This is a genomic window from Agrobacterium sp. OT33, assembly GCF_017313365.1.
Taxonomy (GTDB): domain Bacteria; phylum Pseudomonadota; class Alphaproteobacteria; order Rhizobiales; family Rhizobiaceae; genus Agrobacterium; species Agrobacterium rhizogenes_A.
This window is the reverse complement of record NZ_JAFLMZ010000001.1, coordinates 676625-790461: the sequence shown is the minus strand read 5'-3', so window position 1 is coordinate 790461 and position 113837 is coordinate 676625. Positions and strand designations below refer to the sequence as shown.

General features: G+C 59.8%; 106 protein-coding genes, 1 tRNA gene and 1 other RNA gene (2 of these 108 running past the window's edge). 47 read left to right on the top strand and 61 right to left on the bottom strand.

Going from position 1 to position 113837, the window contains the following annotated elements; genetic code table 11:
* The 8 genes from pnp to rimP form a co-directional block, all read right to left on the bottom strand.
* Positions 1-145: the 5' end (the start) of a polyribonucleotide nucleotidyltransferase gene (gene pnp, locus JZX88_RS03890; RefSeq protein ID WP_206912589.1), read on the bottom strand. 2003 nt of this gene lie to the left of the window's left edge; the window shows 145 of its 2148 coding nt (coding positions 1-145); it begins with the start codon at positions 143-145; its stop codon lies off the left edge, out of view.
* Between the two features lie 278 nt (positions 146-423).
* Complete coding sequence (gene rpsO, locus JZX88_RS03885) at positions 424-693, bottom strand: 30S ribosomal protein S15 (protein WP_003492949.1); 270 nt, start codon at positions 691-693, stop codon at positions 424-426.
* Between the two features lie 163 nt (positions 694-856).
* Positions 857-1804, bottom strand: coding sequence for a tRNA pseudouridine(55) synthase TruB (gene truB, locus JZX88_RS03880; protein ID WP_065114492.1), 948 nt, complete (start codon positions 1802-1804; stop codon positions 857-859).
* Positions 1805-1807: 3 nt separating this feature from the next.
* A complete protein-coding gene (gene rbfA / locus JZX88_RS03875) occupies positions 1808-2224 on the bottom strand; it encodes a 30S ribosome-binding factor RbfA (protein WP_065114493.1) in 417 nt (138 codons plus the stop codon).
* A gap of 75 nt (positions 2225-2299) precedes the next feature.
* Positions 2300-5032, bottom strand: coding sequence for a translation initiation factor IF-2 (infB, locus tag JZX88_RS03870; protein WP_206912588.1), 2733 nt, complete (start codon positions 5030-5032; stop codon positions 2300-2302).
* Positions 5033-5134: 102 nt separating this feature from the next.
* Positions 5135-5836 carry an RNA-binding protein gene (locus JZX88_RS03865; RefSeq protein ID WP_065114495.1) on the bottom strand — a complete coding sequence of 234 codons (702 nt, stop codon included), beginning with the start codon at positions 5834-5836 and terminating at the stop codon, positions 5135-5137.
* Entirely contained in the window at positions 5833-7449 is a 1617-nt protein-coding gene (nusA, locus tag JZX88_RS03860; RefSeq protein WP_110755876.1) for a transcription termination factor NusA, read from the bottom strand. Before nusA ends, JZX88_RS03865 begins: the two co-directional genes overlap by 4 nt.
* A 64-nt stretch (positions 7450-7513) precedes the next feature.
* The gene (rimP, locus tag JZX88_RS03855) at positions 7514-8110 is read right to left on the bottom strand and encodes a ribosome maturation factor RimP (RefSeq protein ID WP_174030235.1); all 597 of its coding nucleotides are present in this window, start codon (positions 8108-8110) and stop codon (positions 7514-7516) included.
* Positions 8111-8396: 286 nt separating this feature from the next.
* On the opposite strand from rimP, the gene JZX88_RS03850 reads away from it, so the two are divergent.
* Positions 8397-10025, top strand: coding sequence for an MFS transporter (locus JZX88_RS03850; RefSeq protein WP_065114497.1), 1629 nt, complete (start codon positions 8397-8399; stop codon positions 10023-10025).
* A gap of 168 nt (positions 10026-10193) precedes the next feature.
* Here the strand turns inward: JZX88_RS03850 and JZX88_RS03845 are convergent, their stop codons facing one another.
* Positions 10194-11459 (bottom strand): lytic murein transglycosylase, encoded by a 1266-nt coding sequence (locus JZX88_RS03845; protein ID WP_206912587.1) that lies wholly within the window; start codon positions 11457-11459, stop codon positions 10194-10196.
* A gap of 38 nt (positions 11460-11497) precedes the next feature.
* Positions 11498-12103, bottom strand: coding sequence for a recombination mediator RecR (gene recR, locus JZX88_RS03840; protein WP_065114499.1), 606 nt, complete (start codon positions 12101-12103; stop codon positions 11498-11500).
* A 37-nt stretch (positions 12104-12140) separates the two neighbouring features.
* On the opposite strand from recR, the gene JZX88_RS03835 reads away from it, so the two are divergent.
* Entirely contained in the window at positions 12141-12776 is a 636-nt protein-coding gene (locus JZX88_RS03835; protein WP_206912586.1) for an MOSC domain-containing protein, read from the top strand.
* A 64-nt stretch (positions 12777-12840) separates the two neighbouring features.
* On the opposite strand, the gene JZX88_RS03830 is transcribed toward JZX88_RS03835, so the two are convergent.
* The 3 genes from JZX88_RS03830 to ffs form a co-directional block, all read right to left on the bottom strand.
* The gene (locus JZX88_RS03830) at positions 12841-13164 is read right to left on the bottom strand and encodes a YbaB/EbfC family nucleoid-associated protein (protein ID WP_065114501.1); all 324 of its coding nucleotides are present in this window, start codon (positions 13162-13164) and stop codon (positions 12841-12843) included.
* 25 nt (positions 13165-13189) lie between these two features.
* Positions 13190-15064 carry a DNA polymerase III subunit gamma/tau gene (locus JZX88_RS03825; protein ID WP_206912585.1) on the bottom strand — a complete coding sequence of 625 codons (1875 nt, stop codon included), beginning with the start codon at positions 15062-15064 and terminating at the stop codon, positions 13190-13192.
* 79 nt (positions 15065-15143) lie between these two features.
* Positions 15144-15240, bottom strand: an RNA gene (ffs, locus tag JZX88_RS03820) — signal recognition particle sRNA small type.
* Positions 15241-15305: 65 nt separating this feature from the next.
* On the opposite strand from ffs, the gene JZX88_RS03815 reads away from it, so the two are divergent.
* Together JZX88_RS03815 and nudC are read left to right on the top strand one after the other, a co-directional pair.
* Positions 15306-15734, top strand: a complete 429-nt coding sequence (locus tag JZX88_RS03815; RefSeq protein WP_174030242.1) for an HIT domain-containing protein — start codon at positions 15306-15308, stop codon at positions 15732-15734.
* On the top strand, positions 15734-16696 hold the full coding sequence (gene nudC / locus JZX88_RS03810; protein WP_142855129.1) for an NAD(+) diphosphatase: 963 nt from the start codon (positions 15734-15736) through the stop codon (positions 16694-16696). The genes JZX88_RS03815 and nudC overlap by 1 nt, the downstream gene beginning before the upstream one ends.
* A gap of 15 nt (positions 16697-16711) precedes the next feature.
* On the opposite strand, the gene JZX88_RS03805 is transcribed toward nudC, so the two are convergent.
* Both JZX88_RS03805 and JZX88_RS03800 read right to left on the bottom strand, forming a co-directional pair.
* Positions 16712-17575, bottom strand: a complete 864-nt coding sequence (locus tag JZX88_RS03805) for a prephenate dehydratase (RefSeq protein WP_206912584.1) — start codon at positions 17573-17575, stop codon at positions 16712-16714.
* Positions 17576-17586: 11 nt separating this feature from the next.
* A complete protein-coding gene (locus JZX88_RS03800; RefSeq protein ID WP_065114505.1) occupies positions 17587-18342 on the bottom strand; it encodes a 3-deoxy-manno-octulosonate cytidylyltransferase in 756 nt (251 codons plus the stop codon).
* A 150-nt stretch (positions 18343-18492) separates the two neighbouring features.
* Here JZX88_RS03800 and JZX88_RS03795 point away from each other — a divergent pair, with 150 nt between their 5' ends.
* Positions 18493-19068, top strand: coding sequence for a cytochrome c family protein (locus JZX88_RS03795; protein ID WP_065114506.1), 576 nt, complete (start codon positions 18493-18495; stop codon positions 19066-19068).
* Positions 19069-19145: 77 nt separating this feature from the next.
* Here the strand turns inward: JZX88_RS03795 and JZX88_RS03790 are convergent, their stop codons facing one another.
* The 3 genes from JZX88_RS03790 to JZX88_RS03780 form a co-directional block, all read right to left on the bottom strand.
* On the bottom strand, positions 19146-19874 hold the full coding sequence (locus JZX88_RS03790; RefSeq protein WP_142855131.1) for a sugar transferase: 729 nt from the start codon (positions 19872-19874) through the stop codon (positions 19146-19148).
* Between the two features lie 276 nt (positions 19875-20150).
* A complete protein-coding gene (locus JZX88_RS03785) occupies positions 20151-22448 on the bottom strand; it encodes a transglycosylase domain-containing protein (protein ID WP_206912581.1) in 2298 nt (765 codons plus the stop codon).
* A gap of 145 nt (positions 22449-22593) precedes the next feature.
* Complete coding sequence (locus JZX88_RS03780; RefSeq protein WP_065114509.1) at positions 22594-23052, bottom strand: YbaK/EbsC family protein; 459 nt, start codon at positions 23050-23052, stop codon at positions 22594-22596.
* A 477-nt stretch (positions 23053-23529) separates the two neighbouring features.
* Between JZX88_RS03780 and JZX88_RS26415 the strand changes: the two genes are divergently transcribed.
* On the top strand, positions 23530-23739 hold the full coding sequence (locus JZX88_RS26415) for a cold-shock protein (protein WP_003492998.1): 210 nt from the start codon (positions 23530-23532) through the stop codon (positions 23737-23739).
* Between the two features lie 413 nt (positions 23740-24152).
* On the opposite strand, the gene JZX88_RS03770 is transcribed toward JZX88_RS26415, so the two are convergent.
* Both JZX88_RS03770 and JZX88_RS03765 read right to left on the bottom strand, forming a co-directional pair.
* Positions 24153-25544 (bottom strand): dipeptidase, encoded by a 1392-nt coding sequence (locus tag JZX88_RS03770; RefSeq protein WP_206912579.1) that lies wholly within the window; start codon positions 25542-25544, stop codon positions 24153-24155.
* A gap of 155 nt (positions 25545-25699) precedes the next feature.
* Positions 25700-26134, bottom strand: a complete 435-nt coding sequence (locus JZX88_RS03765) for a MarR family winged helix-turn-helix transcriptional regulator (RefSeq protein ID WP_206912577.1) — start codon at positions 26132-26134, stop codon at positions 25700-25702.
* Between the two features lie 415 nt (positions 26135-26549).
* Between JZX88_RS03765 and polA the strand changes: the two genes are divergently transcribed.
* The 10 genes from polA (at position 26550) to JZX88_RS03715 (ending at position 38239) form a co-directional block, all read left to right on the top strand.
* On the top strand, positions 26550-29549 hold the full coding sequence (gene polA, locus JZX88_RS03760; RefSeq protein WP_206912573.1) for a DNA polymerase I: 3000 nt from the start codon (positions 26550-26552) through the stop codon (positions 29547-29549).
* A gap of 77 nt (positions 29550-29626) precedes the next feature.
* Positions 29627-30346, top strand: coding sequence for a DUF1868 domain-containing protein (locus tag JZX88_RS03755; RefSeq protein WP_206912570.1), 720 nt, complete (start codon positions 29627-29629; stop codon positions 30344-30346).
* A gap of 192 nt (positions 30347-30538) precedes the next feature.
* On the top strand, positions 30539-30724 hold the full coding sequence (gene rpmF, locus JZX88_RS03750) for a 50S ribosomal protein L32 (RefSeq protein WP_003507205.1): 186 nt from the start codon (positions 30539-30541) through the stop codon (positions 30722-30724).
* 185 nt (positions 30725-30909) lie between these two features.
* Positions 30910-32712 carry a sensor histidine kinase gene (locus tag JZX88_RS03745; RefSeq protein WP_206912569.1) on the top strand — a complete coding sequence of 601 codons (1803 nt, stop codon included), beginning with the start codon at positions 30910-30912 and terminating at the stop codon, positions 32710-32712.
* A complete protein-coding gene (locus JZX88_RS03740; protein ID WP_065114515.1) occupies positions 32709-34055 on the top strand; it encodes a sigma-54 dependent transcriptional regulator in 1347 nt (448 codons plus the stop codon). The genes JZX88_RS03745 and JZX88_RS03740 overlap by 4 nt, the downstream gene beginning before the upstream one ends.
* 198 nt (positions 34056-34253) lie before the next feature.
* The gene (locus tag JZX88_RS03735; RefSeq protein WP_065116088.1) at positions 34254-35237 is read left to right on the top strand and encodes a tripartite tricarboxylate transporter substrate-binding protein; all 984 of its coding nucleotides are present in this window, start codon (positions 34254-34256) and stop codon (positions 35235-35237) included.
* A gap of 99 nt (positions 35238-35336) precedes the next feature.
* Positions 35337-35798, top strand: a complete 462-nt coding sequence (locus tag JZX88_RS03730) for a tripartite tricarboxylate transporter TctB family protein (protein WP_065114516.1) — start codon at positions 35337-35339, stop codon at positions 35796-35798.
* A gap of 9 nt (positions 35799-35807) precedes the next feature.
* Positions 35808-37313 (top strand): tripartite tricarboxylate transporter permease, encoded by a 1506-nt coding sequence (locus JZX88_RS03725; RefSeq protein ID WP_065114517.1) that lies wholly within the window; start codon positions 35808-35810, stop codon positions 37311-37313.
* A 148-nt stretch (positions 37314-37461) separates the two neighbouring features.
* Positions 37462-37674, top strand: coding sequence for a SlyX family protein (locus tag JZX88_RS03720; protein ID WP_065114518.1), 213 nt, complete (start codon positions 37462-37464; stop codon positions 37672-37674).
* A gap of 13 nt (positions 37675-37687) precedes the next feature.
* Complete coding sequence (locus JZX88_RS03715; protein ID WP_206912568.1) at positions 37688-38239, top strand: DUF924 family protein; 552 nt, start codon at positions 37688-37690, stop codon at positions 38237-38239.
* A gap of 67 nt (positions 38240-38306) precedes the next feature.
* On the opposite strand, the gene dnaJ is transcribed toward JZX88_RS03715, so the two are convergent.
* The 5 genes from dnaJ to JZX88_RS03690 all read right to left on the bottom strand — a co-directional run bounded on the left by dnaJ (position 38307) and on the right by JZX88_RS03690 (position 43736).
* Positions 38307-39443 (bottom strand): molecular chaperone DnaJ, encoded by a 1137-nt coding sequence (dnaJ, locus tag JZX88_RS03710; RefSeq protein WP_065114520.1) that lies wholly within the window; start codon positions 39441-39443, stop codon positions 38307-38309.
* An 89-nt stretch (positions 39444-39532) separates the two neighbouring features.
* A complete protein-coding gene (gene dnaK, locus JZX88_RS03705; protein WP_206912567.1) occupies positions 39533-41437 on the bottom strand; it encodes a molecular chaperone DnaK in 1905 nt (634 codons plus the stop codon).
* Between the two features lie 320 nt (positions 41438-41757).
* Positions 41758-42675 carry an alpha/beta fold hydrolase gene (locus JZX88_RS03700; protein WP_206912566.1) on the bottom strand — a complete coding sequence of 306 codons (918 nt, stop codon included), beginning with the start codon at positions 42673-42675 and terminating at the stop codon, positions 41758-41760.
* Between the two features lie 87 nt (positions 42676-42762).
* Positions 42763-43461, bottom strand: coding sequence for a DUF2239 family protein (locus JZX88_RS03695; protein WP_371741069.1), 699 nt, complete (start codon positions 43459-43461; stop codon positions 42763-42765).
* Between the two features lie 185 nt (positions 43462-43646).
* Positions 43647-43736 (bottom strand) — tRNA-Ser (locus tag JZX88_RS03690).
* A 220-nt stretch (positions 43737-43956) separates the two neighbouring features.
* On the opposite strand from JZX88_RS03690, the gene JZX88_RS03685 reads away from it, so the two are divergent.
* The 10 genes from JZX88_RS03685 (at position 43957) to deoA (ending at position 53200) form a co-directional block, all read left to right on the top strand.
* Positions 43957-44274: a hypothetical protein gene (locus JZX88_RS03685; RefSeq protein ID WP_065114524.1), complete on the top strand. Its 318-nt coding sequence runs from the start codon at positions 43957-43959 to the stop codon at positions 44272-44274.
* Between the two features lie 77 nt (positions 44275-44351).
* The gene (msrA, locus tag JZX88_RS03680) at positions 44352-45002 is read left to right on the top strand and encodes a peptide-methionine (S)-S-oxide reductase MsrA (protein ID WP_110755986.1); all 651 of its coding nucleotides are present in this window, start codon (positions 44352-44354) and stop codon (positions 45000-45002) included.
* A gap of 214 nt (positions 45003-45216) precedes the next feature.
* Complete coding sequence (locus JZX88_RS03675; protein ID WP_065114526.1) at positions 45217-46209, top strand: BMP family protein; 993 nt, start codon at positions 45217-45219, stop codon at positions 46207-46209.
* A gap of 83 nt (positions 46210-46292) precedes the next feature.
* Positions 46293-47798: an ABC transporter ATP-binding protein gene (locus JZX88_RS03670; RefSeq protein WP_206912621.1), complete on the top strand. Its 1506-nt coding sequence runs from the start codon at positions 46293-46295 to the stop codon at positions 47796-47798.
* A gap of 7 nt (positions 47799-47805) precedes the next feature.
* The gene (locus JZX88_RS03665; RefSeq protein ID WP_065114528.1) at positions 47806-48909 is read left to right on the top strand and encodes an ABC transporter permease; all 1104 of its coding nucleotides are present in this window, start codon (positions 47806-47808) and stop codon (positions 48907-48909) included.
* A gap of 6 nt (positions 48910-48915) precedes the next feature.
* Entirely contained in the window at positions 48916-49887 is a 972-nt protein-coding gene (locus JZX88_RS03660) for an ABC transporter permease (RefSeq protein WP_206912565.1), read from the top strand.
* 4 nt (positions 49888-49891) lie between these two features.
* A complete protein-coding gene (locus JZX88_RS03655; protein ID WP_110755838.1) occupies positions 49892-50311 on the top strand; it encodes a cytidine deaminase in 420 nt (139 codons plus the stop codon).
* Positions 50311-51111 carry a purine-nucleoside phosphorylase gene (locus tag JZX88_RS03650; protein ID WP_065114531.1) on the top strand — a complete coding sequence of 267 codons (801 nt, stop codon included), beginning with the start codon at positions 50311-50313 and terminating at the stop codon, positions 51109-51111. The genes JZX88_RS03655 and JZX88_RS03650 overlap by 1 nt, the downstream gene beginning before the upstream one ends.
* A 2-nt stretch (positions 51112-51113) precedes the next feature.
* Positions 51114-51887 (top strand): deoxyribose-phosphate aldolase, encoded by a 774-nt coding sequence (deoC, locus tag JZX88_RS03645; protein WP_206912564.1) that lies wholly within the window; start codon positions 51114-51116, stop codon positions 51885-51887.
* Positions 51884-53200 (top strand): thymidine phosphorylase, encoded by a 1317-nt coding sequence (gene deoA / locus JZX88_RS03640; protein WP_206912562.1) that lies wholly within the window; start codon positions 51884-51886, stop codon positions 53198-53200. Before deoC ends, deoA begins: the two co-directional genes overlap by 4 nt.
* Here the strand turns inward: deoA and JZX88_RS03635 are convergent.
* The 9 genes from JZX88_RS03635 to cyoA all read right to left on the bottom strand — a co-directional run bounded on the left by JZX88_RS03635 (position 53193) and on the right by cyoA (position 61985).
* On the bottom strand, positions 53193-53714 hold the full coding sequence (locus tag JZX88_RS03635; RefSeq protein ID WP_206912560.1) for a TIGR02281 family clan AA aspartic protease: 522 nt from the start codon (positions 53712-53714) through the stop codon (positions 53193-53195). The genes deoA and JZX88_RS03635 overlap by 8 nt on opposite strands.
* Positions 53715-53848: 134 nt before the next feature.
* Positions 53849-54478, bottom strand: a complete 630-nt coding sequence (gene upp, locus JZX88_RS03630; protein ID WP_065114535.1) for a uracil phosphoribosyltransferase — start codon at positions 54476-54478, stop codon at positions 53849-53851.
* Between the two features lie 96 nt (positions 54479-54574).
* Positions 54575-55552 (bottom strand): adenosine deaminase, encoded by a 978-nt coding sequence (locus JZX88_RS03625; RefSeq protein ID WP_110755831.1) that lies wholly within the window; start codon positions 55550-55552, stop codon positions 54575-54577.
* Positions 55549-56769 carry a phosphopentomutase gene (locus tag JZX88_RS03620; protein ID WP_206912557.1) on the bottom strand — a complete coding sequence of 407 codons (1221 nt, stop codon included), beginning with the start codon at positions 56767-56769 and terminating at the stop codon, positions 55549-55551. Before JZX88_RS03620 ends, JZX88_RS03625 begins: the two co-directional genes overlap by 4 nt.
* A 114-nt stretch (positions 56770-56883) precedes the next feature.
* Entirely contained in the window at positions 56884-57654 is a 771-nt protein-coding gene (locus JZX88_RS03615) for an SURF1 family protein (RefSeq protein ID WP_206912555.1), read from the bottom strand.
* 153 nt (positions 57655-57807) lie between these two features.
* Entirely contained in the window at positions 57808-58203 is a 396-nt protein-coding gene (gene cyoD, locus JZX88_RS03610; protein WP_065114538.1) for a cytochrome o ubiquinol oxidase subunit IV, read from the bottom strand.
* Entirely contained in the window at positions 58203-58829 is a 627-nt protein-coding gene (cyoC, locus tag JZX88_RS03605; protein WP_065114539.1) for a cytochrome o ubiquinol oxidase subunit III, read from the bottom strand. The genes cyoD and cyoC overlap by 1 nt, the downstream gene beginning before the upstream one ends.
* 5 nt (positions 58830-58834) lie before the next feature.
* Entirely contained in the window at positions 58835-60838 is a 2004-nt protein-coding gene (gene cyoB / locus JZX88_RS03600) for a cytochrome o ubiquinol oxidase subunit I (RefSeq protein ID WP_110755828.1), read from the bottom strand.
* Between the two features lie 73 nt (positions 60839-60911).
* The gene (gene cyoA, locus JZX88_RS03595; protein ID WP_110755826.1) at positions 60912-61985 is read right to left on the bottom strand and encodes a ubiquinol oxidase subunit II; all 1074 of its coding nucleotides are present in this window, start codon (positions 61983-61985) and stop codon (positions 60912-60914) included.
* A 306-nt stretch (positions 61986-62291) separates the two neighbouring features.
* Between cyoA and JZX88_RS03590 the strand changes: the two genes are divergently transcribed.
* From JZX88_RS03590 to JZX88_RS03580, 3 genes are all read left to right on the top strand, one after another.
* Positions 62292-63620, top strand: coding sequence for an MFS transporter (locus JZX88_RS03590; RefSeq protein WP_065114542.1), 1329 nt, complete (start codon positions 62292-62294; stop codon positions 63618-63620).
* Positions 63621-64028: 408 nt separating this feature from the next.
* Positions 64029-69533, top strand: coding sequence for a glutamate synthase-related protein (locus JZX88_RS03585; protein WP_206912553.1), 5505 nt, complete (start codon positions 64029-64031; stop codon positions 69531-69533).
* Positions 69530-71299 carry a sulfite reductase subunit alpha gene (locus JZX88_RS03580; protein ID WP_206912551.1) on the top strand — a complete coding sequence of 590 codons (1770 nt, stop codon included), beginning with the start codon at positions 69530-69532 and terminating at the stop codon, positions 71297-71299. The genes JZX88_RS03585 and JZX88_RS03580 overlap by 4 nt, the downstream gene beginning before the upstream one ends.
* Before the next feature lie 42 nt (positions 71300-71341).
* On the opposite strand, the gene JZX88_RS03575 is transcribed toward JZX88_RS03580, so the two are convergent.
* The 5 genes from JZX88_RS03575 to fabA form a co-directional block, all read right to left on the bottom strand.
* The gene (locus JZX88_RS03575; RefSeq protein ID WP_065114544.1) at positions 71342-71935 is read right to left on the bottom strand and encodes a TadE/TadG family type IV pilus assembly protein; all 594 of its coding nucleotides are present in this window, start codon (positions 71933-71935) and stop codon (positions 71342-71344) included.
* Positions 71932-72528 carry a TadE/TadG family type IV pilus assembly protein gene (locus JZX88_RS03570; RefSeq protein WP_142855148.1) on the bottom strand — a complete coding sequence of 199 codons (597 nt, stop codon included), beginning with the start codon at positions 72526-72528 and terminating at the stop codon, positions 71932-71934. Before JZX88_RS03570 ends, JZX88_RS03575 begins: the two co-directional genes overlap by 4 nt.
* A gap of 185 nt (positions 72529-72713) precedes the next feature.
* Entirely contained in the window at positions 72714-73520 is an 807-nt protein-coding gene (gene fabI / locus JZX88_RS03565; RefSeq protein WP_065114546.1) for an enoyl-ACP reductase FabI, read from the bottom strand.
* A gap of 6 nt (positions 73521-73526) precedes the next feature.
* Positions 73527-74750: a beta-ketoacyl-ACP synthase I gene (fabB, locus tag JZX88_RS03560; protein WP_065114547.1), complete on the bottom strand. Its 1224-nt coding sequence runs from the start codon at positions 74748-74750 to the stop codon at positions 73527-73529.
* Positions 74751-74826: 76 nt separating this feature from the next.
* Positions 74827-75342: a 3-hydroxyacyl-[acyl-carrier-protein] dehydratase FabA gene (fabA, locus tag JZX88_RS03555; protein WP_065114548.1), complete on the bottom strand. Its 516-nt coding sequence runs from the start codon at positions 75340-75342 to the stop codon at positions 74827-74829.
* 316 nt (positions 75343-75658) lie between these two features.
* On the opposite strand from fabA, the gene irrA reads away from it, so the two are divergent.
* Positions 75659-76078: an iron response transcriptional regulator IrrA gene (irrA, locus tag JZX88_RS03550; protein WP_006309975.1), complete on the top strand. Its 420-nt coding sequence runs from the start codon at positions 75659-75661 to the stop codon at positions 76076-76078.
* A gap of 74 nt (positions 76079-76152) precedes the next feature.
* Here the strand turns inward: irrA and JZX88_RS03545 are convergent, their stop codons facing one another.
* Positions 76153-76791, bottom strand: coding sequence for a trimeric intracellular cation channel family protein (locus tag JZX88_RS03545; protein ID WP_065114549.1), 639 nt, complete (start codon positions 76789-76791; stop codon positions 76153-76155).
* A gap of 77 nt (positions 76792-76868) precedes the next feature.
* On the opposite strand from JZX88_RS03545, the gene JZX88_RS03540 reads away from it, so the two are divergent.
* Positions 76869-77387, top strand: a complete 519-nt coding sequence (locus JZX88_RS03540) for a hypothetical protein (RefSeq protein ID WP_065114550.1) — start codon at positions 76869-76871, stop codon at positions 77385-77387.
* Between the two features lie 11 nt (positions 77388-77398).
* On the opposite strand, the gene JZX88_RS03535 is transcribed toward JZX88_RS03540, so the two are convergent.
* Positions 77399-78109 (bottom strand): YoaK family protein, encoded by a 711-nt coding sequence (locus tag JZX88_RS03535; RefSeq protein ID WP_065116091.1) that lies wholly within the window; start codon positions 78107-78109, stop codon positions 77399-77401.
* 202 nt (positions 78110-78311) lie between these two features.
* Between JZX88_RS03535 and JZX88_RS03530 the strand changes: the two genes are divergently transcribed.
* From JZX88_RS03530 to JZX88_RS03495, 8 genes are all read left to right on the top strand, one after another.
* Complete coding sequence (locus tag JZX88_RS03530; RefSeq protein ID WP_065114551.1) at positions 78312-79253, top strand: ABC transporter substrate-binding protein; 942 nt, start codon at positions 78312-78314, stop codon at positions 79251-79253.
* A gap of 142 nt (positions 79254-79395) precedes the next feature.
* Complete coding sequence (locus tag JZX88_RS03525) at positions 79396-80169, top strand: ABC transporter permease (RefSeq protein WP_065116092.1); 774 nt, start codon at positions 79396-79398, stop codon at positions 80167-80169.
* Complete coding sequence (locus JZX88_RS03520; protein ID WP_065114552.1) at positions 80169-80954, top strand: ABC transporter ATP-binding protein; 786 nt, start codon at positions 80169-80171, stop codon at positions 80952-80954. The genes JZX88_RS03525 and JZX88_RS03520 overlap by 1 nt, the downstream gene beginning before the upstream one ends.
* A 35-nt stretch (positions 80955-80989) precedes the next feature.
* The gene (gene hutC / locus JZX88_RS03515) at positions 80990-81727 is read left to right on the top strand and encodes a histidine utilization repressor (protein WP_206912549.1); all 738 of its coding nucleotides are present in this window, start codon (positions 80990-80992) and stop codon (positions 81725-81727) included.
* Between the two features lie 193 nt (positions 81728-81920).
* Positions 81921-83117, top strand: coding sequence for a tonB-system energizer ExbB (gene exbB, locus JZX88_RS03510; RefSeq protein WP_206912547.1), 1197 nt, complete (start codon positions 81921-81923; stop codon positions 83115-83117).
* 6 nt (positions 83118-83123) lie between these two features.
* A complete protein-coding gene (exbD, locus tag JZX88_RS03505) occupies positions 83124-83606 on the top strand; it encodes a TonB system transport protein ExbD (protein WP_174028705.1) in 483 nt (160 codons plus the stop codon).
* Positions 83603-84529 carry a TonB family protein gene (locus JZX88_RS03500; protein ID WP_110755811.1) on the top strand — a complete coding sequence of 309 codons (927 nt, stop codon included), beginning with the start codon at positions 83603-83605 and terminating at the stop codon, positions 84527-84529. Before exbD ends, JZX88_RS03500 begins: the two co-directional genes overlap by 4 nt.
* Before the next feature lie 127 nt (positions 84530-84656).
* Positions 84657-85646 carry an Ldh family oxidoreductase gene (locus tag JZX88_RS03495; RefSeq protein WP_206912545.1) on the top strand — a complete coding sequence of 330 codons (990 nt, stop codon included), beginning with the start codon at positions 84657-84659 and terminating at the stop codon, positions 85644-85646.
* A gap of 218 nt (positions 85647-85864) precedes the next feature.
* Here JZX88_RS03495 and JZX88_RS03490 read toward each other — a convergent pair whose 3' ends face one another.
* The 16 genes from JZX88_RS03490 to phnG form a co-directional block, all read right to left on the bottom strand.
* Positions 85865-86110 carry a LuxR C-terminal-related transcriptional regulator gene (locus tag JZX88_RS03490; RefSeq protein ID WP_142855154.1) on the bottom strand — a complete coding sequence of 82 codons (246 nt, stop codon included), beginning with the start codon at positions 86108-86110 and terminating at the stop codon, positions 85865-85867.
* Positions 86111-86580: 470 nt separating this feature from the next.
* A complete protein-coding gene (locus JZX88_RS03485) occupies positions 86581-87621 on the bottom strand; it encodes an AraC family transcriptional regulator (RefSeq protein ID WP_206912544.1) in 1041 nt (346 codons plus the stop codon).
* 86 nt (positions 87622-87707) lie between these two features.
* Positions 87708-88307, bottom strand: a complete 600-nt coding sequence (phnN, locus tag JZX88_RS03480) for a phosphonate metabolism protein/1,5-bisphosphokinase (PRPP-forming) PhnN (RefSeq protein WP_174028709.1) — start codon at positions 88305-88307, stop codon at positions 87708-87710.
* Positions 88304-89440 (bottom strand): alpha-D-ribose 1-methylphosphonate 5-triphosphate diphosphatase, encoded by a 1137-nt coding sequence (locus JZX88_RS03475; protein ID WP_142855155.1) that lies wholly within the window; start codon positions 89438-89440, stop codon positions 88304-88306. Before JZX88_RS03475 ends, phnN begins: the two co-directional genes overlap by 4 nt.
* Positions 89437-90135, bottom strand: a complete 699-nt coding sequence (locus tag JZX88_RS03470; RefSeq protein WP_206912543.1) for a DUF1045 domain-containing protein — start codon at positions 90133-90135, stop codon at positions 89437-89439. The genes JZX88_RS03475 and JZX88_RS03470 overlap by 4 nt, the downstream gene beginning before the upstream one ends.
* Positions 90136-90410: 275 nt before the next feature.
* On the bottom strand, positions 90411-91760 hold the full coding sequence (gene phnE, locus JZX88_RS03465; protein WP_110755803.1) for a phosphonate ABC transporter, permease protein PhnE: 1350 nt from the start codon (positions 91758-91760) through the stop codon (positions 90411-90413).
* Positions 91760-92746, bottom strand: a complete 987-nt coding sequence (gene phnE, locus JZX88_RS03460) for a phosphonate ABC transporter, permease protein PhnE (RefSeq protein WP_065114563.1) — start codon at positions 92744-92746, stop codon at positions 91760-91762. The genes phnE (JZX88_RS03465) and phnE (JZX88_RS03460) overlap by 1 nt, the downstream gene beginning before the upstream one ends.
* A 71-nt stretch (positions 92747-92817) precedes the next feature.
* The gene (phnD, locus tag JZX88_RS03455; protein WP_065114564.1) at positions 92818-93723 is read right to left on the bottom strand and encodes a phosphonate ABC transporter substrate-binding protein; all 906 of its coding nucleotides are present in this window, start codon (positions 93721-93723) and stop codon (positions 92818-92820) included.
* 85 nt (positions 93724-93808) lie between these two features.
* Positions 93809-94669: a phosphonate ABC transporter ATP-binding protein gene (gene phnC / locus JZX88_RS03450; protein WP_110755799.1), complete on the bottom strand. Its 861-nt coding sequence runs from the start codon at positions 94667-94669 to the stop codon at positions 93809-93811.
* A gap of 236 nt (positions 94670-94905) precedes the next feature.
* Positions 94906-95523 (bottom strand): DapH/DapD/GlmU-related protein, encoded by a 618-nt coding sequence (locus JZX88_RS03445; protein WP_206912542.1) that lies wholly within the window; start codon positions 95521-95523, stop codon positions 94906-94908.
* Entirely contained in the window at positions 95520-96227 is a 708-nt protein-coding gene (phnL, locus tag JZX88_RS03440) for a phosphonate C-P lyase system protein PhnL (protein ID WP_065114567.1), read from the bottom strand. The genes JZX88_RS03445 and phnL overlap by 4 nt, the downstream gene beginning before the upstream one ends.
* Positions 96228-96231: 4 nt before the next feature.
* Positions 96232-97008 carry a phosphonate C-P lyase system protein PhnK gene (gene phnK, locus JZX88_RS03435; protein WP_003524419.1) on the bottom strand — a complete coding sequence of 259 codons (777 nt, stop codon included), beginning with the start codon at positions 97006-97008 and terminating at the stop codon, positions 96232-96234.
* A complete protein-coding gene (locus JZX88_RS03430; RefSeq protein WP_065114568.1) occupies positions 97005-97907 on the bottom strand; it encodes an alpha-D-ribose 1-methylphosphonate 5-phosphate C-P-lyase PhnJ in 903 nt (300 codons plus the stop codon). Before JZX88_RS03430 ends, phnK begins: the two co-directional genes overlap by 4 nt.
* A gap of 133 nt (positions 97908-98040) precedes the next feature.
* Positions 98041-99150: a carbon-phosphorus lyase complex subunit PhnI gene (locus JZX88_RS03425; protein WP_206912541.1), complete on the bottom strand. Its 1110-nt coding sequence runs from the start codon at positions 99148-99150 to the stop codon at positions 98041-98043.
* Position 99151: 1 nt separating this feature from the next.
* Positions 99152-99760: a phosphonate C-P lyase system protein PhnH gene (gene phnH / locus JZX88_RS03420; RefSeq protein WP_065114570.1), complete on the bottom strand. Its 609-nt coding sequence runs from the start codon at positions 99758-99760 to the stop codon at positions 99152-99154.
* Positions 99760-100221 carry a phosphonate C-P lyase system protein PhnG gene (gene phnG, locus JZX88_RS03415; protein ID WP_065114571.1) on the bottom strand — a complete coding sequence of 154 codons (462 nt, stop codon included), beginning with the start codon at positions 100219-100221 and terminating at the stop codon, positions 99760-99762. Before phnG ends, phnH begins: the two co-directional genes overlap by 1 nt.
* Positions 100222-100303: 82 nt before the next feature.
* Between phnG and phnF the strand changes: the two genes are divergently transcribed.
* Entirely contained in the window at positions 100304-101041 is a 738-nt protein-coding gene (phnF, locus tag JZX88_RS03410; protein ID WP_065114572.1) for a phosphonate metabolism transcriptional regulator PhnF, read from the top strand.
* Between the two features lie 9 nt (positions 101042-101050).
* On the opposite strand, the gene dapB is transcribed toward phnF, so the two are convergent.
* From dapB to mepA, 4 genes are all read right to left on the bottom strand, one after another.
* Complete coding sequence (gene dapB / locus JZX88_RS03405) at positions 101051-101878, bottom strand: 4-hydroxy-tetrahydrodipicolinate reductase (protein ID WP_206912619.1); 828 nt, start codon at positions 101876-101878, stop codon at positions 101051-101053.
* A gap of 140 nt (positions 101879-102018) precedes the next feature.
* Positions 102019-103041: a glucokinase gene (locus JZX88_RS03400; protein ID WP_206912540.1), complete on the bottom strand. Its 1023-nt coding sequence runs from the start codon at positions 103039-103041 to the stop codon at positions 102019-102021.
* A 23-nt stretch (positions 103042-103064) separates the two neighbouring features.
* On the bottom strand, positions 103065-103448 hold the full coding sequence (locus tag JZX88_RS03395) for a methylglyoxal synthase (RefSeq protein WP_065114575.1): 384 nt from the start codon (positions 103446-103448) through the stop codon (positions 103065-103067).
* A gap of 101 nt (positions 103449-103549) precedes the next feature.
* A complete protein-coding gene (gene mepA / locus JZX88_RS03390) occupies positions 103550-104599 on the bottom strand; it encodes a penicillin-insensitive murein endopeptidase (protein WP_065114576.1) in 1050 nt (349 codons plus the stop codon).
* Between the two features lie 203 nt (positions 104600-104802).
* On the opposite strand from mepA, the gene JZX88_RS03385 reads away from it, so the two are divergent.
* From JZX88_RS03385 to JZX88_RS03355, 7 genes are all read left to right on the top strand, one after another.
* Positions 104803-106647, top strand: coding sequence for an extracellular solute-binding protein (locus JZX88_RS03385; protein WP_142855162.1), 1845 nt, complete (start codon positions 104803-104805; stop codon positions 106645-106647).
* A 141-nt stretch (positions 106648-106788) separates the two neighbouring features.
* Positions 106789-107883, top strand: a complete 1095-nt coding sequence (locus tag JZX88_RS03380) for a microcin C ABC transporter permease YejB (RefSeq protein WP_206912539.1) — start codon at positions 106789-106791, stop codon at positions 107881-107883.
* Positions 107883-109028 (top strand): ABC transporter permease, encoded by a 1146-nt coding sequence (locus tag JZX88_RS03375; RefSeq protein WP_206912538.1) that lies wholly within the window; start codon positions 107883-107885, stop codon positions 109026-109028. Before JZX88_RS03380 ends, JZX88_RS03375 begins: the two co-directional genes overlap by 1 nt.
* 5 nt (positions 109029-109033) lie before the next feature.
* Positions 109034-110674, top strand: coding sequence for an ABC transporter ATP-binding protein (locus JZX88_RS03370; protein WP_206912537.1), 1641 nt, complete (start codon positions 109034-109036; stop codon positions 110672-110674).
* A gap of 100 nt (positions 110675-110774) precedes the next feature.
* The gene (locus tag JZX88_RS03365; protein ID WP_206912536.1) at positions 110775-112022 is read left to right on the top strand and encodes an FAD-binding oxidoreductase; all 1248 of its coding nucleotides are present in this window, start codon (positions 110775-110777) and stop codon (positions 112020-112022) included.
* 172 nt (positions 112023-112194) lie between these two features.
* Positions 112195-113556, top strand: a complete 1362-nt coding sequence (locus JZX88_RS03360; protein WP_161991557.1) for a glutamine synthetase family protein — start codon at positions 112195-112197, stop codon at positions 113554-113556.
* A gap of 3 nt (positions 113557-113559) precedes the next feature.
* Positions 113560-113837: the 5' portion of an FAD-binding oxidoreductase gene (locus JZX88_RS03355; RefSeq protein WP_206912535.1), read on the top strand. The gene runs 1024 nt beyond the window's last position; only the first 278 of its 1302 coding nucleotides appear in the window; the start codon lies at positions 113560-113562; its stop codon lies beyond the right edge, outside the window.

The window sequence follows — 113837 nt, the reverse complement described above, 5'->3', positions numbered from 1 at the left end:
ACTTTGCGGAAACCACGGTCGCGAGAACCATCGTCTCGCCGTAGGTTGCGATGACGGCGCCATCAGCCTGACGGGCAACCTTGCCGGTCTCGAGCTTCAGCGGGCGGCCTGCCCATTCGATTTCCACGGAGTGTTGATTGAACATATCTTGTCCTTGGTTGTGGCTGCCGCTCCGGCATCGTGCCGGCGGTGGCAGCGCTGTGACTCAATCACGGGCAAGACAGCGGGAGGCTTTCGACAGGCAAGCATCCGGCAATCCTGCCCCATGACAGGTCTGCGGTTGAAAAGGAGGCACCGGCCCATCCGGTTCACCCTTATCGTCCGGGGGCCACATCAGCGGCGAACGCCCGGAAATTCACGTGGCCTGAAAAGGCCGGATATAAAAACCGGCGGGCATCGTTGTGAAACCCGCCGGAGACGTTATTAGCGGCGAATGCCGAGAGCACCGATCAGCTTGGAGTAACGGGCTTCGTCCTTCTTCTTCAGATAGTCGAGAAGCGAACGACGGCTCGAAACCAGCGTCAGAAGGCCACGACGGGAGTGGTTGTCCTTCTTGTGGTCCTTGAAGTGACCGGTCAGGTTGTTGATCCGCTCGGTCAGGATAGCGACCTGAACTTCCGGAGAACCGGTGTCGCCTTCCTTCGTGGCATATTCCTTGATGAGGGCGGCTTTGCGCTCTGCAGTAATCGACATCGGACGATCCTTTCTGTTTTAAGGAAAAATGGGACGCCTAAAGCCGGGATGTCGTCCAGCTCTGGCCATTCAGCAGCATAGGCAAAGCCCAAGCTGGCGCTGCCTATAAACTATTCCGGGTGCAATTGAAAGAGGCGATTGACAGCGCCTCCCGAGCCTTGATTTAGCCGAAAACGCGCTTCGGCCGGAATTCGCCTTCGCCGATCTCGCCGATGGCGACGAGCTTGCCATGCGCGGTGGCATAGGCCTCGGGATGATTGGCCGGTGCGTCGCGCCCGCGCAGCAGGATGGGGTTGCCCATCTTCAGCCTGTGCGCCTGATCGTCGTTGATGATGAGGCGGGGAAGAGCGGAAAGCGCCTCGGCCGTATCGATCAGGAAGGCGTCCAGCGCCTCCAGCCGTTCGTCGCGGTCCTCCACAGCCTCCAGTGCCGTCAGGGTTTCGAGCGGCACCATCATGTCTTCGCCGAAGGGCGCGACCATGGTGCGGCGCAGTTCCGAAATATGGCCGAAACAGCCGAGATCGCGGCCCATATCGCGTGCCAGCGCCCGCACATAGGTGCCCTTGCCGCATTCCACTTCGAAATGCGCGGTATCGGCGTCGGGGCAGGCCAGCAGCGTCAGGCGATGGATTTCCACTTCGCGGGCGGGAATTTCCACCGTCTCGCCGTCACGCGCCAGATCATAGGCGCGCTCGCCGGCGATCTTGATGGCGGAGAATTGCGGCGGCGTCTGCAGGATCACACCGGTATAATTGGGCAGAATCTCGCGGATCGCCTGTTCGTCCGGGCGCTGATCGGAAGACTCGACCACCTCACCCTCAAGATCGTCTGTCGTGCGCTGTTCGCCCCAGGTGACAGTGAATTCATAGATCTTGCGACCGTCCATGACATAGGGCACGGTCTTGGTGGCATCGCCGAGCGCGATCGGCAGCATGCCGGAAGCGAGCGGATCTAGCGTGCCGGCATGGCCCGCCTTCTGGGCGTTGAACAGCCACTTGATCTTGGAAACGGCCTCGGTCGAGCCGAAATCCAGCGGCTTGTCGAGAATGAGCCAGCCGGAAATCGGGCGGCCTTTGGGTTTGCGGTTCTGCTGTTTGCGTGGTTTGGACATGCTTCAGTTCTGTTCGTCGTCTTTTTCGTTCGAAGGTCCAAGATCGCGCTGCACTTCGGGTGAGCGCAGAAGCGCGTCGATCTTCTGGTAATTGTCGAAACTCGTATCGTCGCGGAAGCGCAGTTCCGGCATGTATTTCATCTGCCGAAGCTGGGGTCCGAGACGACCGCGCATGAATTTGGCATGGCGGTTGAGCGCGGTGATGATGTCGGTGTGGTCGGCAACGCCAAGCGGCGTCACGTAAGCGGTGGCGATCTTGAGATCGGGCGACATGCGCACTTCCGAAATGGAAATGACGGTGCTTTCGATCAGATCGTCGCGGATTTCGCCGCGCTGGAGAATCTGGGTCAGTGCGGCGCGCACCTGTTCGCCGACGCGCAGCATGCGTTGCGAAGGGGCCGATGATGTTGCTTTTGCCATGGGTTATGCCTCAAACGGAGCGAGCGCCGGTAAGCCGGCGCCCGACAGAAAAATCCTGTTTTGCGGCGAGAACGCTTAGAGCGTTCTCGTGATGTGTTCGACGCGGAAGCACTCGATGGTGTCGCCGGCGCGGATGTCTTCGTAGTTTTCGAATGCCATACCGCACTCCTGACCAACCGGCACTTCGTTGACTTCGTCCTTGAAGCGCTTGAGGGTCTTGAGCTTGCCTTCGTGGATGACGACGTTGTCGCGCACCAGACGGACACCTGCACCACGTTCCACCTTGCCCTCGACGACGCGGCAACCCGCGACCTTGCCGACCTTGGTGATGTTGAACACCTCGAGAATTTCGGCATTGCCGAGGAAGGTCTCGCGACGTTCCGGCGAAAGCAGACCCGACATCGCCGCCTTAACGTCATCCACCAGATCGTAGATGATGTTGTAGTAGCGGATTTCGATACCGGCGCGTTCGGAAGCCGTACGTGCCTGTGCGTTGGCGCGAACGTTGAAGCCGATGATCGCGGCGTTGGATGCCTCGGCAAGCGAGATATCCGATTCCGTGATGGCACCAGCACCCGAGTGAACGATACGAGCGCGGACTTCGTCGGTGCCGAGCTTGTCGAGCGAAGCGATAATGGCTTCGACCGAACCCTGCACGTCTGCCTTGATGACCAGCGGGAATTCCTTCATTCCCGAAGTCTGCAACTGGCTCATCATCTGTTCCAGCGAACCGCGCTGGCCCGTCTGACGTGCGACAGCCTTGTCGCGTGCCAGACGCTGGCGGTACTCGGAAATCTCGCGAGCACGGCTTTCGTTTTCGACAACCGCGAAACGGTCACCGGCAGACGGCGTGCCGGAAAGACCGAGAATCTCGACCGGCATGGCCGGACCGGCTTCCTTGACGTGTTCGCCCTTGTCGTTGACGAGTGCGCGAACGCGGCCCCACTGATCGCCGGCAACGATGATCTGGCCAGGCTTCAGCGTGCCCTTCTGCACCAGAACGGTAGCGACGGCGCCGCGGCCTCGGTCGAGCTCGGCTTCGATGACCGTACCTTCCGCCGTGCGGTTCGGATTGGCCTTGAGATCGAGGATTTCCGCCTGAAGCAGGATGGCTTCGAGCAGCTTGTCGAGGTTCAGCTTGTTCTTGGCCGAAACTTCGACGTCGAGAACTTCACCGCCCATCGATTCCACGAAGACTTCGTGCTGAAGCAGCTGCTGGCGAACCTTTTCCGGGTTTGCCTCGTGCTTGTCGATCTTGTTGATCGCAACGACGATCGGAACACCGGCCGCCTTGGCATGGTTGATGGACTCGATCGTCTGCGGCATCACGCTGTCGTCTGCGGCAACCACCAGAACGGCAATATCCGTCGCCTGCGCGCCACGGGCACGCATGGCCGTGAAGGCGGCGTGGCCGGGGGTGTCGATGAAGGTGATCTTCTGACCATTCTTTTCGACCTGATAGGCGCCGATATGCTGGGTGATGCCACCGGCTTCGCCGGCAACGACGTTGGCCTGACGGATCGCGTCGAGAAGCGAGGTCTTGCCGTGGTCGACGTGGCCCATGATCGTGACAACAGGCGGACGCGGCAGCATTTCGCCTTCGTCATCCGTCTGGTTGAAGATGCCTTCTTCCACGTCGGATTCGGAAACGCGCTTGACGGTGTGACCGAATTCGACCGCGATCAGTTCAGCCAGATCGGCGTCGATCACGTCGCCCGGCTTCATCATCTGGCCTTCCTTCATCAGGAACTTGATGACGTCGACGGCGCGTTCGGACATGCGCTGCGACAGTTCCTGAATGGTGATGGTTTCCGGCAGGATCACTTCGCGCATGACCTTTTCACGGGTTTCCTGCATCTGGCTGCGGCGGAACTTCTCCTGCCGGCGACGCATGGATGCCATGGAGCGGCCGCGCGGCGTACCGTCTTCATCCAGATTGGATGAGGTGACGGTCAGCTTGCCGCGACGGCGTTCTTCTTCCGTCTTCAGGCGGGCAGCCGGCTTTGCCGGTGCAGGTGCGGCGACCTTGCCACGGACCGGAAGATTGCCACGGCGTGCACCGCGATCATCCTCGTCCTCACCATCGGCACGACGTCCGCGCGGAGCGGCGGTTTCGGGCGTTGCGCGGGCAGGGGCGGCGGCTGCCTGAGGGCGAGCCTCGGCGCGCTGCGCCGGCTGAGCGACGGTAGCCGGCTTTTCAGCGGTCGGTTCGGATTTCGCTTCCGCGGCCGGCTGGCTTGCCGCTACCTTGGCGGCTGCAGCTTCTTCGGCGGCACGGCGTGCAGCCTCTTCCTTTTCGGCGGCGATGCGGCGTTCTTCCTCGACCTTGCGGCGTGCTTCATCTTCGGCACGCTGCTTGGCTTCGATCACGTCGCGGGCCTGTGCTTCCATGAGTGCGCGGCGACGGGCTTCCATCTCGCCGGCGGACAGATCGTGCAGGACGTTGCCACGCGGGCGCTCGGGCTGGCGCTGCTGCGGTGCGGACGAGCCGGGACGCTGCTGCGGCTGGGAGGAACCCGGACGCTGCTGCTGGCCGCTGGGCTGGTGGATGCGTTGCTGCGGAGCCTGCGGACGCGGTGCAGCGGGGGCAGGGGCGGCCGGCTTCGGAGCCGGTGCTGCAACCGAATGAACCTGCTTCTCGTCTTCAGGACGCATGGGGCGGCGCTTGCGTGTTTCCACGACAACCGCATTTGTGCGACCTCGACCCATATCCTGCCGCACGGTGCCCTGATTCATCCCGCCCGGTTTGAGGGTGAGAGTCTTCTTGGCCGGCGCGTTGAGTGTCTTGTCGTCGTTGTTGTCGGTCATTCCGTTCCCGTTCCTTCGGACGAGAACCGGATGACGTCCATCAGGTCTCGTCGTTCAATTGCTGCATCGGAACGCGGCGACCGTTCATGTCGGTTAACCGCGTCATTGTTCTGTCCGGGCAGCGTCGCGTTCCGCCTGAGATCGACCGCCAGGGCGGTACTGCTCAAGCATCGTTGCGCGCTTCACTACACCCTCACCCGCCTGCCCCGCAAGCGCGCAAGCATGGATAAAAGCATTCTGGCCCATCAACTCGTCCATTTCGGCTCCGCTGAAGAGCCGGAAGGACGGAATTTCATTGCCGGCATCGCTGCCGAGCGCCCAGGCCTTGCGGGCCTGGTCCAGTTTTCTCACGCCGTCGGCTGCAGCATCGGTCGCGTGGAACACGGCAATCGCGTTCCCGGATCGTACCGCAGCATCGACTTTCATCGCGCCGCTGATGAACTGGCCCGCCTTGCGCGCCATGTTCATCATTCCGGCAAGCTGCTGCGCCATCAGCCGATCGAGAAGAGTAAGAAGCTCCGGCCCGGCCTTGACGTCGCGTTTGAGAGCCCGTGCGAAGAGCTTCTTCGCGATGGCCTTCTCGATCAGGGCGCGCTCGGGTGTCACCCAGCAGCCGCGCCCCGGCAATTGGCGTTTCAGATCCGGAACGACGCTGCCGTCCGGGCCTGCGACGAAACGGATCAACTCGTCGGGTGATCCGCTCTGCCGTGTCACAATGCACATACGCCCATTGGCGTCGCCTTTGAGCCGCCCGTCATCATCCGTTTCGGGCAACTCGTCCGGCTCATGCGCCTGCGATGTCATTCCTGTTCGGCGGTATCCGCCTCCTCGGTAGCCTCAAGATCGGCTTCCTCTGCGGAAGCAAGCTCTTCGGCGGTGATCCAGCCTGCCAGAAGACGGGCCTGCACCACCATGTTCTCGGCCTCGACGCGCGAAACGTCGAGCTTGGAGAAAATGCCTTCGAACTTCTTGGTCTCACCGTCCTTGCGCTCGCTCCAGCCGACCAGGTCGTCCGCCGCGCAACCGGCAAAGTCCTCGATGGTCTTGATGCCGTCTTCACCGAGCGCAACCATCATCTGCGAGGTCAGGCCGTCGATCTGGCGCAGCTCGTCGGTAACGCCGAGTTCCTTGCGCTTGGCGTCCATTTCGGCTTCCAGGCGTTCCAGATATTCGCGGGCGCGAGTCTGGATTTCGTCGGCAGTGTCTTCGTCGAAGCCGTCGATCGAGGAAATTTCGCCGAGATCGACATAGGCCAGTTCTTCGACCTGCGCGAAGCCTTCGGAGGCCAGAACCTGGCCAACCATTTCGTCGACGTCGAGGGCATCCATGAAGAGTGCCGTGCGCTCGTTGAATTCCTTCTGGCGACGCTCGGATTCTTCCTGCTCGGTCATGATGTCGATATCCCAGCCGGTGAGCTGCGACGCCAGACGCACGTTCTGGCCACGACGGCCGATGGCGAGCGAGAGCTGCTCGTCGGGAACGACCACTTCGATGCGCTCGGACTCTTCATCCAGAACGACCTTGGCGACTTCCGCCGGCTGCAGGGCGTTGACGATGAAGGACGCCGGTTCCTGGCTCCACGGAATGATGTCGATCTTCTCGCCCTGGAGTTCGCCGACAACGGCCTGGACGCGCGAACCGCGCATACCGACGCAGGCGCCGACCGGATCGATCGAGCTATCGTTCGAGATAACGGCGATCTTGGCGCGCGAACCCGGATCACGGGCAACCGACTTGATCTGGATGATGCCGTCGTAAATCTCAGGAACTTCCATGGTGAAGAGCTTCACCATGAACTGCGGATGGGTGCGCGACAGGAAAATCTGCGGGCCGCGCTGTTCGCGGCGAACGTCGTAGACGTAGGCGCGCACGCGGTCGCCGTAGCGCATGTTTTCCCGCGGGATCATCTCGTCGCGACGAATGATGCCTTCGCCACGGCCGAGATCGACGATGACATTGCCGTATTCGACGCGCTTGACGGTGCCGTTGACGATTTCGCCGATACGGTCCTTGAATTCGTCATACTGACGGTCACGCTCGGCTTCGCGCACCTTCTGCACGATGACCTGCTTGGCCGACTGGGCGGCGATACGGCCGAAATCCATCGGCGGTAGCGGATCGGCGATGAAATCGCCGAGCTTGGCGTCCGGGTTGCGGTCGCGGGCCAGCTCAAGCGGGATCTGCGTCGAATAGTCCTCAGCGGCCTCGACAACTTCCAGAAGACGCTGCAGGCGGATTTCGCCGGTCTTGGAGTTGATGTCGGCGCGGATGTTGGTTTCCGAACCATAGCGCGAGCGGGCGGCTTTCTGGATAGCGTCGGCCATTGCGGCAAGCACGATTTCGCGGTCTATGACCTTTTCGCGCGCCACAGCATCGGCGATCTGCAGAAGCTCAAGCCGGTTAGCACTCACTGCCATTTTTCTATCTCCGTAAGTCGCATGATTGCGGGGTTCGCCCTTGTTTCCGGGCTTTACGTTGGAATTAGTCTTCGTCTGCTTCGTTTTCGTCGTTCTGGTTTGCGGCGGCGGCCTTTGCCGCCTTGTCTGCCCGCAGCGCATCACGAATAAGATCGTCCGTCAGAATGAGCTTCGCATCCGAAAGCGCGCTGAACGGAATGATGACTGTCGGTTCCTCGCCATAGGCGATCTGATCGCGTTCCAGCTTGAAGCCGTCCGCATCGACCTCGACGATCTTGCCGCGAAACCGCTTGCGGTTCTCGACCAGAATGGAGGTTTCGACCTTCACCAGATGGCCCTGCCAGCGGGTGAAATCCGATTTGCGAACCATCGGCCGGTCGATGCCGGGCGAGGAAACTTCGAGATGATACGCTTTATCGACCGGATCTTCCACATCAAGAACCGGTGAAATCGCCATGGAGACGGCTTCGCAGTCCTCGACGGTCATGGTGCCGTCTTCGCGCTCGGCCATCACCTGAAGCGTCATGCCGTTCTGGTTGGAGAGCCGCACGCGCACCAGAAGATATCCCATGCCCGTCAGAACGGGCTCGATGATCTCGGCAATGCGCTGGTCGATGCCCGTTTCGGTTATCAGTCGCGGTTCGTGTGCGGTGTCTGCCATCTGGCCTTCCGGTCTTTGATGTTCATCGGGCTTTTTGCCCGTGGTTTCATGTTCGCCTAACGAAAAAGAGCGGAGCCTCGCGGCCCCACTCTTCATCAAGCGATCAAGAATTTCAGGGGTCATATAGACCCATCGGGGCAGGATTGCAAGGTTTTCGCGGGTAGCCACGCTTCAGTGGCAGCCCCGGCCATATTTTCACCCACACCGTGTCGGAAAGGCTGGCATGATTTCCGGCACTGTCTATAGTTGCCGTTTGACAAATCGCAGTTGCATAAGTGGACAGAGCGTGCCTGACCGTAAATCGCCACTCGCGCCTTTAAGGCATTTGACTTACAGACGAATCTGGTTTGCGAGCCTTGCCTCGAATTTCGGTGGACTGATCCAGGCGGTGGGCGCTGCCTGGATGATGACTTCGCTTTCCAGTTCGGAAAACATGATCGCGCTGGTGCAGGCTTCCACCTCGCTGCCAATCATGCTGTTCTCGCTGATTTCAGGCGCGCTGGCCGATAGTTTCGACCGCCGGCGCATCATGATTTCGGCGCAGCTGCTGATGCTGACGGCCTCCGTGCTGCTGACCGTCTTTGCTTGGTCCGGCTGGCTCACGCCCTGGCTTCTGCTGTTCTTCACCTTCATGATCGGTTGCGGCACGGCGCTCAACAATCCGTCTTGGCAGGCCTCTGTCGGCGAGATGGTGCCGCGTGAGGATCTGCCCGCCGCCGTGACGCTGAACAGCGTCGGCTTCAACATCACCCGCAGCGTTGGCCCGGCCATCGGCGGCATCATCGTCGCTGCCGCCGGTGCCGCCGCCGCGTTTTTCGTCAATGCGCTTAGCTATTTCACCCTCATCTACGCCCTGTTTCGCTGGCAGCCGCCCAAATATGCCTCGACCCTGCCGCGTGAGCAGCTTCTGGCCGCCATCTCGGCCGGCATGCGTTATGTGGCGATGTCGCCTAATATCGGCAAGGTGCTGGTGCGCGGCTTTCTCTTCGGCCTTTCCGCCAGCGCCATCCTTGCCTTGATGCCCATTGTCGCCCGCGATCTGGTCGAAGGCGGCCCGCTCACCTATGGCGTCATGCTGGGCGCTTTCGGCGTCGGCGCCATTGGCGGCGCGCTGGTCAGTGCGAGACTGCGTGAGGTCCTGTCCAGTGAATGGATCGTTCGCGTCGCCTTTTTAGGCTTTGCCTTCAGTTCCGGCGTGACGGCATTGAGTACGAGCGCGATCATCACCTCACTCGTCCTGACCGTTGCCGGCGCCTGCTGGGTTCTCGCGCTTTCCCTGTTCAACACCATCGTCCAGCTTTCCACACCGCGCTGGGTGGTCGGCCGGGCGCTGTCGCTCTACCAGACGCTGACCTTTGGCGGCATTGCCGTCGGCAGCTGGCTGTGGGGCGAGCTGGCGGAAGATTACGGCATTTCCTATTCGCTGCTCTGTTCATGCGCGCTGATGCTGCTCGGCGTTGTCGTCGGCCTCAAGCTCGCCATGCCGGCTTTCGCCTCGCTCAATCTCGATCCGCTCAACCGCTTTGTGGAGCCGCCGCTGAGGCTGGATATCAAGCCGCGCAGCGGTCCGATCGCCATTCTCATCGATTACGAAATCCATGACGAGGACCTCGGCGAATTCCTGCCGCTGATGGCCGAGCGCCGCCGCATCAGACTGAGAGATGGCGCGCGCAACTGGAACCTGATGCGCGATCTCGAAAATCCTGACATCTGGACGGAAAGCTACCATGTGCCGACATGGGTGGAATATGTCCGCCACAACCACCGCCGCACCCAGGCGGATGCGGAAGCCTGGGACCGGCTGCTCGAACTCCACCGCGGCAGGACGCGGCCGCGGGTGCACCGAATGATCGAGCGGCAGACCATCCCGCCGACCGATGATATCTTCCACAAGCCCCATACCGACCAGCATTGAGGGGCTGGGGGTCAGGAGAGTGGTGACACATTTGTCAGGCACTGCCAGTCATTCTCGGGCGGGCCTGTCCCGAGTATCCAATCACGTATCGTAAAATCAATCGGCTGCAGGTGCTCGGGACAGGCCCGAGCATGACGGAAGAGAACTTAGCGCTTCGCCGCCAACCTGCTACTTCAGCTTCGCTTTCAGCGTAGCGTCTGGAAAACACGTCGGTGCAAGGCCGTTTTTCGCCTGCCAGTCGCCGAGCGACCGGCGCGTCTTGAAGCCTGCCAGCCCATCCGCCTTGCCGACATCGTATCCCTTGGCAACCAGCGCTTTCTGCATGGCCAGAACATCGGATCGCAGCATTGATCCGACATTGCCCCATTCGGCCTTGAATGGTCCTGCCCCATGGGCGATGCGGTCGGCGAGATTGCCGATGAAGAGCGCATAGAGATCGGAATTATTATATTCCTTGATGACGTAGAAATTCGGCGTCACCACGAATTCCGGCCCGTGCCGCCCGGCCGGCACCAGCATCATGCCGTCGGCGGTGAGGTCATTGGTCGGAAAGGCTTTGTCCGTAATGCGGGTAATGCCCATCTTCGCCCAGTCGGCCACCGGCCGGGCAAGATCAGGGCCTTCCTGCGCGCAGGAGACATTGGCGGGGATAGAGACTTCGAAACCCCAGTCGCGGTTTCGCTGCCAGCCGCGCTGGGAAAGATAGTTCGCTATGGATGCCAGCGCATCCGGTACGGAATTCCAGATATCGCGGTGGCCGTCGCCATCGAAATCGACCGCATATTTCAGATAGCTTGACGGCATGAATTGTGGCTGCCCGAGCGCGCCGGCCCAGGAGCCCATCATGCGTGAGGCTGCGATATCACCGCTTTCAACGATCTTCAGCGCGTCGATCAACTCGGCGCGGAACATTTGCCTGCGGGTCGACATATAGGCCTTGGTCGCCAGCACATCGACTACGGAATACGGCAGTTTCGCCCGGCCGAAACCGGATTCTCGGCCCCATATTGCAACGACGATATTGCCGGGCACACCGTATTTCGCCTCGATCCTGCGAAGCGTTGCCGCATGTGTCGCCGCAAGCGACCGGCCGGTGCCGGCAAGCCCCTGCAATCGCTTCTCGGAGAAATAGGCACCCGGCGAGGAGAATTCCGCCTGGCTCTGGCTCTGTTCCTTCGGCGGCTTTTGGCCGGGAATGACGAGATCTGGCAGCTTCCAGTTGATCGAAAGACCGCTGAGTGCGGCTTCGAGCGTCTTTTGCGAAATACCGGCCTTGCGGGCCTCGGGCCAGATTTCCTTTTTCAGCCAGGCATTAAAATCGGCGTCGTATCGGGTTGCCGCCGCTCCGGTCGGCGCCGACTGCGCAAAAGCCGTCGTTGCTGGAAGAACGGAAAGAAGGGCAGCCAGTGCCTTGGAGGCAAATCGGTTTCGCATTCGGTCTCCTCTTTGAATGACAGGGAGGGCGGGAGGCTTCAGATCGTCGTGCGCGCCCGAAGTGCGGCCGTCAATGTGCCCTCATCGAGATAATCAAGCTCGCCGCCCACCGGCACGCCGTGCGCCAGCCGCGTGATCTTGATGCCGAGGTCGGAGAGGCGGTCGGTGATATAGTGAGCGGTCGCCTGTCCCTCCACCGTCGCATTGACGGCGATGATAAGCTCACGGATGCCACCGGCGCTGACGCGGTCGATCAGCCCCTTGATGTTCAGATCCTCTGGCCCGACGCCGTCGAGTGGCGACAGTGTGCCGCCCAGCACATGATAGGCGGTGTTCATCGCGCCCGTCCGCTCCAGCGCCCAGAGATCCGAAACATCTTCCACCACGATGATGACCGACTGGTCGCGCCTGTCATCGGCGCAGACGGTGCAGGGGTCGATGGTATCGACATTGCCGCAGCAGGAGCAGATCTTCACCTTGTCATAGGCCTCGCCCATGGCATGGCCCAGCGGCCCGAGAAGCTGTTCCTTCTTCTTGATGAGATGCAATGCCGCTCGCCGCGCCGAGCGGGGCCCGAGCCCTGGCACTTTTGCCAGAAGCTGGATCAGTTTTTCAATTTCGGGACCGGTGACTCGTTTTGCCATGGGGGCTTTCTACTGCATAAATCGGGAAACGGGAATCATGAAGCGCGAAGGGCAGTTCATGAAAATACAGGCGGTATGCCTGGGCGAGGCAAAAAAACTGCCGGGAAAGACGGTGAAGACGGGTATCTTCAAACACGCCGTGCGAGGGCCGGTCATGGTGGATGCAGAAGGCATTGTCAGCGATGCCGTGTGCAACCGCAAACATCACGGCGGGCCGGATCAGGCGATTTACGTCATGGGCTCCGCCGATCTCGACTTCTGGTCCCGCACCCTTGGTTTTGCGGTCGAACCCGGATTTTTCGGTGAAAACCTTGTTCTGGAGGGTGTCGACAGCGCAAAACTCCATGTGGGTGACAGGTTCTCGGCCAGCGAAGTCATATTGGAGGTAAGCGCCGCCCGCATTCCCTGCGCCACTCTGTCGGTCCGCATCGGCGATCCCGATTTTGCACTGCGCTTCCGGCAGGCGGGCCAGCCGGGTTTTTATTGTCGGGTGTTGAAGGGCGGAATGCTCACCGCCGGGGAGGAGATCGCCTTTAAGCCCTATCGGGGAACGAAACTGCCAATACCGGTCATTCTGCAGCGCTTCAGGCCCATGCAACTTAACGCGGCGGAGCGCTTGGCCTATCTCGAAACGCCGCTTGCAAGCCGGTTTCGTGCCATGCTGGAAGCCTGAGAGCCAGCTTCAAGCGGGGGATGGCGAAAGCCAGGGCATCTCGCCATCGGTTTCAGGCAGCCGATCAGAACGGCAGCTTCATGCCGGGTGGCAGCGGCAGGCCGGCGGTCAGGCCCGCCATCTTTTCCTGCGCCTGCGCTTCGCCCTTTTCCTTGGCGTCCTTGTGGGCAGCTACGATCAGGTCCTCGAGGATTTCCACTTCGTCTTCCTTGAACAGCGAAGGATCGATTTTCAGGCCGCGCATTTCGCCCTTGCCGTTGAGGATGACGGTCACCAGACCGCCGCCGGCCCTGCCTTCGACTTCAAGGGCGGCGATTTCTTCCTGCACCTTCTCCATCTTGGACTGCATTTCCTTGACCTTGCCCATCATGCCCATGATGTCGCGCATGTGCCAATCTCCTGTTTTTTTTTGTTTAAAATTCGATGTCGTCGCCGGGAAGGATGTCGCCTTCGCTCGATTCGGCAACCGATGGCGGCGTGATGTCTTCGGCCTCATCCTGCACGGCGGCGCGGATGCGCACGTCGGTAATTTTCGCGCCGGGAAACTGCGCCAGAATGGCGGCAACGTCAGGGTCCTGACGCGCATCGACAAGGCGGGCATCCCGTGCGTTGCTTTCGGCTTCCACAAGGGTCGGCTCGCCCTGTTCCTTGCTGAGGCTGATGATCCAGTGGATACCGGTCCATTCCTTCAACTTCACGCCAAGTTCGCCGGGCAGAGAGCCGGGGGCGCCTTCGCCGAGGCGCATATCAAGCCGGCCGGGTTCCAGCCGCACCAGCCGCACGAAGTTGCGGACCTTCGCCCGCATGACGGGGTCACGGTTTTTCTGGCAGAGATCGGCAATGTCCTGCAGGGAATTGACGGGAACCTTCGGCTCCGGCCGCTCTTCGGTTTTCGGTTGGGCGACCTGCATCTCCTGCGGGCGGCTGTCTGGAACGGCGCGCAGCACGGCGGAGGTTTGCGGTGCTGTCTGGCGCTGCGCGGGAAGATCGACAGGTCTTCCCGCGGCCATGGTCTGTCCTGACGAATAGGCGCGCGCACCGCCGCCATTGCCGCCGCCTGAAGGCCCGCCATTGGCGTAACCGCCGTCACCGTTCGAAAGCTCCAGCAGGCGCCGCGCGGCATCTTCAGGTGCGGGCAGATTGGCGGCGTGCGAAAGCCGGATCAGCACCATTTCAGCGGCACCGGCGGGCCGCGAAGCATTTTCCGTTTCCGGAATGCCCTTCAGCAGCATCTGCCAGATGCGCGACAGCGCGGTTACCGCAATCGTCTCGGCAAATTCCGCGCCACGCACGCGCTCGATCTCGGAAAGCGAGGGGTCTTCCGCCGCGTCAGGCACATATTTCATGCGGGTGACGAGATGGGTGAAATCGGCGAGGTCGTTCAGCACCACAACAGGGTTTGCGCCAGCCTCATATTGCCCATTGAATTCCGAAAGGGCGGCCGCGACATCACCTTTGACGACATGCTGGAAGAGATCGACGATGCGCGCCCGGTCGGCAAGGCCGAGCATGCCACGCACCGCTTCGGCCTCCACCCGGCCGCCGCCATGGGCAATCGCCTGATCGAGAAGGGAAAGACCGTCACGGGCAGAGCCTTCGGCCGCACGCGCAATCATCGACAGTGCCTGCGGATCGGCGTCAAACCCCTCCTTGCCGGCAATGGCCGTGAACAGGCCGACAAGATCGGCGGCGCTAATGCGGCGCAGGTCGAAACGCTGGCACCGCGACAGAACGGTGATCGGAACCTTGCGGATTTCGGTGGTCGCGAAGATGAATTTCACATGTTCCGGCGGCTCTTCAAGGGTTTTCAGAAGACCGTTGAAGGCCTGCGTCGACAGCATGTGCACTTCGTCGATGATATAGACCTTGTAGCGTGCCGAAACCGGACGATAGCGTACCTGCTCGATGATCTCGCGAATATCGTCGATGCCGGTATGCGAGGCGGCGTCCATCTCGATCACGTCGACATGCCGGCCTTCCATGATCGCCTGGCAATGTTCGCCGGGAATGCGCAGGTCGATGGTCGGCTTGTCGATGGTGTCGGTCTTGTAGTTCAGCGCGCGGGCAAGAATACGGGCCGTGGTCGTCTTGCCCACGCCGCGAACGCCGGTCAGCATATAGGCCTGTGCGATGCGCCCGGTCTCGAAAGCGTTGGTCAGCGTGCGGACCATCGGCTCCTGGCCGACCATCAGGTCGGAAAAATCCTTGGGGCGATACTTGCGCGCCAGTACCCGGTAGCCGGTCCCGACCTGGGATTCGCTTGATGTGGTGGGTACGGTATCGCTCATTGCCTCGCCAGTTTGTTTTGCCAGTCTGTCTTGGGGCGCTGAACTGGCCCGGCGAAAGCTGAGCACGTCTTTTAAAAAGGTGGGAGGCTGGCACGGCGACCCGTGCCGGGCTCGTTAGGGCTGCTTCCTTCCGGACCTGACCCGGTTGGCGAGTGGCTCGTCCACCACCAACCTCCCGGGGCCACATATCGGCAATATCGACAGCAAATGCAAGCCAAGCCTTCAAAAAACTGCTATCACGATGAAAACAAACATGGAGGACACCTTGGAGACATTCCGGCTGGACGACAGGCTGGCGCGCGACAGCGTGCTGGTGACGCGTTTGGGACTATGTGAATTGCGTTTGCAAAATGACAGCCGGTGGCCCTGGCTGGTGCTGGTGCCGCAGCGAGACGATGTGAGCGAATTGTTCGATCTTACCCCGCTCGATCAGGCAATGCTGACATTCGAGACCAATCTCGTTGCCGCCGCGCTGAAGGAAATCACGGGGGCTACCAAGATCAATGTCGGCGCGCTGGGCAATATCGTCCGGCAGCTTCACGTCCACATTATCGCCCGCAACGAAGGCGACACCTGCTGGCCTGGCCCTATCTGGGGTCACGGTACGGCAGTGCCTTATGAGGCCGGCGAAAGGGAAAATTTGATGAAAAAAATCTCCGGCGCGCTCTGATGATTTCCATGACAATTTTTGAAACCACCGCCCCCCATCCCGAAGCAAGCCTGCTGACAGCCTTTTCCAAGAACGCCCTCGACCGTTTTGCCGAAAAGCGGACAGAAGAGTGTGTTGCCGATGCGCTGAAAGTAGACGGCACCCATATTTTTGCTTTCTCGGGTAACCGACTTGTCCTGAAGCACGACGATCAGGTCATCGATCCCCTGTTTTCGGCCTATGAGCTGGCTGAACTGCAGCCAGATTTCGACAATGCCGTCCTGCTCGGATATCGCGAAACCGGCGAGCCGAGAATTGCGGTGCCGGTTGCCGTGGCCGAGGATCAGCTGGCGAGCCATTACAAGCTGGCCGATGCCCGCACGCTTTATCGCGACCATCTTCTCGACGAGGAATTGTTGAGCGAGGTAGCGCAGGCCGTCAGCCTCACCCACTGGAATGCCGACAATCGCTTTTGTGGAAAGTGCGGCGGCACCATGGAACTGCGCATCGGCGGCTACAAGCGTATCTGTGCCGCCTGCAACCACACCATTTTTCCCCGCACTGATCCCGTCGTCATCATGATGACGATCGATATCGAGCGTGATCTTTGCCTGCTTGGCCGCGGTGCCCATTTCGCGCCGGGCATGTATTCGTGCCTTGCCGGCTTCGTCGAGCCGGGTGAAACGATCGAGCAGGCTGTCCGCCGCGAAACGCATGAGGAATCCGGCGTTGAAATCGGCCGCGTGCGTTATCATGCGTCGCAGCCCTGGCCGATGCCGCATACGCTGATGATCGGCTGTTATGCCGAGGCACTGTCTTTCGATATTGCCCGCGATGAGATCGAACTGGAGGATTGCCGCTGGTTCACACGGGCGGAAGTCGCCAAAATGCTGGAGACGGCGACGGGCGAAGGCTTTTCCGCGCCTCCAGGTGGGGCCATCGCGCATCGGCTGATGCGCGATTGGGTGGAATGGACGAAATAGTCGTGCTCGGCAGGCTCAGCTCTGGTTGAGCTTGCCACGCATCGCATGGCCTTTGTAGACGCCGAGAATGCGGACTTTTTCCGAGAAGAAGCGCAACTCATCCAGCGCATGCCGTACCGGCTCGTCATCCGGGTGGCCTTCGATATCGGCATAAAATTGCGTTGCCACGAATTTTCCGCCGAGCTGGTAGCTTTCCAGTTTCGTCATGTTGATGCCGTTGGTCGCAAAACCGCCCATGGCCTTGTAGAGCGCGGCCGGAATATTGCGAACGTTGAAGACGAAGGTGGTGACGACGATTTCGTCGCTCGACTGACGCTTGGCCCAGTTTTCCTCGCGGGAAAGCACCACGAATCGCGTGACGTTGTTTTCCGAATCCTCGACATTTTCAGCGAGAATATCGAGATCGTAGAGGTTGGCGGCAAGGCGCGGCGCAAGGGCCGCCATGCTGCGATCACCCTTCTCGGAAACCAGCCTCGCCGACCCTGCCGTATCACCGGCGATCACAGGCTTCCAGCCGTTCGAGCGGATGATCTTGCGGCACTGGCCCAGCGCATGGATATGGCTGTGGACGGTGCGGATTTCGTCTTTTTTCACACCTGGCATCACCATCAACTGGAAACGGATCGGCATGAAATATTCGCCGATGATGTGCAGGCGCGATTCCGGCAGCAGGTGATGAATATCGGCGACGCGGCCGGCGAGCGTATTCTCGATCGGGATCATGCCGAGATCGGCTTCGCCATTTTCAATGGCGTTGAAGGCATCCTCGAAAGTGGGGCATGGCAGAGGCTCCATATCCGGGAACATGTCGCGGCAGGCCATGTCGGAATTCGCGCCGAATTCGCCCTGAAAGGCAATGCGATTTGTGCTCAAGGTCATGGGTGTGTCCGTCAGAAGGTTCTGCTTGCAAGAATTTTGCGGGCTTTTTCCAGATCGTGCGGCGTGTCGACGCCGAGCGGCACGGAGCGGACGATTTCTGCATCGATGCGCATGCCTGCTTCCAGCGCGCGCAACTGTTCCAGTCGCTCGCGCATTTCCAGCGGCGAGGGGGGCAGGCTCACGAATGTCTCAAGCGCCGCGCGGCGATAGGTGTAAAGACCGATGTGATGATAGAGCGGCCCATCGCCATAAGGAGCCGTGGTGCGAGTGAAATAAAGCGCCCGTAACCGTGTTTCGGAAAGAGGGCTGCCGACGATTTTCACCACGTTCGGATTGGTTTTTTCTTCCTCGTCGATAATTTCCACCGTCAGCGTGGCAATATCGACGGCGGAATTTTCCAGCGGGCGCAACGATGCACGGATCGTCTCTGCCTCAATGGTTGGAAGATCGCCCTGCACGTTGATGATATATTCGGCCTTGCCATAGGGGTCGGCTTTTTGCAGCGCCTCGAAAATGCGGTCCGAGCCAGACTGGTGGTCGTTCCGCGTCATCATAACTTCGAAACCGGCATTTTGAACGGCAGAAAAAACCTGTTCGTCATCGACCGCTACGACGATCCGCTCCGCCCCGGCCTCACGTGCCCGTAGTGCCACCTGCACGATCATCGGCTTGCCGCCAATATCCGCAAGCGGTTTGCCCGGCAGGCGCGTGGACGCCATCCGGGCCGGTATGAGGACCACAGCTTTCTCGAAATCCCGATTCTTCATCCGACACCCTTCAAATCCCGCCCGAAAAGTGTCAAAACGTCACGGAGTGGGGACCATTATTCAAGTTGCGCAGGCTGTGCAAAAGCCATAGCTTTCGAGTAATTTCAAGATGCCCGGTTATATGGAGCGGATGCGAGGGAGCGCATATAGATGAATTCTTATGTAAATATGGGCGTTGGGGCGTTGCTGGGTACGGTTTTTGTCCTGATGTCGGTGTCAATTGCGTCTGAGGGCATTTTCCATGCGCCCGCGCCTGAAAAGGAAGGTTACGCCATTGCTGCTGCAGAAAGCGGCGGCGAAGCAGCCGGCGGAGAGGCCGCTGCCGCGGCGACGCCGATCGCGCAATTGCTTGCGAGTGCCGATGCCGCCAAGGGCGAGACGGTCTTCAAGAAGTGTACGAGCTGTCATACCGGAGAGAGTGGTGGTGCAAACAAGGTCGGCCCCAATCTCTTCGATATCGTCAACCGGCCGATCGCCAGCCACGAAGGTTTCAGCTATTCCGCAGGCATGAAGGATTTCTCCAAGGGCGGTTCCGTTCATTGGGATTACGATCATCTCAGCTACTTCCTCGAAGCTCCCAAGAAACACGTTCCCGGAACGGCCATGGGCTTTGCGGGTGTGAAGAAGGAAACGGAAAGAGCGGACCTGATCGCTTATCTGCGCACGCTGTCGGCAAACCCGGCACCGCTGCCGGATCCCGCCGCTGCTCCCGCGCCGACGAACTGACGCAAATGATGATTTCATAAAAAAGCCCGGCAGCGATGCCGGGCTTTTTATTCTGATGACGGATTTATTTTGAAAATTCAGAAGCCCTTGCCACCGCGCAATTCGGAAATCACCGTTCCGACCATGATCTTGATATCCAGCCAGACTGAAAAATTGTCGACATAATAAAGATCGGACACGATACGCGCCCGCGCCTTGTCGCTGCGATCCGTCGGGCCGCGAAGGCCCCGCATTTGCGCAAGGCCAGTGATACCCGGCCGCATCCGGTGTCGCATGTGATAATGGGGAACCAGTTCTTCATAGAGGCGGCCGGCCGCCAGCATGCCGATGGCGTGGCAGCGCGGACCCACCAGCGACATATCGCCCTTCAATACATTGATGAGCTGCGGCAATTCATCGATGTTCGTGCGGCGGAGAACGGCGCCGATGCGGGTTATCCGCGGATCGTTCTTCACCGTTTGCGCCACCCCGGTGGCGTCGCCCAGTTCCGCCCGCATCGAGCGAAATTTATAGACGCGGATTTTTCTCCCGTTCATGCCCCAGCGGACCTGCGAGAACAGGACCGGACCCCTGCTGTCAAGCTTGACCAGCAGTGCGACGGTCATCAACACGGGAGCGAGTGCGACAAGGGCGATGGACGCCCCTGCAATATCCATCGTTCTCTTGAGCGCGAACTGGCCGCGTAAAAACGCCGATGGGTTTTTTTCCGAAATGGAGGTCTGTATTTCCGCCGTTTCAAATGTGGCGGCGGCAGGATAGGGAGCGCCGTAAAAAACGGCATGCGATGAGCCTTTAGTACCCAGCATAATATGGAACCCTGAAAAGTTATTTTGAAACAAGAAAATTAATTTATATGAACAATTAATAATTCATTTACCCTAAAAAGTCACCCGAAATGTAGCCGCCTCCGTGCAAATGGCAATCTAGGGTTAATGGGCGCGCACGCATATGTTGCGTGCTTTGCACTGTCTCCGCTCATGGCTGCGGATGCGAAGAAGAAAGCCTTCGGAAAAGCGGGATTTTGCGGGTCGCTGCCATCTTGCCATTCGTGATGAAATCCGCCGGCCTTTACCCGATGCCGGTCAATTCCCCATCAGAATGTCAAGCAGCGTCGTCTGTTTGGGCCCTGACGGTCCGGGCTCCTGGCCGCCTATATCGGCCGGTGGCACGGGGCCATTACCGGCCTGATAGCCGGGTTCGATATCGCGGGAGGGAATATTCGCCGGCGGCATGGCCATGCCCGGCTGGTTCGGTGAAACAGGAGCGTCGGGATAGGCGCGGGTGTCCGCCGTTCCGCCACCCAGCGCATTGGAGATGATGTCGCCTATGGATGAGGGAGCGGGTTCCGGTGCCGGCTGCTGCATTTCGCCGAGCGGCGGTACGCCGCCTGCGCCGAGACCGAAGAGCGGCGAAGGCGAAAGCCCGGAATGGGCGGCGGTCATGAAATCCTTCCAGGCCCTTGCCGGAAGCCCACCGCCGGTAACCTTTTTCATCGAGGTGCCGTCGTCATTGCCGAACCAGACGCCCGTGGTCAGATTGCTTGTGTAGCCGACAAAGAGCGCGTCGCGGAAGGACTGGGTCGTGCCGGATTTTCCGGCCGCCTGCCAGCCTTGCAGGCGCGCGGCCTTGCCTGTGCCTTCGGTGATGACGCGCGACAACATGCCATTCATGGTCGCGGCAATCTCTTCACTCAGCACACGCGGCGGATTGTCGTATTTGTTTTCGTAAAGCACCTTGCCGTCGGCATCGGTGATGCGCTTGACGATATGCGGCGTTGCCTTGTAGCCACCATTCATGAAGGGAGCATAGGAAGCGGTCAGTTCCATCAGCGACACTTCCGAGGTGCCGAGCGCGATGGAGGCGTTGTTCTGCAGCTCCGATTCTATGCCCATGCGATGCGCCACCTGCGTCACCCGCTCGGGTCCGACTTCCATCACCAGCTGCGCGGCAATCGTGTTCAGCGAATTGGCGAGCGCGGTGGCGAGCGTCACCTCGCCGCGGAATTTCTTCTCGTAATTTTCCGGGGTCCAGTTGCCGATGCGCACCGGCGCATCGTTGCGGATGGTGTAGGGGGTCATCCCTGATTCGAGCGCGGCCACATAAACGAAGGGTTTGAATGCCGAACCGGGCTGACGTTTCGCCTTGGCTGCGCGGTTGAACTGGCTTTCGGCATAGTCCGCGCCGCCCACCACGACCCGGATCGCGCCGGTGCCGTCGATGGATACCAGCGCCGCCTGCGATGCGCCCTGCTTCTTGCCGTCACCCTGCAGCACATGGGTAAGCGCCTTTTCGGCATCGCGCTCGAGATTGGGGTCGATGGTCGTGTCGACAACGATGTCCTGCTTGACGTCGCCGACCAGACTGCGGACTTCCTCCAGCACCATATCGGCGGCGTAATGCTCGGCGCCGGACCAGAAACGTTTCGCCTTGGTCGGCGGTTGCGACATGGCGGTCTTGATCTCGTCATCGGTGATGAAGCCGACATCGCGCATGGATTGCAGCACCACCTGCGCCCGCTCTTCCGCCGCCTGCGGATCGCGCGCGGGTGAAAGGCGCGACGGCGCCTTGAGAAGCCCGGCAAGCATCGCCGCTTCGCCCAGATTGACGTCGCGTGCGGATTTGTTGAAGTAGCGTCGGGAAGCGGCCTCGACGCCATAGGCGTTGGACCCGAAATAGACGCGATTGAGATACATCGCGAGAATCTGGTCCTTGGTGAATTCATGCTCCAGCCAGAAGGACAAAAGCACTTCCTGCACCTTGCGTTCCAGCGTCCTGTCGGGTGAGAGGAACAGGTTTTTCGCCAGCTGCTGCGTCAGCGTCGAGCCGCCCTGCACGGTTCGCCCCGTCAGCACATTCGTTACAATGGCGCGGCCGAGACCGAGCGGATCGACGCCGAAATGTGAATAAAACCGGCGGTCCTCGATCGCCATGACGGCTTGCGGAATATAAGGCGACATGTCTTCCAGCGCGAGCGCTTCGCCGCCGGTGGTACCGCGATTGGCAAGCACGCTGCCATTGACCGAAACGATCTTCACATTCGGCGGACGTTCGGGAATGGACCAGCTGCTGGCGCTCGGCATGCGCGCGCCGTAATAGAGGACAAGGCCGGCAACGCCGATGCCGCCCCAGATGCCGAGGACGATGCACCAGTAGACAAGGGAACGGATGAAGCCCGTCGCGCCGCGGCCGGAGGAATTGCGGGTCCGCTTTTCCTTTTTCTGCGGTTTGGCGCGGCCGGTGGCAGCCTTCGGCTTCCTGACGGGCTGCTTTGTCGTCCCGCTGATGCGCTCGCTGGCATCCAGGCGCAGGTCATCACCGGATTCGTGGAAATCCCCGAAGGAAGGTTCTACCCGTTCGCGTGATTTGCCCTTGCCTGCCATTCAGCTGAAGTCGCTCCTATTCGCGAAACCGCACATGCCCGCGTGAGTTTCAGGCTTCTATGCCTGCGCGATCCTTAATCCAGGATGAAGAGTTTAAATGCGGCAATTTAAGGCGGGGTTAAGCCCTTGCCGGATCAAATCGGCGTCATTGGCAGACGTCGACCCATTGCGCACCCGTCAATTCAGCCATCACATCGGGGGCGATCCGTACCGCCGCATTGGTGGCGCCGGCCGCCGGAACCACCTCCTGATAATTCTTCAGAGATATGTCGCAAAACACCGGCAGGGGCGAGGGCAGGCCGAAAGGGCACACGCCACCAACGGGGTGGCTGGTCACGGAAACCACCTCTTCCGGTCCGAGCATGCGTGGCTTGGCGCCGAAATGATCGCGGAATTTCCGGTTGTCGAGCCGCTTGGTGCCGGCGGCGACAACGAGAAGAATGGTGTCGCCTGCCTTCAGGCAGATCGTTTTGGCGATCTGGTCGGGCTCGACGCCGTGCGCTTCGGCGGCCAGTGCCACCGTTGCGGAACTGGCTTCCGTTTCGATGACGGATACTTCCGGTGACTTCTCGGAGAAAAAGGCTCTGACGGATTCAATGGACATGCGTATTTATTAGGCGGTAAGCGACGCCTCTTCAAGACGTCACGAAACAGCTATGCATTATTTGCAATGCTGCGCTGCGATAGAATGTCTGTTTTTTAAGCGGCCATCCTGTATGTTCAAACCATCGAAGCGACGCACTCCTCCTCCCAGCGTCGCCCGATTGGACTGACAATACTCCTCCTCCCAATTGTCAGTCAGTTTCAAGAACCCGGCGCACCTCCTCCCGCGCCGGGTTTTTGCTGTTTAAGGCCCTGTTTCCAAGGGCTTTGGGGCGGCGGCGGCTCACAAAAATTGCCGCGTTTTTCAAAGAAACTTGACTTTTCGCCCTTGCCAACCTAGGTGTTCGCCCATCGATATTTGTTTGACGACCAGAGCTTCGGTACCTTTTCGGGTGCACACGACGATCTTTCCTTCAAATTCGACAAGAGACCGCACTGCTCGCAGTGCAAATACAATTGCCAACGGAAGGAAATCGTTATGGCGACTGGTACAGTAAAGTGGTTCAACGCAACCAAGGGCTACGGCTTCATTCAGCCTGACGACGGTTCGCAGGACGTATTCGTTCACATCTCCGCTGTTGAGCGCGCCGGTCTGACCGCCCTCAACGACGGCCAGAAGCTCTCCTACGAGCTGATGCAGGATCGTCGCTCGGGCAAGATGTCCGCAGGCAACCTCGTTGCTGCCTGATAAGCGCTTTGGCCTGTAAGGGTCATTCGCATGAATGGAAAGGCCGGATTTATCCGGCCTTTTTCTTTTGAAAGGTGCCCTGAGCGGGCAGGCCTTGAAAAGGCGGGATCGCATACCGATATAGGGTTCAACAGTGTTTCGGATGAAAACTGTCAGGCGGGCATTTTGAAGGTGCCGCTGTTATTGCGTTAACCAAAGATTAACCGAAGCAGCCGATCCTGATCGTGAAAGCAGTATCCACATGATGGATGCGCTCTGGAACATCAGACCGTTGAACGCTTTGACCACGGATGTACTGGCACTGACGAAAAACGGATGGAAAGGTCGGGCTTGCCCGGCCTTTTTGTTTTTGGTGGCCGAAAAACGAAAAAGGGAGGAGGAATCGGGTCACCGACGCCTCCTCTCCTTCTTCGTTATTTTGCCGCGAGGGCATCCAGAATCCGGACCCAGGAGCGAATGCCCTTATGGAAGGACTGGAGATCGTATTTTTCATTCGGCGAATGAATACGGTCGTCGGTCAGGCCGAAGCCGACAAGCAGCGAATCCATGCCCAGCATCTTCTGGAAATCGCCGACAATCGGGATCGAGCCACCCATGCCGATGACGACGGCAGGTTTCGGCCATTCTTCCGAGAGCGCATTTTTGGCCTTGGTCAGCACGGGCGAGTCGTAGGATAGCTGGATGGCCGGTGAACCGCCGTGTTCGTGGAACTCAACGGAGCAATCGGCCGGAATCTTCGAGCGCACATAGGCCCGGAAGCTCTCGCGGATGGCCGCAGGGTCCTGCTCGCCGACGAGACGGAAGGATACCTTGGCGGAGGCCTTTGCGGCGATCACGGTCTTGAAACCGTCGCCGGTATAGCCGCCGATAATGCCGTTGACTTCCGCCGTAGGACGCGCCCAGGTCTGCTCCAGCACGGAACGGCCCTTTTCGCCCGACGGAACCGAAAGGCCGACTTCACCGAGAAAGGCCTCGGCCGTGCGTCCCAGTGTCTCCCAGGAGGCCTTGATGTTAGCCGGGGTTTCTTCCACGCCGTCATAGAAGCCGGCAAGCGTGACCCGTCCAGTCTCGTCATGCAGTCCGGCGAGAATATCGGTCAGGATATGGATGGGGTTTGCCGCTGCCCCACCGAACAGACCGGAGTGCAGGTCGCGGTCGGCTGCGGTGATGACGATTTCTTCGCCGACCAGGCCGCGAAGGGCTGCGGCAATGGCGGGTGTATCCCGGTCCCACATGCCGGTATCGCACACCAGCGCATAATCGGCCTTCAGCTCATCCGCATTGGCTTCGAGGAAAGGCTTCAGCGAGGGCGAGCCGGATTCCTCTTCGCCTTCAAAGAGAATGGTGACACGCACCGGCAGGCCGCCATTGACAGCCTTGTAGGCCCGGCAGGCCTCGACGAAGGTCATGAGCTGGCCTTTGTCGTCCGCCGTTCCGCGTCCGGTGATTACCTGACGGCCGGCACCGATATCCTTGACGGCGGGCTCGAACGGATCGTTTTCCCAGAGATCGAGGGGATCGACCGGCTGCACGTCATAATGACCGTAAAAAAGCACATGCGGCGCATCTTCGCTGGCCGCATCGTGATGCGCCACCACCATCGGGTGGCCGGCCGTATCGCGAACGGAAGCCGTAAAACCGAGTGCGGAAAGCGTTCTGACCAGCCATTCCGCCGCCTTGCGGCATTCCGCCTTGTAGGCGGGGTCCGTGGAAATCGACGGAATGCGCACGAGTTCGAACAGCCGCTCGAGGCTGGAGGTGAGATTGCCGTCGGCCGTGGAAAGAATAGGGGAAACGTCTGTCATCGCTGATCCTGTCATGTCTGTCGTGACCCGGCGATAAGACGAAACATCCGGGCATCGCGCATCGCGGGAAACAAGGGGCCGGCGTGCCGTGAATCGGCAAACGCGCAGCCGCCGGAACGATAGAGCAGTTCAGGGAAAGTGCGAAGCCATAAACGCTATTTCGCTTTTTTTGCGCTTTCGATCGCCCGGCGCATATATTCCAGTAGAAGCTGCCGTTCGAAGCGCCGGAAATCCTTGAGTAGCAAGTCCTCGGTGGCCTCGGTGGCGGCAATGGCATTCGCCTCCAGGTCCCTGCCGCGCTGGGTCAGTTCGATGATCTGGGCGCGGCGGTCGCTCGGGTGGGATTTGCGGATGATCAGCCCGTCGCGTTCCATGCGGGAAAGCGTATTGGCGAGCGTTGCCTGTTCGACGTCGATCCTGTCAAGCAATTGCCGCTGCGTCAGGCCTTCCTCGTGCCAGAGCTCGATGAGGATGGGGAATTGTCCCGGCGAGAAGCCGAGTGCTGCGGCTCTCTTTTGCAGCGTCATGGTGAATTCCCTCGCCATTTTGGTGGCAAGATAGATCGCCGATTCGTCTCGGGAAAAGCCCATTCTTCCGTCCATGAAGTATTGTGGCCAGCGCCGGCCGGCATCTTGATAGTGCGATATATATCGCATGGTATGTTTGGGCCAGCCCGAAACCCTGCGCAAAACAAAACCGCCATGGCCGGGAGGGGTCGGCCATGGCGGTCATATTGGAGGACAAAGGCCCGGAGAGGGGGAAAGGCCTTTGTCCGGTCTGACGCGGCGGGGGACGAGCCAGCTATCAGACTACGGCGTGATCAGGCGCCGTCCTCTAAGAAATGTGTCTGCAAATGCGGCTTTTCAAGGGAAGCACGGATTACAAATCGGTAACGTTCAGGTGAATTTGACGCGCTCCCGCGGCGGCCCTGTTTCCTGCGCTTTGCGGTGTGTTGTGCGAAGTTTCTGTGGACGTCAAAACGGCCCCGCGCTATCCATGCTACCCATGAAAAAAGGCGATCATCTTTTCCTCGTTGACGGTTCCGGTTTCATTTTCCGGGCCTTCCATGCCATCCCGCCGCTGAACCGCAAGTCGGACGGGCTGCCGGTCAACGCCGTTTCCGGCTTCTGCAACATGTTGTGGAAGCTCCTGAAGGATGCGCGCAATACCGATGTCGGCGTGACGCCCACCCATTTTGCGGTGATTTTTGACTATTCGTCGAAAACCTTCCGCAACGAGCTTTACGATCTCTACAAGGCCAACCGCACCGCGCCGCCGGAAGATCTGGTGCCGCAATTCGGTCTGATCCGCGAGGCGACGCGCGCCTTCAATCTCCCGTGCATCGAGACGGAAGGCTTTGAGGCGGATGACATCATTGCCACCTATGCCCGGCAGGCCGAGGCGATCGGCGCTGACGTCACCATCATCTCTTCCGACAAGGATCTGATGCAGCTCGTCACGGCCAATGTGCATATGTACGACGCCATGAAGGACAAGCAGATCGGCATCCCCGACGTCATCGAAAAATGGGGCGTCGGCCCGGAAAAGATGATCGACCTTCAGGCAATGACCGGCGATTCCACCGACAATGTCCCGGGCATTCCCGGTATCGGCCCGAAGACGGCGGCGCAGTTGCTGGAGGAATATGGCGATCTCGATACGCTGCTGGCGCGGGCAGCTGAAATCAAGCAGCAGAAGCGCCGGGAAAATATCATCGCCAATGCCGATCTTGCCCGTCTTTCCAGGCAGCTCGTGGCGCTCAGGACCGATGTGCCGCTGGAGCAGTCTCTTGAGGCACTGGTGCTTGAACCGCAGAACGGCCCGAAACTCATCGCTTTCCTGAAAGCGATGGAGTTCACGACGCTGACCCGCCGCGTTGCGGAGGCGACCGAAACCGACGCGTCCGCCATCGACCCGGCCAATGTGCCGGTGCAATGGGGTGCCGATGCCCATGGTCCCGACCTCGATGCGCCGGCCGCTGCCGGCAAGGCTGGTGAGGTTGCCGCCGACGCAACGGGTGTTTCGGCTTCGGTTGCCGCTCCGGCACGCAAGCTGTCCGGGGAAGGCAGCACACCTGCCGATCTCGCCGCAGCACGTCAGGCGCTTTTTTCAGCCGCCAGGATTGATACGAGCGCCTACACGACCATCAGGGACCTCGCGACACTGGACCGCTGGATTGCGGCAGCCCGTGAAACAGGTGTCGTTGCATTCGATACGGAAACGACTTCGCTTGATCCGATGCAGGCGGAACTTGTCGGTTTTTCGCTGGCGATTGCCGATAATGGCAAGGATGCTTCGGGCACCGATATCCGCGCGGCCTACATTCCTTTGACGCACAAGACCGGTTCGGGTGGTGATCTTTTCAGCGATGGCATCAGGCTCGCCGAAGGGCAGGTGCCGTTTACCGAGGCGCTGGAGCGTCTGAAGAACCTTCTTGAGGACCCGGCGGTTTTGAAAATCGCCCAGAACCTCAAATATGACTATCTGCTGATGAAACGCCACGGCGTCGTTATGCAGAGTTTCGACGACACGATGCTGATTTCCTACGTGCTTGAAGCCGGTAAGGCCACGCATGGCATGGATTCGCTGTCCGAACGCTGGCTCGGCCACACGCCGATCGCTTACAAGGACGTGGCGGGGTCGGGCAAGTCGAGCGTCACCTTCGATTTCGTCGATATCGACAAAGCGACGGCTTATGCGGCGGAAGACGCGGATGTCACCTTAAGGCTGTGGATGGCCCTGAAACCCAGGCTCGCCGCCGAGCGTCTGACCAGCGTGTATGAGCGGCTGGAGCGTCCGCTTGTGCCGGTTCTGGCGCATATGGAAGAACGCGGCATCACCGTCGACCGGCAAATCCTCTCGCGCCTTTCCGGCGAACTCGCCCAGAAGGCCGCGTCCTTCGAAGAGGAAATCTACGAGCTGGCGGGCGAGCGTTTTAACGTGGGGTCGCCAAAGCAGCTCGGCGATATCCTGTTCGGCAAGATGGGCTTGCCCGGTGGCTCAAAAACCAAGACCGGCCAATGGTCGACATCGGCGCAGGTTCTGGAGGATCTGGCGGCGGAAGGTGCCGAACTGCCGCGCAAGATCGTTGACTGGCGGCAGCTGACCAAGCTGAAGTCGACCTATACGGATGCGCTGCCCGGTTATATTCATCCCGAGACGAAGCGGGTGCATACATCCTACGCGCTTGCCTCCACGACCACGGGGCGGCTGTCGTCCTCGGAACCGAACCTTCAGAATATTCCGGTTCGCACGGCGGAAGGCCGCAAGATCCGCACGGCTTTCATTTCCACGCCCGGTCACAAGCTTCTGTCTGCCGACTATAGCCAGATCGAACTGCGCGTACTGGCCCATGTCGCCGATATTCCGCAGCTGCGCAACGCTTTCGAAAACGGCATCGACATTCATGCGATGACGGCATCCGAAATGTTCGGCGTGCCGGTGGAAGGCATGCCATCGGAGGTGCGCCGCCGCGCCAAGGCCATCAACTTCGGCATCATCTACGGCATTTCCGCCTTTGGCCTTGCCAACCAGCTGAGCATCGCCCGCTCGGAGGCGAGTGATTATATCAAGAAATATTTCGAGCGTTTTCCCGGCATTCGCGATTACATGGAAGCGACCAAGGCTTTCGCCCGCGAGAATGGCTATGTCGAGACGATCTTTGGTCGCCGCGCCCATTATCCGGAAATTCGTTCTTCCAACCCTTCCGTGAAAGCCTTCAACGAGCGCGCGGCCATCAATGCGCCGATCCAGGGTTCGGCCGCCGATATCATCCGCCGTGCCATGGTTCGCATCGAGCCGGCGCTGGAAGCGGAGAAGCTTTCCGCCCGCATGCTTTTGCAGGTACATGACGAACTCATCTTCGAAGTTGAGGAAGCGGAAATCGAAAAGACTTTGCCGGTGGTGGTTTCTGTCATGGAAAATGCCGCCATGCCGGCGATTTCCATGAAGGTGCCGTTGCAGGTGGATGCGCGTGCGGCCGATAATTGGGACGAGGCGCATTGACCGGTCGTTAGACCAGCGGATGTCATTGCATTGTTGCGTGCGGAAGCTAGGGGAAACCTCTCACAAGGAGTTCCCCGATGCACGCCCCGCTCGTCTCGAAAGATCTCGACTATATTTCCGCCACTAATCACGATCAGCCGCCGCGCCATCTCGGCAGCCGCTTCAACGCGGATGGCGAGTTTCTGTCCGACTCGGGCAACACGGTCGTCTGCCATCTTGTCGAGGGATCGCAGACTGAAAAGGCGATTATTGCGACCCGCCAGCGTTTTCTAGATATGGCCGAGGCGCCGCAGCTCGCCTTCACTCCTATTTCCAGCCTGCACATGACGGTATTCCAAGGTGTCAACGATTTGCGGCGCACGCTTCCCTATTGGTCGAGTGAAATGCCGCTCGATGCGTCGGTCGATGCGATGACGGACTACTATCGCGACCGTCTTTCCGCCTTTCCAGCTTTGCCGGCCTTCAACATGCAGGTTACGGGCCTGCGCCCGGTGGGGCTGGTGATGAAGGGTGCAACCGCCGAGGACGATCGGATCGTGGCTCTCTGGCGGGATACATTCGCCGATTTCTTCGGTTACCGACATACTGATCATGACACTTACGAATTTCACATCACCCTGTCCTACATCATCCGCTGGTTCGAGCCGGAGTGCCTGCCGCGCTGGCAGGCGATGCTCGACGAGGAACTGGAAAAGCTGCGCGCCGTAGCGCCGGTCATAGAGATGCGGCCGCCAGCTTTCTGTGAATTTAAGGACATGAACCACTTCAAGGAGCTTGCCGTTTTCGATAAGGCGTGAGGTATGATGTGCGATGCCTGAGGGCAGCCCGTCGCACCAATTCCGCTGAATCGGAAAAAATGCGCGTCAGGGCTGGTCAAAGCCCGTTTGGGCATGTATAAGCGCGCCAAATTTCCGATATCGAGACATCCGACATTCGGCCTTTGGTTCTGGCCGGTTCCGTTGTTTCGCCGCTTAAGTGGAGTAACACAAATGGCTGTACCAAAAAGAAAAACAAGCCCGTCCAAGCGCGGTATGCGCCGCTCGGCTGACGGTCTCAAGTCTGCAACCTACGTTGAAGACAAGAACTCCGGCGAACTGCGCCGCCCGCACCATATCGATCTGAAGACCGGTATGTATCGCGGCCGTCAGGTTCTGACGCCGAAGGAAAGCGCATAAGCTTTTCTGAAATCATCTTTGCAAAAACCGGCCCCCGTGGCCGGTTTTTTGTTTTCAGGACCGGCTGCCCACCTTTTCCGCTCACTTGGAAAATTCGGCCACTCCTCCTACACTCTTTCAGGGAGAGCAGGTTTGATGCCTGCAACAGGAGGGGAGCTTCGGTGAAATATCGCTGGATTTTATTGATGCTTCTCAGCCTCGGTCTCGGCTATGGTGCCGTAACGAGAGGTGGCGGCATCATAGCGGAGAGCTATTTCGGCGAAATGTCCGATCAGGGCCGCACGACGCTGCGACTGGCCGTCTCCGCTCTCGGTGGGCTTTTGAGCCGCTACGAACCGCTGCCCGCCTTGATCGCCGATCACGATGACATAGAGGAACTGGTCGCGCATCCGCAGGATGCGGCGCTGCGCCAGCGGGCCAATATCTATCTCAAATCCATCAACACCCTGCTGGAATCTTCCGATATCTACATCATCACGCTGGATGGAGAGACCATAGCCGCCAGCAATTATGATGGTCCGACCAGCTTCGTCGGCGAAAATTTCAGCTACCGCCCCTATTTTCAGGATGCTGCCAAGGGCTTCCAGTCGCGCTTCTTTGCGCTTGGCACCACCTCGCACAAGCGCGGTTACTATTTTTCCGCGCCGATCCTTTTTAATGAGGAGATCAAGGGCGTCATCGTCTTCAAGGTTGATATTGAAGGCATAGAAGCCTCTTTCGGCGATGGCGAGAACCGAATTCTGGTATCCGACCCGGAAGGGATCATCTTCATGACCGGAACGCCGCAGTGGCTTTATTCCGGCCTGATGCCGCTGACGCCGGAGAGGCTGGCGCGTACGGAGACATCCCGCCGTTATGCCAATGCCGCGCTGAAGGAGCTGCCGGTGAAAAACGGCAGTTTCGGCTCCCATCAACTGATGACGATCACCCAGAATGACGGTGAAAGGGAATATATGGTCCTGTCGCAGCCGATGCCGGATGCGGGCTGGACGGTCAGCGTGTTGATGGATACGGGCTCATTGCGCACCCAGGTGAAGACGGCGATGATCGCGATCATCCTGTGCCTGTGTCTCGCTGCCGCCCTCATCGCCGCCATGCTGCAACGGCGTCGTCGTCTGCGCGAACGCCTGACCCATCAGGCCGAGGCGCAGGCGGAACTGGAGCGCCGCGTGGAGGAGCGCACGGCCGATCTGGCGCGGGTGAACCAGGAGATCGAACACGAGATCGCTGAACGCCGCCAGACGGAAAAACAGTTGCGCAAGATGCAGAACGATCTGGTGCAGGCGGGCAAGCTTGCGGCACTGGGGCAGATGTCGGCGGCGCTGTCGCACGAGTTCAACCAGCCGCTTGCCGCCGCCAAGAATTATGCCGAAAACGCCTCGCTTCTCGTGGAGCGCGGGCGGCTGGAGGAGGTAACGGAAAATCTCAGACGCATTTCGGGTCTTATCGACCGTATGGCGTCCATCAGCAAGCATCTGAGGAATTTCGCCCGCAAGCCCAACGAAAAAATGGCGGCTGTGGGGCTGGATACCGTGCTTCGCGATACGCTCGAAATCGTCGGCCCGCGGCTGAAGGCCGCCAATGCGGTGCTGGATGTCGATCTCGGTCCGGTGCCGCTTGCGGTGAAGGCCGGGCCGGTGCGACTGCAGCAGGTGCTTGTCAACATCATCTCCAATGCCGCCGATGCCGTGGAAGGGCGCGAGGATCGCCGCATTGCGCTGCAGGCCGTGCAGCAAGGCCAGACGGTGTCGATTTTCATCCGGGACCGTGGCCCCGGCGTACCGCCGGCGATCTCCGAGCGTATCTTCGATCCATTTTTCACCACCAAGGGTGTCGGGCGCGGCCTTGGCCTCGGCCTTTCCATCTCCTATAACATCATCAAGGATTTCGGCGGCCAGCTGCGTGTCCGAAACCATGACGAGGGCGGGGCGGAATTCGAGATCGAATTACCAGCCGCCATCTGGCGCATGGAGGCGGCTGCGGAATGACCATGTCGCGGGTTCTGTTGATCGATGACGAGGAAGAGCTGCGCTTTTCCACCGCGCAGGCGCTGGAGCTTTCCGGTTTCGCCGTCACCATGCTGGCGAGCGCCGAACATGCGCTGGAACTTATCGGTTACAGCTTCGACGGCGTTGTGGTGAGTGATATCCGCATGCCCGGTATGGATGGCATGACGCTGCTGCAGAAGGTGCGAGAGCTTGATGCGGAGATACCTGTCATCCTGATGACGGGCCATGGCGATGTGCAGCTGGCGGTCAACGCCATGCGCAACGGCGCCTATGATTTCATCGAGAAGCCGTTCACACCGCAATATCTCGCCGGCATCATCAAAAGGGCCAATGACCGGCGGGCGCTGGTGCTGGAAAACCGCCGCCTGAAGGCGGTGGCCGGCAAGCACGACGATCTCGAAACGCGCCTGCCCGGCAGAACCCAGATCATGGTCGATCTGCGGTATCGTATCCGCGCCATCGGCGCGACCGATGCCGATACGCTGATTGTCGGCGATACCGGTGCCGGCAAGGAGGTGGTGGCGCGGGCGCTGCATGATATCAGCGCCAGAGCCAACCGACCTTTTGTCGCGATCAATTGTGCCGCTCTTCCGCAGACGCTGATCGAAAGCGAGTTGTTCGGCCATGAGGCCGGTGCTTTTCCGGGTGCGCTGCGCCCGCGCTACGGCAAGTTCGAGCACGCCCGTGGCGGTACCATCCTGCTGGATGAGATCGGCTCCATGCCGTTCGAATTGCAGGGCCGCTTCCTGCGCGTGTTGCAGGAGCGGGTGATTACCCGTCTCGGCTCGAATGAAACGGTCGAACTCGATGTCCGCTTCATCGCCACCAGCAAGGTCGATCTGGAGCAGGAGGTTGCCGCAGGCCGGTTTCGCGCCGATCTTCTCTATCGCCTGAACGTGGCGACGATCCTCGTGCCCTCCCTGTCACAGCGCAGCGCTGACATACCGCTGCTCTTCCTGCATCTGGTGCGGGAAGCCGCCGCCCGTTACGGAAGGGAAGATATGGACGTGCCACAGCAATTGCTTTCTTCCGTTTCGTTACGGGAATGGCCCGGCAATGTGCGGGAATTGCGCAATGCGGCGGACCGTTTCGTTCTGGGCCTGGAAAGTGATGCTTCCGAAACGTCGCCGCCGTTTCAGGACGACGGCCTGGCAGGGCTTGCCACACGGGTCGCAGCCTATGAGAAGAGCCTGATCGCGCGTGCGATCGCCGCCCATGGCGGCAATCTGAAATCCGTCTACGAGAGTCTCGGCATTTCCCGCAAAACGCTCTACGAAAAAATGCAGAAATACGAGCTGCATCGGCATATGACAGAGGTGTAGATGGGTGGATTTCCACCCATGGATGAGGCTCTATGGGTCGAAATCCACCCATTGCCATTCGTGATGGCGATAAAAGCGCGCCTCCCGGCAAGACCATCGTTGCTGAACGACAATCCCGGATCGCAAATAGCTTACCCCGGTCGCCATGGAGGAGCATGCGCGGCTGAAGTGGCGAACATTTTCATCCGGGAGGAATCGATGAAAATACTGAAGACAGTCACCGGCCTTGCTGCCGCCGCTGCCGTTTCCCTTTTTGCGCTGTCGGCATCCGCTCAGAATTATCCCGAGCGCAACATCACCATGGTGGTGCCCTTCGCTGCCGGCGGTCCGACGGATACGGTCGCACGCCTCGTCGCTGAATCCATGTCGAAGGACCTTGGCCAGCAGATCATCGTTGAAAATGTCGGCGGCGCGGGTGGCACGCTGGGTGCCGGCCGTGTGGCATCGGCCGATCCGGATGGTTATACCGTCCTTCTCCACCACATCGGCATGGCCACCAGCGCGACGCTCTACCGCAAGCTCGCCTATGACACGCTGAACGCTTTCGAATATGTCGGTCTCGTCACCGAAGTGCCGATGACCATCCTGTCGCGCAAGAACCTCGAGACGACGGATCTGAAAGGTCTCATCGATTATGCCAAGGCGAACAAGGACAAGGTCACCGTCGCCAATGCCGGCATCGGTGCGGCATCGCATCTGTGCGGCATGCTGTTCATGAGCGCCATCGAGACGCCGCTGGTCACCGTTCCCTACAAGGGCACCGGTCCGGCCATGACCGATCTGCTCGGCGGCCAGGTCGACATCATGTGCGACCAGACCACCAACACCACCAAGCAGATCCAGGGCGGCACCGTGAAAGCCTATGCGGTTACCACGGCCAAGCGGCTCGACGTGCTACCGGATGTGCCGACGGTTGTCGAAGCGGGTCTGCCGAAGCTCGAGGTTGGCATCTGGCACGGCATCTATACGCCCAAGGGCACGCCTGCTGAAATCAACGAAAAACTCTCCAAGTCGCTACAGGTTGCGCTGAAGGACAAGAACGTCGCGGCTCGTTTTGCCGAACTCGGCACCACGCCCTCGTCGGAAAGCGATGCGACGCCCGCGGCACTCAAGGCCAAGCTTGAAAGCGAAATCGCCCGCTGGAAGCCGGTGATCGAAGCTGCCGGCCAATATGCCGACTGATGGACTCGGAATGACCGGCGGTATCGCGCCGCCGGTCGACCGTGATCATTTTAACAGGCGGACCGGTGTGATGCCGGCCGCGGTGGAGGGGCATCTTTCATGAAGTCGTTATTTAATGACCCTGCCGAGGCAGTCTGCGGGGCAATTTTCATGGGACTTGGCGTCTTTTTCGCCTTGCAGTCTTATGGGCTGGAGATCGGAACCGCCTTTCGCATGGGGCCGGGCTATTTCCCGCTCGTCCTGGCAATCATCCTGATCCTGCTCGGTGGCATCATATTTCTGCGCTCAGCCCGCCCGGCCGGGGAGGGTATCGGAGCGATCGCCTGGCGGGGCATATTCTTCATCCTGCCCGCGCCAATCTTTTTCGGCTTCACTGTCCGGGGGCTTGGTTTCGTGCCGGCGCTTTTTTTCAGTGCCCTCATCGCAGCCTTCGCCTCCCACAAGATGAGCCCACTCATGGCGGTCATTCTTTCCGCGGCCATCACGGTCTTTTCCGTCGCTGTTTTCAATTACGGTCTCGGCCTGCCATTCCAGCGCTTCGGCCCCTGGCTTAAATTTTGAGGTGCTGCGATGGATTTGCTCGATAATCTCGCTCTCGGTTTCGTCACGGCATCTTCGCTGGCAAACCTGTTCTTCTGCCTGATCGGCGTGCTGCTCGGCACCCTGATCGGTGTGCTGCCCGGTATCGGCGCCACCGCGACCATCGCCATGCTGCTGCCGATCACCTTTCAGCTCGAGCCCGTCTCGTCGCTGATCATGCTCGCCGGCATTTATTACGGCGCGCAATATGGCGGCTCGACCACGGCCATCCTGATCAATATGCCCGGCGAATCGTCCTCCGCCGTTACCGCCATCGATGGGTATCAGATGGCACGCAAGGGCAAGGCGGGCGCCGCACTCGCCATTGCCGCCATCGGCTCGTTTTTTGCCGGCACGGTGTCCACCTTCCTCGTGGCAATCTTCGCCCCGCCTCTCACGGCAATTGCGCTGGAATTCGGCGCGGCGGAATATTTCTCGCTGATGGTCGTCGGCCTTGTTTCGTCGATCGCGCTTGCCCATGGCTCCATCGTCAAGGCGCTCGCCATGGTCGTGCTCGGTCTGCTGCTGGGCTTGGTCGGCACCGACATCTATAGCGGCACACCACGCTTCACCCTCGGCATCCGTGAATATGCTGACGGTCTGAATTTCGTGGCGGTGGCGGTGGGTGTCTTCGGTATCGCCGAAATCCTGCGAAACCTCGAAAACGAGCGCACCCGCTCGGTGCTGATTGCCAAGGTCAGCGGCCTGATGCCCACCCGCGAGGATTTCAGGAAAATGATCGCCCCGGTACTGCGCGGCACGGCCATCGGTTCGGCCCTTGGCATCCTGCCGGGCGGCGGCGCCATTCTCGCGGCCTTTGCCTCCTACACCGTGGAAAAACGCGTCTCCAAGAACCCGGAAGAGTTCGGGCATGGCGCGGTGGCCGGTGTGGCCGGTCCGGAATCGGCCAACAATGCCGGCGCCCAGACCTCGTTCATCCCGCTGCTCACGCTCGGCATCCCCGCCAATCCGGTAATGGCGCTGATGATCGGCGCGATGATCATTCAGGGCATCGTGCCGGGTCCGAACGTCGCGACCGAACAGCCGGCGTTGTTCTGGGGCATCATCGCCTCCATGTGGATCGGCAACCTGATGCTCGTCATCCTCAACCTGCCTTTGATCGGGCTTTGGGTTAAGCTCCTGACGGTGCCTTATTACGTGCTGTTCCCCATCATCATGGCTTTCTGCGCCATCGGGGTCTACAGCGTCAATTCCAACGTCTTTGACCTCTATGCCGTCGCCTTCTTCGGCTTCATCGGTTACGTGCTGGTGAAGCTGCGCTGCGAGCCCGCCCCGTTGCTCCTGGGTTTCGTGCTCGGGCCGCTGCTGGAGGAGAACCTGCGTCGCGCCATGATCCTGTCGCGTGGCGATCCGTCCACTTTCGTCACCCGGCCGATCAGCGCCACCCTGCTTTTTATTGCGCTTGCGGTGTTGATCGTCGTTTTCCTGCCCAGCGTGAAGAAAAAACGCGAAGAGGTTTTCGTAGAAGAAGACTGAGCAATATCAGACTCCGGATGCCGGCGATGGAAACATCGCCGGCTTTTTCCGTTTCGGGGTCAGCCATGACGAATTCGCTTCACGAAAGCGGCATATGGTTGACTTGTGCGCTTTTAGGCCCAAGGAAGGGCTGGAAAGAGAGGTCGATATGACGTCGGAAACCGAAAAACGGATCATCGCGCTCGAGGAGACGGTCGCGCACCAGGTGAAGGTGATAGAAGAACTGTCCGACCAGCTGGCGGAGCAGTGGAAGGTCGTGGAGCAGACTCGCGCCAAGCTCGACCGCTTGACCGAGAGGTTCCTGAGCCTTGAGGAGCAATCGCTGGAAGCGCCGTCCATCACCCGGCCGCCGCATTATTGACAGGGAAGCCACGATGAAAAACGACACAGCCGAACTTGCCGCCGACATCGTCAACTTCTGGAAGAAGGCCGGGCCGGACAAATGGTTCGACAAGGATGCCGCCTTCGACAATCACTTTCACGACCGCTTTCGGGATGCCCATTTTGCCGCCGCGAGGCGTGAACTGGATGGCTGGCTGGATGGAGCGGAAAGCAGTCTGGCGTTGCTGCTTCTTCTCGATCAATTCCCGCGCAACTGCTTTCGCGGCACTGCCCATATGTATGCCACCGATCCGCTGGCACGGCTTTTCGCCGATGACGCCATCCGCCGTGGCCATGATCAGGCTGTGAGCGAGGATCTGCGCGTTTTCTTCTACCTGCCTTTTTCCCATGCGGAGGATATGGCGGCACAGCGGCGTGCCTGCGAGCTGAACCAGCCGCTTGGCGGGCTTTATCTCCACCATGCCGAAGAACATCTCGATATCGTCGAGCGTTTCGGCCGCTTTCCGCATCGCAACCACATATTGCTGCGGGAAACGACGCCTGAGGAAAAGCAATATCTTGATGAAGGCGGCTTTTCCGGCTGAGCCTGAAATAAAAACGCCGCCAGTCCCGGAGGATGGCGGCGTTTTTGATGTGTAAGACCGACGGTAATCAGCCGTCGAAGAACTCCTTCATCCGGGCAAAGAAGCCCGTCGATTCCGGGTTGTTCTCCTTCGAGGACAGCTGCTCGAACTCCTGCAGCAGCTCGCGCTGGCGCTTGCTGAGCTTCTGCGGCGTTTCGATCTGGATCTGGATATAAAGATCGCCCGTCTGCGCCGAACGCAAGACCGGCATACCCTTACCCTTCAGGCGGAACTGCTTGCCCGGCTGGGTGCCTTCCGGAACCGTGACGCGCGACTTGGTGCCGTCGAGCGTCGTGACATCGAAAGTGCCGCCGAGCGCTGCCGTCGTCATGGAGATCGGCACGGTGCAGTAGAGATCGGCGCCGTCGCGCTGGAAGAATTCATGCGGACGCACGGACAGGAAGATATAGAGATCGCCCGCCGGGCCGCCGCGCATACCGGCTTCGCCTTCGCCCTGCAGGCGAATGCGGGTGCCGTCTTCGATACCAGAGGGAATGTTGACCGAGAGCGAACGCTCTTCCGTCACACGGCCCTGACCATGGCACTTGCTGCACGGATCGGAAATCGTCTGCCCGCGACCGTGGCAGGTGGGGCAGGTGCGCTCCACCGAGAAGAAGCCCTGTGCTGCACGCACGCGACCGGAACCCTGGCAGGTGGCGCAGGTCTTGGGTTGCGTGCCGGGTTTCGCGCCCGAGCCGGAACAGACGTCGCAGGTGATCGAGGTCGGAACCCTGATCTGCGCCGTCTTGCCGGTGAAGGCTTCTTCCAGCGTGATTTCCATATTGTAGCGAAGGTCGGCGCCCCGTTCACGTCCGCCGGAAGACCGGCGCGCACGGCCACCGCCCATCATCTCTCCGAAGATGTCTTCGAAGATATCGGAGAAGCCGCCATTGGCGAAACCGCCGCCGCCAAAGCCGCCGCCACCGCCCATGCCGCCATTTTCAAATGCGGCGTGGCCGAAACGGTCATAGGCCGCGCGCTTCTGCGGATCCTTCAGCGTTTCGTAGGCTTCGTTGATTTCCTTGAATTTCTGCTCGGATTCGGCGTTATCCGGGTTCTTGTCCGGATGGTATTTCATCGCGAGTTTGCGGAAGGCGCTTTTCAGCTCTTTTTCGTCCGCGGTCTTGCTGACGCCGAGTGTTTCGTAAAAGTCTGCTTTCGCCATTAAGTTAACAAGCCCCGCAAATGGATTTCCGGCTGCACTCGGCAGCCGGATCTCTTGCATATGTTGTCAGGAGACGGAAAGTCACGCGATTATGCGGACTTCTTGTCGTCCTTGATTTCTTCATAGTCCGCGTCGACGACGTCGTCCTTGCCGCCCTCTGCGGAAGCATCACCGGCCTCGGCCTGCTGTGCTTCGTAGATGGCCTGACCGAGCTTCATGGATACTTCCATGAGGGTCTGGGTCTTGGCCTGAATGTCGTCTGCATCCGGCTCGGAAGCTTCGACGGCGGTCTTCAGGCTGGCAATGGCGTCTTCGATAGCCTTGCGGTCGGTCTCGGAGACCTTGTCACCATATTCCTTCACCGACTTCTCGGTGGAGTGAATGAGGCTTTCGGCCTGGTTCCTGGCTTCGACACCGGCGCGACGCTTCTTGTCGGCTTCGGCATTGGCTTCGGCGTCCTTCACCATCTTTTCGATGTCGGCGTCGGAGAGACCACCGGAGGCCTGGATGCGGATCTGCTGTTCCTTGCCTGTGCCTTTGTCCTTGGCCGAAACCTGCACGATACCGTTGGCGTCGATATCGAAGGTCACTTCGATCTGCGGTACGCCACGCGGTGCCGGCGGCAGGCCGACGAGATCGAACTGGCCGAGCAGCTTGTTGTCCTGGGCCATTTCGCGCTCACCCTGCGAGACGCGGATGGTCACGGCCGACTGGTTGTCTTCTGCGGTCGAGAAGGTCTGGCTCTTCTTGGTCGGGATCGTCGTGTTGCGATCGATCAGACGGGTGAAGACGCCACCGAGCGTTTCGATGCCAAGCGACAGCGGGGTCACGTCGAGCAGCAGAACGTCCTTGACGTCGCCCTGCAGAACGCCGGCCTGGATGGCGGCGCCCATGGCGACCACTTCATCCGGGTTCACACCCTTATGCGGCTCCTTGCCGAACAGCTGCTTGACGACTTCCTGCACCTTCGGCATGCGGCTCATGCCACCGACGAGAACGACTTCATCGATCTCGGAAGCGGAAACGCCGGCATCCTTGAGCGCTGCCTTGCATGGCGCGACGGTGCGCTGCACCAGATCGTCGACCAGGCTTTCGAACTTGGCGCGGGTCAGCTTCAGCGTCAGGTGCTTCGGACCGGAAGCATCGGCCGTGATGAACGGCAGGTTGATTTCGGTCTGTTGCGAGGACGAAAGCTCGATCTTCGCCTTTTCCGCAGCTTCCTTGAGGCGCTGCAGGGCGAGCTTGTCGTTCTTCAGGTCGATGCCCTGGTCCTTCTTGAACTCGCCGGCCAGATATTCGACCAGACGCATATCGAAGTCTTCACCGCCAAGGAAGGTATCGCCATTGGTGGATTTCACTTCGAAGACGCCATCGCCGATTTCGAGGATCGAAATATCGAACGTGCCACCGCCAAGGTCGTAGACGGCGATGGTCTTGCCGTCCTTCTTGTCGAGACCATAGGCGAGCGCTGCCGCGGTCGGCTCGTTGATGATGCGCAGAACTTCAAGACCGGCGATGCGGCCGGCATCCTTGGTTGCCTGACGCTGTGCGTCGTTGAAGTAGGCCGGAACGGTGATGACGGCCTTCTCGACCTTCTCGCCGAGATAGGATTCAGCCGTTTCCTTCATCTTCTGAAGGATCATGGCGGAAATCTGCGAAGGGGAATAATTATTGTCCTGCGCCTTCACCCATGCGTCGCCATTGTCGCCCTTGACGATTTCAAAGGGAACGAGGGCCTTGTCCTTTTCGACGGTCGGATCTTCATAACGACGACCGATCAGACGCTTGACCGCAAACAGGGTGTTGGTCGGGTTGGTGACCGCCTGGCGCTTGGCCGGCTGGCCGACAAGACGTTCGCCGTCGTCGGAAAATGCCACCATGGACGGCGTGGTGCGTGCGCCTTCCGCGTTTTCAATTACTTTCGTGTCCTTGCCGTCCATCACTGCGACGCAGGAGTTGGTCGTGCCAAGGTCGATACCGATTACTTTTGCCATGCTCTTCTCTCCTTGAAGCGAGCTGCCGGAACCCCGTGAGGCATTCTTGTAGCAGCTCCTTGACTTGGATTTGCAGTATTCGCTGCAGTTCTGCGGCGTATATAAGGAGCGATTTTTCCTGCTGCAAGGCGCAAGAGAGGGGTAAGCGCAGCAAAAAGCGCACGAAACCCCTGTCCGTGCAGAAGCATAGCCATTCACGCTTGCGGAAACGGAAAAACGCGACTTTGACGATACGCCGCGCCATCATCCGGTGTGACCGCCGGCGGGAACGGCGAAGTTCGATTTGGGTCGCTGTTGCGCATGACAGGTGCCATGGCGGACTACGCAGGGGGTTGCGTTCCCGCAAGGATTTTCTTTCCGGCCACGTTGCAAATGGCTTCTATCACCGTCCGGTCGAGTTCGCGTGGCAGGTCGTGCCCCATCCCTTCGATCGGCAGATAAATCGCATTCGGGATCGAAAGCGCCGTATCGTGACCGCAGGCTGGCGGGATCAATGGATCGTCGGTTCCGTGAATGACGAGCGTCGGTGCTGTGATCGTCGCCAGACGCGAGCGTCGGTCCCCTGCCACCGCCATGCCTGCGATCTGCCGTGCCACACCGTCGGGGTCATGGTTGCGATACATCTCTTCCAACAGAAGAGCACGATGGGCCTCTTCGTTGAGGGGATAACCCGCCCCCGCAATCCGGCGCGCGAAAGCGAGGCGCACAGCCAGAAACCCCTCCTGATCGACGGCGGGATCAGGTGCGGGACGCATCATCATTGCCATGACATCGGGGGCCGCCTGCGGCAGGGCGGGATTACCGGTGCTGGACATGATCGAGGTCAGGGAAAGGATGCGGTCAGCGTGATCACTCGCAAGAATCTGTGCGATCATTCCCCCCATCGAGCGCCCAACGACATGCGCCCGCGCGATGCCGAGCGCGTCGAGGAGGCCGATGGCGTCGACCGCCATATCGCCAAGAGTATAGGGCACCTGGGGCCGGCGTCCTGCCATCAATGCGGAGGCAAGCGCGCCGAAATCCGGTGAGGGCGAACTGCTGAAATGGGTGGAGCAGCCGGTATCGCGATTGTCGAAGCGAATCACGTGATAACCCGCTGCGGCCAGCTGCTCGCAAAAAGGTATCGTCCAGCGGATCATCTGCGTTCCCAGCCCGGAAATCAGCAGGATCGCCTCATTCGTGGCATCGCCGAAACTGTCCCAGGCGAGTTCGATGCCATTGGATATTGCAATATTCACGGCGGCCCTCCGGCGAAAATTAGGGAAAACAGGGGGTATGGGTCGGCTCTGTTCTGCTCTGCTCGTGGTGTTCGGTTTCCCGGCACGTCACGGATTCTGGTGATTGCCCGGCCTGAATGCGAGACGCAGGGCATAGGCCCTGATATCCGCGGGCCACGAAATGGTCCGTTCTTCCAGTGCGGGGCGATCGTCCGCAAAGAGGGCTCGTATCGCCTCCTCGTAACCGGGGAGGTTTCCAACGATCACTTGCATGAATCGATAGGCGGCCTCCTGTGCCGCCCGCTTTTCCTGATGCGGATGCGCAGCCTTTCTGGCCCCGTCCACCAGACGCCTTAGTGCCGCTGAAGCGCCGCCGGGCTGGGTTGCGAGCCATTCCCACTGTCGTGGCAGCAGGGTCACTTCCCGGGCGACGACTCCCAGTTTCGGCCGCCCGCGGCTCTTCTGCTCCTGTCCTTCCTCCAAAGCCGCCAGGCCGGAGGTTGCGCCGGTCTTCGGGCGATCGCTTCCCACAGCCGCCTTGGGAGGGTGGGACAGCCGTTCAACGATGTCCGTGTCGGTGCCACGCAGATCGAGATCGACGACACGACCTGTCGCATCATCGAATACGAGGATTGTTTCGTCCGTCTCGCCCGATCGGCGGATTGCGATGGCTACTTCGGCCAGCGGACCGCTGAGCAGTAATCTATCGCCGGAAAATGCGGTGCAGGGTCTGCTGGGGGGATTCGACATGTCGCGCTCGCCAAAATGGATACGCGGATTAATATCCGGGTAAAACAATTCCGTCAATTATACCCGGGTAAAATGAGCGAGATATGGTGAAAGCGAGATTCGCCCGCCACGCGAGCGCTGCCGGACGCGGCCATCATGGGACCCGCGAACCCGTCCGTCTTGCGGGACAGAAAAGGCGTATCGGGGAAAACAGGCGGCAATCGACGCTAAGTCGCGGGCTTGGCTGATTATTCCGGAAAATATGGCGGACAGGGTGGGATTCGAACCCACGGTACGCTTTCACGCACACACGCGTTCCAGGCGTGCGCCTTAAACCACTCGGCCACCTGTCCTTTTTCAAGTCTGCATGTCATGAAGAATGCAAATCACTGGAACGGCGCGATATATACCGATGAATTCGCAGGGATCAACACGAATCTGACAGTTTTTTGAAATGTCGGCAATTTCCTGCCTTCCGACGTGATTGCAAACCGGTTTTCCCGCCTTTATCGATGCATTATATGTTTCAGAATGTGGTTGCCTGACTGGCAGGCCGTAAGCGAGGTGTCCCGGATGAAGGCTTTTCTGCGGTTTTTGAGCTTTCTTTTCCTCGTGGCCGCGATTTTTCTGGGTGTGCTCGATTCGATCCGCTCCGTTTCCACATCCTCGGTGAGCATTACCGGCATCCTGTCCGTGTGGAACTATCTTCTTCCCGCCTCGCGCACCATGGTGGAAGCGGGTATGGCTCACTATATTCACCCTGAAGCGTGGCGCTTCATTGAAAATGGACTGTCGGCGCTGCCGGCATCTGCCTTTTTCCTCACGCTGTCCCTGCTTTGCTGGATGGCGGGTTACAGGAAGCACAAGGCGATGAGGCGTCTGTCAGTCTGATCTTTCAGCATGATGACGGTGGCGCTACGCAGATGTGAACCGTGAAAAGCGGCGGAACTGGCCGCATGGAGGACCGAATGTTCCTGTTCGATACGCTTTCGAAAAAGACGACGATGCCGACCGAAGAAACGGCCTTGCCCGGCCGTGAAGAGGCGCTTGCCGTGCCGGAACTTCATTTCGTGAACGGCCGGCCCCTGAAAGGTCCTTATCCCGATGGTCTTGAAATCATCTATCTCGGCATGGGCTGCTTCTGGGGTGCGGAGCGGCTGTTCTGGCAAACGCCGGGCGTATGGGTGACGGCGGTGGGTTATGCCGGCGGCTTTACCCGCAATCCGACCTATCAGGAAACGACGACGGGCCAGACGGGTCACGCCGAAGTGGTGAAGGTCGTTTACGATCCGGCCGTGATCTCGCTGTCGGGCCTGCTCAGGATATTCTTCGAGGAGCATGATCCGACTCAGGGAATGCGGCAGGGCAACGATGTTGGCACCACCTATCGTTCCGCCATTTATGCGACGACGGAAGGTCAGCTGCAGCAGGCCCAGAAGGCGCGGGACGTTTTTCAGCAGGCTCTGGAAGATGCGGGCCATGGCCGGGCGATCACCACTGAGATCGGGCCGCTTGAAACATTTTATTATGCTGAGGACTATCATCAGCAATATCTTGCCAAGAACCCGGGTGGCTACTGCGGCTTGAGGGGAACCGGCGTAAGCTGCAATATCGACTAGTTTTTTTGCACGTCACCCCGGTGGAAAGACTAAAAAAGCGCCAGATCAAAGTTTTTCCACCGGGTCAAAAAAACCGGATGAATTTTTCATTGAGCCATGCAAGGATATGAGGCAAGCACAGCCGGTATAACGGCTGGCGGTTCCGCAGACATTCCCGGTCCACGGGTTTGCGGGAGGACCCTTATAATATCAATTGCAACAACAGGGCTGCACAATGAAAAAATCCCTTCTGACGCTTTTTGCGCTTGCCGCAATGTCGGCTTCCGCGCTCGCCGCGGATATCAAGCCGGCGCTGGTCTATGGCACGGGCGGCAAGTTCGACAAGTCGTTCAACGAAGCCGCTGCGGCCGGCGCTGAAAAGTTCAAGGCGGAAACGGGCATCGAGTACCGTGACTTCGAGCCGACCAGCGACACGCAGGGCGAACAGGCCATCCGCAACTTCGCCAGCAAGGGCTTCAACCCCGTCGTTGCCGTGTCCTTCGCCTGGACGTCGGCCATGGAAAAGGTTGCAGCCGAATTCCCGGACACCAAATTCGTGATCGTCGATTCCGTCGTCGAACTGCCGAATGTCCGCTCGGTCGTCTACAAGGAACATGAAGGTTCCTACCTCGTCGGTCTGCTGGCCGGCATGGCTTCCAAGACCGGCAAGGTCGGCTTCATCGGCGGCATGGATATTCCGCTGATCCGCAAGTTCGCCTGTGGTTATGCACAGGGCGCCAAGGCTGCCAACGACAAGATCGAAGTCTTCCAGAACATGACCGGTACAACAGGTGCTGCCTGGAACGATCCGGTGCGCGGTGGCGAGCTCACCAAGAACCAGATCGACCAGGGTGCGGACGTCATTTATGCGGCGGCCGGTGCGACTGGTATCGGCGTGCTGCAGACCGCGGCCGACAACAAGAAGTTCTCGATCGGCGTCGATTCCAACCAGAACCACCTGCATCCGGGTTCGGTTCTGACCTCCATGGTCAAGCGCGTCGATCTGGCTGTCTACAACGCCTATAAGGACGCCCAGGACGACAAGTTCACCTCCGGCATCGTGGCGCTCGGCGTCAAGGAAGACGGCGTGGCTTACGCGCTCGATGACAACAACAAGGCCCTGATCACGCCTGAGATGATTGCCGCCGTGGACAAGGCGAAGGCCGACATCATTGCCGGCACCGTCAAGGTCCATGACTACATGGCGGACAATTCCTGCCCGAAATGATATGATATGTGACTGGGGCGCATGGTGATTTTTCATCTTGCGCCCTTTTCATATCCAGCCTTCGGAGAGGTTTCGGTTTGAGTATGGACCCTGCAATCGAGCTCGTGGGCATCGACAAGAAATTCGGTGCCGTTCACGCCAACAAGAATATCAATCTGACCGTTGCCAAGGGTACCATCCACGGCATCATCGGGGAAAACGGTGCCGGAAAATCGACATTGATGTCGATCCTCTACGGTTTTTACCAGGCCGATACAGGCGAAATCCGGGTCAACGGTTCCCCTGTCGCGATCCGTGACAGCCAGACGGCCATCAGCGCCGGCATCGGTATGGTGCACCAGCACTTCATGCTGGTCGAAAATTTCACCGTGCTCGAAAACGTCATGCTGGGCGCCGAGGGCGGCGCATTGCTGGCCAAGGGCCGGGCCGGAGCGCGCAAGGAGTTGAAGCGTCTGGAGGATGATTACGGGCTGGAAGTCGATCCGGATGCCGTGATCGAAGAATTGCCTGTTGGCCTGCAGCAGCGCGTCGAAATCCTCAAAGCCATGTATCGTGGTGCCGAAATCCTGATCCTCGACGAGCCGACCGGCGTTCTGACGCCGGCTGAGGCCGATCACCTTTTCAAGATCCTCGGCGTCCTGCGCGAACAGGGCAAGACCATCATCCTCATCACCCACAAGCTGCGCGAAATCATGGCGATCACGGATTCCGTCTCCGTCATGCGCCGCGGTGAAATGGTCGCGACCCGCAAGACCTCCGAAACCAGCGTTGAGGAACTGGCCGAGCTGATGGTCGGCCGCCGGGTGCTGCTCAGGGTGGAGAAGGGTGAGACGACGCCGGGAGAGGTGCTGCTGTCCATCCGCAATCTCACCGTCAAGGACAGCCGTGGTGTCACCATGGTGGATGATGTCTCACTTGACGTCCGCGCCGGTGAAATCGTCGGCATCGCCGGGGTCGCCGGCAATGGTCAATCGGAACTGCTGGAGGCCATCGCCGGCATCCGCAAGCCCTATTCGGGTGAGATATGGGTGGATGGTCAAAAGGTGGATCGTCCCGATCCGGCGATCCTGCGCAAGCTTGGCCTGGCGCATATCCCGGAAGACCGCCACCACATGGGGCTGGTGCTGAAATTCGAGGAATATGAAAATTCCATCCTCGGTTATCACCATGACGAGCGTTACGGTAAAGGACCCTTCCTGAACCCCGAAGCCATCCGCAGGGACGCCGTCGAAAAGATCGAGAAATACGACATCCGCCCGCCGAACCCGCATTTGAAGACGGCGAATTTTTCCGGCGGCAACCAGCAGAAGATCGTTGTCGCCCGTGAAATCGAGCGCGACCCGAAAATGCTGATCATCGGCCAGCCGACGCGTGGCGTGGATATCGGCGCCATCGAATTCATCCACCGCCGCATCATCGAAATGCGCGATGCCGGAAAGGCTATCCTGCTGGTTTCGGTCGAACTCGATGAAATCCGTTCCCTTTCGGACCGGATCATGGTCATGTTCGCCGGCCGTGTCGTTGGAGAAAAAACGGCGGAAGCCGAAGAACAGACGCTGGGCCTGATGATGGCCGGCATCGCCGTATGAGGCATGAATGAGCACCGCTTCCGTTCCCCTACCAAACTGGATCAGCTACGGCCTGCTGCCATTGCTGAACGTCGTCACCGCCTTTCTGATTTCGGGCCTCGTCGTCTGGTCGATTGGTGAAAACCCGCTGGCGGCGCTTCGCCTGCTCATCGAGGGCGCACTCGGTCGTGGCGATGCCATCGGCTTCACGCTGTTTTACACGACGAGCTTCATTTTCACCGGCCTCTCCGTCGCCGTGGCTTTTCATGCCGGGCTGTTCAATATCGGTTCCGAAGGCCAGGCCTATATTGGCGGCCTGGGTGCAGCGCTGGTGGCGCTGGCGCTCGACCGTTACGTGCCCTGGTATGTGACGATGCCCTTCGCCGTCGTCGGGGCTGCACTTTTCGGCGCGGCCTGGGCCTTCATTCCGGCCTGGTTGCAGGCCAAGCGCGGCAGCCACGTCGTCATCACCACCATCATGTTCAATTTCATCGCCGCGGCCCTGATGGTCTATCTGCTGGTGAATGTATTGATCGTGCCCGGCAAGATGGCGCCGGAAACGCGCACCTTCCTGGCCGGCGGCCAATTGCCGAAGCTCGACTGGCTGATGGCGCTGTTCGGCCTCAAGCTCGGACCCGCCCCGTTCAACGTGTCCTTCCTCATCGCGCTGGTCATGTGTTTTCTTGTCTGGGTGCTGATCTGGCGCACCAAGCTCGGTTACGAGATGCGTACGCTCGGCATCAGCCCGTCGGCCGCCATCTATGCCGGTATTCCCTATGCGCGCACCGTCATCATCGCCATGCTCATTTCCGGCGGTCTGGCGGGCATGATGGCGCTGAACCCGGTCATGGGCGCGTCCGCCCGCCTGCAGGTGGAATTTGTCGGTGGTGCAGGTTTTGTCGGCATCGCCGTCTCACTGATGGGGCGAAGTCATCCACTCGGCATCATCTTCTCGGCATTGCTGTTCGGTATCCTCTATCAGGGTGGTGCTGATCTTTCCTTCGAGATGCCCAACATTACCCGCGAGATGATTGTGGTCATCCAGGGTCTGGTGATCCTCTTCGCCGGTGCGCTGGAATATATGTACCGGCCGGCGGTCGTCCGCATCTACCAGCGTTTGGCAAAGGGGTGAGCTGATATGGATTTTTTCGATATGCTGGTCAGCATCCTCGGCTCGACCGTCCGCCTCACCATACCGCTTCTCTTCACCGCTCTTGCCGGGCTGTTTTCCGAACGCGCGGGCGTGTTCGATATCGGGCTCGAAGGCAAGATGCTGGCGGCGGCCTTTGCTTCCGCCTGTGTTGCCTATCTTACCGCAAACCCGTGGGCCGGTCTGCTGGCCGGTATTGCCGTCTCCATCCTGTTCTCGCTGATCCATGGCTTTGCCGTCATCACCAATCGCGGCAACCAGATCGTTTCAGGGGTAGCGCTCAACTTCATCGCCGCCGGTCTGACGGTGGTTCTGGGCCAGGCCTGGTTCGGGCAGGGCGGACGCACACCGCAATTGCCGAGGGAGGGTCGTTTTGCACCGATCATCCTGCCCGGCGCGGATGCGATGCGCGAAGTGCCCTTCATCGGCCCGCTCTACGCCAATGTCATTTCCGGCAACAATATCCTCACCTACCTTGCCTTTCTGGCGGTGCCGCTTTCCTGGTGGGTGCTTTACCGCACCCGTTTCGGCCTGCGCCTGCGCGCTGTCGGTGAAAATCCGGGTGCTGTCGATACAGCCGGCATATCGGTGACATGGATGCGCTTCCGCGCCGTTATCGTCGCCGGTTTCCTCTGCGGCTTCTCAGGCGCCTATCTCGCCGTTGCGCAGTCGGCGGCCTTCATCGCCAACATGTCTGCCGGCAAGGGTTATATCGCGCTTGCCGCCTTGATCTTTGCGAAATGGAAGCCGGTGCCGGTCATGTTCGCCTGCCTGCTTTTCGGTTTTCTGGATGCCTTCGCCAATTTCATGCAGGGCAAATCCGTGCCTGGCATCGGCGAGGTGCCGGTGCAGATTTTCCAGGCCATGCCCTATATTCTGACCTGCATCCTGCTTGCCGGTTTCATCGGCGTCGCCAAGCCCCCCAAGGCCGGTGGCGTTGCCTATGCGAAGGAGCGTTAAACCCATGTCCTCCGACCCGACATCCCCCGACCCGACATCCCATGCCCTGTTCGAGGCGGCGGTGGAGGCCATGGCCTTCGCTTATGCGCCCTATTCGAAATTTCCGGTCGGCGCGGCGATCCGCGCTGATGACGGCAAAATCTACAAGGGCGCCAATATAGAGAACATCTCCTTCCCCCAGGGCTGGTGCGCGGAACCTTCAGCCATCAGCGCCATGATCATGGGCGGGGCAAAGAAGATCAGCGAAGTCGCCGTCTTTGCCGAAAAGCTGCCGCTCTGCACGCCCTGTGGTGGTTGCCGCCAGAAGATTGCCGAATTCGCCACGCCGCAGACGAGGATTTATCTTTGCGACGAAACCGGCGTCCAGAAGGTCATGACCATGGAAGAGCTTCTGCCCTCCGTCTTCAAGACCGAGCTGCCCTGATGACGGATGGTTTGATCGATATTCTGGTGGAGCGCCTGAACGGCCTGATGCCGCGTGTCGCCATCGTCCTCGGCTCCGGCCTTGGGTCGCTGGTGGAGGAAATCAGCGACCCGATCCGTGTGCCCTATGCCGATCTTCCCGGGTTTCCCGCCGGTGGCGTTTCCGGCCATGCGGGCGAACTGGTGGCCGGTTATCTCGGCGGCGAGCCCGTCATGATGTTGTCCGGCCGGGTGCATTTCTACGAAAAGGGCGATCCGGCGGCGATGCGCCCGGTCATCGAGGCGTTGGCCGGTCTCGGCGTGCAATCGCTCATCCTCACCAATTCGGCGGGTTCGGTAAGGCAGGATATGCCGCCCGGCTCCGTCATGCAGATCACCGATCACATCAATTATTCCGGCATGAACCCGCTGATCGGCGAGGAAAGCGATCGCCGCTTCGTCGGCATGACCACGGCTTATGATCCGGACCTGATGCTGGCCATGCGCAACGCCGCGATCCGCGCGACGGTGCCCTTGTTCGGCGGCGTCTATATGTGGTTTTCCGGGCCGAGCTTCGAAACGCCGGCGGAAATTCGCATGGCGCGGCTTCTCGGCGCGGATGCCGTCGGCATGTCCACCGTGCCGGAAGTCATCCTCGCGCGCTTTTTCGGGATGCGCGTCGCCGCCGCATCGGTTATTACCAATTACGGTGCCGGCATGACCGGCGCGGAACTGAGCCATGAGGAAACCAAGGACATGGCTCCCGTGGGTGGCAAACGACTTGCCGCCATTCTGAAGGAAATGATCTCAGGAGGAGCGTGACCATGGAACTCCAGCGTCCGCGCGAAGCGGCTGCCCTCACTCTGTCCTTGCTGGACCTGACCAATCTTAAGGAAGACTGCACGCCCGAGCAGATCGCCGCTTTGTGCCAGCGGGCGCATACGGATTATGGCAACACCGCCGCCATCTGCATCTGGCCGCGTTTCGTGGCGCAGGCACGCGCTGCTTTTGGAAAAGAACACGCGATCCGCATCGCCACCGTCGTCAATTTTCCCTCGGGCGATCTTGATGTCGCGACTGTCGTAGCGGAAACGGAAGCCGCGATCCGTGACGGTGCCGATGAAATCGATCTCGTCATCCCGTACCGTAAATTCATAGCAGGCGATGAAGCGGCGGTTAGCGAAATGGTAGCGGCCGTGCGCAAGGCTTGTGTCGCACCCGTGCTGCTCAAGGTCATTCTCGAAACCGGCGAGTTGAAGGACAAGGCTCTGATCCGCCGCGCCTCCGAACTCGCGATCGCCGAAGGCGCTGACTTCATCAAGACCTCCACAGGCAAGGTCGCCATCAATGCCACGCTGGAGGCGGCAGACATCATGCTGCAGACGATCCGCGACAGCCGGCAGAAAGTTGGTTTCAAACCTGCCGGCGGTATCGGCACAGTGGAGGATGCGACGCTTTATCTGCGGCTGGCGGAAACCATCATGGCACCCAACTGGGCCATGCCGTCCACCTTCCGTTTCGGTGCTTCGGGCGTTCTCGACGATGTGCTGAACGTGCTGGCCGGCGGCGAACCGGCCAAGGCCGCCAGCGGGTATTGAGCTTGATCCCGCAGGAGATCATCCGCCGTAAACGCGATGGCCTGTCTCTTGAGCCGCAGGAGATTGCCGCTTTCATCGACGCGTTGTCGAAAAATGGCATATCGGAAGGGCAGGCGGCCGCCTTTGCCATGGCGGTATTTTTTCGCGGCATGAACCGCGCTGAGATGGTGGCGTTGACGCTTGCCATGCGCGACAGCGGCGATGTCCTCTCATGGCGCGATATTGGCAGGCCGGTGGCGGATAAGCACTCGACCGGTGGTGTCGGTGACAACGTCTCCCTGATGCTCGCACCGATCGTCGCCGCCTGTGGTCTTGCCGTGCCGATGATTTCCGGCAGGGGCCTTGGCCACACCGGCGGCACGCTTGACAAGCTGGAAGCCATTCCCGGTTACAATGTGATGCCGGATGAAGCCCTGTTTCGTCGGACGGTGCAGTCGGTCGGCTGCGCCATCATCGGCCAGACGGGTAATCTGGCGCCTGCCGACAAACGCCTCTATGCCATTCGCGACGTAACCGCGACGGTCGATTCCATTCCGCTGATCACGGCTTCCATTCTCTCGAAGAAGCTCGCGGCCGGTCTTGAAACGCTGGTTCTCGATGTGAAGGTCGGTAACGGTGCTTTCATGCAAAGTGTTGACGATGCCCGCACTCTGGCGCGTGCGCTGGTCGATGTGGCGAATGGCGCGGGCCTGCCGACAACGGCGCTGATAACCGACATGAACCAGCCACTTGGCGATGCTGCGGGCAATGCGGTTGAAATCGTCAACTGCCTGGAGTTTCTGGCCGGTCGCAAGGCCGGTACCCGTCTGGAAAAGGTGGTATTGTCCTTTGCGGCGGAGATGCTGGTGCAGGCTGGCCGTGCCGCTACGCTGGCTGCGGGTGAGGCGCTGGCTGCGGCTGCGCTGTCCTCCGGCCGCGCGATGGAAATCTTTGCGCGAATGGTTTCAGCCCTTGGCGGGCCTTCGGATTTCGTTGAGAACCCGGCCCGTTATCTGCCGTCCGCGCCGGTCACTCTTCCGGTTCCGGCCGGGCGAAGCGGCTGGCTTGCATCCTGCGAAACGCGCGATCTCGGCATGGTCGTCGTCGAACTCGGCGGTGGCAGAAAAAAGCCTTCGGATATCATCGACCCGGCGGTCGGTATTTCGGCTATCCTGCCGCTTGGCACGAGAGTGGAAAAGGGCGAGCCGATTGCCACCGTCCATGCGGCTTCGAAAGAAGAAGCGGAGCGCGCCGTGAAAAGGATAGGGGGTTGTTACGGTATCGCCGACAGCGCGCCGGATACCGGTGCGCCCATTCTCGAGCGGATCACCTGACCAGCCGCATCTCGCCGCCCGAGACCTTGAAGGACGACAATTGTTTCAGAAAGCTCATGCCGATCAGCATGTTGCTCAGCGCATTGTCTTTCAGCACCAGGGCATCGACATTCTGAACGCGGATCGCGCCGATCTCCACCCGGTCGAGTTTCACATGCGCCGCCATTGTCTGGCCATTGGCGGTTGAGATCGCATATTTGAAATCAAGGCTGTTGACGCCGTAACCCAGCCGGCGCGCAATCGTCTCGTTGATGGCCACCATGGAAGCGCCGGTATCGACAAGCCCTTCGAAGGATTTGCCGTTGATGCGGAAGGTAGCGTTGAAATGGCCGCGCGCATCCGCTTTCAGATTGACGCCGCCCAGTGAAACCGGTTGCTGTCTGACAGCTTCGGGTGCGGCGCCGGATTTTTCCACGCCGGTTTCAGGACGCGGCTGAAATTTTTCGACCAGCGCCGGAATTTGCGTGGCGCCGAGCGAAAGACCGACAAGCAGAAAAATTGCGCGCGCCAGCAAGCCGTTGCTCCTCAAAGATGGCGGTTATCCTTGAACAGAATAGGCGTAAAACATGCTGAAATCTTAAAAGAAAAAGCCATTCGCCGCTTATCGGGCGGCGAATGGCGCAAACGGTTAAGCGAAGATGAACGACCTTATTTGGTGCCGTACATGCGGTCGCCGGCATCGCCGAGGCCGGGAACGATATAGCCTTTTTCGTTCAGGTGGCTGTCGATCGCGGCCGTGTAGATCGGCACGTCGGGATGGGCTTCACGGAAATTCCTGATGCCTTCCGGTGCTGCCAGCAGACACAGGAAGCGGATGTTCTTCGCGCCGCGCTCCTTCAGCTTTTCGACAGCAGCGATGGAGGAATTGCCGGTCGCCAGCATCGGGTCGACAACGATGACCAGACGGGCATCGAGGCTTTCGGGAGCCTTGAAATAATATTCGACGGCCTCAAGTGTGTCGTGGTCACGATAGACGCCGACATGGGCAACGCGCGCCGAAGGCACCAGTTCAAGCATGCCTTCCAGAAGGCCGTTGCCGGCGCGCAGGATGGAGGCGAAAACCAGCTTCTTGCCTTCCAGAACCGGAGCCTGAATGGTTTCGAGAGGCGTGTCGATGGTTTCCATCGTCATTTCAAGGTCGCGCGTCACCTCATAGCAGAGCAGCGTCGAAATTTCCCTGAGCAAACGGCGGAAGCCGGCCGTGGAAGTTTCCTTCTTGCGCATGATGGTAAGTTTGTGCCGCACCAGCGGATGTTCGATGACTGTGACGCCGTCCATGAACCTGGCCTTCCTTTTTATCTTATGCCCCTGTAATTCACCGAAAGCGCGCTTTTCGCAAGCCTCCTTCGCGGTTTTACCCTGCCAACAACCGTCTCAGGCGTGATCGAGTCTCGCAAGCAGCCGGCCGCGCGTTGCCTCGTCCACAAAGGCACATTCCAGTGCGGTGCGGGTCATGCGGTTGATGCCGGCATCGCTGAAACCGAATGCATCCGCGGCCAGCGCATATTCCCGGGCAAGCGAGGTGAAGAAGAAGGGCGGATCGTCGGAACTGATGCAGACGCGTATCCCGGCATCGCTGAGAGCTTTTAGCGGATGGCTGGCGAAATCGGGATAGACGTTGAGCGCGATATTCGAGCCCGGGCAGACTTCGAGAACCGTTCCCGTCTCGACCAGCCGGGAGACGAGACCGGCATCTTCAATGGCGCGCACGCCGTGGCCGATACGCGACGGCTTGACGAGATCGAGCGCGTCGGCAACGCTTTCCGGTCCGCAGACCTCACCGGCATGGATGGTCAATCCGAGACCCGCATCACGGGCGATATCGAAGGCGCGGGCGTAATCGGCAACCCGGCCCATGCGCTCTTCGCCCGCCATGTTGAAGCCGGTCACCAGCGGATGCCGGGCACGTGCCGCATATTCAGCCGCCGCGATGACCCGTTCCGGGCCGAAATGCCGTTCACCGGTGACGATGATGCGGGTTTCTATACCGGTCTTTTCCTTCGCGATGCGGATGCCCTCAGCAATTCCGGCAAGATAGGCGTCCGCGCCGAGGCCGATGCGGTCACCATGGTCGGGCGAGATGATCAATTCGCTATAGATCGTGTTGGCGTCGGCAAGTTCGGTCAGATAGGTCTCGGTCAGGACGGCATAGTCCTCATCCGTCTTGAACACCTGCGCCACCGCATCGTAGCACTGGATGAACTCCGCGAAATCCGACCAGACATATCGGCCGTCGCGCAGGAAGCTGCTGGTGTCTATGCCGTATTTCTCCGCCTGCCTGACGACGAGGGCGGGCGGTGCCGCACCTTCGATGTGGCAGTGAATTTCCGCTTTCAGCAAATGCGATGTCAAATGAAGCTCCTGCCGTGTGAACCGGCCTCTATGCCAAGATGGTGGGCGATGCTTTCGCCGATATCGGCGTAGCTTGAACGAATTCCGACATCACGGGAGCGGATGCCCGGCCCGAATGCCATGATCGGCACCCGTTCGCGCGTATGGTCGGTGCCGCGCCAGGTGGGGTCGCAACCATGGTCAGCGGTAAGAATGGCGATGTCTCCCGGCTTCATCTTGCGATGAATTTCCGGGATGCGCGCATCGAAAGCCTCAAGGGCAGCCGCATAACCGGCAACGTCACGACGGTGGCCGTAAAGCATGTCGAAATCGACGAAATTGGTGAAGACCATGTCCCCATTCTCGGCCTCGTCGATGGCGTGCAGCGTCGCATCCATCAAGGCGGCGTTGCCGTTTGCCTTGATGACGCGTGACACGCCCTGATGCGCGTAGATATCGCCAATCTTGCCGATCGCATGCACCTTGCGGCCCGCTTCCACCAGCCGGTCGAGCAGCGTCGGTTCGGGTGGCAGAACGGAGAAATCGCGGCGGTTGCCGGTCCGTTCGAAGGTCGCGACCGTCTCGCCGATGAAGGGACGGGCAATGACACGGCCGATATTCAGCGGATCGAGCAGTTTGCGTACCGTCTCACACAACGAAATGAGGCGCTGTAGCCCGAAATAAGTTTCATGAGCAGCGATCTGGAACACGGAATCAGACGATGTGTAGCAGATCGGCTTGCCGCTCCGGATATGTTCTTCGCCGAATTGCGCAATGATCTCCGTGCCGGACGCATGGCAATTGCCGAGAATGCCGGGAATATCCGCCTCTTTGCAGATGGCTTCCACCAGTTCCGGAGAAAAGGCGTCGCCCTCCGTCGGGAAATATCCCCAGTCGAAGGTGACAGGTGTGCCGGCGATCTCCCAGTGACCGGAAGGCGTGTCCTTGCCCTTCGAAACTTCGCTGGCGCAGCCATGCAGGCCGAAAATACGCTCCGGTGGTTCCATGCCGGCGGGGATCTCGCCGCTCGCCTGACGTGCGATCTCCAGCAGGCCGAGGGAACTCATATTCGGCAGCCTTAGCGGCCCGGATCGAAGTCCCGCTCTGTCGGCTGCACCTGCGGCGCAGAATTCAGCGATGTGGCCGAGGGTATTGGCGCCGAGATCGCCATAATGCTCTGCATCAGGCGCACCACCGACGCCGAAGGAATCCAGAACCAGAAGAAGTGCTCTTGCCATAACTCACCGAAACGAAAATGCGCCGACGGGCAATGTCAGGCCGAACTGTCGTTATAGATCAGCAAAACGTGAAGAAGGAAGTGCTTTTGTGAACCATCCGGTAAAACCGGTCGCTCAATCGGGCTCCCGCCTGGATTTCGGTGCGTTGAGATTGCGCAGGACATACCAGCCGGCAGCCACCACCATGGTCGCCAGAATATACCATGTGACCGCATAGGAGAGATGGTTGTTGGGAAAGATCAGCATGGTCTTGCCGCCCACAGGCAGGCCGCCCGGATTGGGCGTCGCATCCGCATCGACGTAAAAGGGCGCGACGTCTGAAAGCCCGGATGCCTGGGCGATCTGAGGAATGTTGCGGGAATACCAGCGTCCGTTCGCCGGATCGTTGGTGCGGAGGAAAAGCCCGCCGGTTTCGGGTGCGCGCATCAACCCGACGATCTCGACGCGCCCGGTCGGTTCGCCGTCCCGGCGCGAGGACGGATCGCGCCGGTCGGACGGCACGAAACCGCGATTGACGATGACGCTTGAGCCATCGTCCCGCCGCAGCGGGGTCATGACCCAGTAACCGGGACCGAGATCGGTAACCGTGTAGACCTGAACCTGCTTGTCGTTGATGAGGGTGCCGGACAGTTTCACGCGGCGATATTCGTAACCTGCGGGATCGGCGAGTGCGGGCCATTCGCCGGCGGCAGGTGCGTCGACAGGTTCTGCATGGGCGCGGGCCTCGACGCGCTCGATCAGGTCGAGCTTCCAGGACAGGCGTTTGACCTGCCATGTTCCGAGCGCCAGCAGGCAGCCTGTCAGGATAATGGTCAGAAACAGGACAAGGATTGCAGCGGGGCGGATGCGCTGGTTGCGTGGTGAGGTTCTTGACGGATCGGTCATGGTTGCACAGTCCTTGCGAGGCGGCACGCAGTTTGCCGCCGGCATCCGGTTCTTCCAGCAAATAACCCCATAAATCGCACCACGATTCATGGGGTTATGTGTTGGCGCGGAAGGCGGCCCGCCGGGGTCCGGCAGGCCGTTGATCTATGCTGCTCAGGGCAGGTTCTTCACATCCTCGATGTGCAGCGGCATCATGTTCTTGTTCATGTTGTACATGACCCAGAGCGAGCCGGAGAGCGTGATCAGGAGCACCACAACGGTGAAGATCAGCGCCATGAAGGTCCAGCCGCCTTCCGACTTGGTATCCATGTGCAGGAAGTAGATCATGTGCACGAAGATCTGGATGACGCCGAGGCCCATGATGGCGATGACGAGCAGGGTCTTGTTTTCAAGAACGTCGCCCATGACCAGCCAGAAAGGGATCGCCGTCAGAATGACCGACAGGACGAAGCCGATCATATAGCTTTTGAACGTGCCATGGCTGGCGGCATCGTGGTGATGATGGTCGTCGCCATGCGCGTCGTGATGTGCGTGTGCTTCGGAACTCATCAAAGGACTCCCATGAGGTAGACGAAGGAGAAGACGCCGATCCAGATGACGTCGAGGAAGTGCCAGAACATCGACAGGCACATCAGGCGGCGCTTGTTGGCCGCGATCAGGCCGTGTTTGGCCACCTGGAACATCAGCGTGACAAGCCAGATGATGCCGAAGGTGACGTGCAGGCCGTGGGTGCCGACCAGCGCGAAGAAGGCGGACAGGAACGCCGAACGCTGCGGACCGGCGCCTTCCGCGATCAGATGATGGAATTCGTAAAGCTCCACGGCGAGGAAGGCGAGGCCGAAGAGACCGGTGACGCCGAGCCAGACCAGCGTGGCCTTTACCTTCTGCTTTTCCATTTCCAGCATGGCGAAGCCATAGGTGATGGAGGAGAAAAGCAGGAAGCCGGTGTTGATCGCCACGAGCTTCAGATCGAACAGGTCCGCGCCCGAAGGGCCGGCCGCATAGTTGCGACCGACAACGGCATAGGTGGCGAACAGCGTCGCGAAGATCAGGCAGTCGCTCATCAGATAGAGCCAGAAGCCGAGCGACGTGCCGTTTTCCGGATGGTGGTCTTCCTTCAGGTAGAAGACCGGTGGTTCAGCGCCGTCGACGCTTTGTGCAGGTGCATGAGCCATATTCGTTACGCCTGTTCAGCAAGCAGCTTCGTACGTTCCGCCTCGACCGTCGAAACGTCGGAAGCCGGAATGTAGTAATCGCGATTGTAGTTGAAGGTATGAGCGATCGAGACCGCGATGATGGCGAGCATGGAGAGAGCTGCCAGCCACCAGATGTGCCATACCAGCGCAAAACCAAGCACCACGCTGATGGCGCTGATGATGACGCCCGCGCCGGTATTCTTCGGCATATGGATCGGGATGAAACCTTCCCTGGGACGGTTGTAGCCGCGCTTCTTCATATCTGCCCAGGCGTCGACATCATGGATGACGGGCGTGAAGGCGAAGTTGTAGGCCGGCGGCGGCGACGAGGTCGACCATTCCAGCGTGCGACCGTTATAGGGGTCGCCGGTTACATCGCGCAGCTGATCGCGCTTCAGGAAGCTGACGATGAGCTGGATGACGAAGGAGGCGATGCCAAGCGCGATCAGGAAGGCGCCGAAGGCGGCAATCACGAACCAGATCTGCAGCGAATTGTCCTCGAACTGGCTGATACGGCGGGTAATCCCCATCAGGCCGAGAATATAGAGCGGCATGAAGGCGAAGTAGAAGCCGATGAACCAGAACCAGAAGGACAGCTTGCCCCAGAACGGATCGAGACGGTAACCGAAGGCCTTGGGGAACCAGTAGACGATGCCTGCAAGCACACCGAACACCACGCCACCGATGATGGTGTTGTGGAAGTGGGCGATCAGGAACAGCGAGTTGTGCAGCACGAAATCCGCAGGCGGAACGGCGAGAAGAACGCCGGTCATGCCGCCGATGACGAAGGTGATCATGAAGCCGATCGTCCAGAGCATAGGAACGTCGAACTTGATGCGGCCCTTATACATGGTGAAGAGCCAGTTGAAGATCTTCGCGCCTGTCGGGATCGAGATGATCATCGTGGTGATGCCGAAGAAGGCATTCACGCTTGCACCGGAACCCATGGTGAAGAAGTGGTGCAGCCACACGATATAGGCGAGGATGGTGATGACGCCCGTGGCGTAGACCATCGAGGCATAACCGAAAAGGCGCTTGTTGGAGAAGGTCGAGACGATTTCCGAGAACACGCCGAATGCCGGCAGCACCAGAATGTAAACTTCGGGATGGCCCCAGATCCAGATGAGGTTGACGTACATCATCGGATTGCCGCCGAGATCGTTGGTGAAGAAATTGGTGCCAACGTAGCGGTCAAGGGTGAGAAGGGCGAGCGTGCCGGTCAGGATCGGGAACGAGGCCACGATCAGGATGTTCGAACACAGCGACGTCCAGACGAAGATCGGCAGGCGCATCATGGTCATGCCGGGCGCACGCATCTTGATGATCGTCACGATCAGGTTGATGCCTGAAAGTGTCGTTCCCACACCGGCGATCTGCAGACCCCAGATGTAATAATCGACCCCGACCCCCGGGCTTCCGTCGATGCCGGAAAGCGGCGGATAGGCCAGCCAGCCGGTCTGCGCATATTCACCGATGAACAGCGAGATCATGGTGATGACGGCGCCGGCCGTGGTCATCCAGAAGGAGAAGTTATTGAGGAAGGGGAACGAAACGTCGCGGGCGCCGATCTGCAGCGGCACGACGAAGTTCATGAGACCGGTGATCATCGGCATGGCCATGAAGAAGATCATGATGACGCCATGGGCCGTGAAGATCTGGTCATAATGGTGCGGCGGAAGATAACCCTCCGAGCCGCCGGAGGCGATCGCCTGCTGGACACGCATCATGATCGCGTCGGCGAAGCCGCGCAGAAGCATGACCAGCGCCAGAATGATGTACATGATACCGATCTTCTTGTGATCGATGCTCGTGAACCATTCGTTCCAGAGATAGCCCCACAGCCGGAAATAGGTGAGGGCGCCAACGACGGCGATGCCGCCCAGCGCCACGGCCGCGAAGGTGGCGACAAGAATGGGCTCGTGAAGCGGGATGGACTCCCATGTCAGCTTCCCGAACAGGAACGACGTTTGATCGGAATTGACGATCATTTTCAGCCTCTTGCGATTCTAAGACGTAAGGTCGGCGCGGACAGGCCGCGCCGCAGAATGCCGGGACGTATCGTCAGCCAGCGACTTGTTTGGTTTCCGGCAGCGCCGCAGGTTCGAAAGTCTGACCTTCGATCACGGCCGGAGTGGATTGGGGGCCGCTGGCGACGCCATAAGGCGCAAGCGGCGTGCAGACGACGGAGTTCAGCGCCTTGGCGATGTCGATGCCTTCCTTGCCGCCGCCGCCATTGGCGTCGATATGCATCATGTCGCGCATGCAGAGCTTGTTGGGCTCCACGCAGCGGTTGAGGATGGCGCTGTAGAGTTCCGGATCGACCGAGGCGAAATATTGCACCGGCTCGCGCTCCGAAGGCTTGGCGAATTCCAGATATTCCTGACGGCCGAAGCCCTTGCCGCCTTCTTTCGCCTTGGCAACCCACTGGTCGAAGCCCTGCTGGCTGAGACCGTGGAACTTGAAGCGCATATGGGAGAAGCCGGGGCCGGAGAAGTTGGCCGAGAAGCCGTCATAGACGCCTTCCTTGTTGATGACGGCGTGCAGCTTTGTCTGCATGCCGCCCATGGCGTAGATCTGGCCGGCGAGCGCGGGAACGAAGAAGGAGTTCATCGCGGTCGTGCCGGTGATCTTGAAATTGATCGGAACATCGACCGGAGCGGCGAATTCATTGACGCTACCAATGCCGAGTTCGGGATAGAAGAACAGCCACTTCCAGTCCATGGCGACGACTTCGACCGTGAGCGGCTTGATATCGGCGGTGACCTGGCGGCTCTCGTCGATGCGCTCCAGCGGGCGATAGGGGTCGAGACGGTGGGTGGAAATCCAGGTCACGGTTCCGAGCATCAGGATGATGGCGACCGGAGCCGACCAGATCACCATTTCAAGACGTGTGGAATGGTGCCACTCGGGATCGTAATCCTCGGCTTTGGCCGATTCACGATATTTCCATGCGAAGAAAAGCGTCAGCACGATGACCGGAACGATGATCAGCAGCATCAGAACCGTGGACGTGATGATGAGATCGCGCTGCTGGATGGCGACGTCGCCCGATGGATTCATGACCACGAGGTTACAGCCGCTAAGCAGCAGCAGTACCGGAATAGCCAGAAGGGCGGATGGGATTTTTTTGATCATGCGCACGTTCTCTGAACTCGTACAGTTTGGATTATGCCGCGATTAATTGCCGAACATCATTTTTCAAATGAGGTATATTGTCGCGGTGCAGCGAAACCTTCGCGATGCACCATGTGCCTGGCAGAGCTGCCTTTGAAGGCGGAGCGGCTGCATTATCGCATAGCACGCTTGTGGGGCAAGCCTTTCTTATCAAACTTCAATTGACGTCACGGAGGGTGCGTGTGACAATCCGTCGCATCGTAACGCAACGGAAGAGGAGCCCGCGCGTTACAGGAAATGGTTCGTCCATGACGCAGGAGGGATATTATGAGTTATAGCAATGCTGCTCCATCATTTGGGCAGGCGCCGGAAGCCAATGGTCATGGAACAGATCCGGTCAAGGTCGATCCGGATCGCATCACGATTGCGGTCATTCTTGCGAGAATGACGGAGTTTTTCGACTTTTTCATCTACGCCATCGCCTCCGCTCTCGTTTTTCCGCATGTCTTCTTTTCCTTCGTCGATCCGCTGACGGCTACGCTTTATTCCTTCGCGGTGTTCTCTCTGGCCTTTATCGCAAGGCCGATCGGCTCGCTGATCTTCCTCCAGATCGACCGCAAGTTCGGTCGTGCCGTCAAGCTGATGGCGGCGCTCTTCACGCTCTGTGGCTCCACCATGGCGATCAGCTTCCTTCCCTCCTATGCGGAAGCCGGCATGCTCGCCCCCGTTCTCCTGGCGGTGTTTCGCATCGGCCAGGGCCTTGGTCTGGGCGGTGCCTGGGATGGTCTGGTTTCGCTGCTTGCCATGAATGCACCGCAGAAACAGCGCGGCTGGTACGCCATGATGCCGCAGATCGGCGCGGCCATGGGCTTCGGTCTCGCCAGCGCCTTTTTCATCGTTTTCGTCACGCAGCTTTCCAATGCGGAATTCCTCGCCTGGGGCTGGCGTTTCCCCTTCTTCGTGGCGCTGGCGCTCAATGTTCTCGCGCTCTTTGCCCGCCTGCGCATGATCGTCACGCCGGAATTCCAGGCCATGCTGGAGCAGCATGAGCTGGAACCACGCCCGATGTTCAAGATGCTGCGCTCGCAGTTCCCGGTCGTCGTCACGGGTGCCTTCGTGCCGCTGGCAAGCTTTGCACTCTTCCACCTCGTCACGGTATTCCCGCTGAGCTGGGTTTCCCTCAATACCACCCAGCGCGTGTCGGACTTCCTGTTCGTGCAATTTGTCAGCGCCATTATCGCCGGCGGCATGATCGTGGTGTCCGGCATTCTGGCCGACAGGATCGGCAGGCGGAAGCTTCTGGCCATTGCGGCTGTGCTCATTGGTCTATTCAGCCTTGTTGCGCCGGTCCTTCTCGGTTCGGGCGATATCGGCCGCTATCTCTTCGTCCTGATCGGCTTCTCGCTGCTTGGCCTGTCTTTCGGCCAGGCGGGCGGCGCGCTCGCATCCCGTTTCAGCCGTGAATATCGCTATACTGGTGCGTCTCTCACCTCGGATATTTCCTGGTTGATCGGCGCCGGTTTCGCACCGCTCGTCGCACTCGGATTTTCGTCCAAGTTTGGACTGTTTGCCGTCGGAATTTATCTGATGTCGGGTGCCGTCTGTACGCTGGTTGCCCTGTGGTTCAGCCGAACGCTGGAAATGCCTTCGGACTGATCTGGGCAATTTAACAATCGCTGCAGCCATCGCGCCGCGGAATCCTGTCGGATTTCGCGGCGTTTTTGTTTTTTTATTGCGCGAGGCCGATTTTAATCTTGACTCGGTCCATCATGAAATATTATGTAAGCAATACTGACGTAATTCAGTGTGTCTCATTGCCGGAAATGCCGGCCACCAGGGAACGCGATGCGAACGACAACGATCATTATTTGCGAAAAAGCGGCCATTGCCGCCACGCCGTTTGCCGGCCGCAAAACGACCGTTCGCGCCATTAAACGCCGATAGCCAAAAAAAAGAGGAGCAGCCAGGTCGCCTGCGGCTCCGCCCGCAGAGTGCCGGCTGACGCGCCGGGTTTCGGGAAAAGAGGGTGATGCCGCGCGAAATGCGCAACGAGAGGAGAGTGCCTTGAGTGTGACGGAGCAAAAATTCGGCCTTTATGATGCGGCTTTTGAAAAAAGCAGCTGTGGCGTCGGTTTCATCACCCGCAAGGATGGCATGCAGACGCATGATGTGCTGAAGCGCGGCCATGAGGCGCTCTGTGCCGTGCCGCATCGCGGCGGCATGTCGGCGGAAGGCGTTGGTGATGGCGCGGGCGTGTCGCTCGACCTGTCGCTCTCCTTTTTTCGTGAGTTGACGGGACAAGGTTCCCTCAAGGCCGGCCGGTTCGGTGTCGGCAATTTTTTCCTGCCGCAGAATCAGGCTTTTCACGGTGAGGCCGTCGGTATCATCGGCAGCGCTCTGAAAGAGCAGGGCTTTTCGGTTCTGCTGGTGCGCGATGTGCCGGTGAATGATGCGGCCATCCGTCCCGCCGCAATCCCCTACCAGTTACCGATCCGCCAATGGGTCTTTTCGGCACCAGCGGAATGCGCGACGCTTGCTGAGTTCGACTGGCGCATCCACAAGGCGTTGCTCGCCATCGAGGCGCTCGCTTACACCGTGCCGGAGCTTGCCGGTTTTTACCCGCTGTCGCTCAGCGCGCGCACGCAGGTGCTCAAGGGGCGTCTAAACTCCCAGGAGGTCATGCCCTATTTCTGCGATCTGACAGATCCGCGCCATGAAGTGCATACGATGTATTTCCACACGCGCTTCTCCACCAATACCGATCCGCACCCCTCCATGGCGCAGCCCTTCCGTCTGATGGCGCATAATGGCGAACTCAACACCGACAAGAAAAACCGGCTATCGGAAGCGGCCGTGGCGCTGGCGAAGAATGCCAGCATCGTCAGGCCCAAGGGCCAGTCGGATAGCTGCCGTCTGGACCAGACATTGCAGGCGCGGGTGATGGAGGACGGTCTCGACCTCGTCACCGCCGTGGTCTCGATGATGCCGCCGGCCTGGGAAAACGACGACACGCTCTCGCCCGGTGTGAAGGCGATGCTGGAATATTTCTCGCTCTATGAGGAGAAGAACGACGGCCCGGCAGCGCTGATCTTCGGCGATGGCACGATCATCGGCGCACGCCTCGACCGCCTTGGCCTGCGCCCGCTGCGCACCGTGGAAACGGAAGACTATCTCTGCGTCATGTCGGAGGCCGGTCAGATCGCCTTTCCGGCCGAGAGCGTCATCCGTCGCGGCCGTATCGAAGCGGGCGGCATGCTTTATTACGATCACGCCGCGCGCCGCGCCTTTTCCACCGTCGAGGCGCTTGAGCTTCTGGCGGCCCGGCTGGACTATCCGTGCCTGCTATCGGAAGCGCGCGTCATGCTTGAGGACCTGCCGGAAGTGCCGGCGGAAAAGCAGGGCTCGCCACTGCGTTACAATGGTGATCTGGAACGGCATCAGCGTTATGTCGCCTATTCGCACAATCAGGAAAGCTTCAAGTTCCTGATGGACCCGATGCTGGCCTCCGGTGCCGAAAAGATCTCGGCCATGGGTTATGGCAACGCCATCAACGCCCTGTCCGATCAGGAAGGTGGGGTCGCAAAGTATTTCTCGCAGCGTTTCGCGCAGGTCACCAATCCGCCGCTCGACAGTATCCGCGAAGCCGATGGCATGACACTGCGGGTAGCCTTGGGCGCGAAGCCGAACAGCGGTGCGAAGAAAGCCCGCCAGATCGTCGTGCGCTCCCCGATCCTCACCCACCTCGACATGCTGCGCATTCGCGAACAGCCCGAGACACCCGTTCGCCGTTTCGAAATGCTCTATACGCCGGTCTCCGACTCTGCCGATGCCAACGAAGTGGCCCTCCGGCAGGCGATCGACGGCCTCTGCGATGAGGTCGTGGCTTTCGCGGCTGACGAAGGCGGCATTGCCGTCATCACCGACCGGCATGTCTCGGCAGGCCGTGCGGCCTTGCCGATGATCATGGTCGTTTCCGCCATCAATCAGCGGCTGATCGAGGAAGGCCTGCGGCTGCGCGTTTCCCTGATCGTCGAAAGCGGACAGTTTTCCTCCTCCCATCACATTGCAGCCGGTCTCGGTTTCGGCGCTTCGGCGGTCTACCCACTCGGCGTGCAGTTCCGTGCGGAGGAGAAATTCGGGGCCGATGCCGACAAGGCCTTCAAGCGCTTCGCCAAGGCGGCTGAAAAGTCGCTGATGAAGACAATGGGCAAGGTCGGCCTGTGTACGGCGGAAAGCTACATCGGCGGCGAATTTTTCGAGCCGAACTTCCTCGATACCGACGATCCGGTGCTGAAGCGCTATTTCCCCAATGTGAAAACCCCTGTCGGTGGCGTCAACTTCGCCGTCATCGCGCAGGCGGTGGCGGACTGGCACCGCAAGGCGCTGTCGGTGAAGGATGAGAACGACATTCCCCTGCTCGGCCTCTTCAAGGAACGTGCGGAAGGTGCCGGCCATTCCTATGGCACGACGGCGGTACGCGGTTTCGTGGATATGACGGAGGAAAAGATCGGTTTCGACAAGGGAACCGAAAACGAGGAGGCGCTACGCCTCCTGCCGCTCAACCGGCTGGAGGATGCGTTCGGGCTCAACGATGCGGCCTATTACCACAACAGCTTCGACCGGTTGACCCCCGAGGCCATCGACGCGTTCGAGGTGACACCCGGTTACCGTTCTTTTGCCCGCATGATGGCGGAAGAAAGGGCGCGACGTCCGGCCGCCCTGCGCGATGTTCTGGAATTGCCGGCCGATGTGACCTTCGCCGGTTCGGCCGAAGAATTCCGCCGGGAAATGGGTCGCTTCTCCCGGCAGGGCAACAACAGCTTCATGGTGCGCGGATTGCTGTGCGAAGAGGCGGGAGACGGCGCGTTCCGGCTGCAATTGACCGGTCCGCATGGTCACGAACTTGCCCGCCTCGCCGCACTCGGCCAGTCGCTGCTCGACCGTTTTGGTGACGATATCGCCGGCCATTGGCTGGAAGGTGGCGCGCTCATGGTTCAGGCAAAGGGTGAGGCCTCCGCCTATCTGTCGCTTATCCGCACCGCACCGGAGAGTATTCCGCTTGAGACCGTGCAGAAGGCGAGCGAGATCACCAAGACCCTCGCATCGGGTGCCATGAGCCACGGCGCGCTGGTTGCGGCCGCCCATGAGGCGGTGGCGCATGGCACAAACATGGTCGGCGGCATGTCGAATTCGGGAGAGGGCGGCGAGCATATCTCCCGTTACGGCACCATCCGCGCCTCGCGCATCAAGCAGTTCGCCTCCGGCCGCTTCGGTGTCTGGGCCGGTTATCTTGCCGATCCGATGCTGGAAGAGATCGAGATCAAGATCGGTCAGGGCGCAAAGCCGGGTGAGGGCGGGCAGCTGCCGTCTCCCAAGGTGACGGTGGAAATCGCGGCGGCACGTGGAGGCACGCCGGGCGTCGAACTCGTTTCGCCGCCGCCGCATCACGATACCTATTCGATCGAGGATCTGGCGCAGCTTATCCACGATGCCAAGGCGGCGCGCGTGCGCGTCATCGTCAAGCTCGTCTCGTCGGAAGGCATCGGCACCATTGCGGTCGGCGTCGCCAAGGCGGGGGCGGATGTCATCAATGTCGCCGGCAATACCGGCGGCACGGGTGCGGCGGCCGTGACCAGCCTCAAATATACCGGCCGCGCGGCGGAAATCGGTATCGCGGAGGTGCATCAGGCGCTCTGCGCCACCGGCCTTCGCGCCAAGGTGCTGCTGCGCTGCTCCGGCGCGCACCAGACGGCGAGCGACGTGGTGAAGTCAGCACTTCTCGGCGGCGACAGCTTCGAATTCGGCACCACGGCGCTGATGATGCTGAAATGTGTCATGGCCAAGAACTGCAACATCAAGTGCCCGGCTGGTCTCACCACCAATCAGGAAGCCTTCAACGGCGATCCGCGGGCGCTGGCGCAATATCTCATGAACATCGCCCATGAAACGCGCGAAATCCTGGCCACTCTCGGCCTGCGTTCGTTGCGGGAGGCGCGGGGCCGTTCCGATCTCCTTCACCTCCTCGATCATCCGGCAAGCGTCGGCCAGCTTGACCTCCGGGCAATGCTTGCCGTGGTCGAAGAGGTGAAGATCGACAGCCCCGTCTATATGGAAAAGGACTTCGCGCTGGACGACGCTTTCATCGAACTCGTGCGTTCGGCGCTGGTCGACAGCAGGCGGGAGAGCATCGAGCTTGGCGGCAATCGTTTCCTCAACAATTGCAACAAGAGCGTCGGCGGCCAGCTTGCGGTCGATATCGAGCGTATGCTGAACCATGAGCTTTCCGACGAAGAGGCGGATGCGTTGCCGGCGGTGAAACGGGACAGCCGTGGCCGCCGGTTCCTGGAAGCGGGTTCGGTGCGCATCGATACGTCAGGTTCCGCCGGTCAGTCCTTCGGCGCTTTCTGCAATGACGGCATGGTCATGATCCATACCGGCACCTGCAATGACGGCGTTGGCAAAAGCGCCTGTGGCGGCACCATCGTCGTGCGCTCTCCCGGCGGCGGTTCGCAAGAGGCGGGCGGCAATGTGCTGGTCGGCAATTTCGCGCTGTTCGGCGCCACCGGCGGCCGCACCTTTGTGGAAGGTCAGGCCGGTGACCGTTTCGCGGTGCGCAATTCCGGCGCAACCGCTGTGGTCGAAGGGGTGGGTGATTTCGCCTGCGAATACATGACCAATGGCGCGGTCTTGAACCTCGGCAGTTTCGGCAAGGGCCTCGGTAACGGCATGAGCGGCGGTTTCGTTTATCAATACGATCCCTACGGTGATCTGCCGAAGAAGGTCAGCCACGATTCGATCCTGCTCGGCTTGATCACCGGTGAGGACGAACAGGCCGCGATCCATAATCAGGCCATCCACCAGCTTCTGTCCTGGCATGTCGCGGAAACCGGCTCGGCCAAGGCGGCATGGCTCCTGGAAAACTGGGAGAGCGAGCAGCATAATTTCGTCTACGGCATGCCGCGCGCCCTGCTGCTTTATCAGGACAGCGACGAAATTCTCAAAGCCAAGCCCCGCAAGGAGCTGCTGGAGGAACTGGCTTCCGCGCTTGCCGCCCATCAGCTACGCAAGTTCAAGCTCGCCTATCGCGACCGCAAGTCCGTGCTGAACGGAACAGTGCCGGGTTATGGCGAGACGGATACGGAAGACATGTATTCGCTCATCAATAACTACACGGTGTTGAGCATGGCGCAGGCCATTGCCCTGCAGCGGGTGCCGATGGCATCAGGCCCTTCCGATCCCGGCATTGAAAAAGCCGTGCGCAATCTCATCCTCACGGAAGATTATGCGCTGATGCAGCGTTTGCTGAAATATGCGCGCGAGGCGCTTTCCGATCATGGCGACGAACAGCTTGCGGTGATGATCGCCGCCAAGCGGCTCGACGATTACAAGCAGGCGCTGGCGCGCCGCAACATCTGGTCGGTGGACAGCCCCGGCACCTATGGCTGGATCATGCAGCAGAGTTGCAAAAACATCGAGAAGATCGGCCGCCTGCCGGGCTTCGAGGAGCTTTTTGCGGCCCGCGCCATACCGGACCTCGCCACCGCATCCAGCCAGAACAGGGCAGCATGATGAAGATACCCTATATTCCCGAAGACGCGCCCTTCAATGGTGACCAGCGCGCCTGGCTCGCCGGCTTTCTGGCCGGGCTCCATTCCCGCGCCGCCATCGGTTTGGAGACATCGGTGGCCGCTGCCGCCCCCAAAACGGCTGCCAGCGTGCTGAACATCCTTGTCGGCACCCAGACTGGCAACGCCGAAGCTTTGGCGATGGATATCGCCGCCGCTGCGCGTACCCAGGGCATGCAGCCGGTGGTAACGGCGCTGGACGATGTATCCATGGACAGTCTCGGTTCCATGAAGCGGGTCATCGTCGTCACCTCGACCTATGGCGAAGGCGAGATGCCTGACAATGCCCAGTTGTTCTGGGAGGCGCTTGCCGCTGACGGCGCGCCGCGACTGGACGAGATGAATTTTGCCGTGCTTGCGCTCGGCGATACCGGTTACGACGGCTTCTGCCAGGCGGGCAAGCTCATCGATACGCGCTTCGAACAGCTTGGCGGCAAGCGCATGAAGACGCGGATCGACTGCGATATCGACTTTGAGGATGCGGCCGCTGCATGGATCGGCGAGACCCTGCCGCTCGCGCTCGCCCTTGGCGGTGGTGATGCGACGGCTATGGCCGCGCCTGCGGTCGCCGAACCGCCGATGCGGGCGAAGCAGGGCTGGAACCGCAAGAACCCCTATTCGGCGCGGGTAAGCGTCAATCACCGTCTTTCCGGCCCGGGCTCGTCGAAGGAGATCCGCCACTACGAATTCGATCTTGGGGAAAGCGGGCTCGATTATGAGGCGGGTGATGCCCTTGGCGTTGTTCCCCTCAACGATTCGAAACTTATCGGCGCGCTGCTCGCGCATTTCGGCGCGGGCGCAGAGAGTGAAGTCGCAGGACTGGATCGCCCGGTCGGCGACGCGCTTCTCAACATGTTCGAAATCTCGACACCCTCGCGCGAGCTCGTCGCCGAAATCGGCCGGCGCGCAGGGCATGATGAGCTCAGCCACATCCTTGCGAATGGGGACAGGGAGCAACTTGCTGCCTTTCTCTGGAGCAAGGATATTCTCGATCTGGTCAATCTCGGCGGAAAACCCGTATTCGAGCTTGCGGAATTCGTGACCTTCCTGAAGCCGCTGCAGCATCGCGCCTACTCCATCTCCTCCAGCCCGCTGGTTGCGCAAAACAGCGTGCATCTGACGATTGCCAGCGTGCGTTATCGCGCCGAGGGGCGTGAGCGTGGCGGCGTATGCTCCACCTATCTGGCGGATCGGGTGGAGGCTGGTAAGACTGCCGGAATTTTCGTTTCGCCTAACAAGGCGTTCCGCGTGCCACAGGATAATGCCGCGCCTGTCATCATGGTCGGGCCGGGCACGGGCATTGCACCATTCCGGGCTTTTCTGCAGGAACGACAGGCGAGGGGTGCAAACGGCAGGAACTGGTTGTTCTTTGGCGACCAGCACCGGCAGTCGGATTTCATCTACGAAAACGAGCTTGGCGAAATGAGCCGCACGGGTGTGCTGACGCGCCTCGATCTCGCCTTTTCGCGCGATCAGGCGGAAAAGATCTATGTTCAGACGCGCATGCGCCAGAACGGCAAGGCGCTTTATCAATGGCTCGAAGAGGGGGGCTATTTCTACGTCTGCGGCGATGCGACCCGCATGGCGAAGGACGTCGACGATGCCCTGCATCAGATCGTCATGGATGAGGCGGGCATTTCTGCTGAAGCGGCAGGCGATTATGTGAACCGGCTGAAGCGCGAAAAACGTTATCTGCGCGACGTCTATTAGAAACAGATTATGCGGGGGATCACCCTTGCTGCTCCCGATGGCTCAGCAATTGGTGCAGGTGACCTCCGCATCGCGTTGCTTGAAGAAGTAGTCGCGGCCGATGGTGATCGATCTTACGCCGGAGGATGAGACGTCGGTCATGAACATCAGCAATTCATGCGGGACGGAAAGCTCGACATGGATCAGGAAGGTTTCCGCAATCAGCAGACGCGGCGGAACCGCTACCACCGATCCCACGGGATAAGGCTTCTGGTCTCTCTCATCCCAGGACCAGGCGATTTTCGCCTGTTTCTGTTTGTCGATTGTTATGCCGCTGATCTTCAGCTTTAAACCCGTCGTGCTGTAAGGTGCAAAGACGGCGGCTGCAACATGCTGCATGTTTTTAAGATAGGCCTTGTCAACCGAGCCTGTCTTCGAGATCAGGTCGTTGATCGTCGCCGAAGCGCTGCTTGCCCGCTTATAGGTATTATAGCCGATGGTGAGTTCGAAGGATGTCACATAAAGGGCGAGCAATATCGGGAAGATGATTGCAAATTCCACCGCGCCGACGCCGCGCCGATCCTTTATGAAGCGTGCGGCGAGCGCGGCAAAACGATGTCTGCCATTCGCCACGGCGTCCACCAGCCCTGCCATTATAAGCCTCCGCTTGTGGTGTATTTCTCGTTCATGAAGGCGTCGGTCGCGACGATGAGAAAATGTGAGGGCATGGACCCGTCCGCCGGGCGTATTTTTGTGAGATATGGCCGGATGATATCGGCGATGACGCGCCAGCGATAATAAACGCGCAGCATGTTGATCGTTTCCGGTCCGCCCGGTTTGAAGCCGAATTCCGCCGTATCGAGATCGTAATATTCGCCATAGGCCTTCAGCGGTATCGTGGTTGGAATATCCTTGAAGGCGGGAAAGGAGCGAAGGTCGATATAAAGTTTCTGTTCGGTTTTTATTTCATCGGCAGAGCAGGTGATCATCACCGAAACTTCGTTGCAGAAGTTCTTGCGAAAATCCTCTTTCGAAATCGAACTGCTGAGCTGCCCGGTGCGCAGACGCCGCGCCATGGTGTCCGTGGCATTCACGACGACCTGTTCCGCTATCAGGGCGATGAAAGTCTCGATGATTGCAAAGACGACGAGGAAGTAGGGAATGGCGAGGATCGCGAATTCAATAGCCGCTGTCCCGTCGCGCGAGATTCCGAATTTTCTCAGCAATGGCGTCAGTCTGGCCAGTCGCATATGTGTCTATCTTTGGAATATGCGGCAAGCGCAACCGTTGAAATTGTTGCGGACCATAACCAGCCGATGTTTAAATTCAGTTACCCGAACAGGTTCTACTTTAGCGATTCACAAAAATGACACAGGCTTTAAATGCAAAAAGCCCGGCGTATTGCCGGGCTTTTGCCGAAAGACAAAAATACGGATTATTCCGCATCCGCTTTTGAAAGAACCTCGAGCGTGGGTGTCGAGGTGATGTTGTAGCCGCAATCCACATAGTGGCATTCGCCGGTCACGCCACGCGACAGGCTGGACAGCAGATAGAGCGCCGATCCGCCGATATCGTCGATATCGGCCGTGCGTCTCAGAGGCGCGTTTTTCTGGTTCCATGCATAGATCGCCCGCGCATCCGAAATGCCGGCGCCCGCCAACGTGCGGACCGGGCCGGCCGAGATGGCGTTGACGCGGATGTCACGCGGACCGTAATCGGCGGCGAGATAACGCACGGAGGCCTCGAGTGCCGCCTTGGCGACACCCATGACGTTGTAGTTCGGGATCACGCGCTGCGAACCATTATAGGTCAGCGTCAGCATCGAGCCGCCATTGGTCATCAGTTCAGCGGCGCGCTTGGCGATTTCCGTGAAAGAGAAACAGGAAATGACCATGGTGCGGCTGAAATTGTCGCGCGTCGTATCCGCGTAAAGGCCTTTCAGCTCGTTCTTGTCGGAAAAGCCGATGGCGTGCACGACGAAATCCAGCGAGCCCCACTTTTCGCGGATCGTTGCAAAGAGGGCGTCGACCGAGGCGATATCCTCGACATCGCAAGGCACGATGAAGTCGGAGCCGAGCTCGGCAGCCAGCGGCTTCACACGCTTGCCAAGCGCTTCACCCTGATAGGTGAAGGCCAGTTCCGCGCCCTGTGCCGCCAGTGCCTTGGAGATACCCCAGGCGATGGAGTGATTGTTTGCGACGCCCATGATGAGGCCGCGTTTACCCTGCATGATGCCGTTCATGGGCAATTATCCGTTATGACGCTGGAAGACGAGCGTGGCGTTGGTGCCGCCGAAGCCGAAGGAATTGGAAAGGATGGTGTCGATCCTGGCGTTGTCGATGCGGCTGCGAACGATCGGAACGCCTGCAAATTCCGGATCGAGCTCGGAAATATGCGCGCTTTCGCCGATGAAGCGTTCCTGCATCATCAACAGGCCGTAGATCGATTCCTGCACGCCGGCCGCACCCAGCGAATGGCCGGTGAGAGACTTGGTCGACTGGACATGCGGAATCTTGTCGCCGAAGACTTCCCGGATCGCGCCGATTTCCTTGCTGTCGCCAACCGGCGTCGAGGTGCCGTGGGTGTTGATGTAGTCGATGTCGCCCTTGACGGTGGAAAGCGCCTGCCGCATGCAGCGGATCGCGCCTTCACCCGAAGGGGCCACCATGTCGTAACCGTCAGAGGTCGCACCGTAACCGACGATTTCGGCGTAGATCTTCGCGCCGCGCGCCTTGGCATGTTCCAGCTCTTCGAGAACAAGCACGCCCGCACCGCCGGCAATCACGAAACCGTCGCGGTTGACGTCATAAGCGCGCGAGGCGACGCTCGGGGTCTCGTTATATTTGGACGACATGGCGCCCATGGCGTCGAAGAGGTTGGACATCGACCAGTCGAGATCCTCATGGCCGCCCGCGAACATTATGTCCTGCTTGCCCCACTGGATCATTTCGGCGGCGTTGCCGATGCAATGCGCCGAGGTGGAGCAGGCCGACGAGATGGAATAATTGACGCCATGGATCTTGAACCAGGTGGCAAGCGTCGCGGAGGCGGTGGAGGACATGGCCTTCGGCACGGCAAAGGGGCCGATGCGCTTCGGGCTGTTGTTCTTCAGCGTAATATCGGCTGCCTCGACGATGGTGCGGGTGGAAGGACCGCCCGAACCCATGATGATGCCGGTGCGTTCATTGCCGCTGATGTCGCTCTCTTCGAGACCGGAATCGGCGATCGCCTGCTTCATGGCGACATGGTTCCATGCGCCGCCCTGTGACAGGAAGCGCATGGCGCGGCGGTCGACCAGATCGGTCGGGTCGAGAGAGGGTTTGCCCCAGACCTGGCACTTGAAACCGTGTTCGGCAAAATCCGGCGAAAAGGAAATGCCGGATTTCGCATCGCGCAACGATGCGGTGACTTCAGCGGCATCACCGCCGATGGAAGAAACAATACCGAGGCCGGTGACAACAACTCGTCTCATGAAAGGGACCTTTTCTTAAGATTTCGGCTGGACGACCGAAGCCGCCCGGCTTTTGCCAGGACTTATTCCGTCTGCCTCAGGCAGTCTTTTCCTTCGACAGTCCTACACGAAGGTCCGTCGCCTGATAAATGGTTTCTCCATCCGCCTTCAGCCAGCCATCGGCTGTTCCAAGCACCAGACGACCGCGCATCACGCGCTTAAAATCAATACCGTACTGAAGGAGCTTGGTGTGAGGGCGGACCATGCCCTTGAATTTGACTTCGCCGGTGGAGAGCGCCATGCCGCGGCCTTCTTCGCCCAGCCAGCCGAGGAAGAAACCCGTCAGCTGCCACATGCCGTCAAGGCCGAGGCAGCCCGGCATGATCGGGTTGCCCTGGAAATGGCAGGGGAAATACCAGTCATCGGGGCTGACATCGTATTCCGCGCGGATGAAACCCTTGTCGAAGGCGCCACCGGTTTCGGAAATTTCAGTGATGCGGTGAACCATGAGCATGGGGGGCAATGGGAGCTGGGCATTTCCCGGGCCGAACAATTCGCCGCGACCGCAGGACAGGATCTCCTCGTAATTGTAACTTGATTGCCTCGTTGCCATACCGCTTTCACTTCCCCAGTTACTGGTGTTGATCGACTTCACTAGAGCAAGTTAGGTTCAAAATGAAGCGCTGCAAGGGCAGAGGCCGCTCCGGCGTCATTCTTTGTCTTCGAACCTTCTTTGCAGAAGTCATTACCTCAATATGCCGTCCGCATACAGGAACCATCCGGCAGGAACCAGAGGAAATTTGCAAGAATGGCCGGTTTGCCGCCATTTGCCGCGCCTGACGGCGCTGAAACTATTGAAAGCATTCGCTGCAAAAGATATATGCTAATGCAATTGACGAGTTTCATACCTCTGTTTGGAATGGGATTGCATGGCATTTGACGCCACATTGGATATCGGAACGAGGCTGCGGCGCTCGGGGCTGCGCCCCACGCGTCAGCGTGTGGCTCTGGGCGATCTTCTCTTCGCAAAGGGCGATCGCCACCTGACGGTGGAGGAGCTGCACGATGAGGCGGTCACCGCCGGCGTGCCTGTTTCCCTCGCCACCGTCTACAATACGCTGCACCAGTTCACCGAGGCCGGTCTGATCCGCGTCCTGGCCGTGGAAGGCGCGCGCACCTATTTCGACACCAACGTCTCGGATCACCACCATTTCTTCGTGGAGGGCGAGAACGAGGTTCTCGATATTCCGATCAATAATCTCCAGATCGACAATCTGCCGGAAGCGCCCGAAGGCATGGAAATCGCCCATGTGGATGTGGTCATCCGCCTTCGCCGCAAGCGCGGTTGAAGCTTTGCCCGATAGTTGATGTGAAAAAGGCGCCCGTGGGCGCCTTTTCTGTTTTCAGCTGTCATTTCCATATGTCACTTCATGACATCTTCCGGTCGTCTGCCGGGCTTGGCCTTGTAGGGCGGGAAAGTCCAGCCGAAGACCAGCGCGCCGGACCGGATGCCAAAGGCCGTCAGGACCCCCGCCGCTGATGCGGCATAAAGCGGTGCGCCAAGGAAATAGACGACAATGAAGGTGGAGGAGCCCAAAAGCGCGCAGGTGATGTAGATCTCCGGGCGCAATAGAACGGAAGGTTCCCCGGCGAGAATATCGCGCAGCACGCCACCGAACGTGGCTGTCAGAATGCCGGTGACGATGGCGACGGTTGCGGAGCCGCTTGCGGCGAGGCCCTTTGCCGCTCCCATGACGCAATAGGCGGAAAGACCGAGCGCATCGAGCCAGATCAATACGCGATAACGGGATTCGAAAAGATGCGCGGTGAAGAACAGCAGAACCGCGACCGATACGCAGACCAGAATATAGGTCGGGTTCACCACCCAGAAGACCGGCGTTCTGCCCAGCACGAGATCGCGCACCGTGCCGCCGCCGATGCCGGTCGCAGCCGCAAAGAACAGGAAGCCGATCAGGTCGAGTTGCTTGCGCGAGGCGGCCAGCGCACCGGTTGCGGCAAAGATGGCGACGCCGGCATAATCGAGAAAACCGAGAAGCGTCATGAAAAGGTTCCCCCCGAAACACGGTCCGCGAACACGTCAGTGTCGCGCAAGCACTAAACTCTAGGCTGGCCGCCCGGATGATCGCAACATCCATAACCGAAACGGATGCAAAGGAAAATGCCGTGAGAATCGCTCTCGTTGCCGCTCTTCAGGTGCTGGTCTTCTTGATGTTTCCGGCGGCGCTGTCGGCGCAGCAGCAGCTGGTGAGTGATCCCGAGATTTACGAAAAGGATCATTTCCGCAGGGAGTGCAAGGTGGCGGCCTTTGGTGATGATTTCGTCACACGGCTGGATATCAACAATGACGGGTTGATGGATGCCGTCGTCAATCACGGCGTTCTCGATTGCGACGGCGAAAAGGGCCGCAGCTGCGACGATGAGGGCTGCCCCTATAATTTCTACGTTCAGGTGAAGGAGGGCGGTTATCTGATGATCGCCACGGCCCGGATTTACGGCTATGACTTCATCAAGCGTTTCGGCAACATGGTCTTCGTGCTGAAGATGCATCCCCGTTATTGCGAGCGCACCGACAAGGAACCCTGCCTGATGACGGTGCGGGTACGCGGTACGAAATTCGTCACCATTTCGCGAAAGTGACGGCGGCAGCCTTACGGCGCAATCCGTCGGATTTTGACCCTCTGATTGTATCGCTGCCGAAGCGAGCGCGGAATGACGAGGGTGGCGGTGGCGACGGCGAAAACCGCGGCCGCGACGACCCACAAAGCATCCGAATGCAGCGTGGCGCCCAGAACGGCGCCGCAGATCGCGCCGCAGAGCATGCCGAGCCAGGGTACGATCTGGATGCCCCAGTCAAGGCTCCGTTCGCCGAGAAGAAAACGGCCGATGCCGCGGCCGAAACGGGAAAGGGCGCCGGTCACATAGGTTAGGCCGATCGGCAGCCCCTCAATATGCTCCACTGCGGCATTGACCATGCCCATGGCGAAAACGACGAGATAAAATTGCGCGAGACCTGATGTTTCGCCGCGCAGCAGCGCCGCAATCGCCACTAGCGATCCCACCACCATGAGAACGGCGAAAATGCGCCGGTCGAACTTGTGCGCCACAACGATGCCGCCGGCATTGCCCGCCACGAAGGCCACGATCGCAAAGAGCAGCTTCGCCGCATGGGAATAGATGCCCGCTTCCATCGAGACGGCGGCGCGCGTTGTGTTACCGGTCATGAAGGAGACGAAATCTCCGGAAATATAAAGACCCACCGCGTCGGTCATGCCGGCAATGAAGGAAATGGCGGCAACCAGCGCAATACCTGTTCCGGTGCGCCTTGCCTTGATAATGTTGCGACGTCTCTGTCTGGTCATGGAAAGCTCGATAGGAAAATGGCGGGCCAATACCCGGCCGCGTCACACTATGTGTAGGACGGCGGATGGCCAGTTTGCAATATTTCCGGCGGCTTTCGAATGTGTCTATTTTGTCTAGACAAATATAGAATCCCTGCCTACGATGCCTCAAATAAAGCGATAAAAAATGTCGCACAAAAATAAATCAAAAGGGGTTCAGATCATGAAAAAAACGTGGGTTCTCGCCACTATTGCAACGCTTGTCTCATCCGCTTCCGCCTATGCAGAGACGTCGGTGACCATCGGCATGTCCGGCTGGACCGGTTTTGCGCCGCTGACACTCGCCAAGGAAGCGGGTATTTTCGAAAAGAACGGCCTGAAGGTTGATATCAAGAAGATACCGCAGGCAAGCCGGCATCTGGCCCTGGCGTCGGGTGATATCCAGTGCGCTGCCACCACGGTGGAAACATGGATCGCCTGGAATGCCAACGGTGTGAAGTCCACCCAGATTTTCCAGATGGACAAATCGCATGGTGCCGATGGCATTGCGGTGCGCAGCGACGTCTCCAAGGTCACCGACCTCAAGGGAAAGACGATTGCCGCTTCCGCGCCCGGCACGTCGCCCTATTTCTTCCTTGCCTGGATTCTCAAGGAAAACGGACTGACGCTGAAGGATGTAAAGGTCGTCAATCTTGAGCCGGGACCGGCCGCGCAGGCATTTGTCGCCGGCCAGAATGATGCGGCCATGACCTATGAGCCCTACCTGTCCACCGTGCGTGCCGCCCCCGACAAGGGCAAGATTCTGGCCACGACGCTGGATTATCCCGCCGTCATGGATACGTTCGGTTGCACACCGGATTTCCTGAAGGACAATCCGCAGGCGGCGAAAGCCCTGGCGGACAGCTATTTCCAGGCGCTCGATCTCATCAAGGCAGATCCTGAGAAGTCCTATGCGACGATGGGCGCGGATGTGAAGCAGGCCGGAGAGGCCTTTGCGGCTTCGGCAAAGTTCCTGGAATGGCAGGACAAGGCCGCCAACCAGAAATTCTTCGAGGGTGAATTCAAGACCTTCTCCGAAAAATCGGCCGATCTGCTGCTCGAAATCGGCGTGATCAAGTCGAAGCCCGATCTTTCGACCCTCGCGGATACGTCCTTCATCAAGTGACGGAAGCAGGCGGCTGCGTCCCCTCGCAGGGAATCTTGCCGCCAATGACACGCAGGAAAGGTCTTCCACGCCGGGAATGGCGTGGAGGCGCTTTGAGGGCGCGGTGCCGCTGCCGCGCCAGTTCTCCCAGACAGGCGACAGTATGCAACCTCTTCAACCCATCAGGAACAGCACGAGGATTGCCCTCGGTATCCTGTTCTTCGTGCTGTTTTTCTCCGCCTGGGGCCTCGCCACGCTGGGCGGCTTCGTATCGCCGACCTTTCTGGCCGACCCCATCACCATGCTGAAGGACGGCATCTATCTCATCACCGATCAGGGCTTTGCCAGCGATATCGGCATGACCATCTGGCGCGTGGTGGGCGGTTTCGTGCTGGCATCGGTGGTCGCCGTGCCGCTCGGCATCGCCATGGGGGCGTATAAACCCATCGAAGCGCTGCTGGAGCCTTTCGTCTCCTTTGCCCGCTACCTTCCGGCGTCCGCCTTCGTGCCGTTGCTCATTCTCTGGGCTGGCATTGGCGAGATGCAGAAGCTGCTGGTGATCTTCATCGGTGCGGTGTTCCAGATCATCCTGATGGTGGCCGTGGCGGTCGCCGGTACGCGGCGCGATCTGGTGGAGGCCGCCTATACACTCGGCGCAAAAGACCGGGGCGTGGTTCGCCGTGTGCTCATTCCGGCCAATGCGCCTGACATTGCCGAAATCCTCCGCCTCGTTCTCGGCTGGGCGTGGACCTATGTCATCGTCGCCGAACTGATCGGCGCGTCTTCGGGCATCGGTTATATGATCATCAACAGCCAGGCGCTGATGGCGACCGGGCAGATCATCTTCGGCATCATCGTCATCGGTGTTATCGGCCTCATTTCGGATTTCGCGTTCAAATCGCTGAACCGGAAACTTTTCGCCTGGAGGCTTGCCTGATGAGCGAACTCGTTATCAAGGGCGTCAGCCGCACCTTTCCGGGCGTTCAGGGCGGGCAGCCGACGCTGGCCCTGCAGCCCACCAGTCTGGAAATACCACGCAATGATTTTGTTACCATCCTCGGCCCGTCGGGCTGCGGAAAATCGACCCTGCTGCGCATCATCGCCGGGCTTGACCGTCCGACGACCGGCGAGGTCCTGCTGTCCGGCCGGGCGGTGACGGGGCCGGGGGCGGATCGCGGTATGGTATTCCAGTCCTACACGCTGTTTCCCTGGCTGACGATTCGGGAAAACGTCGCCTTCGGCCTGCGCGAACGCGGCGTCGCTGAGAAGGAAAAATGGGAAATCGTTGATAGCTATATCGACAAGGTCGGCCTGCGCGGTTTTGAAAACCATTGGCCGAAACAGCTCTCCGGCGGCATGCAGCAGAGAACGGCGATTGCCCGTGCCCTGGCGAACGGCCCGAAAATCCTGCTGCTCGATGAGCCTTTCGGCGCTCTCGATAACCAGACGCGCGGGCTGATGCAGGAATTGTTGCTTGGCATCTGGGAGCGCGAGCAGAAGACCGTCATTTTCGTCACCCATGACATTGAAGAAGCGGTCTTCATGGCGTCGCGTGTGGTGACCATGTCCGCAAGGCCGGGTCGCATCAAGTCGATCACGCCGGTCGACCTGCCGCATCCGCGTCACTACACCGTCAAGGCCAGCCCGGAATTTTCGCAACTGCGCGCCAAACTGACGGAGGAAATCCGCAGCGAGGCGATTGCTGCCGCTGCCCATGGATAGTTGACCGAGCGAACCGGGAGGATGAAAGCATCGGGATGAGGAGCACAGGCGCCGATCTTCAGGAGAAATCACTGCACGAACGCATCCGCAACGATGTCGAGCGCCACATCATGTCGGGCGAATGGCCGCCTGGATATCGCATTCCCTTCGAACACGAGATGACCCGGCAATATGCCTGCTCGCGCATGACGGTGAACAAGGCGTTGGGCGAGCTGGTGCAGCGGGGCCTGATTGAAAGACGCCGCCGTCTCGGTACCTTCGTCCGCCAGCCCCATGCCCAATCGGCTGTGCTGGAAATCCATGATATCGAGCGGGAGGTGCAGGCGCTCGGCCTCGTTTACGGATACCGGCTGGACAAGCGGCATCTGCGCCCTGCCGGTGACGACGACGGTGCGGCGATGGCGCTTGCCGCCGATGCCCGGGTTCTGGAACTCACCTGCACGCATTTTGCCGGCGGCGTCCCTTTTTGTCTGGAGGAGCGCATCATAAATGTCATCGCCGTTCCAGAGGCGGAAATCACGGATTTTTCGCAGACGGGGCCGGGAACATGGTTGCTGAAGATGGTGCCCTGGAGCGCCGCCGAACATCGCATCAGCGCCGTTTCCGCCGACCGCAGGAGTGCGGCGGCGCTGGGCATCGCATCCGGTGCCGCCTGTCTGGTCATTGATCGTCGCACATGGCACGGGGCGGATTATATTACCCACGTCAGGGTCACCTATCCCGGTGACCGGCACGCGCTCGTCGCGCAATTTTCGCCTTCGCAGAGCAACTGAAGGCCGCAGCGCAGTCACTTTTTTGTAAAGAAGAGTTTGCGAGTCGTCTTTTGACAATATAATAGTTGTCAAAAGAACTCAGGTTTATTATCGGAACGTCAAGCTTTCACGACGGCATCCGTTCATGACCCCGGCTTTCAGGAGCCGGCCAATCTGCGGATGAGTTCATCGACGGAAATCCGGGATTAAAATTATGTCAGCTGAGACCTCCATTTCTTCCGCCTCCCTCAACAGGGCAAACAAGTTGCGGCATCTCTCCCTTGCCACGGCAGTCACCCTGCTGGCGGGGTTGAGTGCCGGCGTGGCTTTGGCTCAGACGGCATCCGACCCCCAGATTCAATCCGCGCCTCAAACGGAAACCGTCCAGCCCGCCCAGCCGCCGGCGGAAGCGCCTGTGACACCGAATGCGCCGGCGATCCAGCCAGCCCAGCCTTCCGCGACCGCACCGGAACAACCGGCCGCCGAGGTGCCTGCCCAGCCGTCTTCGAACCCGCCTGCGCCCGCTCAATCGGCAACCGATCCCGTGCCGGCACCCGAGGGCGTTGCGCCGCAGCCGACGCCGACCGAACAGCCGGGACAGGCCAGCCAGACGGTAGCGCCGAATGAGGCTTCGACGCCGATAGAGCCCGTGAGCACTGAACCCGCAAGTGCTGAACACCGCGCCGACATCCCGCACAATCTGTCGCCTTGGGGCATGTTCATGGCGGCGGACTGGGTCGTAAAGGGCGTGATGATCGGTCTTGCCTTCGCATCGCTGGTTACCTGGACGGTCTGGGTGGCAAAATCGATCGAGCTTGCCGGTGCACGGGTGCGTGCAGGCGCGACACTGAAGGTCATTCGCCGGGCCAAAACCCTGACCGAGGCAACCGAGGCTGTCGAAAACAAGGGTGGACCGGCCGCGCTCATGTTGCGCATGGCGACCCACGAAATGCAGCTTTCCGACGCGGTGGTCGAACACACGGATGGCGGTGGCATCAAGGAACGGGTTTCCTCGGCGCTGTCACGTATCGAAACCCATGCCGGCCGCCGCATGTCGCGCGGAACGGGTGTTCTGGCAACGATCGGTTCCACCGCACCCTTCGTTGGCCTGTTCGGCACGGTCTGGGGGATCATGAACTCCTTCATCAGCATTTCGGAATCGCAGACCACCAATCTTGCCGTTGTCGCACCCGGCATTGCGGAAGCGCTTCTGGCTACCGCCATCGGTCTCGTTGCCGCTATTCCCGCGGTGGTGATCTATAACGTTTTTGCCCGTTCCATCACCGGTTACCGCCATCTGCTGGCGGATGCCGCAGCCGGCGTGGAGCGCCTCGTTAGCCGCGACCTTGATTTCCGCCGTATTCCGCCAGGCAGTGCCAGTAAGCCCGCCGTGTCGCTGGTTGGACGGTGATCGATCATGGCTGGCGGAATTCGCGAAAACAGCGGTGACGATCTCTCCGAAAACCATGAGATCAATGTCACGCCCTTCATTGATGTGATGCTGGTGCTGCTCATCATCTTCATGGTGGCCGCACCGCTCGCCACTGTTGATGTGAATGTCGATCTGCCGGCATCCACCGCCAAGCCGGTGGAGCGACCGGAAGAACCGCTTTATCTGACGGTCAAGGACGATCTTTCACTCAACCTCGGCAATGATGCGGTCGCTCGCGAAGCCCTGGCAGCAGCGATAGACCGGCAGACGGGCGGCAAGAAGGATACGCGTATTTTCCTGCGGGCCGATAAGGCCGTCGACTATGGTCACTTCATGGAAATCATGAATCTGCTCAGGGATGCGGGTTATCTGAAGATTGCCCTGGTGGGGCTCGAAAATGCTGCAGCAGCAGCCACGCAGCCCCCGGCCGAGCCTACCGCGCCGGCGGCGCAGGGAACCGCGCCATGACCGAAAACGGCTACCCGCAGGCCCGCCATTCCCGTCTCGGGGAAGTGACGCTGTGGTCCACCGCGGCGCTGCTGATGCTGAGCGTTCATGCCGGCTTTGCCTATTACCTGATGCAGGAGCCGGAGGAACTGGATGCCGGCGGACCGCCGCCTGCCGCGATCATGATCGAAATGGCGGCGATACCGGAAGCCGTCAAGACCGAGGAAACGACGCAGGCGCAGGATGTCGAAGACGCCGAAGAGGTAAAGAGCGACAGCAGCGAACCGTTGGAAGAGGCCGCTCCGGAAGAGCCGCCACCACCGGAACCGGTTGCGGAAACACCACCGCCAGAACCCGTTCAGCCGCCTGAACCGCCGGTCGAGGAGATTGTCGAACCGCAGGAAATTCCCGAGCCGGTGGAGCCGATCGATCCCGTGCAGGAGCAGATGATGGCGGAACTCGAAAATGTCGAGGTTCCCTTGCCCGTCATGCGGCCTCCGCCGCCGCCTGTCGAAAAGAAGGTGGAAAAGAAAGAGCCGGAAGAGAAAAAGAAAGTCGAGCGCCAGCGTCCCAAACCGCAGCAGGCGTCGGAATTGCGCGAAACCGCGAAGGCGGAGGCCCAGCAGTCTGACCGGACGGCGGCATCGCGCAACAATGCCGGTTTCTTCTCGTCATCATCGGCCTCGCCTGCGAAATGGGGATCGAAGGTTCGCTCGCATATCCAGCGGCGCAAGCCACGTTCGCTGCGCAGTGATGCGATGACGGCGACAGTGCGGTTCAGGGTTAATGATGCCGGCGCCATCAGCGGGGTCAGCGTTGTGCAGTCTACGGGCGACTCCTCTATCGACCAGCAGATCGCAGCCTGGATTCAGAGCGCGTCACCCGTGCCGGCGCCTCCTCCGGAAGCAAACAAGACGATCACGCTGCCGATCAGCATCCGCTAGAACAGCGTTTGAACAGACGGCTATCCACTATTCTTCGCGCGTGAACCGGTTTGTGCGCGAATAAGATTTCGCGAATGTTTTCGATGGTGTAGGTCTTGTCGACTTTACCAAGCAGAGGCATTCCGGAATGAAATTCTCAATCGCAGAGGCGGAGGATCTCGTATCCTCTATCTTTGAGCGCAATGGCGTTCTGCCGCAGAACGCCCGCTCGGTGGCCAAGGCGCTCGTGGCGTCGGAAGCCGCGGGTCAGAGCGGTCACGGTTTTCGCCGTATTCCCGTTTATGTCCGCCAGGCGCGGGTCGGAAAGGTCGATGGCAAGGCGCGGCCGGTGGCGAAGCGCGTGAAGCCGGGTGTCCTGTTAATCGATGCCAATCATGGTTATGCCTATCCGGCGATCGACTGCGCGCTGGAGGAATTGCCTGAAATGGTCCGGCAGCAGGGCATTGCGCTTGCTGCAATCCACCGCTCCCATCATGCCGGCGTCATGGCGTTGACCGTCGAACGTTTTGCCGACATGGGTCTCGTCGCGCTCATGTTCGCCAATGCGCCGGCATCCATGGCGCCATGGGGTGGCAGCAAACCGCTTTACGGCACCAATCCGATCGCCTTCGCCACCCCCGTCGGCAACGCCGATCCGCTGGTGATCGATCTGGCGCTCTCCAAGGTCGCGCGCGGAAAGATCATGGCGGCGCGCCAGAAGGGTGAGACCATTCCGGGTGACTGGGCGCTCGACAGCAATGGCCGGCCGACGACCGATCCGGAAGAAGCGATAGCAGGAACCATGGTGCCCGCAGGTGAGGCGAAAGGTGCCGCGCTGGCGCTGATGGTGGAAATCATGGCCGCTGCGCTGACCGGCGGAAATTTCGCGTTTGAGGCCTCCTCCCTTCTGGATGACAAGGGTGCGCCGCCTGCCCTTGGCCATACGATCATAGCCATAGATCCGGTATCGACAGGCAGTGCGGCCTTTGCCGAGCGGCTGGCGCTGATTGCCGGCGAGATCGAAAAACAGGAAAATGTACGCCTGCCCGGCCGGCGCAGTCAGGGTATCCGTCGTCAGGCGCTGGAAGGTGGCATCGTCATCGAAAGCGATATTCTCGCCGAAATCCAGTCGCTCTAAAGAGTTGCAAAATGAAAACCCGGCGGATCCAGTGATCCGCCGGGCAAACCGTTTATGGCCGCTTGCATTTGCGTCTATATGGGCCGGAAATCATTTCCTGCCCGCTTTTGGTCCGCCATCCCGCCACCAAAATGGGGGATTTGACGCAGAAAGCCGCTCATCCGGTTTTCAGCTTACGGAAAGGGGACGAATTCACGTAAGCCTGGAGCGAAAAATCTTTAGATGTCCTGTTCAATCAGGCCGCGCAGCAGGGCAATGCTGACGGCATTCAGCAGATTGGCCGCGCCGAGCCTGGTCCGCACTGCTTCCAGTACGTCCTTCACTTCCGCTTCCTTCGCGCCAGTCACAAGGGCGATGTGGGAAGGGTGTTTACCCCGCGCCACCAGTCCCAGATAGTGCCGTTCCCGGTCTGAAAGGGTGATCTCGCGCGTCTGGCGATGTTCATGCGGCGTTTTTAAAGACATGTTCTTTCTGCCTCAAAAGAGATTGACCTTCCCGGAGTGCGATCAGGTAATAATTTCATTCCCTGAGACCCGCTCGCCAACGCTCTGTCTGCACGCGAACAGAAACGCCAATTTCGCCAATAAGTTTCATATGGCATCAGGAATTATGCGATGAACGGCCGCTTTCGCAGCCGGCAGGCCCCGGTATTGACGTTATCCCCCGGCCATTGGAAGAACAGTCGCTCCGATATCTCTTGAACCGGTATCGGTTCTGGCCCGGAACAATGTACAAATTCAAAGCTTTGGAATGTTTCCGTCACACTCGACGGGCCACGCGGCGCTCTAATAGGCGATATCGGACAGCGATAAAATAACATCCCACGCCAAGTTTTGCGTTCTTATTGTTATGTTTCGGCACACATGCCGTGAAAAGCCGACATAATTTTTAAATTTAAAGTGTAATTTTGAAATATAGGTGCCGTAAATGGGTTTTATCTGGCGGAATGATGCGCATGTTTCTTGCGAATATCCGTCGGGGTGGCCCCGAACCAGCGGGACACCGAGCGTGAAAACGCTCCGGGTGTCGAATAGCCCAGCCTGTAGCTTATGTCTGAAACCGGCAGGTCGCTTTCCACCAGAAGCTTGAAGCCGGCGTTCTTGCGTATGGCATCCTTGATCTCGTTGAGATTAGTGCCAAGTTCGGCAAGCCGCCGCTGAAAACTCCGTTCGGAGAGATTGAAATAGGGTGCGATCTCGCCGAGAGAAAGCTCCGCATCCGACAGCCGCATCTGCATGTATCGTTTTACCTGGTCGATGAAATGTGTTGCGTCGGCCGAGGTTTCCGGTCGCAGCATCCGGCACTGCAAATTCATCAGCTCGAAAAGCCGCTCATCCGCATTCGGATTGGCCACATCGAGAAGCGATACGGGAAGACGCATCGTATGGATCGGCTGGGAAAAACTGATCCGTTTGCTCATTTTTTCTTTAAATAGCTGAATATTAATCGGTTTCTGCCGCTCCAGACCGATTTCGATCTGGTGGATGCGCTCGCCCAGAATATCGCGAAGCCGCTGGATCAGAACTGTCAGGGATAGATCCACATATTGGTCCCGCTTGGCGATAACAGGCGCAAAGGACCAGGAAAGCGTTACATGTGTGGTGTCCGCAACCATGGTGAAATTGCTGTTGTTGGTTGCGTAATAAACGTGATCCTGAAGAAAACGCAGAAAAGCCCGCACCGTGGGCGCGCTGATCAGGCCATAGCCGAATGCGCCGGATGCACCGGCCGGAAAGCTGGAGGCGCATTGCAGACCGAAGGCATCGTCACCCGAAATCAGGGCGCAGGTTTCAAGCAGGCGGCACAATCTGTCGAGGCTTATGCGCTCCGTCAGGCTGTCGAAAGTGGCGGGATTGATATCGAGCGCCTTGCAGATGGGGGCGATATCGATGCCCCGCGACCGCGCATAATTGCCGACGCCGGCGGCCAGACCAGCCACCACAGTTATCTCGTCACTGACCCTCTTTTCGGGCATCCCTCGCCTTGGCGTACCATGTTTGGAAATTGTCGCCTGATGGTAAGCTTTGCAAGGCTATTTGTCGAGCAGTACGGGCCGGGAATTCAAGACCGGCCAAGGCCGCAGCTTTGTTCCAGCACCTGCAGGATGGTTCTGCCGGCATCTTCGATGGCGCCGCTATTATCCACCGTCGTCACGTCGAAGTCTCCGGTGACCGTAAGCGAACTGCGTTCCAGCCGCCGCAGGATATCTTCGCGGCTTTCCCGTCCGCGTTGTTCCAGCCGCCGTGCCAGCACCTCCGGCCGGGCAACGATGTTCACGACCTTGAGACGGGAAAAGGCCGAGCCGAACTGCGGCAGGGCCGAGCGGGAACCGTTGGCGATGACCACGTCTCCCGCCTCTAGATGACGGTGGACCATGGCCGGAATGCCATATTTCAGCCCATGCGCCTGCCAGGAGACGGCGAATGCGCCTTCATCCGCCAGCCGGTTGAACTCATGCATCGAAACCGCATCGTGGTTTTCGCCACCTGCATCGCCGCTGCGGGTAATGACCCGGCGGGTGAAGTGAAAACCGGGCCGTCCGGACAATTGCGTTGCCGCATAGTCCATCAGCGTGTCCTTGCCGGCCCCGCTTGGGCCGACAACCACGATCATCGTTCCCGGCATTTTTTCACGCCGGCTGTCCTCCCCGCCGTCGGTCATGCCACGCGCTTGCCCTGGCGCCAGACCGAACGGGCGACCGGAACGCCATCTTCGCGGTGAACCCGGACCAGATCGGCGCGCAATCCCGTTGCGATACGGCCGCGGTCAAGAAGGCCAACGGTGCGCGCCGGCGTGGCGGTAACCATGCGGAGCGCCTCCGGCAGGGTGATGGCTTCCACCTGATCGGCGAGCAGGAACGGTGCGAAAAGCAGGCTGAACGGCACATAGTCGGAAGAAAGGACATCCAGCACGCCGATTTCGGCGAGATCACGGGCAGCGATGTTACCGGAATGGGACTTGCCGCGAACGATGTTCGGCGCGCCCATCAGGACGCTCATGCCGGCGCTGTGCGAGGCCTTTGCCGCCTCGACGCTGGTGGGGAATTCCGCCAGCTTCACACCGTGGCCGATCGCTTCGCCCACATGCGCTTCGGTGGCGTCGTCATGGCTTGCGACCGTGATGCCGCGCTCGGCGCAGCGGGCTGCCAGATAATCGCGGTGCTTGGCGGAATATTCGGCCGATGCGGCCTGCCGCCGCCGCACGAATTCGGCAAAAGCCTCGTCGCTCAACCCGCGCTTCTTCTGGTAATAGAAGATGTACTGATCCATGGACTGGAACTGGCGCTGACCCGGAGAGTGGTCCATCAGCGAAATCAGCCGAACGCGCGGATCGGTTTCGAAGTCCTCGAAATGTTCGAGCACATCGGCGGAGGCAACCTCACAGCGCAGATGCAGCAGGTGATCCGCACGCAAACGGTTCTGGTCCGCTGCCGCCTCGATAGCGTCAGCCATTTCCCGCATTTCACCCTTCTTGAAACCGCCATCCTCATCCGAGCCGAGCCGCAGGCAGTCGAACACAGTGGTGATGCCGGAGGCCGCCACCTGTGCATCATGGGCCTGAATGGCGGCAATCTTGTCCCAGATCACGCCGGGACGCGGTGAATAATGTTGTTCCAGATGGTCGGTATGCAGTTCCACCAGACCGGGGATGAGGAAATCGCCTTCGAGGTCCTCTCCGGTTTTGGAGGCGCCTTCGCTGATATCGGCGATCTTGCCGTCGCGGATCAGAACAGATCCCAGAATAATATCGTCTTCCAGGACGATACGGGCATTGGACAGGGCGTGCTCGGTCATGGGTTCGCATCTTTCTTTGGCTGCTGGCCAAGCGGGTGCCAGCGATGAACGGTAAAGGGCGCGCCGCGCGTTTCTTCAATGAACAAAGCGAGGCCGGAAATGGTGAGAGGCTGGTCGACGAATTCGGCAAAACGTGCCGAAAGAACCTCTTGCAGGGTGGGCTGATCACCCTCGTCGATGCGGCCGGTGAGTGTCATGTGAAAGCGGAAGTCATCCATGACATGCGGATAACCCCAGAGTGACAGATTCTGCCGCTGGCTTTCCGTCAGCATTTGCGGCCGCCGCCGCGCAATATCGGTCTCCGACAGGGGCGCACGAAACCGGTCAAAATGATCGACGATCTCGGCGGCGAAATCCTGCAGCGGCTGGTAGGTCCGGTCCGGAACGAGCGCGAAAAACGGCCCGAGCGCGCCAACGACGACACGCGGAATATCGAAGGCCGACTGGCTGGCCGCGAAGTCTTCCACAGCGGTGAGCAGCTCCGCTTCATTGTATTTTTCGGCAAGCTCGAAAGGAGCCTTCAGCGTCGCGTGGAAGCCGTAACGGCGCGGTTCCTCCGTCATCTCGGCATAGTCGACGTGGTCGTCATGCAACGTGCCGGAAAATGCATTGCGGCCAAGCCAGCGTGACGCTGCTTCAGTCAGCGGGTGATCTTTAGCCGGAGAAAAATAGATGGCGTAGCGCACGGCAAGCACTCTTCAGTGTCATGGGAAACCAGGGATGAGAAGCTATTTGGCGTGACTCGCCCGCTTCCCGCAAGGTCAGGAGTGCGAGGTAATCGCTTTCCGTGACAGAATGATGATGCCCATGGAAAAAAGCGCATTCAAAATGCGCCAACCACTCCGAGTGCAATGAGAGCGCAGACGGATATGACGAGGGGAGATGGCCGGCATAAATCAGGACTGCGCGAGTGTCTGGGGTGTGAGGACAAACGTCGCTGCGACTTTCGTCACCACACCCCGATCATGGCCTAGTGCTGTGTCTTGCCGATCAGGCGGGAACGCAGCGAGTTGGAAATATGGTCGAACAGGAAAACGACGAAGAGGATAAGCAGGACCATATAGGCGACCTTGTCCCAATCGGCATTGGTACCCATCGCTTCCAGCAGTTTCAGGCCGATGCCACCCGCACCCACTGCGCCGATGATCGTGGCGGAGCGGGTGTTGCTTTCCCAGAAATAGAGCGATTGCGAAATGAAGACCGGCAGCACCTGCGGCAGCACACCGAAGCGATTGACGGCAATCGGGGAAGCGCCGACCGATTTGACGCCCTCGCGCTGCTTGTCGTCGACATTCTCCAGCGCCTCGGCATAGACCTTGCCGAGCGCGCCCGTATCGGTGAAGAAGATCGCGGCAATGCCAGGGATCGGTCCCGGGCCGAAACTGCGGGTGAAGAACAGCGCCCAGATCAACATGTCGATGGAGCGCAGGAAGTCGAACAGGCGCTTCATGCCCCAGTTCGCAGCCTTGTTGGCGGTGATATTGCGCGCCGCGATGAAGGCGAGCGGCAGGGCGACGAGTGTGCCGAACAGCGTGCCGACAAAGGCCATGACCAGCGTCTGCATCAGCTTGGATAGAATATCGGCATGCTGCCAGACGCTGTTGTCGAGGAAATCATCCGCCATATGGCTGATATTGGAGCGCTCGGGATCGAGCCTCTCGCCCCAAAGCGCGAGAGCCGCCAGTTCGCCATAACCCTTGCCCCAGAATTCCGACTTGGTGTCGAACAGGAAATTCGCCCATCCAAGGAAACGGCGTTGCACATAGACCTGGCTGGTACGGATTTCCGCCTGTCCGGCAAAACCGTAATGCACGAGGACCTTGTTGCCGTCCTGCTGGATTTCCTGCGGCCGGTTTTCGGGCGCCCGTGCCTGTTCGCCATTGATGATGACGGGATAGCTTTGACCGTCGACATAGACATCCACCCGGGTCGGCGTCACGTCAAGGCGGTTTTCCGTACCCGCATAAACGACGCTGTAGCCGCCATCCGGGAGAGGCTGCAGCCAGTCGATCTTTGCGTCGACGGGATATTGTCCGCGGCTCGACCATTGCGGCTCGACCTTGCCATCCTCGAAGCGCAGGCGCGGCTGGGCGCGCCAGGAATACCAGTCCTGAATATAGCTCGACGCACGATCCCAGCGGCCCTGCATGAAAGCCGGCCCGACATTAAAGAAGAAAAAGCAGCTGATGAGATAAATGACGGTGGCGAGAATACCGATCAGCAGACCGTAACGCTTCATGAAGCCGCGTTTGAAAATTGCGGGATGCGCGGCGGTCAGCCTTTCGCGCTCGGCAGTGTTGAGAATGAAGCTGGAGGACATCAGGCTGCTCCCCGTCCGAATTCGAAGGACTGATGGCCGATCAGTCTGCGGCGCAGCCAGCTGGAAAACTGGTCGACGGCGATGATGGTGATCAGCAGCAGGATGATGATGGCATAGGTCTTGGAAGCATGGTCATTGCCGATCGACAGCCGGAACACTTCGCCGATGCCGCCGCCGCCGACCGCACCGATGATGGTGGAGGCGCGCACGTTGATTTCGGCGCGCAGCAGCGCATAGGATACGAAATTGGGCAGAACCTGCGGCACGATGGCGAAGCGAACCCGCTCCAGCCAGTTGGCGCCGGCGGCGCGCAGGCCTTCATCGGGCTTCATGTCGGCATTTTCCACCACTTCGAAGAACAGCTTGCCAAGAGCGCCGATCGTGTGGACCGAAATCGCGATGATCGCCGCGATCGGACCGATCGACAGGATGGCGGTCAGCAAACCGGCGACGACGATTTCAGGAAAGGCACGCAGCACTTCCATCACCCGGCGCACCACCCAGCGCACGAGGCCGGCGCCGACGAGGTTGGTGGAGGCGAAGAAGCAGAGCACGAAGGCGAAGCCGGTGCCGATGATTGTCGAAACCAGCGCGATGTTGAGCGTGATGATCAGCTGGTAAATGAAATGCGGGATGTAGAAGCCATCGGTGATGTAAACGCGATCCGCGACATAGTTGTATTTCAGCGAGCCGTTCGCATAGGGCGATGGCAGGTCGAACATCGCCCGGAAAATTTCCAGCGGACTGTCCGGCACGAAGGTCTTCATGAAATCGAAGAAATAGGGCAGGCGCTCGAAGAACTTGCCCGAATTGGCCGCATTGGCGAAATTCAGTGAAGCGGCGAGAATGACGAGGAAGATCACGAGCGAAATGACGGTGTAGATCCGCCGTGTCGCAAGCTGCTGTTGATAATGGCGCATGACCGTCTGGGACGATGCGCTCAATCCCTCGGGCGAGAGGGTGCCATGGTGCAGTGTGGTCGCCATGCCGCTTTTTCCTTTATTGGCAAAAGCGGCGGCGCCGCAAGGCACCGCCGCTTTCGGTTATGATCTCAGGATCAGCCGCCGATAACGGACTTACGGGCGTCGATGATCGTCTGGTAGAAGGACGGATCGACCTTGATGTAGGCGGTGTTCTTGCCCTGGGTGAAGCCCTGGAAGCATGCGAGGTCCTTCTTCGGTAGTTCCATGAAGAAGTCTTCGACCTTCTGCTTCATCGCGTCGCCGAGCTTGTTGGTGACCATGAGCGGGCCGTTCGGGATCAGCGGCGACTTCCAGACTTCGACGATATCGTCCATGTCGAGGTTGCCCTTCTTGACCATCTGGTAGAGGTTGCCGGCCGTGTAGCCTTCTTCCCACTTGCCGACGCCCGAACCGAAGGTGGTGCCAACGTCGAACTTCTTGTCGAGAACGGCGAGAACGAGGTTCTCATGGCCGCCGCCGAAACCGGTTTCGGAGAAGTATTCCTTGACCGGAACGCCGGTTTCCTTCGGGATGGCGACGTTCGGAACGAGGAAGCCCGAGGTGGAGTCAGGGTCGGCAAAGCCGATCTTCTTGCCCTTGGCGTCAGCCAGCGTCTTGATGCCGCTGTCCTTGCGGGCAACCATGATCGTGTAATAACCGGTCGAACCGTCGGCGCCGGCCGTGGTCAGGATCGGGTCGACGGCCTTCGGATCGGCCAGGGCGATCTTGGCGTAGGAGGAAGCGCCCATGGAAGCGATGTCGATGGTGCCGCCGAGCAGGCCCTGGATGACGCCGTTATAGTCCGGCGACGGGAAAACCTGAACTTCGGAAACGCCGGTTGCAGCCTTGAGGCCATCGGCAACGCACTTGGTGTTGCGGATCTGGTCGGCTTCGTTTTCGGAGCCGTCGAGACCGATGCGCAGAACCTTGACGTCCTGAGCCATGGCGGAACCGGCCAGAACGCCAAGGGCGACTGCCGAAAGAAGGACTTTCTTCAACATGGACTTTCTCCTGTTTCCCGGCGAGCCGGAGTTTGTTGTGAGATGTCGGCCCTTGACGCGGGCGCAAACGATGCTGAGCGGTTCCTCAGAGCCCGGCGAGAGCGAGCGGTTCGGGACCGGCAGATTGCTGCACCGGACGCGCGGCAAGCTGCGCGCCGGGAATATTGATGCTGGTCGAGGTCATGGTCTCGTCGATGCCGGAGCCTTGCGAATCGGTTCCGTAAATCTCCGTGACGGCCGCAGCGGTCAGCTCCGCCGGTGTTCCGTCGAAAACGACGCGGCCCTGTGACATGCCGATGATGCGTTCGCAATAATTGCGCGCCGTATCCAGCGTGTGCAGGTTGGTGATGACGGTAATGCCTTCGCGTTCGTTGATATCGCGCAGCGCGTCCATCACGATCTTGGCATTGAGGGGATCGAGCGATGCGATCGGCTCGTCGGCCAGAACCATCTTCGGAGACTGCATCAGGGCGCGGGCAATGGCGACGCGCTGCTGCTGGCCGCCAGAAAGCGTGCCGGCCGCCTGCATGGCCACATGCTCGATGCCGAGGCGCTCCAGCGCGGCGATCGCCATCAGGCGCTCGTCATTGGTGAAGATGTTGAACAGGCTGAGCGCCGTCGAACGGTGGTTGAGGCGGCCGAGCATGACATTGGTAAGCACGTCGAGACGCGGTACCAGATTGAACTGCTGGAAGATCATGGCGCAATCGCGCTGCCAGTTGCGCAACGCAGCGCCCTTCAGCGCCGATACTTCCGTATCGTTGAAATGAATGGAACCCGAAGACGGATCGACGAGGCGGTTGATCATGCGCAGCAGCGTTGATTTGCCAGCGCCCGAGCGTCCGATCACGCCGACCATCTGACCCTGCGGTATCTCGACATTCACGGCATCGACCGCAGTGTGGTTGCCGAAACGGCGCGTGACTTGCTTCAGGTGAAAGCTCATTTCCCCGTCCAATCTTCTTATGACGGGGTTCGACCTAACAGCGGTCCATGAACTGCGCGTGTCAGTTTAATGAAGAAAATATTACAGAATTCGCAGATACGACACTCTGGCGTTCGCCGACAAACCTTTCGTCAAGCGTGTCATGAGCAGCAAATTCCGCCTGGTTATCAGGAGCCGACAAACAGAAATCCCGGGACATGGCCCCGGGACTGCAATTGCTTTGGTATGAGCGGAATTCACCCGCCATATTTCGCCACGAAATCCTCGGCGGCGAGCGTGCGGAAATCATCGAGCGCGCCGCGCAGTCTTGCATGGTCCCAATCCCACCAATTCAGATTGTCCATGCGCCTGCCAAGCTCTGAGGGAAAACGCTCGCGGATCAGCCGGGCGGGCACGCCGCCGACGATGGTATAGGGCGCAACATCTTTGGAAACGACCGCCCCGGCCCCGATTACCGCACCGTTCCCCACCGTCACACCGGGCAGGAGGGTCGCGCCATGGCCGATCCAGACATCGTGGCCGATCACCACGCGCTTGGCGCGGCGGGCGGCGAAGAAATCCGTTTCATCCTCGGCGTCGTCCCAGTAGCTGCGGGCGCGATAGGTGAAATGGTGCAATGTCGCCCGCTGCATCGGGTGATTGGTGGCATTGATGCGGACGGAAGCGGCGATATTGACGAATTTTCCGATGGTGGTGCACCAGATCGCGCCATCCTGCATGACGTAGGAGTAGTCGCCCATCTCAACCTCCTCGAGGCGGCAGCGCTCCGAAATTTCGGTGTAGCGGCCGATCGAGGAATTGGTGACGCGGGCGGTGTCGTGAATGACGGGTTCGAGACCGACCTTGACACTCATGCCGCTGCCTTCCGGGGAGAGAATTGCGAGACGTCGAGAATGCGGTCGGCAACGGCTTCGCGCACCTCCTCGTCGTGGAAGATGCCGAGCAGCGCCGTGCCCTTGTCCTTTTTCTCCCTGATCATGTCGACCACCACGCGCCGGTTGGTGGCGTCGAGCGAGGCGGTTGGCTCGTCGAGGAGCAGGATCGCGTGATCGGTGATGAAACCGCGCGCGATGTTGACGCGCTGTTGCTCACCGCCCGAAAAGGTTGCCGGCGGCAGCGACCACAATTCCCGCGGCAGGTTGAGTTTCGAAAGCAGCATGGCTGCCTGTTCGCGCGCGTCCCCAGTGGCAACCTTGCGCGCCAGAAGCGGCTCGGCAACCACGTCGATGGCCGCCACACGGGGCACCGTGCGCAGGAACTGGCTGACATAACCGATGGTGCGGTGGCGGATATCGAGGATCGTGCGTGGCGAAGCATTGCCGATATCGATGACCTCACCCTGATGGCGGATGAGGATCTGCCCGCTGTCGATGGCGTAGTTGCCATAGAGCATTTTCAGGATCGAGCTTTTGCCGATACCTGACGGGCCGCCGAGAACGACGCATTCGCCGCCCGAAACGGAGAAATTGACATCGCGGACAACGGGCAGTTCGATGCCGTCGCGAAGATGCATGGTGAAGCTTTTGAAGACTTCCGAAACGATAAGAGGCGTCGTCATAGCGTCAAACCTGCAAGATGGAGGAAACAAGCAATTGCGTGTAGGGTTCGCGCGGATCGTCCAGCACCCGGTCGGTGAGGCCATGTTCGATGACGTCGCCGCCCTTCATCACCATCATGCGATGGGACAGCAGCCGCGCTACGGCCAGATCATGGGTGACGACGACGACGGCAAGGCCGAGATCGTTGACGAGACCGCGCACGAGATCGAGCAGGCGCGCCTGCACGGAGACATCAAGGCCGCCCGTCGGTTCATCCATGAAGACGAGGCGCGGTGAGGTGACGAGATTGCGGGCGATCTGCAGGCGCTGGCGCATGCCGCCGGAGAAGGCGCGCGGCTGGTCGTCGATACGGTCGGTGCCGATTTCTACCCGCTCCAGCCATTCGCTGGCCGATTGCCTTATGTTGCCGTAATGCCGGTTGCCCACGGCCATCAGCCGCTCACCGACATTGGCGCCGGCCGAAACCGCCATTCGCAGCCCGTCCGCCGGGTTCTGGTGCACGAAGCCCCAGTCGGTGCGCATCAGGAAACGCCGTTCGGCCTCACCCATGTGGTAAAGGTCACGTACCGAACCGTCGCGCATGCGATATTCCACGCTGCCCGCCGTTGGCATCAGCCGGGTGGAAATGCAGTTGAGAAGCGTGGTCTTGCCGGAACCGGATTCGCCGACAATGGCCAGAACCTCGCCCGGATAAAGCTCGAAGGAAACGTTGCGGCAACCGGCGCGGTCGCCGTAATATTTGGAAACGTCCCGGACTTTCAAAAGCGGTGCGTCGCTCATTCTGCGGCCTCCTTCACATCCGCCAGCATATGGCCCTTGTGGCCATGGGCACGGCGGTCCTCGCAATGGTCGGTATCGGAGCAGACGAACATCCGCCCGCCCTTATCATCAAGCACCACCTCGTCCAGATAGACATTCTCCGCGCCGCACAGTGCGCAGGGCTTGTCGAAGCGCTGGATTTCAAAGGGGTGATCCTCGAAATCCAGGCTGACGACGTCGGTATAGGGCGGCACGGCATAGATGCGCTTTTCGCGCCCGGCGCCGAACAGTTGCAGGGCGTCCGACATATTCATTTTCGGATTGTCGAATTTCGGCGTCGGCGAAGGGTCCATCACATAACGCCCGGCAACCTTCACCGGATAGGCATAGGTGGTGGAGATGCGGCCGTTGCGGGCGATGTCCTCGTAGAGCTTGACGTGCATCAGACCGTATTCCTCTAGCGCGTGCATGACGCGGGTTTCGGTCTCGCGTGGCTCGAGGAAACGCAAGGGCTCGGGAATGGGAACCTGATAGACCAGAACCTGACCGGAATGCAGTTCTTCTTCCGGAATGCGGTGCCGCGTCTGGATGATGGTCGCATCCCTGGTGCGGGTGGTGACGGCAACATTCGCCACCTTCTGGAAAAAGGCACGAATGGACACCGCATTGGTGGTGTCGTCGGCACCCTGGTCGATCACCTTCAGCACATCGTCGGGGCCGACGATGGAAGCGGTGAGCTGCACGCCGCCGGTGCCCCAGCCATAGGGCATGGGCATTTCACGGGAAGCGAAGGGGACCTGGTAACCGGGAATGGCGATGGCCTTCAGGATCGCCCGGCGGATCATCCGCTTGGTCTGTTCGTCCAGATAGGCGAAGTTGTAGGCAGCCAGCCCGTCGTCAAATGAAACTTCTTCAAGCATTGCGCGTTAACCTTGCGAAAAAAGGAGTACAAGCTCATGGAGATTGGAATTCTTGCAGCCGTGTTCTTTGCTGTGTTTGCAGCATCGACCGTCTTTTGCGCTTACTGGTTTGGGGAGCAGCACAGCCGCTGAGCTATTCGGCCGCATCGCCCATCCATTCCGCGCCATCAGCGTTGATCGCCTCGAAATCGGCGCGCATTTTCCTGACCAGACCGAGTTCGGCCTGAAAATCCACGTAATGCGGCAGTTTCAGGTGTTCGACAAAACCTGTCGCCTGCACATTGTCGGCGTGTGAGATGACGAATTCCTCATCCTGCGCCGGGGCAACGACATCTTCGCCGAATTCACCGGCCCGCAGCGCCCTGTCGACCAGCGACATGGCCATCGCCTTGCGTTCGCTCTGACCGAAGACCAGACCGTAACCGCGGGTGAACTGCGGTGGCGCCTTGGCCGAACCCTTGAACTGGTTGACCATCTGGCATTCGGTAACCTGGATATCGCCGAGGGAAACAGAAAAACCGAGTTCCGGTACGTCCAGTTCTATTTCCACGTCGCCAATGCGGATTTCGCCGACGAAGGGGTGTGTGCGGCCGTAACCGCGCTGTGTCGAATAGGCGAGCGCGAGGAGGAAGCCCTCGTCGCCGCGCGCCAGCGATTGCAGGCGCAGGTCGCGTGGCATCGGAAATTCCATCGGCTCACGTGTCAGATCGCCGGCAATATGATCGTCAGGCATATCGCCATCGCTTTCGATCAGCCCTTCTTCGGCGAGAATGTCGGAAACCCGCATGACATAATCCGGTTCGCCTTCACGAATGGCAGCGGTTTCGACAGCCTCGTCTTCGAGCAGCGAGGGATCGAGCAGACGATGGGTATAGTCGAAGGTCGGCCCCAGCAATTGCCCGCCCGGCAAGTCCTTGTAGGTTGCCGAAACGCGCCGCTGCACCGTCATGTTAGCCGTATTGACCGGCAGCGAATAGCCGAACCGCGGCAACGTGGTGCGATAGGCGCGCAGCAGGAAGATGGCCTCGATCATGTCACCGCGTGCCTGCTTGACCGCAAGGGCTGCAAGCGACTGATCATAAAGTGAGGCTTCCGCCATGACGCGGTCGACGGCGAGTGAAAGCTGCGAAACGATCTGCGCGACCGTCATCGCCGGCAGATCGCGGTCGCCGCGCCGCTTGTCGGCCAGAAGCCGGTGGGCGTTGGCGATGGCGGTTTCCCCGCCTTTGACAGCAACATACATCTTATGCCTCCACGGGTTTAATGCGCGTCGTGCGCGGCAGGCAGACGAATTTATCGCCGGCCGTCAGGATGACATCGACGCCGCGCGGGAAGATGGCGTTGTTCTCCGCCCACAGCCTCGGGAATATGTCCGGCAGGCCGGTTGGGCTGATGATGTTGATGTGGCGGATGCCTGGGCCGGACAGCAGCAGTTCCTGTCCGCCATCGAGATCGGGTAGCTCGATGATGACCGTGGTGGAACGGTCGGGATATTCCTGGCTTCCCTGGGCGAAGAGGCCGAAGGAAGCTATGGCGCTGCCCGCCTCGATAACGGCGAAATGTGCAGCGCTTTTTTCTTCCGTCGCAATTGCCCCGGTGTGAAATCCGACCCAGCCCGGCACCGCAGTCTTGCGCAACGCGCCGCTCAGCCAGACCGGCGTGTCATGATCGCAGAGCGCCAGCAGAACCGCGCCAGTTGCAGGAGCAAGCGGTAGCGGCGGGGCGACCGCGGTTTCGATTGTCTGCGGTGTGCCCGGACGCGCCATGCCGTCCATCAGTTTCTTGAAAATCCGCTGGGAATCGAAGACGGCGCTGGAAAAGCCGCCTGTCAATGCTTCGGCCTTTACACCCATCAATCCTCTCCTCTAACCATGGTGAAGAAATCGACCCGCGTGGCGGCGGTTTCTTTGGTTTTGCGCTGTTTTTCCTCGTTCAGTCTTTTTTCGACCGGTGACAGAAGCTCGGTTTCGATGAAGTCGCGGGTCGGGTTTTCCTGCCAGAGAGCGTCGAAAACGGCCGCATACCAGGCCTTCTTGCGACCGGTGCCGAGAACATGGGCATGGCCGACAGTGCCGGAAGCAAGCTTGATCGTCGCGCGGGTAACGGTGGTTTCACCCAGATTGAAAGGCGCGCCGCCGCCGCCGATACGGCCCTTGACCATGACGAGGCCGGTTTCCGGCCCACGCACGTTTTCCGTCTGCGGGCTGGCGTCCTGCCGGTTCCAGACCGCCTCAAGTTCCTGAACGGTGGCGCGGGCAAGAAGTGCCGCCACCCGCTTCCTTTCACTAAGTATATTCGCAACTTCGTTATTCATCGCTTGACCTCTAATGTCTATTGATATAGACAACTATACAATATAAGCTACAATTAACGTCGATGAATGACAAGCGTGTGACATGAGCCCTTCGGCAGCAATGAAAAGAAAGAACGGCGTCGCACTCTGGCGGCAGATCGCCGACAGGATCAGGGGCGAGATCGCGGCTGGTGATCACGATGAAACCGGCATGTTGCCGCCCGAGATGACACTGGCGGAAAAATTCGGCGTCAACCGCCACACCGTCCGAAGCGCCATTGCCGCATTGGCGAGCGAAGGCATCCTTGAGCCGAGGCAGGGGCGCGGCACGATGATTGCCCGCAAGGAACGGCTGAGTTTTCCGATTTCACTGCGCACACGCTTCACGGCAGGCATCGGCGATCAGGTGAAGGAAATGGAGGCGCTGCTTCTTTCCCACACGACCGAGCCTGCAAGTGCCGATCTGGCAGCGCGGCTGCAACTCCAGACCGGCGCTCCGCTCGTGCGTCTGGAGACCCTGCGCAAGGCCGACACCCGGCCGGTGTCCCGTTCGACCACATGGTTTCCGGCGGATCGTTTCGCCGGAATAGGCGAGGCCTATCAGAAAAGCGGTTCTATCACGGCCGCTTTCAAGGCGCTCGGCGTAGCGGACTACGTGCGCATCTCGACCGTTATTTCAGCCAGCCACGCCGATACGCAGGATCTCGCCGATCTCGAATTGTCGCCGGGTGCCATCCTGCTCGTCACTCAGGCGCTGAATGCCGATATGGATGGCGTGCCGGTGCAATATGCCGTCAGCCGATTTTCGGCCGATACCGTCGAGTTCACGGTGGAAAATTAGGGTACAGGCTTATTCCGCCTGCGAAAGACCGAGCACATCCAGCATGGAATAGAAGCCCGGCTTCTTGTCGAAGGCCCAGACAGCCGCCGTAATCGCGCCGCGCGCGAAAATGGAGCGGTCGCCGGCATAGTGGGAAAGCTCGACGCGCTCACCCTCGCCGGCAAAGATCACCGAATGTTCACCGATCACCGAACCGCCGCGCAGCGTGGCGAAACCGATGGTGCCGGTCTCCCGCGCACCCGTATGTCCGTCGCGCACGCGCACCGAGGAGGTGGTGAGATCGACCCTGCGGCCGGCTGCCGCCGCTTCGCCAAGCAGAAGTGCCGTACCGGACGGCGCATCCACCTTGTGCTTGTGGTGCATTTCCAGAACTTCGATGTCCCAGTTCTGCGCATCCAGTGCCTGCGCCGCCTGTTGGGTCAAAACGCTGAGCAGGTTGACGCCGAGGCTCATATTGCCCGACTTGACGATGCGCGCATGGCGCGATGCCGCCTTGAATTTTTCCTCGTCTTCGGGGGAGCAGCCCGTGGTGCCGATGACATGCACGATGCGCGCCTGCGCGGCGAGGCCGGCGAAGGTGACACTGGTTGCCGGTGAGGTGAAGTCGATAACGCCTTCCGCATGCAGGAAGGCCTGCAGCGGATCGCTTGTGATTTCGACGTCAATCGGGCCGAGACCGGCAATCTCGCCGGCATCGCGGCCGACAAAGGCCGAGCCCTCACGCGCGACGGCGGCATGCAGCTGGACGCCTGGTGTCTGATGAATGAGGCGGATCAGCGCCTGTCCCATGCGGCCCGCCGCGCCGACCACCACCAGTTTCATGCCGCTGTTGCCCATGCTGTCACTCACTTCTCATGTCGGGCGGATCGAGACCCGCCGGTATCGGACGTTTGATATTTGCAGCGGTGACGTTAAAGACCAGCCGCTCGCTTCGCAAGCGTCACATGGGAAGGGGAGCCGCTTTGAGAGGAGAGCGGTCAGGCTCTCCAGCGCCGCCCATCCAGCGCCAGGCCGAAATCGGAAGGCGTTCTTGCATAGGTGGCAAGGCCGGAAAGCGCCGCCTGCGGGTGGGTGACAACGAAGGTCGGAATGGTCCGCATCAGCGCGCTGTGTGGTGCCTTGTCTTCGAATGCGGCCCGGAATTCCGGGCTCTTCAGCGCCGGGATGATCTTCTGAGAAATGCCGCCGGCGAGATAAACGCCGCCCTTGGCCATGAAAATCAGCGCGAGATCGCCTGCCACACGGCCGAGATAGGTGCTGAAAAGCGAAAGCGTTTCTTTCGCCTGCGGATTCTGGCCCGACAGCCCTTGCGAGGTAATGTCGGCCGGATCGGAAAAGACGGGCTCGATGCCATCGGTCTTGCATACGGCGCGGTAGAGATTGACCAGTCCGCGCCCGCACAGGATCTGCTCGCCGGCAACACGGCCCTCAATGGTTTCGATATGCGGGAAAACCGCATAGTCACGCGCGCTTCTTGGGCCGACATCGATATGGCCGCCCTCACCGGGCACCGGAAACCACATATGGCGGGCGTAAACCAGACCGGCAACCCCGAGGCCCGTGCCCGGTCCGAGAACGACGCGTGACGCCAGCATGTCTTTCTTGCCGGAGCCGATAGGCTCGCGGTTGTCGTCGTCAAGCGCTGCAATCGCCAGAGCCTGCGCTTCGAAATCATTGATGACGATGACGTCCTTCAGGCCGAGATTAGCCAGCATACCCTTCGGCTTGACGACCCAGTGGCAGTTGGTGAGCGGTATCTCGTCGCCTTCGATAGGGCCGGCAATCGCAAGAATGGTCGAAACCGGCTGAAGCGAGGTCTTGTCCAGAACCGCCTGCTGGATGGCGTCGTCGATCGTCGGATATTCCGCAGTCTTTACCGTGGTCAGGTGTACTGGTCCCGCAAAGGAATCGATCAGAATGGAAAAGCGGGCATTGGTGCCGCCGATGTCGCCAAGAAGGATCGGAAAGGACAGATATTCGGTATCGGACGTCTTCGGCATTGCCTGTTCCATGTTGGGGAGAGTCAGTCGGCGAGGTGGAAGTCGATGAGGTTTTCTGCGGTGGCGCGGTTAAGCGCCATGGGAATGTCATAGACGGTGGCAAGACGTGTCAGCGCCTTCACGTCAACATCATGCGGCATGGCCGTCAGCGGATCGGTGAAGAAGATCAGCATGTCCACTTCGCCTGTCGCGATCATCGCGCCGATCTGCTGGTCGCCGCCAAGCGGCCCGCTTTTCAGACGAATGACCTCAAGTCCCGGGCAGGCTTCCTGCACGCGCCCGCCAGTGGTGCCGGTCGCGACGATCCTGAAACTGGAGAGCGCCTTCTGGTGATGACGGGCGAAATCCGCCATATCGTCTTTTTTCTCGTCGTGAGCGATGAGCGCGATACAGCGTTGCCCTTCCATGGTCCCAGCCTGTCCCCGTAAAGAATTAAATCGATTTGAAGCCTTCTATAACAGCTTGCCGCCATTTGAAAAGGGAAGCTGTTGAATGCCTCATTTCTGTTTCAGTTCAATGTCGGACGCTGGGTCGGAAGCGGAATATCCGATGGCGGCTGCAGGGTGGGGGCTGCCTGAATGACCTGTTCCACGCTTTGCTGGCGCGTTGCCGGAGCCGGGGAGTAGGCCTGGGCCGCAAGCCCCTCGGGATTGGCGGAAGGGGCAACAGCCACGGCGGCGCAGGCCGAGGGCAGATCGGAGACCATGACCGGGCGCGGTTTCACCGGCTTGGCATTGGGGTCTTTTTTCGGCGGCGCCCATGGTTCCTTGGTGAACCACCAGGCGAGCGACTTATCGCAGCCATCGCCCTTGCCCACGGCCGCCTGCGGTTTGCAGTTCGGCGCGCCGGGCGGGCATTCGAGGCGGATGTGGAAATGTTCGTCATGCCCATAGATCGGCCTGATCTTGCCCATGAAGGTGCGGTCGCCAGTCCATGTCTGGCAGAGCTTCTGCTTGATGGCCGGGTTGACGAAGACGCGTTCCACCTGCGGATAGCTCGCCGCCATCATCACCAGCCGGGCATTGAGCGGCGACCATTTGCGATCATCGACCGTCAGAAATTTGCTCTTGTCCAGCATGGAGATGAACGGCACCGTTTCGCGCTGCTCCACGCTCAGCCGGGGGTTAGGCATCGGCCGCCACCAGACATCCACATCGAGGCCGATCTGGTGCGAGGCATGGCCGGTCAGCATCGGCCCGCCGCGCGGCTGGGAAATATCGCCGAGCAGCAGGCCCGGCCAGCCGATTTTCTGCGCATCCTGTGAAAACCGCTCAAGGAAGGAAATCAGCTGCGGCTGGCCCCAGCGCCGGTTGCGTGAAAGCCGCATGGCCTGCCAGCCGGGACCGTCCGTCGGCATGGCGATGGCGCCGGACTGGCAGCCCTTGGCATAAGAGCCGATCGGCTGGGAGGCCGCAGCGGAGGGCAGGGCCATATGGCCGAACACTTCTTTCGCAGGCCGGTCCTCGGCCGATGCGGTTTCCATCTGCAACTGCAGCGCGGAGACGACCGAAATCGCCAGCATGGCCGCCTTGAAAATTCTGGATGATCCCGCCGTCATATAGCCGTGTCCGTCCGATCAGATGATTCTCTTCCCCGCAGAATAAACTGGAACGGGATTTTGTTGAAACCATGTTTCGCCCGGTCTGCGCGAAGCAGGTAGATTAAGGGCGCCGATAAAGAGCTTGTGAGCCGGCGCATCTGTTTTTTGCCAATCTTTGTTTTATGCTCTCTCCAACAAACACGAACCAGGGACATTCCCCGATGATATTGGCACCACTGAAATCCCGCCTTCTGGTCGCTCTTGCGGCATCCGCCATGCTGATACCGGTAGCGGCCTCCGCCCAGTCGGGTGATGTCTGGCGCAAGGGGATTTCGACGGTCGGGGAGCTGAAACATCCGGATGGTTTCGATCATTTCGACTATGTGAACACCAAGGCGCCGAAAGGCGGTGCGCTGCGCATGTCGACGACGGGAACCTTCGATACGCTCAATCCGCTGCTCGCCAAGGGCGAGGCGGCGACCGGACTTTCGCTGGTTTTCGATACGCTGATGAAATCGACGGAAGAGGAACTCTCGGCCTCCTACGGGCTTCTGGCAGAGGGGGTCAGCTATCCCGACGATATCTCCAAAGCCACGTTCCGGCTGCGGGCGGAGGCCAAATGGGCGGACGGCAAACCGGTGACGCCGGAGGATGTCGTTTTCAGCTTCGAAAAGGCCAAGGACCTGAGCCCGCAGCTTGCCACCTACTACACCCACGTCACCAAGGCGGAGGTGAGCGGTGAGAGGGACATCACCTTCACCTTCGATGAAAAGAACAATCGCGAACTGCCGCAGATCGTCGGGCAATTGCTGATCGTTCCCAAGCACTGGTGGGAAGCCGCAGGTCCGGACGGCAAGCCGCGCGACATTTCCCGCGGCACGCTGGAGCCGGTGATGGGCTCCGGCCCCTACAAGATCGCCTCGCTGTCTCCCGGTTCCACGATGACCTATGAGCGTCGCGACGATTATTGGGGCAAGGACGTCAATGTGAATGTCGGGATGAACAATTTCAAAACCATCACCTACAGCTTCTTTTCCGATCAGGATGTGGAATTCCAGGCCTTCAAATCCGGCACCGTCGATTTTCGCCAGGAAGCCTCATCCAGCCGCTGGGTCACGGGGTATGATTTTCCGGCCGTCAAGGAAGGCCGCGTCAAGAAAGAGGAATTGCCGAATATCTATCGCTCCGTTGGCATCATGCAGGCCTTCGTGCCGAACATGCGCCGTGAAAAGTTCCAGAACCCCAGCCTGCGCAAGGCGCTCAACTACGCCTTCGATTTCGAGGAACTGAACCGCACATTGGCCTACGGCCAGTTCCAGCGCATCAACAGCTTCTTCATGGGCAGCGAGCTCGCCTCTTCCGGCCTGCCGACCGGGCGAGAACTGGAACTCTTGCAGGAGCTGAAGGATCAGGTTCCGCCGGAAGTCTTCACCACCGAATACCGCAACCCGGTGGCAGGCGATCCCGCCAAGCAGCGCGACAATCTGCGCGAGGCGGTGAAGCTGATGAAGGACGCCGGTTACGAGCTGCGTGGCAACCGCATGGTCAATGCGGCAACGGGACAGCAGCTGGATATGGAATTCCTGATCGATTCCTCCGGCATGGAACGAACCATCCTGCCCTATGTCCAGAATCTCAAGAAGATCGGCATCAATGCCACGATCCGCACGGTTGATGCCTCGCAATATACCAACCGCACCCGCAGCTTCGATTTCGACATCGCCGTCAAGCTCTGGGCGACATCGGCCAATCCCGGCAACGAACAGGCGGATTTCTGGGGCTCGGCCGCCGCCGACCGGCAGGGATCCAACAACCTTGCCGGCATCAAGAACCCCGCCGTTGATGCTCTGGTCAGAAAGGTCATATTTGCGCCCAACCGGGATGAGCAGGTGGCCGCGGCGCGGGCGCTCGACCGGGTGCTTCTGGCAAACAGCTACGTCATTCCGCAATTTTACCGCGGCGAGATGTTCCTCGCTTACTGGAACACGCTCACCCGCCCTGAAAACCTGCCCGAATATGGCATCGGTTTTCCGGACGCATGGTGGTCCAGCCAGGCCGCAAACTGACGCCGGCCTTGCTTTCCCGGCGAAGGCTTGATTCACATAGGGCGATACGAATCGCTTGGAGCGCGGAAGAGCGCTTTTGAGGAAAGGACAGGGTTTGAGAGAGACGAAAACCGCTGACATATCGGCTGGGAACAAAGGCTGATGGGCGCCTATATCCTCAGACGTCTGGCGCTGATGATCCCGACCATCATCGGTATCATGGGCATTTCGTTTCTCGTCATCCAGTTTGCACCGGGCGGACCGGTGGAGCAGGTCGTCGCACAGCTGACGGGGCAGGGCGACAGTGCCTCCGACCGGCTTTCTGGCGGCGGCGATCTTATGGGTCAGTCCGGCGGCTTCGATGAAAGCGGCTCGAAATATCGCGGCGCGCAGGGTCTCGATCCGGAACTGATCGCGAAGCTCGAGAAGCAGTTCGGTTTCGATAAGCCGCCTCTCACTCGTTTTCTTGAAATGATGTGGAATTACATCCGCTTCGACTTTGGCGACAGCTTCTTCCGCAATTCCTCGGTCATTGATCTCATCATCGACAAGCTGCCGGTTTCGGCGTCGCTCGGCTTCTGGATCCTGATCATTTCCTACATCATCTCGATCCCCCTCGGCATCAAGAAAGCCGTTTCCGACGGTTCCACCTTCGATGTCTGGACTTCGGGCGTCATCATCATCGGTTATGCGGTGCCGAGCTTCCTCTTCGGCATCCTGCTCATCGTGCTTTTCGCTGGCGGATCTTTCTTCGACTGGTTCCCGTTGCGCGGCCTTGTGTCCGATAACTTTGCCGAACTGAACTGGTGGCAGAAGGTCATCGACTATTTCTGGCACCTGACCTTGCCGCTGATCGCGCTGTCGCTTTCGGCTTTCGCGACGACGACGCTTCTCACCAAAAATTCCTTCATCGACGAGATCAAGAAGCAATATGTCATCACCGCTCGCGCCAAGGGTCTCACCGAACGCAAGGTTCTCTATGGTCACGTCTTCCGCAACGCGATGCTGATCGTAATTGCCGGTTTTCCTGGCGCCTTCATTTCGGCCTTTTTCACCGGCTCGCTGCTGATCGAGAACATCTTCTCGCTGGATGGTCTCGGCCGCCTCGGTTATCTCTCGGTCGTCAATCGTGATTACCCGATCGTGTTCGGAACGCTCTTCATCTTCTCGCTGATGGGCCTCGTCGTTGGCCTGATTTCCGACCTCATCTACACATGGATCGATCCGCGTATCGACTTCGAGCGGAGGGACGTGTGATGACGCTTGCCCCCACCGCCGCTGCCGAAACACTGGTAAAGCCGAAGCGCCCGTGGTTTTCGCCGACCACCAAGCGCCGCTGGCAGAATTTCAAGGCGAACCGGCGCGGCTACTGGTCCTTCTGGCTGTTTCTGATCCTGTTTTTCCTGAGCCTGATCGCGGAATTCATCGCCAATGACAAACCCGTTCTCGCTTCCTACAAGGGTGAGATTCTGGTGCCGGTCATGGTTGATTATCCCGAGGAGAAATTCGGCGGCTTCCTGGCCCAGACCGATTACAAATCCTCCTTCATCCAGGATGAGATCAACGCCAATGGCTGGATGATCTGGCCGCCGATCCGTTATTCCTACCAGACGGTCAACTCCAATATTCCGCATTCGGCGCCCACCGCGCCCTTCTGGCTGATGGACAAAAAGGATCGCTGCTCGGCCTACCCGCAGGGCGATGCCGATCCCGGCTGCACCCTTGGCAATCTGAATTGGCTCGGAACTGACAATCAGGCACGCGATGTCACAGCGCGGATGATCTATGGTTTCCGTATTTCCGTGCTGTTCGGCCTGACGCTGACCATCGCGTCGGCGCTGGTCGGCGTCACCGCCGGCGCCATTCAGGGTTATTTTGGCGGCTGGACGGATTTGCTTTTGCAGCGTTTCATCGAAATCTGGTCGTCCATGCCGGTGCTCTATATCCTGCTCATCATCGCGGCCATTCTTCCACCCGGTTTCTTCGTGCTGCTCGGCATCATGCTGCTCTTCTCATGGGTCGGCTTTGTCGGCATTGTGCGTGCGGAATTCCTGCGCGCCAGAAACTTCGAATATGTCCGCGCTGCCCGTGCGCTCGGCGTCGGCAATTGGACGATCATGTTCCGCCACCTTCTGCCCAACGCCATGGTGGCAACGCTGACCTTCCTGCCGTTCATCCTCTCCGGCTCGATCACGACGCTCACCTCGCTCGATTTCCTCGGTTTCGGCATGCCGCCGGGCTCACCGTCGCTGGGCGAGATGATCGCGCAGGGCAAGAATAACCTTCAGGCCCCCTGGCTTGGCCTCACTGCGTTTTTCACCATGTCCATCATGCTTTCGCTGTTGATTTTCGTCGGTGAAGCGGTGCGCGACGCCTTCGATCCACGCAAGACGTTCCGGTGATCGCCATGACGGAAAAAACCATCCAGCCACTTCTCTCCGTCCGTGACCTTTCGGTCGCTTTCCATCAGGGTGGCGCGACCAGCGTTGCCGTCGATCACGTGTCCTTCGACCTGATGCCGGGCGAAGTCGTTGCCCTCGTTGGCGAATCCGGCTCCGGCAAATCCGTGACCGCGAACTCCATTCTCAAATTGCTGCCCTATCCGGCAGCAAGTCACCCGTCCGGGAAAATCCTGTTTGACGGCAAGGATATGCTGACCCTGCCGGAGCGGGCCTTGCGCGCGGTGCGGGGCAACGACATCACCATGATTTTCCAGGAGCCGATGACCTCGCTCAATCCGCTCCACACCATCGAGCGGCAGATCGGCGAGATTCTGGAGCTGCACCAGGCAATCACCGGCGCAGACGCAAGGGCGCGCACGCTGGAGCTTTTACTGCAGGTCGGCATCCGCGAACCGGAAAAGCGCCTGAAAGCCTATCCGCATGAATTGTCCGGTGGCCAGCGGCAGCGTGTGATGATCGCCATGGCGCTTGCCAACCGGCCGAAACTGCTGATCGCCGATGAGCCGACCACGGCGCTCGACGTGACGGTGCAGGCGCAGATCCTCGAGCTTCTGAGTGATCTGAAGACCAAGCACGGCATGTCGATGTTGTTCATCACCCACGACCTCGGCATCGTTCGCAAATTTGCCGATCGCGTCTGTGTCATGACCAAGGGCAAGATCGTCGAGACGGGCACGGTGGAGCAGGTGTTTAACGATCCGCAGCACGCCTATACGCGCCATCTCCTTGCAGCCGAACCCAAAGGCGAGCCGCCGCATTCCGATGCCAGCAAACCGGTGGTCATGCAAGGCGACGACATCAAGGTCTGGTTCCCGATCAAGGCCGGGCTGATGCGCCGGGTTGTCGATCATGTGAAGGCGGTCGACGGCATCGATATTACCCTGCGCGCCGGCCAGACGGTGGGCGTGGTGGGCGAATCCGGCTCGGGCAAGACCACGCTTGGTCTGGCGCTCTCCCGGCTGATCGCATCCAAGGGGCGCATCAGTTTCATCGGCCAGTCGATCGATCATTATTCCTATGAGATGATGAAGCCGCTCAGGAACCGGTTGCAGGTGGTGTTTCAGGATCCCTATGGGTCGCTCAGCCCGCGCATGTCGGTGGGTGAAATCGTCGCCGAGGGCCTGAAGGTGCATGAGCGGGCCCTGTCCGCCGATGAGCGCGATACGCGTGTCGCTACCGCGCTGGAAGAGGTCGGCCTCGATCCGGCCACCCGCTGGCGGTATCCGCATGAATTTTCCGGCGGTCAGCGCCAGCGCATCGCCATCGCTCGCGCCATGGTGCTTAAACCCCGTTTCGTCATGCTGGACGAGCCGACATCGGCGCTCGACATGAGCGTGCAGGCGCAGGTCGTCGATCTGCTGCGCGATCTCCAGGCCAAGCACGAACTCGCCTACCTCTTCATCAGCCACGATCTTAAGGTAGTGAAAGCGCTCGCCAATGACCTGATCGTCATGCGCCACGGCAAGGTGGTGGAGAGCGGCCCGGCGGCCGAGATTTTCGCCAATCCGCAGCAGGACTATACCAGAGCGCTTCTGGCGGCCGCCTTTAATATCGAGGCTGTCGAAACCAAAGCGGTGAGCCAGTAGGCGCATCGCTGTTTCTATTAAGGTAATGATTTTTCTGTTGCTTTGCGAAAAATGCCGACCCATGTTGCGAGAGACGTGATGCGGAAACGGATTGATTGCCATGGCAGCGGATGTGATTGTTCTGGGAGCGGGGATCATCGGGGTGTCGGTCGCCCTGCAACTGGCCCGAAGGGGAAAATCGGTGGTGCTGGTCGATCGGCGCGGACCGGGCGAGGAGACCTCCTTCGGTAATGCCGGGCTGATCCAGAGAGAAGGCGTCGTGCCTTACGCCTTTCCGCAGGACCTGGCACTGCTGCTGCGTTATTCCCTGAACAACAGCATCGATGCTCGCTATCACCTTTCCGCCCTACCGAAGATCGCACCTTTTCTCGGCCGCTACTGGTATAATTCCGCAGCCACGCGCCATGCGGCGATTGCCCGTGCCTATGCGCCGCTGATCGAACATTCTGTCTCTGAACACAGCATTTTGATCGACGAGGCGAAGGCTGGCGATTTGATCGTGAAAAACGGCTGGATGGAGGCTTACAGGACTGCCGCAAGGCGGGATGCCGACTATGCCTTCGCCGAGCGGCTGGCGCGTGACCACGGCATTTCCCACACGAAACTCGATGCGCAAGAGCTTGCCTCCGCCGAACCGCATCTCAGCCGGGATTTCGTTGGCGGTCTGAAATGGAACGATCCCTGGTCGGTACTCGATCCGCATGCGCTGACACTCGCCTATCTCAAACTGTTTGAGAGCTACGGCGGAACTTTTGTCCGGGGCGATGCGTCGACGCTTAGCCAGACGGTAAGCGGTTGGACGGTGCGCACCGAAACCGGCGCAGTTGAGGCGGAACATGCCGTCGTGGCACTTGGTCCTTGGGCAGATACGGTGACAGAACGGCTTGGCTATCGCTTCCCGCTCGGGGTGAAACGCGGCTACCACATGCACTATGCGCCGCAGGAGGGAACAAAGCTCAACAATTGGCTGATCGACGCCGAGCGCGGTTATTTTCTGGCACCGATGCGCAAGGGCATCCGCCTGACGACGGGTGCTGAATTTGCAGAACGCGATGCGCCGAAATCCCCCGTGCAGATCGAGCGGGCGGAACGGGTGGCCCGTACCGTTTTTCCCCTTGGCGGCCGGCTGGATGCGGAGCCGTGGATGGGCGCACGCCCCTGCACGCCTGATATGATGCCGGTCATCGGCAGGGCACCGCGCCACAGGACCTTGTGGTTTACCTTCGGCCACGCTCATCACGGCCTAACGCTGGGGCCGATCACAGGTCGTGTGCTGGCGGAAACCATGGCCGGCGAAACGCCTGTTATCGCCATCGACGCCTATCGCCCGGAAAGGTTCAATCCCTGATGGCCGAATCCGCTGGCCTTCCTGCGGCGGGCCACGTAACATAGGCTTATCCAAGGGGAAAAGGGGCAAACGTCATCATGGTGGCGAGGTTTCTCATCTATCAGCAGCAGGATGATTTTCGTTAGCGAAGCGCTTCCGCGCGCGAAACAGAAGAGAAACGGCCTGCTGGTGCATGATGGATGATATTGAAAACGCAAAGAAATTTTTCGCCGATAATCCCGATATCGAAATTCTCGAAGCCTTCGTCATAGACGCGAACGGCGTTCCGCGCGGCAAATGGATTCCACGTGAGAGGGCGATCGACGTTCTCGAAAAGGGAATGGCCATTCCCCGCTCCGTTTATGCGCTGGATATCTGGGGCCGGGATGTGCACGCCGCGGGCCTTGCCGAAGGTACGGGCGATCCGGACGGTTTTTGTTTCCCCGTTCCCGGCACGCTGTCGCGCGTGACATGGCTTGGCCGTCCGACGGCGCAAGTTCTGCTGGCGATGAAAAACCCGGATGGAACCGGCTTCTATGGCGATCCGCGCCATGTTCTGGCACAGGTTCTGAACGCCTATAAAAAGGCCGGTCTCACGCCCGTCGTGGCGACCGAGCTTGAATTTTATCTGATCGATCCCGTCCGCTCGGCGCTCGATCCGGTGCGCCCGCCGCATAGCCGCGAGGGACGCTGGCACACGGGCCAGACACAGGTTCTGTCGATTTCCGAATTGCAGGATTTCGAGGATGTCTTCCACGATATAGCCACAGCCTGCCGGGCACAGGGCGTGCTTGCCGATACGACGCTGCGCGAAAACGGGCCGGGGCAATATGAGATCAACCTCAACCATGTGCCGGACGCCTTGCAGGCCGCCGATTTCGCCGTCTTCCTGAAACGCATCGTCAAGGGCGTGGCGCGGCGGCATGAGCTCGACGCCACCTTCATGGCCAAGCCTTACGGCTTGCAGGCCGGCAACGGCATGCATGTGCATTTTTCCGTTCTCGATAAGGACGGCAGGAACATCTATGCCGGCGAAAACGGCCCATCGGATGCGCTGATGCATTCAGTCGGCGGCCTTCTGGAAAACATGGGGGAAAGCATGGCGATCTTCGCCCCCCATGCCAATTCCTATCGTCGCCTGACGCCGAGCGAACATGCGCCCACCTACGCCTCCTGGGGCATCGACAACCGCTCGGCGGCGGTGCGCGTCATCGTTGCTAGCAAGGCTGCGACGCGCATCGAACACCGTGTGGCCGGTGCCGATACCAACCCCTATCTGGTTGTGGCGATGATCCTGAGTGCAGCACTTGCCGGCATGAAGGAAAAGCGCCAGCCCGGCGGCGCTATCGCCGGTGACAGCCATGCGATCAATCACGAACCGCTGCCCACCAACTGGGATTATGCCCTGCAGCGCTTCACGCGCTCGAGCTTTGCCTATGCAACGCTTGGCCAGAAGTACCGCACCTTGTTTTCCGCCTGCAAGCAGCAGGAGCTTTCCGAATTTTCCCTGCGCGTAACCGACGTCGAATATGACGCCTATATCAGGACGGTGTGAGAAATGGCTGAGGTAACGACGATCCCCAATCCGGGCCACACATCCTCATGGTACGCGGCCTCCGCCAATGTCAAATCCGTGCGACCAACGCTCGAAGGCGCGCTGGAAGCCGATGTCTGCATCATCGGTGGCGGTTTCACCGGCATTTCCGCAGCACTTGAACTCAGTGAGCGCGGTTATGCCGTCATTGTGCTGGAAGGCGTGCGTGTCGGCTTCGGCGCCTCGGGCCGTAATGGCGGCCAGATCGTCAATGGCTATAGCCGTGATCTCAAAACCATCGC

What these genes read in the sequence shown, in the direction of transcription:
- rpsO (WP_003492949.1), bottom strand. Translation starts at nt 693, where the DNA reads ATGTCGATTACTGCAGAGCGCAAAGCCGCCCTCATCAAGGAATATGCC.
- truB (WP_065114492.1), bottom strand. Translation starts at nt 1,804, where the DNA reads ATGTCCAAACCACGCAAACAGCAGAACCGCAAACCCAAAGGCCGCCCG.
- rbfA (WP_065114493.1), bottom strand. Translation starts at nt 2,224, where the DNA reads ATGGCAAAAGCAACATCATCGGCCCCTTCGCAACGCATGCTGCGCGTC.
- infB (WP_206912588.1), bottom strand. Translation starts at nt 5,032, where the DNA reads ATGACCGACAACAACGACGACAAGACACTCAACGCGCCGGCCAAGAAG.
- JZX88_RS03865 (WP_065114495.1), bottom strand. Translation starts at nt 5,836, where the DNA reads ATGACATCGCAGGCGCATGAGCCGGACGAGTTGCCCGAAACGGATGAT.
- nusA (WP_110755876.1), bottom strand. Translation starts at nt 7,449, where the DNA reads ATGGCAGTGAGTGCTAACCGGCTTGAGCTTCTGCAGATCGCCGATGCT.
- rimP (WP_174030235.1), bottom strand. Translation starts at nt 8,110, where the DNA reads ATGGCAGACACCGCACACGAACCGCGACTGATAACCGAAACGGGCATC.
- JZX88_RS03845 (WP_206912587.1), bottom strand. Translation starts at nt 11,459, where the DNA reads ATGCGAAACCGATTTGCCTCCAAGGCACTGGCTGCCCTTCTTTCCGTT.
- recR (WP_065114499.1), bottom strand. Translation starts at nt 12,103, where the DNA reads ATGGCAAAACGAGTCACCGGTCCCGAAATTGAAAAACTGATCCAGCTT.
- JZX88_RS03835 (WP_206912586.1), top strand. Translation starts at nt 12,141, where the DNA reads ATGAAGCGCGAAGGGCAGTTCATGAAAATACAGGCGGTATGCCTGGGC.
- JZX88_RS03830 (WP_065114501.1), bottom strand. Translation starts at nt 13,164, where the DNA reads ATGCGCGACATCATGGGCATGATGGGCAAGGTCAAGGAAATGCAGTCC.
- JZX88_RS03825 (WP_206912585.1), bottom strand. Translation starts at nt 15,064, where the DNA reads ATGAGCGATACCGTACCCACCACATCAAGCGAATCCCAGGTCGGGACC.
- JZX88_RS03815 (WP_174030242.1), top strand. Translation starts at nt 15,306, where the DNA reads ATGAAAACAAACATGGAGGACACCTTGGAGACATTCCGGCTGGACGAC.
- nudC (WP_142855129.1), top strand. Translation starts at nt 15,734, where the DNA reads ATGATTTCCATGACAATTTTTGAAACCACCGCCCCCCATCCCGAAGCA.
- JZX88_RS03805 (WP_206912584.1), bottom strand. Translation starts at nt 17,575, where the DNA reads ATGACCTTGAGCACAAATCGCATTGCCTTTCAGGGCGAATTCGGCGCG.
- JZX88_RS03800 (WP_065114505.1), bottom strand. Translation starts at nt 18,342, where the DNA reads ATGAAGAATCGGGATTTCGAGAAAGCTGTGGTCCTCATACCGGCCCGG.
- JZX88_RS03795 (WP_065114506.1), top strand. Translation starts at nt 18,493, where the DNA reads ATGAATTCTTATGTAAATATGGGCGTTGGGGCGTTGCTGGGTACGGTT.
- JZX88_RS03790 (WP_142855131.1), bottom strand. Translation starts at nt 19,874, where the DNA reads ATGCTGGGTACTAAAGGCTCATCGCATGCCGTTTTTTACGGCGCTCCC.
- JZX88_RS03785 (WP_206912581.1), bottom strand. Translation starts at nt 22,448, where the DNA reads ATGGCAGGCAAGGGCAAATCACGCGAACGGGTAGAACCTTCCTTCGGG.
- JZX88_RS03780 (WP_065114509.1), bottom strand. Translation starts at nt 23,052, where the DNA reads ATGTCCATTGAATCCGTCAGAGCCTTTTTCTCCGAGAAGTCACCGGAA.
- JZX88_RS26415 (WP_003492998.1), top strand. Translation starts at nt 23,530, where the DNA reads ATGGCGACTGGTACAGTAAAGTGGTTCAACGCAACCAAGGGCTACGGC.
- JZX88_RS03770 (WP_206912579.1), bottom strand. Translation starts at nt 25,544, where the DNA reads ATGACAGACGTTTCCCCTATTCTTTCCACGGCCGACGGCAATCTCACC.
- JZX88_RS03765 (WP_206912577.1), bottom strand. Translation starts at nt 26,134, where the DNA reads ATGGGCTTTTCCCGAGACGAATCGGCGATCTATCTTGCCACCAAAATG.
- polA (WP_206912573.1), top strand. Translation starts at nt 26,550, where the DNA reads ATGAAAAAAGGCGATCATCTTTTCCTCGTTGACGGTTCCGGTTTCATT.
- JZX88_RS03755 (WP_206912570.1), top strand. Translation starts at nt 29,627, where the DNA reads ATGCACGCCCCGCTCGTCTCGAAAGATCTCGACTATATTTCCGCCACT.
- rpmF (WP_003507205.1), top strand. Translation starts at nt 30,539, where the DNA reads ATGGCTGTACCAAAAAGAAAAACAAGCCCGTCCAAGCGCGGTATGCGC.
- JZX88_RS03745 (WP_206912569.1), top strand. Translation starts at nt 30,910, where the DNA reads ATGCTTCTCAGCCTCGGTCTCGGCTATGGTGCCGTAACGAGAGGTGGC.
- JZX88_RS03740 (WP_065114515.1), top strand. Translation starts at nt 32,709, where the DNA reads ATGACCATGTCGCGGGTTCTGTTGATCGATGACGAGGAAGAGCTGCGC.
- JZX88_RS03735 (WP_065116088.1), top strand. Translation starts at nt 34,254, where the DNA reads ATGAAAATACTGAAGACAGTCACCGGCCTTGCTGCCGCCGCTGCCGTT.
- JZX88_RS03730 (WP_065114516.1), top strand. Translation starts at nt 35,337, where the DNA reads ATGAAGTCGTTATTTAATGACCCTGCCGAGGCAGTCTGCGGGGCAATT.
- JZX88_RS03725 (WP_065114517.1), top strand. Translation starts at nt 35,808, where the DNA reads ATGGATTTGCTCGATAATCTCGCTCTCGGTTTCGTCACGGCATCTTCG.
- JZX88_RS03720 (WP_065114518.1), top strand. Translation starts at nt 37,462, where the DNA reads ATGACGTCGGAAACCGAAAAACGGATCATCGCGCTCGAGGAGACGGTC.
- JZX88_RS03715 (WP_206912568.1), top strand. Translation starts at nt 37,688, where the DNA reads ATGAAAAACGACACAGCCGAACTTGCCGCCGACATCGTCAACTTCTGG.
- dnaJ (WP_065114520.1), bottom strand. Translation starts at nt 39,443, where the DNA reads ATGGCGAAAGCAGACTTTTACGAAACACTCGGCGTCAGCAAGACCGCG.
- dnaK (WP_206912567.1), bottom strand. Translation starts at nt 41,437, where the DNA reads ATGGCAAAAGTAATCGGTATCGACCTTGGCACGACCAACTCCTGCGTC.
- JZX88_RS03685 (WP_065114524.1), top strand. Translation starts at nt 43,957, where the DNA reads ATGAAGGCTTTTCTGCGGTTTTTGAGCTTTCTTTTCCTCGTGGCCGCG.
- msrA (WP_110755986.1), top strand. Translation starts at nt 44,352, where the DNA reads ATGTTCCTGTTCGATACGCTTTCGAAAAAGACGACGATGCCGACCGAA.
- JZX88_RS03675 (WP_065114526.1), top strand. Translation starts at nt 45,217, where the DNA reads ATGAAAAAATCCCTTCTGACGCTTTTTGCGCTTGCCGCAATGTCGGCT.
- JZX88_RS03670 (WP_206912621.1), top strand. Translation starts at nt 46,293, where the DNA reads ATGGACCCTGCAATCGAGCTCGTGGGCATCGACAAGAAATTCGGTGCC.
- JZX88_RS03665 (WP_065114528.1), top strand. Translation starts at nt 47,806, where the DNA reads ATGAGCACCGCTTCCGTTCCCCTACCAAACTGGATCAGCTACGGCCTG.
- JZX88_RS03660 (WP_206912565.1), top strand. Translation starts at nt 48,916, where the DNA reads ATGGATTTTTTCGATATGCTGGTCAGCATCCTCGGCTCGACCGTCCGC.
- JZX88_RS03655 (WP_110755838.1), top strand. Translation starts at nt 49,892, where the DNA reads ATGTCCTCCGACCCGACATCCCCCGACCCGACATCCCATGCCCTGTTC.
- JZX88_RS03650 (WP_065114531.1), top strand. Translation starts at nt 50,311, where the DNA reads ATGACGGATGGTTTGATCGATATTCTGGTGGAGCGCCTGAACGGCCTG.
- deoC (WP_206912564.1), top strand. Translation starts at nt 51,114, where the DNA reads ATGGAACTCCAGCGTCCGCGCGAAGCGGCTGCCCTCACTCTGTCCTTG.
- upp (WP_065114535.1), bottom strand. Translation starts at nt 54,478, where the DNA reads ATGGACGGCGTCACAGTCATCGAACATCCGCTGGTGCGGCACAAACTT.
- JZX88_RS03620 (WP_206912557.1), bottom strand. Translation starts at nt 56,769, where the DNA reads ATGGCAAGAGCACTTCTTCTGGTTCTGGATTCCTTCGGCGTCGGTGGT.
- JZX88_RS03615 (WP_206912555.1), bottom strand. Translation starts at nt 57,654, where the DNA reads ATGACCGATCCGTCAAGAACCTCACCACGCAACCAGCGCATCCGCCCC.
- cyoD (WP_065114538.1), bottom strand. Translation starts at nt 58,203, where the DNA reads ATGAGTTCCGAAGCACACGCACATCACGACGCGCATGGCGACGACCAT.
- cyoC (WP_065114539.1), bottom strand. Translation starts at nt 58,829, where the DNA reads ATGGCTCATGCACCTGCACAAAGCGTCGACGGCGCTGAACCACCGGTC.
- cyoB (WP_110755828.1), bottom strand. Translation starts at nt 60,838, where the DNA reads ATGATCGTCAATTCCGATCAAACGTCGTTCCTGTTCGGGAAGCTGACA.
- cyoA (WP_110755826.1), bottom strand. Translation starts at nt 61,985, where the DNA reads ATGATCAAAAAAATCCCATCCGCCCTTCTGGCTATTCCGGTACTGCTG.
- JZX88_RS03590 (WP_065114542.1), top strand. Translation starts at nt 62,292, where the DNA reads ATGAGTTATAGCAATGCTGCTCCATCATTTGGGCAGGCGCCGGAAGCC.
- JZX88_RS03580 (WP_206912551.1), top strand. Translation starts at nt 69,530, where the DNA reads ATGATGAAGATACCCTATATTCCCGAAGACGCGCCCTTCAATGGTGAC.
- JZX88_RS03570 (WP_142855148.1), bottom strand. Translation starts at nt 72,528, where the DNA reads ATGCGACTGGCCAGACTGACGCCATTGCTGAGAAAATTCGGAATCTCG.
- fabI (WP_065114546.1), bottom strand. Translation starts at nt 73,520, where the DNA reads ATGAACGGCATCATGCAGGGTAAACGCGGCCTCATCATGGGCGTCGCA.
- fabB (WP_065114547.1), bottom strand. Translation starts at nt 74,750, where the DNA reads ATGAGACGAGTTGTTGTCACCGGCCTCGGTATTGTTTCTTCCATCGGC.
- fabA (WP_065114548.1), bottom strand. Translation starts at nt 75,342, where the DNA reads ATGGCAACGAGGCAATCAAGTTACAATTACGAGGAGATCCTGTCCTGC.
- irrA (WP_006309975.1), top strand. Translation starts at nt 75,659, where the DNA reads ATGGCATTTGACGCCACATTGGATATCGGAACGAGGCTGCGGCGCTCG.
- JZX88_RS03545 (WP_065114549.1), bottom strand. Translation starts at nt 76,791, where the DNA reads ATGACGCTTCTCGGTTTTCTCGATTATGCCGGCGTCGCCATCTTTGCC.
- JZX88_RS03540 (WP_065114550.1), top strand. Translation starts at nt 76,869, where the DNA reads ATGATCGCAACATCCATAACCGAAACGGATGCAAAGGAAAATGCCGTG.
- JZX88_RS03535 (WP_065116091.1), bottom strand. Translation starts at nt 78,109, where the DNA reads ATGACCAGACAGAGACGTCGCAACATTATCAAGGCAAGGCGCACCGGA.
- JZX88_RS03530 (WP_065114551.1), top strand. Translation starts at nt 78,312, where the DNA reads ATGAAAAAAACGTGGGTTCTCGCCACTATTGCAACGCTTGTCTCATCC.
- JZX88_RS03525 (WP_065116092.1), top strand. Translation starts at nt 79,396, where the DNA reads ATGCAACCTCTTCAACCCATCAGGAACAGCACGAGGATTGCCCTCGGT.
- JZX88_RS03520 (WP_065114552.1), top strand. Translation starts at nt 80,169, where the DNA reads ATGAGCGAACTCGTTATCAAGGGCGTCAGCCGCACCTTTCCGGGCGTT.
- hutC (WP_206912549.1), top strand. Translation starts at nt 80,990, where the DNA reads ATGAGGAGCACAGGCGCCGATCTTCAGGAGAAATCACTGCACGAACGC.
- exbB (WP_206912547.1), top strand. Translation starts at nt 81,921, where the DNA reads ATGTCAGCTGAGACCTCCATTTCTTCCGCCTCCCTCAACAGGGCAAAC.
- exbD (WP_174028705.1), top strand. Translation starts at nt 83,124, where the DNA reads ATGGCTGGCGGAATTCGCGAAAACAGCGGTGACGATCTCTCCGAAAAC.
- JZX88_RS03500 (WP_110755811.1), top strand. Translation starts at nt 83,603, where the DNA reads ATGACCGAAAACGGCTACCCGCAGGCCCGCCATTCCCGTCTCGGGGAA.
- JZX88_RS03495 (WP_206912545.1), top strand. Translation starts at nt 84,657, where the DNA reads ATGAAATTCTCAATCGCAGAGGCGGAGGATCTCGTATCCTCTATCTTT.
- JZX88_RS03490 (WP_142855154.1), bottom strand. Translation starts at nt 86,110, where the DNA reads ATGTCTTTAAAAACGCCGCATGAACATCGCCAGACGCGCGAGATCACC.
- JZX88_RS03485 (WP_206912544.1), bottom strand. Translation starts at nt 87,621, where the DNA reads ATGCCCGAAAAGAGGGTCAGTGACGAGATAACTGTGGTGGCTGGTCTG.
- phnN (WP_174028709.1), bottom strand. Translation starts at nt 88,307, where the DNA reads ATGACCGACGGCGGGGAGGACAGCCGGCGTGAAAAAATGCCGGGAACG.
- JZX88_RS03475 (WP_142855155.1), bottom strand. Translation starts at nt 89,440, where the DNA reads ATGACCGAGCACGCCCTGTCCAATGCCCGTATCGTCCTGGAAGACGAT.
- phnE (WP_110755803.1), bottom strand. Translation starts at nt 91,760, where the DNA reads ATGTCCTCCAGCTTCATTCTCAACACTGCCGAGCGCGAAAGGCTGACC.
- phnE (WP_065114563.1), bottom strand. Translation starts at nt 92,746, where the DNA reads ATGGCGACCACACTGCACCATGGCACCCTCTCGCCCGAGGGATTGAGC.
- phnD (WP_065114564.1), bottom strand. Translation starts at nt 93,723, where the DNA reads ATGTTGAAGAAAGTCCTTCTTTCGGCAGTCGCCCTTGGCGTTCTGGCC.
- phnC (WP_110755799.1), bottom strand. Translation starts at nt 94,669, where the DNA reads ATGAGCTTTCACCTGAAGCAAGTCACGCGCCGTTTCGGCAACCACACT.
- JZX88_RS03445 (WP_206912542.1), bottom strand. Translation starts at nt 95,523, where the DNA reads ATGAGTGTCAAGGTCGGTCTCGAACCCGTCATTCACGACACCGCCCGC.
- phnL (WP_065114567.1), bottom strand. Translation starts at nt 96,227, where the DNA reads ATGACGACGCCTCTTATCGTTTCGGAAGTCTTCAAAAGCTTCACCATG.
- phnK (WP_003524419.1), bottom strand. Translation starts at nt 97,008, where the DNA reads ATGAGCGACGCACCGCTTTTGAAAGTCCGGGACGTTTCCAAATATTAC.
- JZX88_RS03430 (WP_065114568.1), bottom strand. Translation starts at nt 97,907, where the DNA reads ATGCTTGAAGAAGTTTCATTTGACGACGGGCTGGCTGCCTACAACTTC.
- JZX88_RS03425 (WP_206912541.1), bottom strand. Translation starts at nt 99,150, where the DNA reads ATGTATGTTGCTGTCAAAGGCGGGGAAACCGCCATCGCCAACGCCCAC.
- phnH (WP_065114570.1), bottom strand. Translation starts at nt 99,760, where the DNA reads ATGGGTGTAAAGGCCGAAGCATTGACAGGCGGCTTTTCCAGCGCCGTC.
- phnG (WP_065114571.1), bottom strand. Translation starts at nt 100,221, where the DNA reads ATGAATAACGAAGTTGCGAATATACTTAGTGAAAGGAAGCGGGTGGCG.
- phnF (WP_065114572.1), top strand. Translation starts at nt 100,304, where the DNA reads ATGAGCCCTTCGGCAGCAATGAAAAGAAAGAACGGCGTCGCACTCTGG.
- dapB (WP_206912619.1), bottom strand. Translation starts at nt 101,878, where the DNA reads ATGGGCAACAGCGGCATGAAACTGGTGGTGGTCGGCGCGGCGGGCCGC.
- JZX88_RS03400 (WP_206912540.1), bottom strand. Translation starts at nt 103,041, where the DNA reads ATGCCGAAGACGTCCGATACCGAATATCTGTCCTTTCCGATCCTTCTT.
- JZX88_RS03395 (WP_065114575.1), bottom strand. Translation starts at nt 103,448, where the DNA reads ATGGAAGGGCAACGCTGTATCGCGCTCATCGCTCACGACGAGAAAAAA.
- mepA (WP_065114576.1), bottom strand. Translation starts at nt 104,599, where the DNA reads ATGACGGCGGGATCATCCAGAATTTTCAAGGCGGCCATGCTGGCGATT.
- JZX88_RS03385 (WP_142855162.1), top strand. Translation starts at nt 104,803, where the DNA reads ATGATATTGGCACCACTGAAATCCCGCCTTCTGGTCGCTCTTGCGGCA.
- JZX88_RS03380 (WP_206912539.1), top strand. Translation starts at nt 106,789, where the DNA reads ATGGGCGCCTATATCCTCAGACGTCTGGCGCTGATGATCCCGACCATC.
- JZX88_RS03375 (WP_206912538.1), top strand. Translation starts at nt 107,883, where the DNA reads ATGACGCTTGCCCCCACCGCCGCTGCCGAAACACTGGTAAAGCCGAAG.
- JZX88_RS03370 (WP_206912537.1), top strand. Translation starts at nt 109,034, where the DNA reads ATGACGGAAAAAACCATCCAGCCACTTCTCTCCGTCCGTGACCTTTCG.
- JZX88_RS03365 (WP_206912536.1), top strand. Translation starts at nt 110,775, where the DNA reads ATGGCAGCGGATGTGATTGTTCTGGGAGCGGGGATCATCGGGGTGTCG.
- JZX88_RS03360 (WP_161991557.1), top strand. Translation starts at nt 112,195, where the DNA reads ATGATGGATGATATTGAAAACGCAAAGAAATTTTTCGCCGATAATCCC.